The organism is Delftia sp. WSY_7, assembly GCF_043104845.1.
Classification (GTDB): domain Bacteria; phylum Pseudomonadota; class Gammaproteobacteria; order Burkholderiales; family Burkholderiaceae_C; genus Comamonas; species Comamonas tsuruhatensis.
On sequence record NZ_JBICLB010000055.1, the window covers coordinates 56,147 to 164,476 of the forward strand.

Genomic DNA, 108,330 nt, shown 5'->3' on the forward strand with positions numbered 1-108,330 from the left:
CCGATCCCGCAATGATGGAGTTGCTGTACGCCGTGCCGCTGCGCGCCGGCAACGGCACGGTCAGCGGCGTGCTTTCGGCGGGCGTGCGCATGTCCGGCCAGGCGCTGCTGCCGCCCGGCATCGACCCTTCGCGCTCCGCAGGGCGGCTGCTGGTCATGCAGCGCGACGGGCAGATCCTGGCCCACTCCGATCCGTCGCGCTGGACGGCGCGCGCCGAGGCCGAGCCCGGCCTGGGCGCGGACTGGTTGCAGGACCCTTCCGCCGGCGGCCTGCAGGTGGGCCCCGATACCCAGCGCCGCGCCGGCTACCTGGTGACGACGGCCGGCATGCCGCTGCCGCAGTGGCTGGTGGTCAGGATCACCCCCGAGGAAGCCATTGCGCCCAGCCTGGCGCCGCGCGTGCTCTGGTGGCTGCTGGCAGCCGTCGCGGGGGTCACGGCGCTGCTGGTGCTGCTGCTGATCCTGGTCACCGAACCCATGGCCGCCTTGCATCGCAGTGCACGCCAATGGCTGGCGAGCCAGGGGCGGCTGATGGCCGAAGAGCCCGATCCCGCGCCGGAGCCTGCGCCAGGCCATGCCGAGGAAGGCGGCTGGCGCATGCCCTGGACCCATGCCTGGGGAGAGGCTTCCACGCTGTGGCAGGCCCTGCACCGCCTGGGCCAGATGGGCCAGGACCAGGCCCACGAGGTCGGCCGGCTGCAACTGCAGCTGCAAACGCTGATGGACTACGCGCCCGTGGGCCTGGTGGTCACGCATGCGGCGCATCTGGAGCTGGTGGGCCTGCAGGCCGCGCGCATGCTGGGATATCCGCCGCGCGAACTGCAGGGGCAGGCGATACGCCAGCTGTGCGCCTCCGACGCTGCGCACGCCCAGTTGCTGGAGCGTGTGCGCAAGGACCTGGACATGTACGGCCAGTTCGACAGCGAGCAGTGCTTTGTCCGCAAGGACGGCCGCCCCATCTGGGTGCGCCTGCACGGCCAGAGCCTGCAGCGCCTGCAGCGCGGCCTGGAGCCACGCGCCGTGGTGCCGGCCGATCCCACCCTGGTCTGGGTGGTCGAGGACGTGACCATGCAGCGCCTGGTGCGCGAGCAGCCGGGCTGGAAGGCCATGCACGATCCGCTGACCCTGCTGCCCAACCGCGAGGCCTTTGCCATGCGCCTGCATGAATGGCTGCAGGAATGCAGCGCCGCCCAGCGCCTGCCCGCCGAGGCGCTGCAGGAAGAGGCCTCCTCCTCGCAAGCCGACGCCGAGGTTGCTGCCGTGGCCACGGCCGCGGTCGAAGTCGCCATTTCTCCCATGCCGCACCATGGCGTGATCCTGTTCCTGGACCTGGACCACTTCGCCCACGTCAACCAGCAGGGAGGCCATGCGGCCGGCGACGAGGTGCTGTGCCACATGGCCCGGCTGATCGACAGCGTGGTACGGCCCTTGGGCTGGGTGGCGCGCCTGGGCGGCGACGAGTTCGCCGTGCTGCTGGCCGGCGTCCCGGCCGAGCAGGGCATGCTGCTGGCGCAGAGCCTGTGCATGGCCGTGCAGGACTGGGAAGGCGCGCACGAGGGCCAGCGCTACCTGATGGGCGCCAGCGTCGGCATGGTGGTGCTCGATGCCCGCCAGCACACGGTCAGCAGCGCGCTGCGCTCGGCCGACATGGCCTGCTATGCGGCCAAGCGCAAGGGCCGCAACCGCGTCGAGGTGCTGGAGGCCGCATGAGTGAGGGAATGGGTGGTGGCCTGGGTGGCCGCGCCGCCGCGCCAGGCCTGGCCGGCCTTGGCCCGCATATTGCATGCCTTGCACACACAAGTGTTTAACCGTCCCATCCTTGGTGGTTGTATCTAGCCGGAGCGCTCCGTGGCTGGGTTACGCTGCGGGCTCCCCATGACCTGCGGCGCGTCCCCGGCGCGACCGCTCTTTTTTTCGCTGATTGCTTCGCTACATGCGCGACCAGGCCCTGTTCGACAAGATTGATCTGCACCTGATACGGGTGCTGCACACGGTGCTGACCGAGCGCAGCGTCTCGCGTGCCGCATTGCGCCTGGGCATGCACCAGCCGGCGGTGTCCGCCGCGCTCAAGCGCCTGCGCGACCTGGCCGGCGATTCGCTGCTGGTGCGTTCGGGCGCGCACATGCAGCCCACCGAGGCCGGGCTGCGCATGGTGCAGCCGGCGGCCGACATCCTGCGCGCGGCCGAAGGCCTGTTCAGCGATGCGCGCCATTTCGATCCCCGCACCTCCACGCGCACCTTCCGCATCGCCGCCAGCGACTACCTGGACCCGCTGTTCCTGCCGCGCCTGGTGGCCCACCTCAAGACCGAGGCGCCCGGCTGCCCCGTGGACATCCTGGCCCTCAACGGCGACGCGCACTACGAGGTGCAACTGGCCCAGGGCGATGTGGACGTGGTGATCGGCAACTGGCCCGAGCCGCCGCAGGGCCTGCACATGGCCAGCCTGTTCGAGGACGAGGTGGTCTGCCTGGTCAGCCCCCAGCATCCGGCCGTGCGACGCGGCTGGGACGTGGCCCAGTGGCTGGAGGCCGAGCACATCGCGCCCACGCCCACCTACCCGGGCGCGCGCGGCGTGATCGACGACCAGCTCTCCCGCATGGGCCTGCAGCGCCAGGTGGCGGCGCGCTGCGCGCATTTCAGCCTGATTCCCGACATCGTGGCCACCAGCTTGCTGGTGCTGACCACGGGGCGGCTGTTCTGCGAGCGCTTCAGCCAGCGCCTGCCCCTGGTGATCCTGCCCTGCCCGGTGGAGTTTGCGCCGCTGGTGTACTACCAGCTGTGGCATGCCCGCACGCACATGGGCGCGTCCACACGCTGGCTGCGCGACGCCGTGCGGCAGGTGGCGCTGATGTCCCGTGCCCGCTAGGCGACGGCGATAGGAACCGCCTTTTGGGTGAACAAAGTGATGGCCGATATGAGGGCCGCCGAGGCGGTTTCAAGGACTTGTGTTCCAGTTTGTTGCAGAAATTGAAAGACAATCCCAGCCATGAATCCCCCCGATACAGTCCCCCTGCCAGCAGCAGCGCCGCCGCGGCTTCAGCTGACAGGCATCACCAAGCGCTATCCGGCGGTGGTGGCCAACAACGGCATCTCGCTGACCGTGGGCGCCGGCGAAGTGCATGCCATCCTGGGCGAGAACGGCGCCGGCAAGTCCACGCTGATGAAGATCATCTACGGCGCCGTCAAGCCCGACGAGGGCCGCATCGAGGTCGATGGCAAGCCGGTCCACATCCGCAACCCGCAGGAGGCGCGCCAGCTGGGCATCGCCATGGTGTTCCAGCATTTCAGCCTGTTCGACACGCTGTCCGTGGCCGAGAACGTCTGGCTGGGCCTGGACAAGAGCCTGCCGCTGGCCGAGGTGGTGAAGCGCATCGAGTCCACGGCGCATGACTACGGGCTGGAGGTCGATCCCCACCGCCCCGTGCACACGCTGAGCGTGGGCGAGATGCAGCGCGTGGAAATCATCCGCGCCCTGCTCACGCACCCGCGCGTGCTCATTCTTGACGAGCCCACCTCGGTGCTCACGCCGCAGGCGGTGGAAAAGCTCTTCGTCGTGCTGCGCCGCCTGGCGTCCGAGGGCTGCTCCATCCTCTACATCAGCCACAAGCTGCACGAGATCCGCTCGCTGTGCACGGCCTGTACCGTGCTGCGCGGCGGGCAGGTGACGGGCGTGTGCAATCCGGCCGTGGAGAGCAATGCCTCGCTGTCGCGGCTGATGATCGGCTCGGAGCCGCCCGAGCTCACGCACCGCGAATCCCAGGTCGGCGCCTGCGTGCTGCGCGTGCAAGGCCTGGCGCTGCCGCGCTCGGAGCCCTTCGGCGTGGACCTGCATGGCATACAGCTCGATGTGCGCGCGGGCGAAGTCGTGGGCATCGCCGGTGTCTCGGGCAATGGCCAGAAGGAATTGCTGTATGCGCTGTCCGGCGAGGACACGCGCGCAGCGCCCGAAATGGTGCAGATTGCCGGCCGGGAGGCGGGGCGCCTGGGCCCCGGCCGGCGCCGTGCGCTGGGCCTGCACTTCGTGCCGGAGGAGCGTCTTGGCCGCGGCGCCGTGCCCAGCATGGGCCTGGCGCACAACCTGCTGCTGACGCGCAAGACCGCGCTGGGCAAAGGCGGCTGGATCCGCATGGGCCAGCTGCAGGAGCAGGCGCGCGCCATCATTGCGCGCTTCAACGTCAAGGCCGGCGGCCCCAACGCGGCGGCGCAGTCGCTGTCGGGCGGCAACCTGCAGAAATTCATCGTGGGCCGCGAGATCGATGCCAGGCCCGCGCTGCTCATCATCTCCCAGCCCACCTGGGGGGTGGACGTGGGGGCGGCCGCGCAGATACGCGGCGCCATCCTGCAATTGCGCGACGAGGGCTGCGCCGTGCTGGTGCTCAGCGAGGAGTTGGACGAATTGTTCGAGATATGTGACCGCCTGCATGTGGTGGCCAAGGGCCGGCTGTCGCCCTCCGTGGCGCGGGCCGATGCCACCGTGCAGCAGATCGGCGAGTGGATGAGCGGCCTGTGGGACGGTGCTGCCGCCCCGAACGCCGCCCCGAGTGCCACCAAGGGAGGTGCCCATGTTCAAGCTTGAGCAACGCCCCCAGGCCTCGAAGCTGTGGACCTACGGTTCGCCCGTGCTGGCGCTGGCCATCACGGTGCTGATCGGCGTGTGCCTGTTCGTGATGCTGGGCAAGGACCCGGTGCGCGGCCTGCAGGCCTTCTTCTGGGACCCCGTCAAGTCCACCTATGCGCTGGGCGAGCTGGCCGTCAAGGCCACGCCGCTGCTGCTGATCGCGCTGGGCCTGGCCGTGTGCTTTCGCTCCAATGTGTGGAACATCGGTGCCGAAGGCCAGTTCGTGATCGGCGCCGTGGCCGCAGGCGGCGTGGCGCTGCTGGCGGACAAGACCACGGGGCCCTGGATCGTGCCCGCCATCCTGGTGGCCGGCATGCTGGGCGGCATGGTCTGGGCCGGCATCGTGGCCCTGCTGCGCGACCGCTTCAATGCCAATGAAATCCTGGTCAGCCTGATGCTGGTCTACGTGGCCACCCTGGTGCTGGGCTTTCTGGTCTACGGGCCGTGGAAGGACCCCATGGGCTACAACTTCCCGCAGACCAAGACCTTCGAGCGCGTCACGCAGATCCCCAAGCTGATGCAGGGCATGCGCACCAATATCGGCCTGCTGCTGGCGCTGGCCGCGGCAGCCATGCTGTGGATCTTCCTGTTCCGCACCCGCGCCGGCTTTGCGCTGCAGGTCGGTGGGCTGGCTCCGGCCGCCGCACGCTACGCGGGCTTTTCCTCGCGCCGTGCGCTGTGGACGGCGCTGCTGATCTCGGGCGCCGCCGCCGGCCTGGCCGGTGCGCTGGAGGTGGCCGGCCCGCTGGGCCAGCTCACGCCCTATGTCCCGGCCGGCTACGGCTTCGCCGCCATCATCGTGGCCTTCGTCGGCCGCCTGCATCCCGTGGGCATGATCTTTTCCGCGATTCTCATGAGCATGTTCTATATCGGGGGCGAACTCGCCCAGTCGCGCCTGGGCCTGCCCAAGGCGCTGACCGGCGTGTTCCAGGGCCTGCTGCTGTTCACGCTGCTGGCCTGCGACACGCTGGTGGCCTACCGCGTGCGCTGGGTGTCCCGCACGCCCGTGGTCCCGCCCGCAGCGGCGCCTGCCGTCAAGGAGGCCCGCTGATGGAATCCTACGCACTGCTGCTGGGCTCCACGCTCAGCGCCGGCACCGTGCTGGCGCTGGCCGCGCTGGGCCTGCTGATCAATGAAAAGGCCGGCATCGTCAACCTGGGTGCCGAGGGCATGATGCTGTGCGCCGCCATCGCGGGCTTTGCCGCCGTGGTCCACACGGGCAGCACCACCGTGGGCTTTCTGGCCGGCATGGGTGCGGGCGCGCTGCTGGCCGCCATCTTCGGCGTGCTGGTGATCTGGCTGAACACCAACCAGTACGCGACGGGGCTGGCCCTGTCGCTGTTCGGCACGGGCTTCTCGGCCTTCCTGGGCCTGGGCTATGTGCAGGCGCGCCTGCCCGAGCTGCCCAAGTTCGCCGTGCCCTGGCTGTCCGACCTGCCCGTGGTGGGCACGGCGCTGTTCCGCCTGCATCCGCTGGTCTATGGCGCGGTGGCCATTGCGGCGGCCCTGGTCTGGTTCCTCTACCGCACCCGGGCCGGCCTGGTGCTGCGCGCCGTGGGCGAGTCGCCCCAGTCGGCCCATGCGCTGGGCTATCCGGTGCGCCGCATCCGCCTGGCGGCCGTGGTCTTCGGCGGCGCCATGTGCGGTCTGGCCGGTGCCTACATCTCCACCGTCTACACGCCGCTGTGGGTGGAAGGCATGGTGTCGGGCCGGGGCTGGATCGCGCTGGCGCTGACCACCTTCGCCACCTGGCGCCCTGCGCGCGTGCTGCTGGGCGCCTACCTGTTCGGCGGCGTGACCATGCTGCAGTTCCATTTGCAGGCCACGGGCGTGCAGGTGGCCAGCCAACTGCTGTCCATGCTGCCGTACCTGGCGACCATCGTCGTGCTGGTGCTGATCTCGCGCAATCCGACCTGGATCCGCGCCAACATGCCGGCCTCGCTGGGCAAGCCCTTCTACCCGGGCTCCTGACGCTTTCATTGTTTCTCTCTCCCTCCAGAACCACAAAAGGACAAACGCATGCCCGCTTTGCGCGAACGCACCCTGAAACCTGGCCTCAAAAGCACGCTTGTGAAGATGATCGGCCTGTCGGCCATCTCGGTGGCGGCCCTGACCGCCTGCGGCAAGAAGGAAGAGGCCGCAGCGCCGGCTCCCGCTGCCGCGCCCGCAGCGCAGGCGCCGGCCGAGAAGCTCAAGATCGGCTTCATGTACGTCAGCCCCATCGGCGACGGCGGCTGGACCTTCCAGCATGAGCTGGGCCGCAAGGCCATCCAGGAGAAGTTCGGCGACAAGGTGGAAACCTCCTTTGTCGAAAGCGTGCCCGAGAGCGCCGATGCCGAGCGCGTGATGCGCGACATGGCCGGCCAGGGCAACAAGCTGATCTTCGCGACCAGCTTCGGCTACCAGGAGTTCGTGCAGAAGGTGGCGGCCGACCTCAAGGACGTGAAGTTCGAGCACGCCACCGGCTACAAGAATGCCGACAACGTGGCCACCTACGACACCAAGACCTTCGAGGGCGCCTACCTGGCCGGCATCGTGGCCGGCGGCATGACCAAGACCAAGACCATCGGCGTCGTGGCCTCGGTGCCTATCCCGGAAGTGGTGCGCAACATCAACAGCTTCGTGCTGGGTGCGCAAAGCGTCGATCCCTCGATCAAGGCCAAGGTGGTCTGGGTGAACGAATGGTTCGCCCCGCCCAAGGAGTCCGAGGCCGCCACCTCGCTGATCAACGGCGGCGTGGACGTGCTCTACCAGAACACCAACTCCCCGGCCGTGCTCAAGACGGCCGAGGAACGCGGTGCGCGCGCCTTCGGCAAGGACGGCGACATGAGCGCCTTCGCGCCCAAGGCCCACCTGGGCTCGGCCGTGATCGACTGGACGCCTTACTACAGCAAGGTCACCCAGGACACGCTGGACGGCAAGTGGCAGGGCGGCTCGTTCTGGTGGGGCGTGAAGGAAGGCGCCATCGACCTCGTGAAGATCGCCGACGACGTGCCCCAGGACATCAAGGACAAGGTCGCCAAGGCACGCGACGGCTTGAAGGACGGCAGCTTCGCCGTCTGGACCGGCCCCATCAAGGACAACGCGGGCAAGGAAGTGCTGACGGCAGGCCAGGTCGGCGACCTGGGCTTCATGACCAGCATCAACTTCTTCGTCAACGGCGTCGAAGGCAAGGTGCCGGGCGCCAAGTGATCCGGCGGCAGTCCATGCAACAAGGGCCCTTCGGGGCCCTTTTTTCTGCCGCGATCCGCCAGACGGGTCCGCCCTATGCACCACGATTGTGCAAAGCCCCCAAAATGTGGTTTTCCCGCATGCCTGGTGGCTCTGGCGCAGCCGGCTGGCGCCATTCTTGCTTTATTCTCGGGACCCATCGCGGCGGGTCTGCGCCCCTGCGGACACCGCCTTCTTCCTGCCTGCCGCAGGACCACTTGAGGAAACTTCGATGACTGATCTTCACAAACGCTCCCTGATCAAGGTGGCAGCGCTGTCGGCCGTGGCCGCCGCCGCGCTGGCCGGCTGTGGCAAGAAGGAGGAGGCCGCGCCTGCGCCCGCTCCCGTTGCCGAGGCCCCTGCTGCCGCTGCAACCGAGCCTTTGAAGATCGCCTTCGCCTACGTGGGCCCCGTCGGTGACGGCGGCTACACCTTTGCCCACGACCAGGGCCGCCTGGCGCTGGAGAAGGAATTCGGCGACAAGATCAAGACCTCCTACGTCGAGAGCGTGCCCGAGGGCGCCGACGCCGAGCGCGTGCTGCGCGACATGGCCGCCAACGGCAACAAGCTGGTCTTCGGCACCACCTTCGGCTACATGGAGCCCATCCAGAAGATCGCTCCCGACTTCCCCGATGTGAAGTTCGAGCACGCCACCGGCTACAAGACCGCCGCCAACGTCAGCACCTACGACAGCCGCACCTACGAAGGCGCTTATCTGGCCGGCATCATCGCGGGCTCCATGACCAAGTCCAACGTGCTGGGCGTGGTCGGCTCCGTGCCGATTCCCGAAGTGCTGCGCAACATCAACAGCTTCACGCTGGGCGCGCAGTCCATGAACCCCAAGATCAAGACCAAGGTGGTCTGGGTCAACGAGTGGTTCGCCCCCCCGAAGGAAACCGAGGCTGCGACTTCGCTGATCAACGGCGGCGCCGACATCCTGTTCCAGAACACCGACTCCGCCGCCGTGCTCAAGACGGCCGAGGAAAAGGGCAAGCGCGCCTTCGGCTGGGACTCCGACATGACGGCCTACGGCCCCAAGGCCCACCTGGGCTCGGCCATCATCAACTGGACTCCTTACTACACCAAGACCGTGCGCGAGATGCTGGACGGCAAGTGGAGCAGCCAGCAGACCTGGTGGGGCGTGAAGGAAGGCGCGATCGACATCGTCTCGCTGGCCGACGACGTGCCCGCCGAGGCCAAGGCCAGGATCGAAGAGGTCAAGAAGGGTCTGAAGGACGGCACCTTCCACATCTGGAAGGGTCCGATCACAGGCCAGGACGGCAAGGAACTGCTGGCCGCCGACGCCGTGGCCGAAGACAAGTTCCTCACGGGCATCAACTTCTACGTCAAGGGCGTGGAAGGCAAGGTGCCGGGCCAGGACAGCAAGTAAGACAGACGCCATGCCACCCGGCGCAGGCCGGGTTGCCTGTTGCCGCCAGGGCCGCCTTCGGGCGGCCTTGGCGTTCATGCGCAGCACAGGTGTACCTGTACCGTACCTGTGCTGCGCATCGAGCGGGTTTATGCTCGCTCCCAGCCGCGGCCTGCCCGCCGCCGCGGCACAGACAGACAGCAAGAGATTCCCCCATGATCGAAAACTCCCTCTGGCATCCCGTGGCCCAGGCCCACGAAGTTGTCGATGCGCCGCTGGGCGTGCAACTGCTGGACCAGCCCCTGGTGCTGTGGCGCGATCCGCAAGGCCAGGTCCGCGTCTTCGTGGACCGCTGCCCGCACCGTGGCGCACGCCTGTCCATGGGCCGTGTCGAGAACGGCCACCTTGAATGCCCCTACCACGGCTGGCAGTTCGCCGACAGCGGCCAGTGCGTCAAGGTGCCGGCCCTGCCCAGCTTCACGCCCCCGCCCTCGCAGTGCGTGAAGGCCTTCGAGGCACAGGAAGCCTACGGCCTGGTCTGGGTGCGGCTGGCCACGGGCGAGGAGCTCTCGGCTGTTCCGGCCCTGGCGGCCCTGGCGGCACTGCCAGCCTTTGAAGCCGAGGCGGACGCGCACCTGCGCAAGCTCAACTGCGGCCCCTACGACGTGGCCGCCAGCGCGCCGCGCATCATCGAGAACTTCCTGGACATGTCGCACTTCGGCTTTGTCCACGAAGGCTGGCTGGGCAGCCGCGACGCCACGGCCATCGAAGCCTATGCCGTGGAGACCACGGCCACGGGCGTGCTGGCCACGGGCTGCAAGGCCGTGCAGCCGCAGTCCAACCTGCACTCCACCAGCGCGGCCGAGGTCGAGTACACCTACGAAGTCACGGCGCCCTATGCCGCCGTGCTGACCAAGCTGCCCGAATCCGGCACCACCCGGGCCGGATGGCGCGAGTCCATCGCCCTGTTCATCTGCCCCGTCACGCCCGAGACCAGCCGCGTCTGGTTCCGGCTGGCCGTGGCAGACTTCGACTCGCCCGACGCACAGCTGCAGGAATTCCAGCACACCATCTTCTGCCAGGACCAGCCCGTGCTGGAGTCGCAGCAGCCCAAGTGCCTGCCGCTGGACCCGCGCGCCGAAATGCACTCTGCGGCCGACCGCATGTCGTCCGCCTACCGCCGCTACCTCCGGGCCAGCGGCATCACCTTCGGAGTCTGCTGATGCACACCGTACCCGCCGTGGATGCCGCGCATCTGCCCCAGTTGCTCAAGGCCATGCCCAAGGCCGAGCTGCACATGCACATCGAAGGCTCGCTGGAGCCCGAGCTGATCTTCGCCCTGGCCCAGCGCAATGGCGTGAAGCTGCCCTATGCCAGCGTGGAAGACCTGCGCCGCGCCTATGCCTTCACCGACCTGCAAAGCTTTCTGGACATCTACTACGCCGGCGCCAGCGTGCTGCTGTACGAGCAGGATTTCTACGACATGGCGCGCGCCTACCTGGCGCGTGCCGCGCAGGACAACGTGGTCCATGCCGAGATCTTCTTCGACCCCCAGACCCACACCCAGCGCGGCGTGGGCATGGAGACCGTGATCAACGGCCTGTACCGCGCCTGCCGCGATGCGGAGATAGAGCAGGGCATCTCGTCGGCGCTGATCCTGAGCTTTCTGCGCCACCTCAGCGAGGAGGACGCCTTCGCCACGCTGGAGGCTGCGCTGCCGCTGCGCGACCGCTTCATCGGCGTGGGCCTGGACAGCAGCGAGGTCGGCAACCCGCCCGAGAAGTTCGCCCGCGTGTTCGCGCGCTGCCGCGAGCTGGGCCTGCACCTGGTCGCGCATGCGGGCGAGGAGGGACCTCCCGCCTATATCTGGGGCGCGCTGGACGTGCTGCATTCCGAGCGCATAGACCACGGCGTGCAGGCCGCGCGCGACGAGGCCCTGATGCAGCGCCTGGTGCGCGACGGCGTGCCGCTGACCGTGTGCCCGCTGTCCAACCTCAAGCTGTGCGTGGTGGCCGACCTGGCGCAGCACAACCTGCCGCAGCTGCTGGAGGCGGGTCTCAAGGTCACGGTCAATTCCGATGATCCGGCCTACTTCGGCGGCTACGTGAACGAGAACTACCTGCAGCTGTTCGCCGCCACGGGCATGAACTCGCAGCAGGCCTGGCAGCTGGCGGTCAACAGCTTTGACGCCAGCTTCGTCACGCCCCAGCAGCGCGCCCACTGGATGCGCCAGCTGGAGGCCGTGTTCGCCAAGTACGCAGCCCTGGCCTGAGTCCGCTCAGGCCAGCGCCTTCCTGAGGCGCTCGGCATGGTCCTGCAGCGCCTGCATGCCGGGCTCCTTGCGCGGCCAGCCCAGGCCCACGCCGTCGCCCTCGTGGCGCGGCAGCACATGCAGGTGGAAGTGGAAGACGGTCTGCCCGCCCGCCGCGCCGTTGGCCTGGAACAGGCTGATGCCATCGGGGTCGAACGCTGACTGCACGGCCCGCGCCACGCGCTGGGCCGTGCGCATCACGGCGCCGGCCTCGTCGGGCGTGAGGTCCAGCAGGGTCACGGCATGGCGCTTGCTGGCCACCAGCACATGGCCGGGATTGACCTGGCCGATGTCCATGAAGGCGATGGTCTGCTCGTCCTCGAACACCTTGGCGGACGGGATCTCGCCCGCCACGAGGCGGCAAAAGATGCACTGGCCCGGGGGCGAGGTATCGACGAACATCGGCATGGTCTTGTACTCCTTGGTGGTTGCTTGGGGGTGGAATTTGCCGACGATCTTAGAGCGTGTTAAGCACTTTTAAGTACCCGCGTTGGTTATGCGCGCTGGTGATCGCAAGGCGCAGTGCGCCGCCAAGGCTGGAGCCTTGGCAAGCGCTGCAACGCCGCGAGCGCCTGCGCGCAGAGCCAACCCTTCGGGAAAGCCGGGAAATGGGCCCGGCCCTTCGTTGCAGCACACTTGCGGTATGGCAGCCGCGGCGCGCGCTGCGCCTCGTTCCGGGCCCATTTCCCGACTTTCGCGGGCACTTAAAAGTGCATAACACGCTCTAGTAGACGGTATCTGCCGCCCCTTATGGAGGCCATAAGCGCAGGCCCGGGCAGCCCCCGGGGCCGCTGCCTATAATCGCGCCCCGCACCGGCCGCTGCCCACGGCAGGTGCGTTTTCATTTCCGGGCCATGTAGAGGAACACCATGTACAAAAACCTCGCAGCCGCAGTCGCGGCCGCAAGTCTTGTATCCACGGCCTTGTCCCAAGGCCATCCCGCCCCTTCATCCCCCGCAGGTTCCACGCCCCTCAAGGCGGCCTTCGTCTATCTGACGCCCGTGCTCGACGCCGGCTGGACGCGCCAGCACGACGAGGGCCGGCGCGCATTGCAGGCGGCCCTGGGCCCGCGCGTGCAGACCCGCGCCGTGGACAGCGTGCCCGAGGGCCCCGACGCCGAGCGCGTGCTGCGCGACCTGGCCGCCAGCGGCAACCAACTGATCTTCACCACCAGCTTCGGCTACACGGAGTCCGTGATGCGCGTGGCGCGCGACTTCCCGCAGGTGAAGTTCGAGTCGGTCACGGGCTTCAAGCGCGCCGACAACGTGGCCACCTCGAATGCGCGCTACTACGAGGGCCGCTATCTGTCGGGCATTGCCGCAGGCCGTGCCAGCAAGACGGGCGTGGCCGGCTTCGTGGTCGGCTTTCCGATTCCCGAGGTGCTGCAGGGCATCAACGCCTTCACGCTGGGCATGCGTTCGGTCAATCCCAAGGCCACGGTCAAGGTGGTCTGGCTGGATACCTGGTTCGACCCGCCGCGCGAGCGCGATGCGGCCATGGCGCTGTTCAACGGCGGCGTGGACGTGGTGTCCTTCCAGGTCGCATCCACCGCCGTGATGCAGGCCGCCCAGGAGCGCGGCCGCATGGCGATTGCCTACCACTCCGACATGCGCAAGGACGGGCCCGACGCCCAGTTGCTGGCCGTCACCCACCAGTGGGGCGACTACTACACGGCGCGCGCCAAAGCGGTGCTGGACGGCAGCTGGAAGAGCCAGGACACCTGGGGCGGCGTGCGCGAGGGCATGATCCGCGTGGAGGGCTTCGGCCCCAGGCTGCCGCCCGCCGTGCGCGAGGAAGTGCTGCAGCGCCAAAAGGACATGGCCCAGGGCCGCCTGCAGCCCTTCAAGGCCGGCGACCAGCCGGTGCGCGACAACCAGGGCCAGGTGCGCATTCCTGCCGGCAAGCAGCTGGACGATGCGCAGATCCTGCAGATGAACTGGCTGGTGGAAGGCGTGCAGGCCACCCTGCCCAAGTGAGGTGGGACCCCTGGCTGCCGCCCTGGCGTAAACCCTAGGGTGGCGCCTGCCGATGGCGCCTATAGCGCTGCGGATATGGCATCTGCCTGTCCGCCCGCTAAGCTTGGCGGCATGCAAATCTACCGTTCCTCATTGCTGCGTTTTGCCGACGATGGCCAGGCGCTCTACGACGAAGACGGCCTGCTGGCCGTCGCCCCGGATGACAGGGGGCAGCAGCGCGTCGTCGCCGCCGGCAGCTGGCAGGCGCTGCAGGCGCAGTTCACCGGACAGCCGGGCGCCGAAGTCACCCATCTGCCGGGCCGCATCCTGGCGCCGGGCTTCATCGACCTGCACATCCACTATCCGCAGACCGATGTGATCGGCGCGCCTGCCGCAGGCCTGCTGCCCTGGCTGGAGAAATACACCTTCCCTCATGAGTCGGCCTTCTGCGAACGCGCGCATGCCGACAGCGTGGCCGAGTTCTTCCTGGACGAGCTGCAGCGCAACGGCGTGACCACGGCGCTGGCCTTTGCCACCTCGCACCCGGGGTCGGTCGATGCGCTCATGGGCGCGTCGCAGGCCCACGGCATGCGCATGATCACGGGCAAGGTCCTGCAGGACCGCCACAGTCCCGACGGCGTGCGCGACCAGACCGAACAAAGCCTGATCGACACCGAAAACCTGATCCAGCGCTGGCATGGCGTGGACCGCCTGGGCTACGCGATCACGCCGCGCTTTGCCCCCACCAGCACGCATGAGCAGCTGCGCGGCGCGGGCGAGCTGGCCGCCCGCTACGCCGATGTCTGGATCCAGTCCCATGTGGCCGAGAACCTGGACGAGGTGCGCTGGGTGGCCGAACTCTTTCCGAAGGCCCGCAGCTATCTGTCGGTCTACGACGACTTCGGCCTGATGCGCGAGCGCGCCGTCTACGCGCACTGCATCCACCTGGACGATGAAGACCGCGCACTGATGCGTGAACGCAGCACCGCCGCCGCCGTGAGCCCCACCAGCAACCTGTTCCTGGGCAGCGGCTTCTTCGACTTTGCGCGGGCCGACGCCGCGCAGTTCCTCTACGGCCTTGCCAGCGACGTGGGCGGCGGCATGAGCTTCAGCCCCTTCCGCACCATGCAGGCCGCCTACGTGGCGGGCCGCGAGGGCCAGACCAAGCAGGGCCTGAGCCTGTCGCCCGGCAACCTGTGGTGGCAGCACACGGCGGGCGCGGCGCGCGCGTTGGGGCTGGCCGGCCAGGTGGGCAATCTGCAGCCGGGCTGCGAGGCCGACTTCGTGGTCATCAACCCGGCCTGCACGCCGCTGCTCGAGCGCAAGACCCGCCAGGCCGAGAGCTTGGACGAGCTGCTGTTCGCCATGATCATCCTGGGCGATGACCGCCTGATAGAGCGCACCGTCGTTTCTCAAGCAAAATAGCGCCTTTGCGCCAGTGCCCGGCCGGGTGCTGGCGCCTGACAAGGACAGCTAGGGAACGAGGAATTGCCATGAGCATCAAGAGCGACAAGTGGATCCGTCGCATGGCCGAGGATCACGGCATGATCGAGCCTTTCGAGCCGGCCCAGGTTCGCAACGTCGATGGCCGCAAGATCATCAGCTACGGCACCAGCAGCTATGGCTACGACATCCGCTGCGCACCCGAATTCAAGGTGTTCACCAACATCCACAGCACCGTGGTGGACCCCAAGAACTTCGATGAAAAGAGCTTCGTCGATTTCGAGGGCGACAGCTGCATCATCCCGCCCAACAGCTTCGCGCTGGCGCGCACGGTCGAGTACTTCCGCATCCCGCGCAATGTGCTGACCATCTGCCTGGGCAAGAGCACCTACGCGCGCTGCGGCATCATCGTCAACGTCACGCCCTTCGAGCCCGAATGGGAAGGCTATGTGACGCTGGAGTTCTCCAACACCACGCCGCTGCCCGCCCGCATCTACGCCGGCGAGGGCTGCGCCCAGGTGCTGTTCTTCGAGAGCGATCCCGACGATGTCTGCGAGGTCAGCTACCGCGACCGTGGCGGCAAGTACCAGGGCCAGGTGGGCGTGACGCTTCCCAAGGCCTGACGGCTTTGGCCCGGCAGACAAGGCCCGCAGCGAAAGCTGCGGGCCTTTTTCATCGCCGGGCCGCCCCAAGATGAAAAGCAGCTCCCTCGGGGGGCAGCGGACCTTGCGCAGCAAGGGTAGCGTGGGGGTCATTCTTCATCGCCGGGCCGCCCCAAGATGAAAAGCGGCCCCCTTGGGGGGCAGCGGACCTTGCGCAGCAAGGGGAGCGTGGGGGTCATTCTTCATTCCACCAGCGCCGGGGCGGCGTCGATGCGCGAATGCGCGCCGCAGCTCTCGCGCCGTGCGGCGGCGGCCGTGGCCATGAGCCAGCAGACATCGAGCTGGTTGCGCAGCGCATGGCCTGCGGCAGGTGCCAGCCTTTCCCGCCATGCCGCAATGCGCTGCACGGCCTGTGCCAGGCCCTGGTCGCTGCGCTGTATGCCCACGCAGTCCTGCATGAGCTGGCGCAACTCCTGCGCGACGGCGGCCGTGTCCTGCTCCTGTGCGCCGGCCTGCAGGGTTTCGGTCGGCCGGGCCAGCGCCAGGGCAGCAGCCGGTTGCTGCGCGATGGCCCGGGCGGCCGCGCGGCCCATCACCACGCATTCGAGCAGCGAATTGCTGGCCAGCCGGTTGGCGCCGTGCAGTCCGGTGCGCGCCACCTCGCCGATGGCGCGCAGGCCATCGACATCCGTGCGCCCGTCGATATCGGCCAGCACGCCGCCGCAGGCGTAGTGGGCGCAGGGGGCCACGGGAATCGGCTGCGTCGCAATGTCGATGCCATGGCTGGCGCACAGGGCCATCACGCCCGGGAAATGCGACTGCAGCCAGGCGCGGGGCCTGTGGCTGATGTCCAGGTGCACGAAGGCCAGGCCATGGCGGTCCATCTCGTGCCGGATGGCCCGGGCCACGATGTCGCGCGGCGCCAGTTCGGCCCGCTCGTCATGGGCAGGCATGAAGCGCGTGCCGTCCGGCAGGCGCAGCAGGGCGCCTTCGCCACGCAATGCCTCGGAGACCAGGCCGGCCGCGCGGCCGCCCACCTGCAGGGCCGTGGGATGGAACTGCATGAACTCCAGGTCGCCTACGCGGCAGCCCGCGCGCCAGGCCATGGCCACGCCATCGCCCGTGGCGGTGGCCGGGTTGGTGGTGGCTGGATAGACCTGCCCCAGCCCGCCCGTGGCCAGCACGGTATGCGCGGCATGCCAGCGCTGCTGGCGGCCATCGGGCAGGCGCACCAGCGCGCCTGTGCAGTGCGCAGGCTGTCCTTCGGTCAGCAGGTCCAGCGCGCTGGTGTGTTCATGCAAATCGATGTTCGCGCGCTCCCGGCAGGCGCGCAGCAGGGCGGCGTGCACGGCCTGGCCGGTGCAGTCGGCGGCATGCACGATGCGGCGGCGGCCGTGGCCGCCCTCGCGCGTGAGGTGCAGGCCACCGCTGTCGTCACGCGTGAAAGGCACGCCGTGGGCCACCAGCCAATCGATGGCGTCGGGAGCCTGCTCGAGGATGGCGCGCACGGCCTGCGCATCGCACTGGCCTGCGCCCGCGACCAGGGTGTCCGCCACGTGTTCGTCGATGCTGTCCTGTGCATCCAGCACGGCGGCAATGCCGCCCTGGGCCCAGGCGCTGGCGCATTCCTCGGCCGCGCCCTTGCTGAGCAGGGCCACGCGCAGATGCGGCGGCAGCGACAGGGCGGCGGCCATGCCGGCCAGGCCGGCGCCGATGATGAGTACGTCTGTGCAAGGCTGTGTCATGGCGCTGTCCTCAGGCGGGACCGAAATGCTGGAAGAGCGCCGCATCGCGCGCAAGGTCGCCGCTGGCGCGCACGGGCTGGCGGTGGCCGGCCGCGAAAGCCAGCATGCGTTCGATGGGCCGGCGCGCGGCCTGGGCAATGGCGGGGTCCACCTCGATGGCGCACAGGCCCTGCTCCAGGGCCAGCTCCACGCCCTGCAGGCTGTTCATCGCCATCCACGGGCACATCGCGCAGCTCTTGCAGGTGGCGCCCTGGCCGGCCGTGGGCGCGGGCAGGAAGGTCTTGCCCGGGTAGCGCATGCGCATGTCGTGCAGGATGCCCTGGTCGGTGGCGACGATGAAGGTGTCGGTGGGAAGCCGGCCTGCCGCGTTGATGAGCTGGGTGGTGGAGCCCACCACGTCCGCCTGGGCGGCCACGGCGGCCGGCGACTCGGGGTGCACGAGGATGGCGGCCTGCGGATACTCCAGTGCCATGGCGGCCAGTTCGTCGGCCTTGAACTCGTCATGGACCAGGCAGGAGCCATGCCACAGCAGCATGTCGGCGCCGGTCTGGCGCTGGATGTGGGCGCCCAGGTGGCGGTCGGGCGCCCAGAGGATCTTCTCGCCGCAGGCGTGCAGGTGGGCCACGATGTCCTGTCCCACCGACGATGTGACCACCCAGTCGGCGCGCGCCTTCACCGCCGCGCTGGTATTGGCGTAGACCACGACCGTGCGGTCGGGATGGGCGTCGCAAAAGGCGCTGAACTCGTCTGCCGGGCAGCCCAGGTCCAGCGAGCAGCTGGCGTCGTCGTCGGGCATGAGCACGCGCTTTTCCGGGCTGAGGATCTTGGCGGTCTCTCCCATGAAGCGCACGCCGGCCACGACCAGGGTGCTGGCCTGGTGCTGGGCGCCGAAGCGCGCCATCTCCAGCGAATCGCCCACGCAGCCGCCGGTCTCGCGCGCCAGGTCCTGCAGTTCGCCATCCACGTAGTAGTGGGCCACGAGCACGGCATCGCGCTCGTGCAGCAGGGCGCGTATGCGCTCGGTGGTCCGAAGGCGCTGGGCGCGGTCCAGTTCAGGGGGAATGCGGGCCCAGGCCTCGCCGATGCCGCACTGGCCGGCGTGGGAGAAATGGGGCTTGTCGTACTGCACGGATTTGAGCTGCATGGTGGCCGTCCGGGACTGTGGAAAAGGTCTGGTGATGGCTGCGAATAATATGCTCAATTTGAGTATTAGTGTGATGTTTTTTCCCGCACTGGTGTTTTGCGGCAGGCGGCAAGCCGAGGGGGCAGAAAGCGGCGCTGGGCCGTCTCAGCGCTGAAGCTGCACGTTGTTGCGGCCTGCGCCCTTGGCCTCGTACAGCGCTTCGTCGCCACGGCGCAGCATGGCGGCGGCCGTGTCCGTGGTGCCGCGCAGCGTGGCCACGCCCACGCTGGCGGTGACGGGCTCGCCGTGGGCCATGGGCGTGGAGGCCAGCAGTTCGCGCAGTTGCTCTGCAATGGCCACGGCCGCGTCGGCCGTGGTGTCGGGCAGCAGGGCCAGGAATTCCTCGCCCCCCATGCGGGCCAGCACGTCGGACTCGCGCAGCCGCATGCGGAAGGCGCGCGCCAGGGTGCGCAGCACGGCGTCGCCCATGTCATGGCCATGCTGGTCGTTGATGCGCTTGAAGTGGTCCACGTCGATGACGAGCACGCTCAAGGGGCGGCCGCTGCGGCGCGCCAGCGCCATGGCGAAGTCCAGCTGGAAATCGAAGCCCCGGCGGTTGAGCAGGCCCGTGAGCGGATCGCTGCGCGCCTGGTGCTCCAGCTCGGCATTGGCCTGCTGCAGCTGCAGGGTGCGCTCGCGCACCTGGCGCTCCATGGCCTCGTTGGCCGAGCGCAGCTGGGCAATGCTGCCGCGCAGCGCCTGCGAGAGGCGGTGCACTTCGCGGCTGCTGTGCAGCTGCGGAATGTCCGGCGCCGCGCCGCTGCCATCGATGCCGTTGGCCGCGCGGGCCAGGCGCTTGAGGTCCTGGCTGAGCCTTCGTGCCACCAGCCAGGCGATGACGGCGGCCACCAGCGCCGCCGCCAGGCCGCCGGCCAGCACCTGGTGCATGGCCTGGCGCGCGGGCGCGTAGGCGCTGTCATGCGGCTGCCGGGCCACGATGTGCCAGCCCATGGCGGTTGCCCGGTTGTGGGCCTGCAGCGGCACGGTGGCTGTCAGAAAGCTCTGCGGGCTGTCCTGCCAGCGCGCCACCTGCACGGGCAGCAGCGTGGCATCGGCCGTATCGGCAGACACGGTATGGGCCACCGGCAGGCGCTGGTCCAGCGCCTGCAGCGGCTCCAGGCTGTCGCCCGGGGCGTGGATGATCTTGCCGTGGCGGTCAAAGATGAAGAGGCCGATCTGGCGATCCCCGCTGTCGGCCTGCTGCAAGGTCTGCATGGTCTCTCGCACCCATTCCCAGCTGCTGTGCATGCACAGCACGCCCTGCGTGAGTCCGCCCACGCGGATGGGCGCTGCAAAGTCCATGAACCGGCGCGGCGCGCCGTCGGCCGGGGGCGCAAGCAGCGCGGCCATGCGCGGCGAGGAGGCACGCACGTCGCCCACATGCACGCGCTGCAGCCCCGGCTCGAACCAGGGCCGGTCGCTGACATCGTGGCCCACCAGCAACTGGTCGGTGGCGCTGCGCACCGTGCCTTCGGCGTCGGCCACGCCTATCCAGAGGTTGGACGGCGTCAGCGAACGGGCGCGGTTGAGCAGCGCTCCCACGCCCGGGGAATCCAGCCCTTGCACCCACAGCTCCGGCGAAGCGGCCAGCACCTCCACGGTATGGGCACGGCTGAACAGCCCTTCAGACAACTGCCGCGCCGCGTTGGAGGCCATGGCATGCAGCGAGGCGCTGACCTCGCGCTCCATGCGCCAGCGCAGCAGTTCGCCGAAGGCCAGCGACATCAGCACCGTCACGCCCACCAGCAGCGAGCCGAAGACCAGGGCCAGTTGCGTGCGCAGGCCCAGGCGCTGCCAGCGGCCGGGCTCGGTGCTTGGGGGCGGGGCGGGGGAATCCGGGGGAGAAAGCTCGTTCAACGCAGAAATCCGTCGTCAACTGTTCTGAAGCGCAGCCCGGCGCATTGCCAGGCGGGTGGCCGCAAGGTCCCAGCCCCCCCATCCGCAGGATTTGAACAGCACCGGCACCTGCGGGCGCAGCCATTGCTCGCGCACCACCTGCTCCAGCGTGGGCAGGGCGGCCACGTCCATGCCCGCCTGCAGCAGATCACCGGCTTCGTGCAGCGCATCTGCGGTATCGACGACGACGCGGCCCGCCTGCGCAAGGTCCAGGCACAGGCTGGGCGCCAGCTCCACCATCTGCGGCGTGAAGGCGCCCACGGCCGATACAAAGGCATCGGCGCGCGGGGCTGCATGCAGCACCACGGCGCGGGCCGGCGTGCAGGTCACGATCAGCGGGCAATGGCGCGCGGCGGCCTCCAGATCCTGCACGGCAGTGGCCTGCAGGCCCATCGCATGCGCCTGGCTGACCAGTGACTGGGCGCTTTCGGCGCTGCGCGATGCCACCTGGACCTCGCGCACGCCCAGGCCTGCTGCAAAGGCCTGCATATGGGCCAGGCCCTGCACGCCGGCGCCCACGATCAGCAGCGGGCCCTGCGGATTGGGAGCCAGCCTTTGCGCGGCCAGCAGCGATACGGCGGCCGTGCGCCGCGCCGTGACCGTGGGGCCGTCCAGGATCAGGCGGCGCTCGCCCGTGGCCACATCGAAGACCACCACATCGCCCTGGATGGTGGCGCGCGGCGTGCCGGCATTGCCGGGCGTGAGGCTGATCAGCTTGGTCATGGCCACCTGCCCATCGGTGGCGGGCATGCAAAACAGGCTGCCTCCTGCGGGCAGCGGCATCACGATGCGCGGCGGCACCTGCACTGCCCGGGGCTGCAGCAGTACAGCCGCGATCTCTTCGGCCAGCTCCTTCCAGGGCAGCAGGGCGGCCGTGGCCTGCGCGTCTAGGGCGGCGGAGGAGTGCGTGCTGGAATGGCTCATGGCCGCGACTGTACACAGTAGGCGCGCGCAGGCCAATGCGCGATGTGTCCGGTGGTGCACCCAGGCCCGCGCGGGCCTGCGCAGGCACTACGATGTCGCCTATGTCACAAAAGCCTTCTTATCCGCGCGAGGAGCCCAGCTGGGACGGTTCGGCGCGGCCCGAAGCTACCCGCAAGGAATCGGCCCCGCGCTACGAGCAGCAGCGGCGCGGGCCCGCGCCCGAACCGTGGCAGCGCGAGGAGCCTCCCAGCGAACAGGCACCTGCGCCCCGCAGGCCCGGCGAGCCTGCACGCGAGCGGCGCAGGCGCGGCGGATGGGGGCTGGGCCTGGCGGTCGTCGTCGGCCTGTGCATCGTCGCCGCGCTGCTGGCCGGCATGGTGCTGGTGGCGCGCGAGCAGGTACTGCGCAGCCAGGCGCCGCCCGTCACAGCCCCCATGGCGGTGCAGCCTGTGCGCTGATACACGCCGTATCATTGCCGGGACTGCGGACGCTGCGGCCCCGCAGGTTCCGACGTAATATCGCCGCCCGATGCTGCAGGCCGCAGCACAGATCCAGGAGCGAACACCATGAGATGGGAAGGCAACCGCGAGTCGGACAATGTGGAGGACCGCCGTGATGACGGTGGTGGTGGCGGTGGTGGTCCCGTCTTTGGCGGGCGCAGCATCGGCATCGGCACCATCGTCATTGCCCTGGTCGGTGGCTGGGTGCTGGGCATCAATCCGCTGACCATCCTGGGGGCGCTCAGCGGCGGCGCGCCGGTGCAGGTGCAGCAGCCCCAGGGGCCGGCCCACAAGCCGCCGGCCGACGACCAGCTCGCCCGCTTCGTCTCCACCGTGCTGGCCGATACCGAGGATGTGTGGCGCGAGGTGTTCCGCCAGGGCGGCGCCCAATATGCCGATCCCAAGCTCGTGCTGTTCCGCGGCGCCACGCCCACGGCCTGCGGCACGGGGCAGTCCGCCATGGGGCCGTTCTACTGCCCTGCCGACCAGAAGGTCTATATCGACCTGGGCTTCTACGAGACGCTCAAGAACCAGCTGGGCGCGCCCGGCGATTTCGCCCAGGCCTATGTGATTGCCCACGAGGTGGGCCACCACGTGCAGAACCTGCTGGGCATCAGCGCCCAGGTGGACCGTGCGCGGGGCCGCGTCAGCAAGGTCGAATACAACCATCTGTCGGTCAAGCTGGAGCTGCAGGCCGATTGCCTGGCCGGCGTCTGGGCGAACCGCGCGCAAAGCGCACGCCAGATCCTGGAGCAGGGCGATGTGGAGTCGGCCATGAATGCCGCTTCCAAGATCGGCGACGACGCCCTGCAGCGCGCCGGTGGCGGCGCCGTCGTGCCCGACAGTTTCACGCATGGCACCAGTGCCCAGCGCCAGCGCTGGTTCAGCACCGGTCTGCGCACCGGCAGCGTCAAGTCCTGCGACACTTTCTCGGCCGCTTCGCTTTGAAAAATGCCCCCCGAGGGGCGCTTTCCCATCTCGAGGCGGCGGCCCGGCGATGAAAAAATGCCCGCATAGCGGGCCCTCGTACCGGGTTTTTGCGGGTTGCGCTCACGCAACGCCATGCTTGTCCAGGTGCCAATTGGCGTTATTGCAACGCACAAATCGCGCTAGGTGCGACAATAGCGTCCTCAATGACAAGCTCTTTCTCCAATCTCCAACTGGCCGAGTCCCTGGCGCGCGCCGTGGCCGACATGGGCTACGAGTCCATGACGCCCATCCAGGCGCAGGCCATTCCGGTTGTTCTGACCGGCAAGGATGTCATGGGCGCAGCCCAGACCGGCACGGGCAAGACGGCAGCGTTCTCGCTGCCGTTGCTGCAGCGGCTGATGCGCCACGAAAATGCCTCCGCTTCGCCTGCACGGCACCCCGTGCGGGCGTTGGTGCTTTTGCCCACGCGCGAACTGGCGGACCAGGTGGCTCAGCAGATCGCCCAGTACGCCAAGTACACCAAGCTGCGCAGCACCGTGGTGTTCGGCGGCATGGACATGAAACCGCAGACGCTGGAACTGAAAAAGGGCGTCGAGGTGCTGGTGGCCACGCCGGGCCGGCTGCTTGACCATATCGAAGCCAAGAACGTGGTGCTCAACCAGGTCGAGTACGTGGTGCTCGACGAGGCGGACCGCATGCTGGACATCGGCTTCCTGCCCGACCTGCAGCGCATCCTGTCCCATCTGCCCAAGACACGCACCACCTTGCTGTTCAGCGCCACCTTCTCGCCCGAGATCAAGCGCCTGGCCGGCAGCTACCTGCAAGACCCCGTCACCATCGAAGTGGCCCGTCCCAACGAGACGGCGTCCACGGTGGAGCAGCGCTTCTACAGCGTCAGCGACGACGACAAGCGCTATGCGCTGCGTTCGCTGCTCAAGCAGCGCGAGATCCGCCAGGCCTTCGTCTTTTCCAACAGCAAGCTGGGCTGCGCCCGCCTGACGCGGGCGCTGGAGCGCGACGGTTTGCGCGCAACGGCGCTGCACGGCGACAAGAGCCAGGACGAGCGCCTGAAGGCGCTTGAAGCCTTCAAGCGCGGCGAGGTCGATCTGCTGGTGTGTACCGATGTCGCGGCCCGCGGCCTGGACATCAAGGACGTGCCGGCCGTCTTCAACTACGACGTGCCCTTCAACGCCGAAGACTATGTGCACCGCATCGGCCGCACGGGCCGCGCAGGCGCCTCCGGCATTGCCGTGACCCTGGTGACCAGCCACGATGCGCGCCTGGTGGGCGAGATCGAGAAGCTCATCAAGAAGAAGATCAACGTCGAAACCTGCCCCATGGAAGATTTCCGCGGCAGCGCACCGCGTGGTCACCGTTTCGACGAGCTGCCGCGCCAAGGCGCTGGCGGCGGGTACGGTCGTGAACGGGATCGCGGCGGCGAGCGTGGCGATCGCGGTGCCGATGCAGCACGGGGCAGCACGGGCTTCGGCCATCGCGGCTCGCGCATGGCCCAGCGCCCGGCGCATTCCGACCCCTTCTTCGACAAGCCCTATGAGCCTTCGGCCAGCGCCGACGCCAACTGGGAAAGCCAGCGCGCTGCGCCCAAGGCCGGCGGCAACATCAAGCCCAAGCGCAAGCTGGCGGCGCTGTTCAAGGCGCCGGTCGCGCCCGCCGCGCCCGTCGCCACCTCCGAGGTCTGAGCGCCGCACACGCGGCCTGCTTCCCGAATAACGCCTGCTTTGCAGGCGTTTTTTCATGGGTGCACGGGCTGCTCCCGATCAGCCTGGGGCCTGGGCCTGCGGGCAATCCACCTGGATCAGCTCCCTGTCCGCCAGATGGTTGCCGAAGCGCATCATGCTCAGGCAGCCACCCCAGACGCAGCCCGTGTCCAGCGCCACCAGATCGGGCCGGTTGATATGGCCCAGCGTGGACCAGTGGCCAAAGGCAATGGGCACGCCCGCCGTGGCGCGGCCCGGCACATCGAACCAGGGCATGAGTCCTGGCGCCGCCTGCTCTGCCGACTCCGTGCTGTCGAAATCCATGACCCCCTGAGCGCTGCAAAAACGCAGCCGGGTCAGCGCGTTGACGATGACACGCAGCCGTTCCCAGCCCTGCAGATCCGGCGACCAGCGATCGGGCTGGTTGCCGTACATGGCTTGCAGGAAATCCGGCAATTGCGCGCTGCGAAGTACCGTGTGCACCTCGCCTGCAAGGTCCATCACTTCCTGGGCGGTCCACTGCGGCAGCACGCCTGCGTGGACCATCAGCAGCTCATCGCCATGCACCGTGCGGTGGCTGCGCGCCAGCGGCTGCTGTCGCAGCCAGCCCAGCAGCTGGTCACGATCGGGCGCTTGCAGCACCTGGGCCAAGGTGTCGCGGCGGCTGTTGCGGCGCACGCCGTGGGCGGCGGCCAGCAGGTGCAGGTCATGGTTGCCCAGCAGGGCGCGCATGGAGTCGCCGGCGGCCATGCAGGTGCGCAGTACCTTGTCCGATGCCGGGCCGCGATTCACCAGGTCGCCGAGGATGTACAAGGTATCGCGGCTGGCGGAGAAATCCACGCGTTGCAGCAGGCGCTCAAAGGCGTCGTGGCATCCCTGGATATCACCGATACAGTAAAGTGCCATGGTCTTCTTTCTGATATACGAACCATGGATTTTCTGCTGATCGCGTTGCTTACGCTGCTCAATGGGGTGTTTGCAATGTCCGAATTGGCACTGGCCTCCAGCCGCAAGGCTCGGTTGGTGGCACTGGCTGAAACTGGCGACAAGGGGGCGGTGGCGGCACTGGCCTTGCTCGACAACCCCACGCAATTTCTTTCTTCGGTGCAGGTGGGCATCACCTCCATCGGCCTGCTCAACGGTATCCTGGGTGAGGCGGCCTTCAGCGACGGACTGGCCGCATGGCTGCTGGGCCTGGGCGTTCCAGAGCGCGCAGCCAGCATTTCGGCAACGGCAGTCGTCGTGACCGTGATCACCTTCGTCACCATCGTTTTCGGCGAGCTGGTGCCCAAGCGCATCGGCCAGCTCTATCCCGAAACCGTGGCCATCGTGGTCTCGCGGCCCATGACGTGGGTGGCGTCGGCAGCCAAGCCTTTTGTGCGGCTGCTGGCCTTCTCCACCCGCGCCATGCTGACCTTGCTGCGCATCAATGAATCGGCGGCACGCTCCGTGACCGAGGAGGAGATCGCGGCCAGCCTTGCCGAGGGCCGCGATGCCGGCGTCATCGAGGCCAGCGAACACCAGATGGTGCAGAACGTCTTCCATCTCGATGACCGCTCGCTGACGTCGATCATGGTGCCGCGCGGCGATGTGCAATGGCTGGATGCCGACATGACCGTCACCGAGGCATTGCAGGCCTCGGCCGATGACCACGCAAAGGGCGGCCATTCCTGGTATCCGGTGTGCCGCAATTCCCTTGATGACGTGGTCGGCATCATCAGCGTGGCGCGCCTGCTGGCATTGGGTCCCGATGCGGCGGGCTCCACGCTCTACGAGCATGTGCTGCCGGCCTCGTTCCTGCCCGAGACGCTCAGCGCCATGGAACTGCTGGAGCAATTGCGTGCCCGATCCGGGCGCATGGTGTTCGTGGTGGATGAATATGGCGTGGTGCAGGGCATCATGACGCCGCGCGATTTGCTGGAGGCGATTACCGGCGAGTTACAGCCTGTGACCGAAACGGAAGCATGGGCCATGCAGCGTGGGGATGGCTCCTGGTTATTGGACGGGCTGATGCCCATATCGGAGCTGAAGGCGCGCCTCGATATTCGTGACCTGCCCGATGAGCACCGTGGCCGATACAACACCGTTGCCGGCCTTCTCATGGCGGAAAGCGGTCATTTGCCGGTTCTGGGAGAGCGGATCAGCTGCGCGGGCTGGATCTTCGAGGTGATTGATCTCGATGGCAAACGCATTGACAAGGTGCTTGCCATTTCGGAATTATCCGAAGGCTCCTCGCTGCAATAGGCAACTGCGATATTGTGGATTTTGCTTACATGCGTCTTGCCCTGTAGGGCGATTATGTTTTTATAATGAAAGCTCTTAAACAACTTTCAAGGCGCACACCATGAGCTCTTACAAGGAATTGCTGAAGCAGCGACAGGAACTGGAGCAACAGATCCAGGAAGCGCGCAAGCGTGAACTGTCTGACGCCGTGGGCAAGGTTCGCAATTTGATTGCCGAATATGGCCTGACTGCGGATGACGTCTTTCCTTCGGCTCGTGGTCGCGGCAATGCGGGTGCAACGGGCACCAAGGTGGCGCCCAAGTACCGTGATCCCGCCACTGGCCAGACCTGGACCGGACGCGGCAAGCCGCCGAAGTGGATTCAGAATCAGGACCGCGAAAAGTTCGTCATCTGATTTTCCCTTCGCGCATGTTGAAAGAGCCCGCCTTGTGCGGGCTTTTTTCATTGGCACGGCCATTTGTCAAAAATTGACTCGGTTGAGAATGACTATCATGCGCTGTGCAAAGCGTGGGCCTGTGCACGGACATTGCGCGGTGGCGATGCCAGGGTCGATTCCTGACGGTAACGCAAAATGCACGGTGCCAGTGATGCACCTTGCGGCAGTTTGGAGCATGCGAGGTGTGTGTTTCCGGGTCTTGGCGTCTCAACGCATGGCGGATGCATGCGTGTTTCAGACAAATCCGATGATTTTTTGATTTTCTTCAGTGGTGGCCGACTTGAATATCCAGGCACCAGCCACCATGGGCGAAGGCAGGGGCACAATACGCGCATGAACAAGCAGGTGTTGATTGCCGGCGGCGGCATTGGTGGCCTGGCCGCCGCCATCGGTGCGTCGCGGGCGGGTTGGGAAGTGCGTCTTTTCGAGCAGGCGCCCGCGCTCAGTGAAGTGGGCGCCGGAATCCAGATCGGTCCGAATGTCGTGCGGCGGCTTCAGGCCTGGGGCCTGCAAAAACCGCTGCAGCAGGTGGTGGCATTGCCGGGCAGCCTGCGCGTGCGCAGCGCAGTCACCGGGCAGGAATTGGCGCATATGCCCTTGGGCAGCGAGTCCGTGCAACGCTATGGCGCGGCCTACGCCACCATCCACCGGGCCGATCTGCAGCAATTGCTGCGGGAAGCCGCTCAGACTTATCCGGGCATGCACCTGAACCTGGGCCAGCCCATTGAAGGCTTTTCCGAAACGGACGGCGTGGTCACCGTGCGAACCCAGGCCGGCAAGCTGATCGAAGGCGATGCCCTGGTTGCCGCCGACGGCGTGCGCAGCGTCCTGCGCCAGCAGCTGCTGGGCGACGGCCCGCCGCGTGTCACCGGGCACCTGGCCTACCGCGCCCTGGTGCACCAGGCCCAGTTGCCCAAGCGGCTGCGTGCCACCGATGTCACGGCCTGGCTGGGCTCGCGCATGCATGCCATCCAGTACCCCGTGCGCCGGGGCGAGCTGCAGAACCTGGTGGTCATCGTCCAGGGCCCGGCGCCCGAGGACTTGGCGAACTGGGACCACGCGGGCAATCTCGATGATCTGGTGCGGGTGCTGCAGGGCAGTTGCCCGCATCTGCTGGACCTGATCCAGCATGTGCCTGCCGCTGGCGGTGACTGGCGGCTGTGGCCGGTGGGCGATCGCCCGCCCGTGCAATCGGCCGCGCAGATGGCGCGCGGCGTGGTGGCCTTGCTGGGCGACGCCGCCCACCCCATGCGACCCTATCTGGCCCAGGGCGCCGGCATGGCGATTGAAGATGCAGCGGAGCTGCAGCGCGCCCTGTCCATGCATGACCTGGATGTGAACATGCGCCTGCGCCGCTACGCGCTCAATCGCTGGCAGCGCAATGCGCGCGTGCAGGCGCGCTCGCAGCGCAATGGTCGCATCTTCCATGCCACGGGTCCGGTGCGCTGGGGGCGTGACCTGTCGCTGCGCCTGCTGGGCTCCAGGCTGATGGATCTGCCCTGGCTGTACCGTGGCGATGGCTCGGCCGCCAACGCCTTGTAGAGGCACAGACTCCGGCCGCTAGGCGGCGGATGCCTGGCGCAGCAGCGGCGAGGAGGGCAGGAAACGGAACGCGGTCGACGCTCCCACCAGCGTGGCTGCAATCGAGATCATCACGGCCTTGTAGGGCTCCACGCCCCAGGCCTCGGCCCAGGCCGCCACCCAGCCCGTGAACCATTGCACCAGGGCCACGCCCAGGAACATGGCCATGGTGAACAGCGACAGCGCGCGGCCGGTCATCTCTGGCGGGTAGGAGGCGCGCACATCGGCGTACTGCAGCACCGAATAGCCCGACAGCAGGCCCATGGCGAAGATCAGCGCCACATTGGTCCAGCCATGGTGCAAAAAGGCCATGAGCATGAACAGGCTGCCCATGAGCAGCGAGTAATTGGTGAGCCAGCGCCGGCGCCGCCCTGGGCCGGGGTCCATGCGCCCGAAAATCGCGGGGCTGAACAGCGAGATCATCGATACGACCAGCGCCACATTGCCGCTTTCCACCAGCGAAAAACCATAGCGATGGATGAGCAGCGGCCCCAGCCACAGGCCGCGCAGCGCCAGAAACGATGCATAGCAGGCCATGGCCAGCAGGACGATACCCAGCGTGTGCGGCAGCGTGAACAGCTCGGCCATGCGGCGTGCCGCCACGCCCCAGCTTTCCCGTGCGGCGGTCTGTGCTCCGCGGCGGGCGGGCTCGTGCACGCGCCACCAGATCAGCAGCCACGACAGGGCCGACATCACGGCCAGCAGCGCAAAGCCCGAGCGCCAGCCGAAATGCTGGACCAGCCAGGCCAGCGGCGTGCCTGTGAACAGCAGCCCCAAGCCGCCCACGCCCATGCCCACGCCCGACAGAAAGGCGAAGCGGTCCATGGGAAAGTGGCGCGAGATGAACATGGTGCAGGCCAGGAAGGCCGGCGAGCAGCCCACGCCGATCAGCAACTGGCCCACCATCAGCCAGCCGTAATTGGGTGCGGCGGCGGACAGTGCCGATCCCGCGATCGCCAGCGGAAACGACAGCAGCACCGTGCGGCGCAGGCCGTAGAGATCCATGCCGATGCCCATGAGCAACTGGGCCACGCCGAAGGACAGTCCGAACAGGCCCGCAAAGGCCCCCAGCGACTGGGCCGTAAGCCCGAAATCCTGCTGCAGGCCGGTCGCCATGACCGAGGTCGTGGTGCGAAAGGCCTGGCTCAGCGCAAAGGCCGAGAGCAGGGCCAGCAGCATGGCCCACAGCAGCTGGCTGCGTGGCGGCGGTGCTGCGGTGGAGGTCTGCGAAGCCTCTGTGTGTGTGTTGTTGTGTGGGGGCTGTTGCGGCGCTGCGGACACGGTATTTCTCCTGGCGCCGCAGCTTACCCGTTTGCGCGCATGCGCGCTGTCGCCACCGCAGCGGTCTGCCTTCGGTGGCGCCCGCCAGTTCTTATAGCTCGGTGCGCAGCGCCCAGATTTCGGGGAACAGCACCACGTCCAGCATCTTGCGCAGGTAGCTGACGCCGCCGGTGCCGCCCGTGCCGCGCTTGAAGCCGATGACGCGCTCCACCGTGGTCAGATGGCGGAAGCGCCACAGGCGAAAGGCGTCCTCGATGTCGGCCAGCTTTTCGCCGAGCTGGTACAGGTCCCAGTGCTGGTGGGGATCGCGGTAGACCGTGATCCAGGCCTGCTTGACGCCTTCGCTGGCCTCGTAGGGCTGGGTCCAGTCGCGCTCCAGCCGGTCGGCGGGCACCTCGATGCCCTCGCGCGCCAGCAGTTGCAGAGACACGTCGTAGAGCGAGGGCGAGCGCCATGCCGCCTCCACCTGGGCCAGCAGATCGGGCCGGTGGGCATGGGGCTGGAGCATGGCGGCATTCTTGTTGCCCAGGGAGAACTCGATGCAGCGGTACTGGTAGCTCTGGAAGCCGCTGGAGTTGGCCAGGTAGGGACGCATGGCCGTGTACTCGGGCGGCGTCATGGTGGACAGCACGGTCCAGGCGCTGACCAGTTGTTCCATGATGCGGCTCACGCGGGCCAGCATCTTGAAGGCGTCGGCGCGCGTGCCGCCTGCGATGGCGGCCGTGGCGGCGCGGACCTCGTGCAGCATCAGCTTCATCCACAGCTCGCTGGTCTGGTGCTGGATGATGAACAGCATCTCGTCATGCGCGGGCGACAGCGGGTGCTGGGCCGTGAGGATCTGGTCCAGGTGCAGGTAATCGCCATAGCTCATGGACTGGCTGAAGTCCAGCTGGGCGCGCTCCTCTTTGACGATGGATTCGGTGCGGCCGGGGCTGTTCATGGGACAGCCGGAGTGTTCGGTGGTCATGTGGGAGTCTCGCAAGTCTCGATGCGGAAAATGCAGGGCGCAGCGTAACCGAATCCCGCGCAGCAATCCTGCGGGTTGCAAGAAGCGGGATGCGCGTACGCGCCGGGCTGCGTAGAGTAGGGCATCCGATGATCCTGAAAGACATGCCGTGTCCCACCAAGCCATGAATCAAGCCAGCGATGCCCCTGCCAACCCCGCTGCCCTGGTGGCCCGATGCTGCCGCTGGCTGGAGGCCGAGGAGCCGCCCCCTGCCCTGGGCGCGCTGGCAGAACGCTCGGGGCTGAGCCCCTGGCAGCTGCACCGATTGTTCAAGCAGGCCACGGGCCTCACGCCCAAGGCCTATGCCAAGGCGCACCGCGCGCGTGCGCTGCGCCAGGCGCTGCAGCCAGGCCAGAGCGACTCGGTCACCGATGCCGCCTACCTCAGCGGCTATGCGGCCAGCAGCAGTTTCTACCGCGACGCAGGCGCCATGCTGGGCATGGCGCCCGGTGACTACCGGCGCGGCGGCATGCGCCAGACCATCCGCTTTGCCGTGGCCGAATGCACGCTGGGCAGCATCCTGGTGGCCAGCACCGATCGCGGCGTGTGCTGCGTGCTGCTGGGCGACGATGCCGAGGCCCTGGTCCAGGACCTGCAGCAGCGCTTTCCGCTGGCCGAACTGGTGGGCGGCGATGCCGGATTCGAGCACACCGTGGCCCAGGTCGTGGCCCTGGTCGAGCAGCCGCGCCGGGGCCTGGCACTGCCGCTGGATGTGCAGGGCACGGCCTTCCAGCAACGCGTATGGCAGGCGCTGTGCGCCATTCCCGCCGGGCAGACGCTGAGCTATTCGGAACTGGCCCTGCGCCTGGGCATGCCCACGGGTGCCCGGGCCGTGGCCAGCGCCGTCGCGGCCAACCCCATTGCCGTGGCCGTGCCCTGCCACCGCGTGGTGCGCAACGACGGCAGCATCTCCGGCTACCGCTGGGGCGTGGAGCGCAAGCGCGCCTTGCTGCTGCGCGAGGCGCGCCAGGCGCAGGAGGCGTCTGGCAAGGACGCTGGGCACGCACCGCTGCGCCAGGCAGGAAGCGCATGAGCGGGCAGGGGCAGGGGCGAGGGCGTGGCACCGGCCAGACCTATCAGGCGCAGCAGCAACTGACGCTGCCGGCCGGCTACCGCATGACCGAGTTCTGGGGCTTTCACCGGCGCGATGCCCAGCGCCTGTCCGAATGCGATCTGCAGGATGGCGGCACCATCCGCATGCACAAGGGCCTGATGTGGAAAGGCCTTCCCACGCTGCTCACCCTGGAGCTGACGCAGCAGTGCGAAGAGGCGGCCGTGGTCCAGGCCCGATGGCACCTGCCCGCCGATGCGGGCGCAATCACCGGCATGGACGATGTGCTGGCCGCCATGCTGCGGCGCATGTTCGGACTGTCCCAGGATGTGGGGGAGTTCGAGCGCCGCTTTGGCCGCCATGAGCGGCTGGGACCGCTGCTGGCGCGCCAGCGGGGCCTGCATGTGCCCGCGGCCTGCACGCCCTGGGAGGCGCTGAGCTGGGCCGTCACCGGGCAGCAGATCAGCGTGGCGGCAGCCGTGTCGCTGCGCCGCCGCCTGATCGCCGCAGCCGGCCAGCCGGTGGCGCCGCACGATGGCCATGCCGACGCGCCGCAGCAGCTGTGGTGCATGCCGGAGGCCGCGCAGGTGGCGCAGCTGAGCGAGGACGACTTGCGCGCGGCCGGCTTTTCGCGTAGCAAGACGCACACGCTGCGCCTGCTGGCGCAGGCCGTGCAGTCGGGTGAATTGCCGCTGGACGACTGGGCGGCCTTGCCTGAACTGCCGGTGGCCGAGATCCGCGGGCGGCTGCTGGCTCTCAAGGGGATAGGCCCGTGGACCGTGAACTACATGCTGCTGCGCGGCTATGGCCACCTGGACGGCCCGCTGCACGGCGATGTGGCCGTGCGCCGCGCCCTGGCGCGGCTGCTGGAGACGGAATCCGTGGACGCCGCGCAGACCGAGTTGTGGCTGCGGGACTTCGCGCCCTGGCGAGCCCTGGTCGCGGCCCATCTCTGGGCCTCGCTGTCGTCCACGGCGTTCTGAAGGGCTGGCTCCAGGCTTCAGGTCACCGCATTGACGCGGTTGAACTCCGGCTTGCGCCATTCGCCCGATTCCAGCACCTGGCGCAGGTGCTCCACGGCATGCCAGACATCTTCGAATCCCACGTACAGCGGCGTGAAGCCGAAGCGCAGGATGTCCTTGTGCAGGCCCGTGCCGTCGCCCTTGCGGAAGTCGCCGATCACGCCGCGCGCGATCAGCGCCTGCACGATGGCATAGGCGCCGCTGTCCTTGCCGTCCACGCCCAGCCCCTCCTCGCGCGTGAGGCAGACCTGGGAGCCGCGCCGGCCGTGCTCGCGCGGCGTGGCCAGGCCCAGGCCGTGGCCCTGGCAGCGTTCCTCGACCAGGGCGATGAACAGGTCGGTCAGCGCCAGCGACTTGTTGCGCAGCGCGTCCATGCCGCCCAGCGGCTCCACGGCAGTGAACACGTCCAGGCCGCACTGCAGCACGCTCAGGCTGACCATGGGCTGGGTGCCGCACAGGTAGCGCTGTATGCCCTGGGCCGGGTGGTAGTCCGGCACGAACTTGAAAGGCTCGGCATGGCCGAACCAGCCCGACAGCGGCTGCCAGAAGCGGTTGATCAGGCGTGGATGGGCCCAGACAAAGGCCGGCGCACCGGGGCCGCCGTTGAGGTACTTGTAGCTGCAGCCGATGGCGAAGTCGGCATTCGCGCCCTTGAGATCGACAGGCACGGCGCCCGCGCTGTGGCACAGGTCCCAGACGCAGAGAATGCCCTTGCCCTGCGCGGCAGCCGTCACGGCAGCCATGTCGTGCATGGCGCCCGTGCGGTAGTTCACATGGGTGAGCATGCAGATGGCGACCTCGTCGGTCAGCGCAGCGGCAATCTCCTCGGGTTCGAGCAGCACCAGCTCCAGGCCGTATTCCTGGCAGACCGACTGGGCGATATAGAGGTCGGTGGGGAAGTTGCTGCGCTCGCTGATCAGGCGCTTGCGCTGCGGAGCGTCCTCGCGCGCGATACGGGCCGCAGCCGTCAGCACCTTGTAGAGGTTGATGGAGGCCGTGTCGGTGAACACCAGCTCGCCCGCGCCCACGCCCAGCCAGGGGGAGAACTGGTCGCCCAGGCGCTGGGGCAGGCTGATCCAGCCGGCGTCGTTCCACGAGCGGATCAGGCCCTGGGCCCATTCCTGCTGCACCACCTCGGCCACGCGCGCGGCGGCGGCGCGGGGGCTGGCGCCCAGCGAATTGCCGTCAAGGTAGATCACGCCTTCGGGCAGCGTGAATTGGTCGCGCAGGGCGCGCAGCGGGTCTTGCGCATCGAGGGTGAGGCAGTCTTGCAGGCTCGTCACGGGGTCTCCTTGGGTATGGAAAAGGCGAAAGGCGAAAGGTGCGGCCCGGGAATCAGGCCAGGGCACGCAGCACGGCGCGCACGGGCGAGGCATCGGCCTCGACCAGCTTGAGCGGCAGGGCGATGAGCTCGTAGTCGCCCTCGGGCACCTCGTCCAGCACCAGGTTCTCCAGCACGCGCAGGCCGCGCCGGCGGATCACCTGGTGGCTGTCCAGGCTCTTGCTGCTGGCCGGGTCGATGCTGGCCGTGTCAATGCCGATGAGCTTCACCCCCAGGTCGGCCAGCCGCTCCACCGTGGCCGGTGCATAGGCGGCCAGTTCCTGGTCCCAGGTGGCGGGGGCGCGCTCGTAGGTGCGCACCAGCACGCGTGCCGGAAGATGCTCCACGGCGTGGGCGATGTGCTCCCATTCGACCAGCGGTCCCTTGCCGATGGCGTGGATCACGCGGCAGGGGCCGAGGAAGGCGTCCAGGTCCACATGGCCGATGCTGGCGCCGTCCGCGTCATAGTGCAGCGGTGCATCGGCATGCGCTCCCACATGGGGCGACAGCGTGATGGCGCTGACATTGACCGGGCAGCCCGGCCCGATGGTGGCGCACCATTGCTGGCTGTAGGCCGTGTCGCCGGGAAAGACGGGGCTGGCGGCCTGCACGGCCGGGGAGATGTCCCAGAGTCTGCGGGTCATGGTTTCACTCCTTCGGGGCGGTTCGGGCGGCCTGTGCGCGCGGCCGGTACCACAGCGCATACACCAGGGCCAGCAGGCCCAGGAAGGGCAGGCCCGTGAGCAGCGTCATGTGGAAGACCTCGGTGAAATAGGTGGTGACGATCACGCCCAGCATCAGCGCGGCGCCGGCCAGCGTGAACAGCGGATAGCCCCACATGCGGAACTGCAGGCGCTGGCCTGGATGCTCGCGCGACCAGCGCGCGCGGAAAAACAGATGGGTCACGAAGATCATGAACCAGGTGAACATGGCGCCGAACATGGACACGGACATCATCCACAGCAGCGAGCCTTCGGGCTTCCACAGGTTCACGGCCACGGCCACGGCAATGCCCAGGCAGGAGATGGCAATCGCCGCCACGGGCACGCCGCGGCTGTTCAGCCGCCCGAACACTGAGGGCGCATAGCCGCCGCGCGACAGGCTGAACATCATGCGCGAGGTCACATACAGCTGGCTGTTCATGGCCGACAGCGCGGCCACCAGCACCACGAAGTTGATGATGCTGGCAGCGCCCGGGATGCCGATGATCTCCATCACCTTCACGAAGGGGCTCTTGTCCGTGCCGGCCTGCTGCCAGGGCACGATGGCCAGCATCAGCGCCAGCGTCAGCAGGTAGAAGATCACCAGGCGCGCCATGGTGGTGCGAAAGGCCCGGGTGATGGCGCGCTTGGGGTCCTCGGCCTCGCCAGCCGCCACGGCCACGGCCTCCAGGCTCAGGTAGCTGAAGATGGCGATGATCACGGCCACCCAGGTGCCCCACAGGCCCTTGGGGAAGAAGCCGCCATCGGCCGTGTAGTTGAAAAAGCCGATGCCCTGGGGCTGCGAGCCGAACACCACCCAGGCGCCGATCAGGATGAAGGCCACGATGGCGATGATCTTGACCATGGAAAAGCCGTACTCCACCTGGCCGAAGGCCTTGACGCTGCTGGCGTTGACGGCCACCAGCGCGCCCGAGAACACCACCACCCAGATCCAGCGCGGCACGTCGGGGAACCAGTAGCCCATGTAGATGCCTATGGCCGTCACCTCCATGCCCACGGCCAGCACCACGGCGGCCCAGTAGGCATAGCGGACCATGAAGCCGGCCATCGGGCTGATGTAGTGCTCGGCATAGGCGCCGAACGAGCCCGAGGTCGGATGGGCCACCGTCATCTCGGCCAGGCAGCCCATGAGCAGCAGCGAGATCAGCGCGCCGATGGCGTAGCTGACCAGCACGCTGGGGCCGGCGAATCCGATGGCGAAGGCGCTGCCCATGAAAAGGCCGGTGCCGATGGCGCCTCCGATGGCGATCATCACCATCTGGGCGGCGGACAGCTGCTGGCGCAGGCCGGTTTCTCGTTGCTGAATGTCTTGGAAGGCGGCCATGGTGCGCGGCGGTTGGGGGCTGAAAGCGGAAGGCGTAAGTATCTGCGCTTTCACCGCCGGCCCCGGGCTGGCCGCTGCAAAACCATGGGAGGGTCCGGCTCAGGCTCCGCGTGCGTAGCAGCCCGGCGTCAGCGCATGGTGGGCCTTGAAGGCGCGCTGCAGGTGGGCCTGGTCGGCAAAGCCCATGGCATAGGCCGCATCGGACAGCGCCGCCCCCGTGGCCAGCAGGCGGCGCGCGCCGTTGATGCGCAGGTTCAGGCGGTAGCTGCCGGGCGTCATGCCCGTGGCCGCCTTGAAGCGGCGGATGAAGCGCGTGGCGCTCATGCCGCATTCCTGGGCCAGGGACTGCACGGTCAGGCCTGCATCGGGTCCTGCATGCAGGCGCTGCAGCGCGGGGGCCAGGGCCGCCGCATCGCCGGGCAGGGGCAAGGCTGCGGGCTGGGCACAGCGGTCCAGCAGGTGCTCCAGGCCCAGGGCCAGGCGGTCGGCGGCGGCCGCGCCATCGACGGGGCGGCACAGGCCATCCACCAGGCTGGCGATGTCCGCATCCGTGAGCGTGCGCCGGGGAAAGCGCAGCGCGGCCACGCCCAGCCGCGCGTGCAGCCAGTCGGCATCGACAAACAGCATGCGGTAGGACCACGGCGCGCCGGGGTCGGGATTGCAGGCATGCCAGGCGCCGGGCTCGATCAGCACCACGCCGCCCGCCTCCACAGGCTGCGGGCCGTGGGCATGGTGGAACACGGTGCGGCCCGCGTCCACGATGCCGATCGAGTACTCGGCATGCATGTGCAGCCGAAAGCAATGCGGGGAGCGCGCACTGTCGCGCAGCTCGGCCCAGGGGGCGGCCGGATGGCGGTGGAATCGGTGGGGAGAGGCTGAAGTCATGGCGGCCAGCCATCATGCCAGCATGGCCGCCACGCTGGCGACCAGCAGCAGGGCCAGCAGGCGGTGGAACAGGCGCTGGCGGCGTTCGGTGCGCAGCCAGCCCGAAAGCAGCTGCCCCAGCAGCGCCCAGCTGCCGACCCCCACCAGGCAGGCCAGCAGCGAGATGGCGCAAAACTGCAGCAGCGCCCACGGCGCATTCGCGTGGGGCAGCACGAACAGGCCCACGCCGGCCAGCGCCACCAGCCAGGCCTTGGGGTTGAGCGTCTGCACGGCCGTGCCCTGCAACAGCGCTTGCAGCAGGGCCTGCAGCGGGCGCTGCGATCCGGCCTGCTGCTGCGCACCGGCCTGGCCCACAGGTGCGTTGGCCAGCCGCCAGGCCAGCCACAGCAGATAGGCGGCGCACAGCCACTGTGCGGCCGCAGACAGTTGCGGCAGCGTCTGCAGCAGCCACTGTGCGCCCTGGCCCATGACCCAGACCACGGCCGCATAGCTGGCGCTGGCGCCCAGCACATAGGCGGCAGAGACCAGGCGCGAGCGCGCTGCGCCGTGGCGCAGGGCCAGCACATTGACGGGGCCGGGCGTGATGGCGCCCACGAGGGTGAAGACGCCCATGGCGAGCAGCGAGGAGGACATGAGATTTCGCGCGGACGCAGGACTGCACAAGGCCCGCAGTCTCGTCCCGCACGCCGGCCCTGTATTGAACGCAATTGCGGGGCGCCGGCATGTCCGTCACAGCCTCTAGGGGAGCATGGCGTAGGCCACGATCTCCAGCTTCATTCCCGGCACCACCAGCGCCGAAATCCCCATGCTGGAGCGGTTGGGATAAGGCGCCTCGAAGAACTCGCGGTACACGGCGTCGATGGCCGGCATGTCGGCCACGTCGGTCATGTAGATCAGCACCTGGGTCACATGCGCCAGCGTGCCGCCTGCGGCCTGCAGCGCGTTGCGCAGGTTGGTGAAGGTCAGGCGCGCCTGCTGTTCGATGGGGCCGGTGTCGATGCTGCCGTCGGGCCGCACGGGGCCGTGGGCCGTGAACAGCATCTGGCCGCTGGCCTTGACGGCCCAGGAGAAGGGCTGCTTGAGCGGCGGCAGTCCCACGTCGATGATTTGCTTCATGGATTTCCTTGTGTTTTGACTACATGCGAAGGCATGGTGTTCTTGCGCCGGAAACTTGGCGCGGCCCATCGGCGGACGCCGAGCAAGGGCCTAGGCCGGCCGCGCCGCCCCGCAGCGATGGTGTCGTCCCGCGCCCGCGCGGCGAGAGCGGGGGAAGCGGCAAAGCCGCTCAGGGGTCACAGTTTCGTTCTCACGGACCAGATTTCGGGGAACAGCACCACGTCCAGCATCTTGCGCAGATAGCTGACGCCGCCGGTGCCGCCCGTGCCGCGCTTGAAGCCGATGACGCGCTCCACCGTGGTCACATGGCGAAAGCGCCACAGGCGGAAGGCGTCCTCGATGTCGGCCAGCTTTTCGCCGAGCTGGTACAGGTCCCAGTGCGACTGCGGGTCGCGGTAGACCTGGGCCCAGGCGGCCTCGACCTCGGGGCTGGCCGTGTAGGGCAGGGTCCAGTCGCGCTCCAGGTGCCCGGCAGGAATGGCCAGCCCCTGGCGTGCCAGCAGGCGCAGGGCCTCGTCGTACAGGGAAGGTGCGCGCCATGCGGCCTCCACCCGCGCCAGCAGGTCCGGGCGGTGGGCATGGGGCTGGAGCATGGCGGCGTTCTTGTTGCCCAGCGCGAACTCGATGCAGCGGTACTGGTAGCTCTGGAAGCCGCTGGAGCTGGCGAGATACGGGCGCATGGCTGTGTACTCGGTAGGCGTCATGGTGGCCAGCACGGACCAGGCGCCGACCAACTGCTCCATGATGCGGCTCACGCGGGCCAGCATCTTGAAGGCGTCGGCATGGCGGTCGGCCGCCACGGCGGCCGTGGCCGCGCCCAGCTCGTGCAGCATCAGCTTCATCCACAGCTCGCTGGTCTGGTGCTGGATGATGAACAGCAGCTCGTCATGCGTGGGCGACAGTAGTTGCTGTGCGCCCAGGATGGCGTCCAGCTGCAGGTAGTCGCCATAGCTCATGGACTGGCTGAAATCCAGCTGCGCCCTTTCCTCGGCGACGATGCGCTCGGTCAGGCCGCCATGGACGGGGCAGCCGCTCATTGCGGCGACTCCAGCACCGTGGCAATGGCGTCGGCCACGTACTGCACGTTGGCGCCGGACAGGCCCGACATGCACATGCGGCCCGAGCGGATCAGGTACACGCCGTGCTCGTCGCGCAGGCGGTGGACCTGGGGCTCGCTGATGCCGGTGTAGCTGAACATGCCGCGCTGGGTCAGCAGGAAGCCGAAGTCGCGCCGCTCGCCAAAGCGCTCCTGCAGCGCGCCGTGCAGCTGGGCGCGCATGTCCTTGATGCGCCCGCGCATCTGCGCCAGCTCCTGTGCCCATTGGGCGCTCAGTTCGGGCGATGCCAGCACCTGCTGCACCAGGCGTGCGCCACGGGTGGGTGGCGAGGAATAGTTGCTGCGCACCGTGGCCTTGAGCTGGCCCAGCACATTGCCGGCCGTGGCCGCGTCGCTGCAGACCACGCTGAGGCCACCCACGCGTTCGCCATACAGCGAGAAGTTCTTGGAAAACGAATTGGCCACGAAGGCCTGGGCGCCCGCGTCGGCCAGGGCGCGCACGGACCAGGCGTCTTCATCGAGCCCATCGCCAAAGCCCTGGTAGGCCATGTCCACAAAGGGGATCAAGCCGCGCTCCACGATCACCGGGATCAGTTGCTGCCACTGCTCGCGCGACAGGTCCACGCCCGTGGGGTTGTGGCAGCTGGCATGCAGCAGCACCACGCTGCCCGAGGGCAGTTCGCGCAGTGTCTGCAGCATGGCGTCGAAGCGCAGGCTGCCCGTGGCCGCGTCGTAGTAGGGATAGCTGTGGGTGCGCAGTCCCGCGCCCTGGAAGATGGCCAGGTGGTTGTCCCAGGTGGGATCGCTGAGCCAGACCTCGGCGCCGGGGAAATAGTGCTGGATGAAGTCCGCGCCCAGCTTGAGCGCGCCCGAGCCGCCCAGGGTCTGCACGGTGGCGATGCGCTGACTGCGCACGGCCTCATGACCGGCGCCGAACACCAGGTCCTGCACCAGCTGGCGGTAGGGAGCAATGCCTTCGATGGGCAGGTAGCCGCTGGGGCTTTGCTCGCGGGCCAGGGCATCGCCGGCCTGGCGCACGCAGTCCAGCACGGGCAGGCGGCCGGCCTCGTCGAAATACAGGCCGATGCTCAGGCTGACCTTGTCGGCGCGTGGGTCCTGCTGGAAGGCCTCCATCAGCGACAGGATGGGATCTCCGGGGTAGGGCGGGACGTGGCTGAACATCGAGGCGCGGGCGGTATCGAGGGGGGCAAGAGTCGTCATGTGTCTAAGGCAGAGAGAGAAACGGGAGGCCGGATGTCACCGGGCGGGAACCTGGGCTTGGGTGGATGTTGGGGTCTGGGTTGGGGTTGGGGTCTGAGGGGAGGGCTGGCCGGCCGGCCGGCGATACCAGATGGCGTAGACGGCGGCCAGCAGCAGCAAAAAGGGCAGGCCCGTGAGCACGGTCAGGCGGAATACGTCGGTGAACAGCGTGGACACCAGGGCGGCCAGCATCAGCGCCGCGCCCAGCAGCGTCAGCACCGGAAAGCCCCACATGCGAAAGGCCAGCGGCTTGTTGCCCTGGCGCACCCAGTGGATGCGGAAGAACAGGTGGGTCACGAAAATCATGAACCACGTGAACATGGCGCCGAACATGGCCACGGCCATCATCAGCATGAAGGACTGCTCGGGATTGATGATGTTGAACAGGGTGGCCACGGCAATGCCCAGGCACGACAGCAGCAGCGCCGGCAGCGGCACGCCGCGCGAGTTCACGCGGCCCAGCACGGCGGGCGCATGGCCGGCGCGCGAGAGGCTGAACATCATGCGGGTGGTGATGTACAGCTGGCTGTTCATGGCCGACAGGGCGGCCACCAGCACCACGAAATTGACCACGCTGGCCGCGCCGGGCAGGCCAATGATCTCCATCACCTTGACGAAGGGGCTGCCCTCCTTGCCGGCGGCCGACCACGGCACGATGGCCAGCATCAGCGCGATCGTGGCCAGGTAGAACACCACCAGGCGCACCATGGTGGAGCGGAAGGCGCTGGTGACGGCGCGCTGCGGGTCCTTGGCCTCGCCGGCGGCCACCGCGATCATCTCGATGCTCAGGTAGCTGAAGATGGCGATGATCACGCCCACCCAGGTCCCCCACAGGCCGTTGGGGAAGAAGCCGCCGTTGTTGACGTAGTTGGCAAAGCCCACGCCGTCCGGACGGGCGCCGAACACCACCCAGGCGCCGACCACGATGAAGGCCGCGATGGCGATGATCTTGATCATGGAGAAGCTGTACTCCACGGCGCCGAAGGCCTTGACGCTCATCATGTTCACGCCGATGAGCGCGCCCGAGAAGATCACCACCCAGGCCCAGCGCGGCACCTCGGGGAACCAGTAGCCCATGTACAGGCCCACGGCCGTCACCTCGGTGCCCACGGCCAGCACCACGCAGGCCCAGTAGGCATAGCGGACCATGAAGCCGGCCATCGGGCTGATGTAGTGCTCGGCATAGGCGCCGAACGAGCCCGAGGTCGGGTGGGCCACCGTCATCTCGGCCAGGCAGCCCATGAGCAGCAGCGAGATCACTGCGCCGATGGCATAGCTGATCAGCACGCTGGGCCCGGCAAAGCCGATGGCAAAGCCGCTGCCCAGGAACAGGCCGGTGCCGACGGCACCGCCGATGGCGATCATGGTCATCTGTCCGGCGGACAGCTGCTGTTTGAGTCCGGCTTCGCGCTGGACGATGTCTTCGAAGGCTGGCATGGGTTGTTGTCTCCGTTGCTGTGGGGGGCTTCGGAGGCGGATGCTATGGACGGCCTTCGCGGGGCGTTTAGTAGTTATCCCTAAATCGACTTGATCTTGGATAAGTTATTCTGTGAAACATGAATTCATAGGTGGTTTATGCCAATCGACATCGACAGAACGGACCGGCTGCTGATCCGCGCCCTGCAGGACAACGCGCGGCTGACCTCGGGTGAGCTGGCGCAGCGTGTGCATTTGTCGCAGTCACCGTCATGGCGGCGCATCAAGCGGCTGGAGGACGAGGGCGTGATCACCGGCTACCACGCCGCGCTGAGCCGGCGCGCCATAGGTTTTGGCGTGCTGGCCTTCGTGATGGTGGGTATAGACCACCAGAACGAGGAGTCCTCGCGCCATTTCCAGGAAGCGGTCTGCGCCATTCCCGAGGTCGTGATGTTCCATGGCATCTCGGGGCCGGAGGACTTCCTGCTGGTCGTCGTGGCGCGCGATCTCGACGCCTATTCCGATCTGCTGCTCAGCCGCCTGCACCGGCTGCCCGGCGTGCGCCAGGTGCACACGCATTTCTCGCTGCAGGAATTCAAGGGACAGCTGGCGGGGCTGCCGGTGGAATGACGGCTGGTGGCGCCTGGCAGGCTGCTAGAGCAGGCCGCTGTCCAGCGCCTGCATGCCATGGCGCACGCGCACGCGGTTGCAGGCATCGCTGCCGGCGGCGAACTCGCGGCAGGGCGAGGGGCGCCATTCATAGATGCCGCAATGGGCCTTCTCGCCCACCTTGCCGACCAGGGCCGCGCAGCGGGGACGCGCCCAGTCGGTTCCGCGCATGCGGCAGGTGTGGTCGGTGACTTCCTCGGCCAGCCCGGCTGGCACGCGGCCGCCCTGCGCCTGCGACTCGTGCACGGAAAAGTCCACGCGAAACGATGCGCAGCAGGCGCCGCAGCTCAGGCAGGGATGGGTCATGGCGTGGGGAGGGGAGTGCGCAAAGGCCGTGTCGGCGTCGGCCGCCATTGTGCCGCGCGCCGCCCGCCTGGGCCCGCCAGGGGGCAAAGCCGGGAACGCAAAACCCTGTCCCGCACTCCGATACCATGCGCGGTCCCGCCGCCCGGGTTCGATCAAAATCAAAATGAGAATAAAAATCAATTGATACAACACGCCATGCATTCGATGAACCCCGCGACGGACGCTGCGGCTCCGTCCACGCTGTCCGCGCCTCCCATGTCCTCCTCTGCTGCCGTTGCCGCCGTTGCTGCCACCACGGCCATCACCCTTGATGCCCTGCCCCGTCAGGTATCGGCGCGCGTGGTCGAGCTCCATGCCGCACGCGATGCCAGCGAGCAGGAACTGCTGCTGCGGCTCATGGAGATCGGCTTTCTGCCCGGCGAGCCCGTGCGCATCCTGGCCGCGGGCTTTCCGGGTGACGACCCGCTGGCCGTGCGCGTGGGCCAGACCACGTTCGCTTTGCGCCGCCATGAGGCGGCCCTGGTGCGCGTGGCGCCGGAGGCGGTGGCATGAGCGCGTCGTCCTCTCCCAAACTCATTCAGCCGCTGCAGCCTGCCCAGGGCGGCGGCGGCAGCGGTGATTCCGCACTGCGCCTGGCCCTGCTGGGCAATCCCAACTGCGGCAAGACGGCGCTGTTCAACCTGCTGACCGGCGCACGCCAGAAGGTGGCCAACTACGCGGGCGTGACCGTGGAGCGCAAGGAAGGCTGGCTGAGCACGGCCAGCGGCCGGCGCGTGCGCGTGCTGGACCTGCCGGGCACCTACAGCCTGCATGCGCACAGCGAGGATGAGCGCATCACGCGCGACATCGTCTCGGGTCGCCATGCGCGCGAGGCGCCGCCCGAACTGCTGGTCTGCGTCACCGACGCCACCCATCTGCGCCTGAACCTGCGCCTGGTGCTGGAGGCCCAGCGCCTGGGCCTGCCCATGCTGCTGGTGCTCAACATGAGCGACATGGCCAGGCGCCAGGGCATCGATATCGACCGCGAGGCGCTGTCACGCGCCCTGGGCATGCCCGTGCTGTCCACGGTGGGCGTGCGCCAGGACGGCGCGCGCGAACTGCTGCAATGGCTGGACGGCCCCGAAGCCCGCGCCCTGGCGGCGCCGCAGCTGCAGGCCCCGGCCCGCCCGGGCGATGCGCGCGAGCAGGTGCTGGCCCTGCACCAGCAGGTGGCCCGCATCATGGCCGACTGCGTCAAGGAGCCCGTGGTGGACACCCGGCGCGACGACCGCATCGACGCCGTGGTGCTGCACCCGCTGTGGGGCATGCTGCTGCTGGCGGCCACGCTGTTCCTGATGTTCCAGGCCGTGTTCAGCTGGGCGCAGCCGCTGATGGATGGCATCGAGGGCGGCGTTTCGGCCGTCTCGGCCCTGGTCAACGAGCACATGCCCGAAGGCGCGCTGCGCAGCCTGCTGGCCGATGGCGTGATCGCCGGCACGGGCGCCGTGCTGGTCTTCCTGCCGCAGATCCTGATCCTGTTCCTGTTCATCCTTGCACTCGAGGATTCGGGCTACCTGCCGCGTGCCGCCTTTTTGCTGGACCGCATCATGGGCAAGGTCGGCCTGTCGGGCCGCTCCTTCATTCCGCTGCTGTCCAGCTTCGCCTGCGCCGTGCCCGGCATCATGGCCACGCGCTCCATCACCAGCTGGCGCGACCGCCTGGTGACCATCATGATCGCGCCGCTGATGACCTGCTCGGCGCGCCTGCCGGTCTATGCGCTGCTGATCAGCGCCTTCATTCCCGAGCGCACGGTGGGCGGCATCTTCAACCTGCAGGGCCTGGTGCTGTTTGCGCTGTACGTGGCCGGCATCGCCAGTGCCATGGCCGTGGCCGGCGTGGCCAAGCTGGTGGGCCGCAGCGCCGGCCCCACGCCGCTGCTGATGGAGCTGCCCTCCTACCGCTGGCCCAGCCCGCGCAGCCTGGCCCTGGGCCTGTACGAGCGCGCCATGATCTTCCTGCGCCGCGTCGGCGGCATCATCCTGACCGTGAGCATCGTGCTGTGGTTCCTGGCCAGCTACCCGGCGCCGCCCGATGGCGTCACCGAAGCGGCCATCCGCTACAGCTTTGCAGGCCGCATCGGCGGCTGGCTGGAGGTGGTGCTGGCGCCGATCGGCTTCAACTGGCAGATCGCCATCGCCCTGGTGCCCGGCATGGCCGCGCGCGAAGTGGCCGTCAGTGCCATGGGCACGGTCTATGCACTGTCCGCTGCCAGCGACGAGGCCATGGCCGAGCAGCTGGGGCCGCTGATCGCCCATACCTGGTCCCTGGCCACGGCGCTGTCGCTGCTGGCCTGGTTCGTGTTCGCGCCCCAGTGCATTTCCACGCTGGCGGCCGTGCGGCGCGAGACCAATGGCTGGCGCTATCCGCTGCTGATGACGGGCTACCTGTTCGCGCTGGCCTACCTGGCCAGCTTCATCACCTACCGCGTGGCCCTCGCGCTGGGCGCGGGCTGAGGAGGGCATTGAGCATGTGGCAAAACATCATCGTGGGCGTGATCGTGGTGGTGGCGGCCGTGTCCCTGGTCTGGCGCTACCTGCCGGCGCGTTGGCGGCTGAAGGCCGGTCAGCTGCATCCGTCGCTGGCGCCCAAGGACGGGGGAGGCTGTGGCGGCTGCAGCGCCTGCGGCGGAGACAGCTGCGCACCGGACAGGCGCCAGCCATAGCGCCAGATCGGTCGCCAGGCCGGTCGCCGGGCCGCCGGCCGGTTGCACGCTCAGGCAGCGGCCAGCCAGATGCGGGCGCCGTCATCCAGCGCAGGCAGGCCATGCGCCAGGCGCGCAGCGTTGCAGCGGTCCGTGCCCATCTCGAATTCCCGGCAGGTCGATGAGCGCTGCTCGTAGATGCTGCATGCCACCTGTTCGCCGCAGCGGCCCGTGAGGGCCGTGCAGCGCACGGGGCGGCGCTCGGTGCCGTTCATGCGCCAGCGGTTGCCGTGGACCTCATGGGCCAGTTCATCGGGAACGGTGCCGCCCATGGAGCGCAGTTCGTAGACGGAAAATTCGACACGGAAGTGTTCGCAGCAGACGCCGCAGTTCAGGCAGGGATGCAGGGCTTCGGACATGGAAGTTCTTCTTCGGGAGACAGCAGGGCACGCACAGGCTTGCCGCGCCCGGTGCCCGGGGCGGCGCATAAGGCTGGGAAGAGGGGGTGCGGCCCTAGGTATGGCCCTGGAGGAACTTCAGATAGAAGGTGTGGATGCGCACGAACAGCGCACGCACCCGGGCCGCGAAATGCCGGCGCGGCCCGAAGAACGAGGGCACGCGCGTATGGCGTGCAATGTGCGGATGGCGCAATGCGCAGCCGCCCAACGGAAACACCGCCTGGGGGCGCTTGGCCTGCAGGCGGTGTCTGGAGTGTTCGTGGCTCAGGTGCATGGGTGTGGGGGAATGCGCCTGGGCCAAAGGAGTGGGCGTGATCAGCCCGGCTGGCGGCCCAGCAGCAGGTACTCCATCAGTGCCTTTTGCACGTGCATCCGGTTCTCTGCCTCATCCCAGACCACGGACTGCGGCCCGTCGATGACCTCGGCCTGCACTTCCTCGCCACGGTGGGCGGGCAGGCAGTGCATGAACAGGGCGTCGGCACGCGCGGCGGCCATCATCTCGGCATCCACGCACCAGTCGGCGAAGGCCTTCTTGCGGGCCTCGTTCTCGGCCTCGTAGCCCATGCTGGTCCACACGTCGGTGGTCACCAGGTCGGCGCCCTTGCAGGCATCCAGCGGGTCCTTGAAGACCTTGTAGCAGCCCTCGCGCGGCGCCTTGCCGCCAAAGGCCAGCTTCTCGTCCACTTCGTAGCCGCCCGGCGTGCTGACGTGGACGGTGAAGCCCAGCAGGTCGGCCGCCTGCAGCCAGGTGTTGGCCATGTTGTTGCCGTCGCCGACCCAGGCGACGGTCTTGCCCTGGATCGAGCCGCGGTGCTCGATGAAGGTGAAGATGTCGGCCAGGATCTGGCAGGGGTGGAACTCGTTGGTCAGGCCGTTGATGACGGGCACGCGCGAGTACTCGGCAAAGCGCACGATCTTGTCCTGGCCGTAGGTGCGGATCATCACCAGGTCGGTCATGCGGCTGATGACGCGCGCGCTGTCCTCGATGGGCTCGGCGCGGCCCAGCTGGCTGTCGCCCGTGGTCAGGTGGACCACCGAGCCGCCGAGCTGGTACATGCCGGCCTCGAAGCTCACGCGGGTGCGCGTGCTGGCCTTCTCGAAGATCATGGCCAGCGTGCGGTCGCTGAGCGTGTGGTGCTTTTCGTAGTTCTTGAACTTCTTCTTGATCAGGGCCGCGCGCTCGAGCACATAGGCGTACTCGTCGGCCGTGAAGTCGGAAAACTGCAGATAGTGCTTGATGGCAGTCATAGGCAGGTCCTCATTCGGACAGGAATTGCACGATCAGGGGCTTGAGCTTGGCGACCACTTCGTCGGCCTCGGCCTCGGTCATGATCAGCGGCGGCACCAGGCGCACCACGGTGTCGGCGGTCACGCTGAACAGCAGGCCGGCTTCGGCGCCACGGCCCAGCAGGGCGCCGCAGGGCTTGTTCAGCTCGATGCCGATGATCAGGCCCTGGCCGCGCACATCGACCACGCCCTTGACGTCGGCCAGCTCCTTTTGCAGCGTGGACTTCAGGCGGTCTCCCACCTTGGTGGCATGGGCCAGCAGGCCGTCTTCTTCCATGATGCGGATGGTTTCGATGCCCGCACGCATGGCCAGCGGATTGCCGCCGAAGGTGGAGCCGTGGTTGCCCGGCTGCAGCACGGTGGCCGCCTTGCCATGGGCGACGACGGCGCCGATGGGCACGCCCGAGCCCAGGCCCTTGGCCAGGGTCATCACGTCGGGGACGATGCCGGCCCACTGGTGGGCGAACCACTTGCCCGTGCGGCCCATGCCTGCCTGGACTTCGTCGAACATCATCAGCCAGCCGTTGGCATCGCACAGGGCGCGCACCTGCTGCATGTACTCGATGCGCATGGGGTGCAGGCCGCCTTCGCCCTGGATGGGCTCCATCATCACGGCAACCACGTCGGGGTTGCCGGCCGTGGCCTGCTGCAGCGCCTCGAAGTCATTGACCGGCACGCGCAGGAAGCCGTCGAGCAGCGGGCCGAAGCCGTCGCGCACCTTGGGGTTGCCCGTGGCCGTCATGGTGGCGATGGAGCGGCCGTGGAAGGCATGCTCGTAGACCACGATCACCGGCTTGGCGATGCCCTTGTCCACGCCGTACTTGCGCGCGATCTTGATGGCGGCCTCGTTGGCCTCCAGGCCCGTGCTGCAGAAGAAGACATTGGTCATCTTCGCGCGCTCGGTCAGCAGCTTGGCCAGCGTTTCCTGGCCGGGCACATGGTAGTAGTTGGAGGTGTGGATGAGCTTGGCCACCTGGTCCTGCAGCGCAGGCACCAGCTTGGGGTGGTTGTGGCCCAGCGTATTCACGGCAATGCCGCCCAGCGCATCGAGGTACTGCTTGCCGTTGACGTCCCACACGCGGCAGCCCTGGCCTCGCTCCAGAGCGATCGGTACGCGGCCATAGGTGTTCATCACGTGGGGCGAGGCAGCCTCGATGAAAGCGGTCATTGCAAAAATCTCCTGAGCTGGAAAGTAAACGGCATCCGGGCGTTGCCGCCGCAGATGCCTGAAAAACAGCGAAGCCCGATTCTAGGGGCCGCGCAATGGCCTACCGTTGCGGTTTGCGCATCACAGCCATGCAATGAACCTACGCCACACTTGGTTAGTGCGCTGCACAACGGTCCAGCTCTTATATAAGAGATAAAATGCCTGCTTGGCCTGCCGGCAGCGATCCTGTCTGCGGGCTCTGGCTTTTTTGAAGGACTTGCGCAAACAGGAAGTGGCAAGGTGCTGGGCCCCTTGGCAAGCCGCCTGTTTTGCTCCTTGTTGCGCAAGTCGTATTTTGGTGCGCATCCTGATGGTCTCTCCCTCCAGCAAAGAACTGTTCATCCAGGGCATCACCCACGAAGGCAAGACTTTCCGGCCCAGCGACTGGGCCGAGCGGCTGGCAGGCGTCATGAGCCAGTTCCGCCCCGGTGGTGCCCAGCGCGGCAGCCACCTGAGCTACTCGCCCTGGTGTGTTCCCACAACGCTCAACGGCGTCAAGTGCGTGGTCGTGCATCGCGACCTGCGCGACTACGAGCCCATGGCCTGGGATTTCTGCCTGAATTTCGCCAAGGACAACAACCTGCAGGTTGCCGAAGCCTGCCTGATACCGGACGAGCCGGCCCGCTGAGGCCGGCTTCTTTTTTTGCGGGGCCGGTTCCCGCCCGATGTGAAGCGCGCCTGGGGTGCGTTTTTTTTCGGCTGCGCTTTGCTGGAGCCGGGCTTTTCCTTCGGTGCGATTGCCGATGGCGGCGCTTTTGTCCAGGCACAAAAAAACCGCCCGAAGGCGGTTTTCTCGTTCGCTGACAGCGCACCCGTTACAAACGGCAGATGGCCGGGGCCATCCGTGCGGTTGCCTAAGTGGATTAGGCGGCGGGGGCTGCCAGGGCCTTGACCTTGGCGGACAGGCGGCTCTTGTCGCGAGCGGCCTTGTTCTTGTGGAAGATGCCCTTGTCGGCGATCGTGTCCAGAACGGATTGGGCTGCGGCAAACAGTTCGGTTGCCTTGGCCTTGTCGCCAGTCAGAACGGCCTTCTCGACCTTCTTGACGGCGGTGCGGTACTTGGAACGCAGCGAAGTGTTGGCTGCGTTGAGCTTGACGTCCTGGCGGGCGCGCTTGCGGCCGGATGCCAGGCGGGGGTTCTTCTTTACGGGCTTGGATGCCATGATATGTATTCCTAGTGTCTGAGGATGTTGTCGGCGAAGCGCGGGATTATAGCATGCAGTCCCTCCAGGGCCTGTGGGCCCCAGGCCGCGCAATCGGGCCTGTTGCAACGGAGTGCAAGAGCCGTCCGGCCCGCCCTGGCACGCAACTGCGGTGGCCGTGCCAGCGCATACACTCCCCACGGTGTCACTGTTCAAAGCCGCCTCCACCGTTTCCCTGCTGACGCTGGCCTCCCGTATCACCGGGCTGGTGCGCGATCTGCTCATGGCCTCCATGTTCGGAGCCAATGCGCTGACCGATGCGTTCAATGTCGCGTTCAGGATTCCCAATCTCTTCCGGCGGCTGTTCGCCGAAGGCGCCTTCAGCCAGGCCTTTGTGCCGGTGCTGGCCGCCAGCAAGGCCAAGGAGGGGGAGGAGGCCACGCGCAGGCTGATCTCCCATGTGGCCACGCTGCTGTTCTGGGTGCTGCTCGTGACCTGCGTGCTGGGCGTGGTCGGCGCGCCGCTGCTGGTCTGGCTGCTGGCCAGCGGCCTGCGCCAGTCGCCCGAAGGCTATGACGCAGCCGTGCTGATGACGCGCTGGATGTTCCCCTACATCGGCTTCATGTCGCTGGTGGCGCTGTCGTCCGGCGTGCTCAATACCTGGCGGCGCTTTGCCGTCTCGGCCGCCACGCCCGTGCTGCTGAACCTGGCCATGATTGCCGCCGCCTTCTGGGGTGCACCCTGGCTGCAGGCGCGCGGCATAGAGCCCATCTATGCCATGGCCGGCGGTGTGATGCTGGGCGGCGTGCTGCAGCTGGCGGTACAGCTGCCGGCGCTGGCAGGCCTGGGCCTGCTGCCCCGCATCGGGTTTTCTCCAGCCGCCTTGCGCCAGGCCTGGCAAGAGGCCGGCGTGCGCCGCATCCTCAGGCTGATGGCGCCGGCGCTGCTGGGCGTGGGCGTGGCCCAGGTCTCGCTGATGATCAACACCCAGATCGCCTCCTATCTGCAGCCGGGCAGCGTGACCTGGCTGTTCTATGCCGACCGGCTCATGGAATTTCCGACGGCGCTGCTGGGCGTGGCGCTGGGCGTGGTGCTCACGCCCCAGCTGGCCGCGGCCAAGGCGGCCGACGACTCGGAGCGCTACTCGGCCATGCTGGACTGGGGGCTGCGCCTGGTGGTGCTGTTTTCCGTGCCCTGCGCGGTGGGGCTGCTCACTTTCGCCGAGCCGCTCGTGGCCACGCTGTTCCACCGTGGTGCGCTGCAGGACAGCGATGTAGGCCAGATCGCGCTGGCGCTGGTGGGCTACGGCGCCGGCCTGGTGGGCCTGGTGGCCATCAAGGTGCTGGCGCCCGGCTACTACGCAAGCCAGGACATCCGCACGCCCGTCAAGATCGCCATCGTGGTGCTGATCATCACCCAGCTGCTCAACCTGGTGCTGGTGCCCTTCATGGCGCATACGGGTCTGGCGCTGTCCATCGGCCTGGCGGCCCTGGTCAATGCGGGCTGGCTGCTGTGGGGGCTGCTGCGCCGGGGCGTCTACCGTCCCAAGCCCGGCTGGGGGCGGCTGGCCTTGCAGGTGATTGCGGCCAGCAGTCTGCTGGCCGTGCTGCTGACCTGGGGAAGCCAGCATTTCGACTGGATTGCGCTGCGTGCCAACGGATGGCAGCGCGTGGGCCTGCTTGCCGGCCTGATGGCGGCCTCGGCCCTGCTGTACTTTGGCGCGCTGTGGGCAGCCGGGCTCAAGCTGCGGGCACTGCTGCGGCGCTAGCCCGAACCCGCATAATTGCAGGCTTGGGCGCTGCAAATTCACAAGGCATCATGAGCTGGAGCTACGACGACACGCCAACGGCCCTGCAATACTTTGCAGCGCTGGTGCAAAGCGATGAACACCTGCCGCTGATGGAGGCGGCAATCAGCATCGCCCAGGATGCCGTGCCCGATCTCGACCTGCAGGCGGCCAGCGCCGAGCTGGACCGGCTGCAGGTGCGCCTGGTCCAGCGCCTGGCCGGCGAAACCGATCCGCTGCAGTGCCTGCGCGGACTCAACCAGTTCTTCTACGGCGAGCTGGGCTTTGGCGGCAATCTCAACGACTACTACGACCCCGCCAACAGCTACATCCACCATGTGCTGCAGACGCGGCGCGGCATTCCCATCAGTGTGGCGCTGATCTGGCTGGAGCTGGCTGCGGCCATCGATCTGCCGGCGCAGGGCGTGAGCTTTCCCGGCCATTTCCTGGTCAAGATGCGCCTGCCCCAGGGGCAGGTGGTGATGGACCCGTTGAGTGGCGAGTCCTTTTCGGCCAACAGCCTGGCCGAGCGGCTGGAGCCCTTCTGGCAGAGCGCGGGCCTGTCGGCCGAAGAGGCCGCTCCGCTGGGCATGTACCTGCAGGGCGCCTCGCCGCGCGACGTTCTGGAGCGCATGCTGCGCAACCTGCAGGAAATCCACCATGCCCGGCGCGACTGGCCGCTGCTGGTGGCCGTGCTCAACCGGCTGGCCGTGCTGCGGCCCGACATGCCCGAGATCCTGCGGGACCGGGGGCTGGCCTATGCGCAATGGGGGGTGACCGAGCGTGCGCTTGAAGACCTGGAGCGCTTCCTGCAGTCCCAGCAGGGCGCGCAGGCCGTGGCCGTGCGCGAGGTGATCCGGCGGCTGAGAGGGCTGTAGCCGCCCGCGCGTGGGCTGATCAGACCAGCCGGACGGCTTCCAGCTCTTTCTTGAGATAGGCGTAGAACAGCGGAGCCGCCACCAGGCCTGCAGGGCCGAACACCGATTCGGCCACGAACATCACCGCCAGCAGCTCCCATACGCCCATGTGCGTGCGCTGGCCCACGACCTTGGCGTTGATCACGTACTCGGCCTTGTGGATCAGGATCAGAAAGCCCAGGCAGGCGGCGGCGGCCACAGGGGACACCGACAGGCCCACGATGGTGATCACCGCATTGCACAGCAGGTTGCCCACGATGGGCACCAGGCCTGCAATGAAGGTCAGCGTGATCAGGGCTGGCGTGTAGGGCAGGGTCAGGTTCCAGTGCGGCAGCACGCCCAGAAGGAAGATGGCCGTGAGAAAGGTATTGAAGGCCGCAATCCAGAACTGGGCCGCCACGATCTGGCGGAAGGCCAGTCCCATGAGCCGGATGCGCTCGCGCAGCGCTGCCACCAGGGGCGGGCGGCGCGTGACCATGGGACGCACGGCGGCCAGGGCGCCGATGATCAGGCCCACGTAGGCATAGAGCAGGCCGGTGAGCCAGGCGCGGCCCGCATGGGCCAGGGCGCCGGCCTTGGCGGCCAGGTAGCTGGCCAGCAGGTGCTGGATTTCCTGTGCGCCGTCCGGCAGCTGGTCGGCCATGTCGGCCGGAAGCTTGTCACGCAGCTCCAGCACCGTATGCGCCAGATAGTCGAGCAGCTCGCGGTACTGCTGCGGCGCGTCGGTGATGTAGGTGCGCGTGTGCGACAGCGCGCCGCTGAGCAGGGCCAGCGGCGCAAGAATGACGATGGTGGCTGCCACCAGTTGCGTCCAGCGCGGCAGCGAGCCGCGCCGGGACTTGGGCTGGGCGCGTGACAGCAGCCCGGCAAGCGCGCGCGTGACCAGAAAGCCCACGCAGACGCACAGCATGCCCGGCAGCAGCCCCTGCCACATGATCAGCAGCAGGGCGCCGGCCATCAGCACATAGCTGGACAGCGTCACGCCGCGCGTGGGCGCGGGCTGCGGGGAGATGATGGGCGAGGGCAGGTGCTGGGTCATGCGCTGCGGGCCCGTGGTCAGCGGACCTCGACAGGCTCGCCCTCGCCGCGTGCGGCGATGCGTCCGATGGTGTGGACCGTCTCGCCCAGCTTCGCGAGCGTGGCGGCCGTGGCTTCGGCAGCCTCGGCGGGCACGACAACGACCATGCCGATGCCGTTGTTGAAGGTGCGGTTCATTTCCACGGCGTCGATGCCGGCCGTCTTCTGCAGCCAGGCGAACAGCTCGGTCTGGGGCCAGCTGCCGGCATCCAGGTGGGCGGCCAGGCCTTCGGGCAGCACGCGGGGGATGTTCTCCAGCAGGCCGCCGCCCGTGATGTGGGCCAGCGCCTTGATGGGGTGCTGCTCCAGCGCCGCCAGCACGTTCTTCACGTACAGGCGCGTGGGTTCCATGATGGCCTGCTTGAACGGCTTGCCGTCCAGCGTGTCGGGCAGGCTGCCCTGGCTTTCGGCGCGCTCGATGCACTTGCGTACCAGGGAGAAACCGTTGGAGTGCACGCCGGCCGAGGCCAGTCCCAGCACCACGTCGCCAGCAGCCACGCTCTGGCCCGTGAGGATCTTGGACTTTTCGACGGCGCCGACGGCAAAGCCGGCCAGATCGTATTCGCCGGCCGGGTACATGCCGGGCATTTCGGCGGTTTCACCGCCGATCAGTGCGCAGCCCGACAGCTCGCAGCCGCGCGCAATGCCGCCGACCACGGCAGCGGCCGTGTCCACGTCCAGCTTGCCGCAGGCGAAGTAGTCGAGGAAGAACAGGGGCTCGGCGCCCTGGACCAGCACGTCGTTGACGCTCATGGCCACCAGGTCGATGCCGACGGTGTCGTGCATGTTCCACTCGAAGGCCAGCTTGAGCTTGGTGCCCACGCCGTCGGTGCCCGAGACCAGCACGGGCTCCTTGTAGCGCTTGGGCACCTCGAACAGTGCGCCGAAGCCTCCGATGCCGGCCATCACGCCTTCGCGCATGGTCTTCTTGGCCAGCGGCTTGATGCGCTCGACCAGCGCGTCGCCAGCGACGATGTCGACGCCGGCGTCTTTGTAGGAGATCGGGGTAGAGGAGGGGGCAGAAGAGCTCATGGATGGGTACGGTGCGGTAGGCCCGAGGCCGGGCTGGAACCCCGGGATTCTACGGCGCCGGCCGCCGGCAGGCGCGCGCGCCAGTGGGCTTCGAGGGGGCTTTCGTTGCACAAGCGGGCCGGCTGCCGCCGTGCCGTGCGCCGCGCAGACTAAAATCCCTGTTGCGCCCGGGAACGCCCCGGCGTCGCCCGCCTTGCCGCAGCGCTGCGGCAGGGCGGGCCTGTCTTTGCTATCAACCCAATGCCGTTGCCGATTCCTTTGCCTGCTTTTGCCGCATGGACCCGCCTGGACACAGGAAAGGGGGCGCTGCGCGTATGTCGCAGATGAAGCAGCTGGCTCTGGATATCAGCATGGCGTCGAGCCCGACGCTGTCGCGCTTTTTCGTCGGCCCCAATGCCGCGGTGATCGATCATTTGCGCCATTGGGTGGGCGATGGCCGCATGCAGACGGCCCGCACGCCAGTGCCCACTTATCTTTGGGGCGAATCGGGCTCGGGCAAGACCCATCTGCTCAAGGCCGTGCGCGAGGCCCTGCGCGAGCAGGGTGCCATGGTGGGCTGGATGGATGCCTCCACCCTGTTCCCGCCGCCCTTCGACGAGCGCTGGGCGGCAGTGCTGATGGACGATGTGGACATCTACACTCCGCTGCAGCAGGCGCGGGCCTTCAACTGGTTTGTGAATGCGACGAGCCCGGCCACGGGCTCGCCGCGCTGGGTGCTGGGGGCCGGCCCGCTGCCGCCGGCAGACCTCAAGCTGCGCGAGGATCTGCGCACGCGGCTGGGCTGGGGCCATGTGTTCCAGCTGCAGCTGCTCGACGAAACCGCGCGCCGCGCGGTGCTGCGCCAGGAGGCCGATGCCCGTGGCGTTTTTCTGGGCGACGATGTGATGGACTACATGCTCAAGCGCTTCTCGCGTGACCTGGGCAGCCTGATGCAGCTGCTCGACATGCTCGACGGCTTTGCGCTGCGCAACAAGCGCGCCATCACCATTCCGTTGCTCAAGACGATGCTGGAAACCGAATGAGCCCGCATTTTCTTGTGGGCAGGGACTGCGGGAGCCGGCGGAGCCTGCGTTGCAAGGGCAGCGCGGGACCCATTTTTTTAGGATATGCATGACCTCTGATCAGAAGCAACTCCGGCCCCGGCTGGCGTTGTTCGACCTGGACCACACGCTGCTGCCGCTCGATTCGGACTATGAGTGGGGCGAGTTCACGACGCGCATCGGCTGGACCGATCCGGTCGAGTTCGGCCGCCGCAATGCCGAGTTCTTCGCGCACTACCAGGCGGGCACGCTCGACGTGCACGACTATGTGCGCTTTGCCACCGAGGCCTTCTGCGCCCGTGGCGCGCAGCAGGCCGCCGAGGCGCACGAGCGCTTCATGCGCGAGGTGATCACCCCCGCCATCCGTCCCCAGGCACTGGAGCTGCTGCGCACGCACCAGCAGGCGGGCGACCAGATCATCATCGTCACGGCCACCAACGAGTTCGTGACGCGCCCCATCGCCGCCGCCCTCGGCGTGCAGGAATTGATCGCGGTGGAACTGGAGCGCGACGCGCAGGGCTGGTTCACGGGCGAGATCCGTGGCACGCCCAGCATGCGCGGTGGCAAGGTGCAGCGCATGCAGCAGTGGCTGGATGCGCGCGGCCTGCAGTGGAGCGGCGTGGAGACCTTCTTCTACAGCGACTCCTGGAACGACGTTCCCCTGCTCGAGCGCGTGGATCACCCCGTGGCCACCAACCCCGACACTCGGCTGCGCGCCCTGGCCCAGGAACGTGGCTGGCGCATTCTGGACCTGTTTGGCGAAGCACCATGATCAAGAACATCATCGACAAGCTGCTGGGCAAGGCCTCGGCCGCCCCACGGGCGCGCAAGTCGCCCTTCGGCAAGCGCCAGGAGGTGCCCGTGCAGGTGCACGGCATCGATCCCAACCTGGTGGACCGGCGTGCCCTCGACGTGGTCGAGACGCTGCAGGACGCGGGCTACGAGGCCTACATCGTCGGCGGCGCCGTGCGCGACCTGCTGCTGGGCCTGCGCCCCAAGGACTTCGACGTGGCCACCAATGCCACGCCAGAGCAGGTCAAGGGCCTGTTCCGCCGCGCCTTCATCATCGGCAAGCGCTTTCGCATCGTGCACGTGGTCTATGGCCGCGGGCGCGAGAACGAGGTCATCGAAGTCTCCACCTTCCGCGCCTTCCTGGACAACAGCGCGGCCGAGGCCGTGAGCGGCAACGAGCGCACCAGCAAGGCCCAGCTCGCCGGCATGCACCATGCGGTGGACGCCAGCGGCCGCGTGCTGCGCGACAACGTCTGGGGTCCGCAGGACCAGGACGCCACGCGCCGCGACTTCACGATCAACGCCATGTACTACGACCCGCGCACGCAGATCGTGGTCGACTATCACAAGGGCATTGACGACGCCAAGAAGCGCATGCTGCGCATGATTGGCGACCCGGCCACGCGCTACCGTGAAGATCCGGTGCGCATCATCCGCGCCGTGCGCTTCGCCGCCAAGCTGGCGGGCAAGGGCTTCAAGCTCGAACCCAAGACGGCCAAGCCCCTGGTGGAGTGCGAGCCGCTGCTGGCCGATGTGCCGCAAAGCCGCCTCTTCGATGAAATGCTCAAGCTGCTGCAGACCGGCCATGCGCTGGCTTCGGTGGAGCAATTGCGCGGCCTGGGCCTGGCGCGCGGCATCTACTCGCTGCTGGATGTGGTGGTCGAGCGTGCCGAGCAGCCCTTCGTGCAGGCCGCGCTGACCGATACCGATCGCCGTGTCGAGGAAGGCAAGCCCGTGGCGCCCAGCTTCCTGCTGGCCTGCGTGCTGTGGCATGACGTGAAGACCGGCTGGGAGCGCCGCCTGAACCAGCGCCAGCACCCGTTCCCCGCGCTGCAGGAATCCATCGACGAAGTGTTCGACCAGCGCATCGGCGATGTCTCGGGCCGCGGCAAGCTGGCCGCCGACATGCGCGAGATCTGGGTCATGCAGCCGCGCTTCGACAAGCGCACGGGCGCCACGCCGTTCAGCCTGGTGGCCCAGCCGCGCTTTCGCGCGGGTTTCGACTTCATGCGGCTGCGCGCCGATATCGGCGAGGTCGAGGAAAGCCTGGCCAGCTGGTGGCAGGAGTTCCAGAATGCCGACGACGCGCGCCGCGACGACCTGATCGCCCAGGCCCGCGACGAGCAGCGCGCCCGCCAGCGCAGCGCCGAGCCCAAGGTGCACCGCGTGGCCAAGGCCCGCCCTGCGCGCGAGGAGGCCGGCGCTGGCGAAGCGCAGCAGGCCGACGCACCTGCCGCCGCCTTGCCCCAGGTGGAGGGTGAGGAGGGATCAGCGCCCAAGAAGCGCCGCCGCCGTCGCCGCAAGCCACAGGGCGGTGGTGATGGCGCCGTGGGCGGGGATGACTGAGCCGGGGCACTGGGTCGCCATTGGCCTGGGCGCCAATCTGGGCGACCGGGGCCAGGCGCTGGCCCAGGCGCTGCAGGCCATTGGCGGCCTGCCGGGCACGCGCCTTGTGGCCGTGTCCTCCCTCTACAGCACGGCGCCCGTCGATTCCAGCGGCCCGGACTACCTGAACGCCGTGGCCGCCGTGCACACCACGCTGCAGCCGCTGGCGCTGCTCGATGCGCTGCAGGCCATCGAACTGGCGGCCGGCCGTGAGCGTCCCTACCGCAACGCGCCGCGCACGCTGGACCTGGACATCGAACTGTGGGACGACGAGCGCATCGCGCTGCCGCGCCTGAGCGTGCCGCACCCGCGCATGCACGAGCGCGCCTTCGTGCTCGTGCCGCTGGCCGAGATCGCGCCTGAGCGCGTCACGCCAGGGCAATTGCAGGCCGTGGCGGGGCAGGGCATCCGCCTGGCGCACAAGCCTGGCTGGCATCTCCGACAAGCCTGAATCCCGACAGTGGCCTGAATGAAAAAGCCGCAGCGCCCTGAGGGCGGCTGCGGCTTTTTGCCAGGCGGGACGCGGTGGATCGACTCAGTCCACCTTCGCTCCGGAGGCCTTGACGATGGCCTGGTACTTGGCGCGCTCGGCCGCCATGAACCTGTCGAACTCGGCGGGCGTGGAGGACACGGGCTCGGCCATCAGGGTCTCGAAGCGGGTCTTGGTCTCGGGCGCGGCCAGTGCGTCGGCAAAGGCCCGGCTCAGCTTGTCCAGCACGGGCTTGGGCGTGCCGGCCGGGGCGACCAGGCCCCACCAGGTATCGATGGCAAAGCCGGGGAAGGTCTTGGACAGCGCGGGCACGCCGGGCAGCAGCGTGGTGGGGTTCAGCGAGGTCACGGCCAGCGCCTTGAGCTTGCCCGAGCGGATATTGGGCGCAGCGGCAGCCAGGTTGTCGATGTTGAAGTCCACCTCGCCCGACAGCAGGGCCAGCTGGGCCGGGTTGGCGCCACGGTAGGGCACGTGCAGGGCGAAGATGCCGGCTTTTTGCTTGAGCATTTCGCCGGCCAGGTGGCCTGCGCTGCCGTTGCCGCCGCTGCCGTAGTTGAGCTTGCCGGGGTGGGACTTGGCGTAGGCGATCAGGTCGGCCACGCTGTGGATCTTGAGCTGCTCGGCACGGGCCGCATTCATCACCAGCACGTTGGGCACGCGCACCATCTGGGTGATGCCCGCGAAGTCCTTGCCCGCGTCGTAGGGCATCTTGGTGTACAGCCAGGGATTGACGGCATGGGTGGCCGTGGCGGCCAGGCCGATGGTCATGCCGTCCGGCGTGGCGCGGGCAATGGCGTCGGCGCCGATGTTGCCGCCGGCGCCGGCCTTGTTGTCGATGATCACCACTCCCAGGGAGTCACGCACCCGCTCGGCCAGCGCGCGCGCGGTGATGTCCAGCGGACCGCCGGGCGCATAGGGCACGATCAGGCGGATGGGCTCTTGCGCCAGGGCAAGCGGGGAGGCCAGGGCAGCAGCGGCCGCCATGACCGAGAGAAGGCTGTTTCTACGGTTCATAGGGGCGCTATTGTGCAAAAAAATTGCGACACCTGGCTGCGCGCAGGTATGGGAAGCAGTTTTTCTGCGTATTGCTTGATCCGTGCCACCTTCTGCGAACTCAGGAAGCCTTGTCGGCCTCGGAGGTGAACGCGTCCGCGTAGAACTCTTCCGCCGGCAGGCCGCGTTGCTCCACATAGGCATGGCGTGCCGAATCGACCACGATGGGCGCACCGCAGGCATAGACCTGATGGCCGGACAAGTTGGCAAAGTCGTCCAGCACGGCCTGGTGCACGAAGCCCGTGCGGCCGGTCCAGCCGTCTTCCGGCAGCGCGTCGGAGACCACGGGCACATAGCACAGCTGGGGCATGGCCTCGGCCTGCTCGCGCACCCAGGCGTCGAGGTAGAGGTCCTCGGGCCGGCGTCCTCCCCAGTACAGGGTGACGGAGCGGGTGATGCCCTTGTGGCGGATGTGCTCCAGCAGTGCCTTGATGGGGGCGAAGCCCGTTCCAGAAGCCAGGAAGATGAGGGGCTTGTCGCTGTCCTCGCGCAGGAAGAAGCTGCCGAACGGGCCCTCCACGCGCAGGATTTCCTTTTCCTTCATGGCGCCGAACACGTGGTCGGTGAACTTGCCGCCCGGCATGTGGCGGATGTGCAGCTCCAGCCCCGGTGCCGTGTCCTGCACATGGGGGGCCGTGGCCATGGAGTAGGCGCGGCGGGCGCCGTCGCGCAGGATGAATTCCACGTACTGGCCTGCGTGGTAGCGGAACTTGTCTGCAGCGGGCAGCTGCAGGCGCACCTGCATCACGTCGTGCGACTTCTTCTCCAGCGTGGCCACGCGCACGGGCATCTTCTTGATCGGGAAGGCGCTGGCATCGGTCACCTGGCGCGACTCCAGCACCACCGAGGTGCTGGGCGTGGCGCAGCAGGTCAGCACATAGCCGTCGGCCTCTTCCTGGGCGGTCAACGCTTTTTCCGAGTGGGCGCCATGGGTGACCTCGCCGAGCAGCTTCTTGCACTTGCAGGAGCCGCAGGCACCGTCCTTGCAGCCATAGGGCAGGCCCACGCCGCAGCGGATGGCGGCGGCCAGGATGGTCTCGCTGCCCTGCGTGGCGAAGGCGCGGCCGCTGGGCTGTACGGTGATTTCGTGGGAAGCGTTGGCTATCTCGGTCATGTTCTCGGTATCCTCGGGGGCGCTGGCGGCGCGTGGAGCGCGCCGGCGATCTTCTTTCCCGGACGGACATGCCGCTGCCGCGACCGGCGGCGCGCGGGTGGCCGCCCTCGCAACAGGCCAGGATTTTGCCCTCAAACCAAAACCCATTGGGCGCGCTGCCGGCGCGCTTTCGACGCGAACGCGTGCTCATCGTCGGCTGCGGCGACGTGGGGCTGCGCGTGGCTGGTGCATTGGCGGGCGCGCCCGTCGCCCGTTCGGGTGCCGCACGACGGGGCCCGCGCGTGCTGGCCCTGACGCGTGGCGCCGAGCGCCTGCAGGATCTGCGCGGGCGCGGCATCACGCCGCTGCTGGGCGATCTGGACGCGCCTGCCACGCTGCGCCGTCTGGCCGGCCTGGCCACGCGCGTCGTCCACTTGGCGCCGCCGCCCAATCCGCCTGCCGGCGAAGATGGCTGGTGGCTGGACCCGCGCACCACGGCTTTGCTGCGCGTGCTGCGCCTTCGCGGCCGGCCGGCCAGCCTGGTCTATGGCTCGACCTCCGGCGTCTATGGCAACTGCGAGGGCGCCTGGATCGACGAAAGCCGCCCGCCCGCACCGGCCACGGCGCGTGCCCAGCGCCGCGTGAACGCCGAGCGAGCCGTGCGCTTTGCCGGGCGCGGCGGCCTGCGCGCCAGCATTCTGCGCATCCCGGGCATCTATGCGCCGGACCGGGAAAACGGCACGCCGCGCGGGCGCCTGCTGCGAGGGACACCCCTGCTGTGCGCCGCAGAGGATGTCTATACCAACCACATCCATGCCGACGACCTGGCCCGCGCCTGCGTGCGGGCGCTGTGGCTCGGCCGGCCGCAGCGCATCTACCACGCCAGCGACGATACGCAGCTGCGCATGGGCGACTACTTCGACCTTGCGGCCGATCTCTATGGACTGCCGCGCCCCGCACGCATCACGCGCGAGCAGGCGCAGCGCGAGCTGCCGGCCAGCCTGCTGAGCTTCATGGGGGAGTCACGCCGCCTGCGCAACCAGCGCCTGAAGGAGGAGCTGGGCCTGAGATTGCGCTACCCGACCGTGGAGCAGGGGCTGCGCGCCTGAATCAGCGCGGGTGGATGCCGCCGTTGGTGTCGTAGCAGCGGAACACGTTGCAGTGCGAGATGGGGGCCGAAGGCGGCAGCGGCTGCGGCGGCACGGGGCGTCCGACGATCCACGGCCGGTTGATGGCATTGGGCTGCAATGCGCGCGATTGCTGCAGCTGTTCATAGGCCTTGGGGCCCAGGCAGGCCATCTCCATCTGCTGCTGGGCGGCCTGGCTGCGCGGGCCCCAGGTGGCGGGATCGGGATTGGCCTCGGCCAGGATGGTGTCCAGGCGGCGGCGCGCCTGCTGGCAGGCCGGGGAGTCGCCGCCGTCGCGCTGGGCCGAGTTCTCGCGCTCGCGCCGGCTGCGTGCCTCGCGCTCCTGCTGCTGGGCACGCGTGCGGCGCTCGGCCTCTTCGCGGGCCAGTTGCTGGTTCTTGCGCTCTATGGCGGCGGCGGACTGCGCGCGCTCGCGCTCCAGCTCTTCGGGGCTGGGGGCTTCCTGCACCTGCACGCGGTTTTCGCCGTCCTTGCAACTGCTGTTGGTGTAGGTGACGCGGCCGGTCTTGGCGTCCGTGCAGCGGATGACCTGGGCCGAGGCCGGGCCTGCGGTGAGCGCCAGCACCAGCGGTACAAACATCGGTACAAGCGCCGCCAGCGCCCAGCGCGCGGCCGCCGATGAACGGCGGCCGGTGTGGCCAAGGTCTTGGGTGCGGTGCATGGCGGTTTCCTTTCCCATCACAAGCGGCACAAGGATGTGGTGTATTGCCGATTATGGTGCGGCGCCCAGGGGCTGGAAATGCCGCCGGTCAGCCGTTCAGCGCCAGTGGCGCGGATCCTGGGTGGGGTAGGGGTTGCCGCCGCCCTGGCTTTCACGCTGCATGCGCTCGATGGCGCGTTGCTGCTGCTCGCGGTCACGCTGCTGCTGCTCCCGGTCCCGTTGCTGGCGTTCGCGCTCGCGCTGCTGCTGGCCCTGGTCGCGTTCGCGCTCCCGCTGCTGGCGCTCGGCTTCGCGGCGCTGCTGCTCCTGCATGCGCTCGCGCAACTGGCGGTCGCGGTCCTGGGCCTGGCGGTCACGGTCCCGGTCGCGCTCGCGCATTTCACGCTCGCGTTGTTGGCGGTCACGCCAGGCATCGCGGTTGCGTTCCTGCTGGATGCGCTCGCGCTCGTACTGCAGGCGCTCACGTTCGCGCTGCAGGCGCTGGCGCTCGTACCAGCCGTTGTCCGGATAGGCGGGCTGCGTGGGATACGAGGGGTAGACGACGCCGCCCGACGGATAGCTGGGATAGGACGGGTAGCTGGGATAGCTGGGGTAGCCGGAGCCCATGTCCGAATAGCCATCGGGCGGCACGGCGCAGGCGGTGACCAGGGCTGCAAGGCCAAGGCCGGCCAGCAGGCGCAGGGGGCGCAGGCCAGGCTGCGGGCGCTGCTGCGTGGGGGAGGCGTTGGTTCGGGTCATGGTGTGGTGTCCGGGCAAAGGCGTGTTTCCTGTCTGGATCTCTTCATATGACGTTTGACAGGCCTCAATGGTTGACCTGGATCGTCCTGGCGAGGCAACGACGGCGACAGCGGGACTTCTATTTTGATAGCAATTGGTCCATGCACTGTAGGTGCTTCCAGATGAAATCCGCAGGCACAGCGCGCAATGGCTGCGGTCGCCCCGATCGCCGCAATGGCATCTGCGCGGGACTAGAATGGCCGCTGTCTTTGGCGGCGCGCAGTCCGTGCGCCGCAAAGCAGCGTTCTCAGGGCGGGGTGAAATTCCCCACCGGCGGTATCTGGATCTGTCTTTCGGCATGTGTCCAGCAGCCCGCGAGCGCCCGGCTAGCCGCAAGGCCGGCCGGGGTCAGCAGATCTGGTGAGATGCCAGAGCCGACGGTCACAGTCCGGATGAAAGAGATCGCGCAGCACCTGCATGGCAGGCGCCATGCCCATGGTTTTCCCATGGGCTGCGCCGCGCCATGCGGCGCCATGGCGCGCGCCCTGATTCATTTGTCTCATCTCGAAAGAGCACCATGAATCAGACTCCTGTCTCCTTGAACTTCTCCGCACACGGCACGGCCTCGGGCACGCCGTGGAAGGCAGTCGCGGGCCGCAGCCGCGTGGCCGTGATCTGCGCGAGCTGGCATACCGATGTCGTGCACCAGGCGCGCGACTCCATGGCGGCCGAGCTGCAGGCCCAGGGAGTGGCCGCGCAGAACATCAGCCACTTCAACGTGCCCGGCGCCTTCGAGATCCCGCTGCTGGCCAAGAAGCTGGCCGACAGCGGCCGTTTCGACGCGGTCATCGCCTGCGCGCTGGTGGTCAACGGCGGCATCTATCGCCACGAGTTCGTGTCCTCGGCCGTGATCGACGGCCTGATGCGCGTGCAGCTCGATACCGAAGTGCCGGTGTTCTCGGCCGTGCTCACGCCGCGCGATTTCCACGAACATGGCGATCATGTGGAGTTCTTCCGTGCCCACTTCGTGAAGAAGGGCGTGGAAGTGGCGCATGCCTGCCTGGCGGCGCTGGACCAGCTGGCGCAGGTACAGGCACTGGGCCAGGCGCGCGCGGCGTGAGCCGGCCAGCCTCCCAGCACAGCTTTGGTTGGGGATGGATTCTCGTAAACACTGAGTTGGGGCCGAGTGTCGCGGTCCCGTCACGCGGCGTGACGCGCCATTGCCAAGCCGCGATGACGGGAATAACGTGACGGCCTGTTTCAACTGAGGAGTGCGCGATGAAGATGTCCCGGAAGTTGTGTATTGCGGCCGTCGTGGCCGGCATGGGTGGCGTGGCCATGGCCCAGGAGCAGGTGATCCGCATCGGCCACATCGGCCCCGTGTCCGGACCCCAGGCCAATTTCGGCAAGGACAACGAGAACGGCGTGCGCATGGCCATTGACGACCTCAATGCCAAGGGCATGGAGATCGCCGGCAAGAAGGTCAAGTTCCAGCTGGTGGCCGAAGACGATGTGGCCGATCCCAAGCAGGGCACGGCCGCCTCGCAGAAGCTGTGCGACGACAAGGTCGCCGGCGCCGTGGCCTTCCTCAACTCGGGCGTGGCCATCCCCTCGTCCAAGGTCTTCCAGGACTGCGGCATTCCCATGATCACGGGCGCGGCCACCAACCCCGACCTGACCAAGCCCGGCTGGAACACCACCTACCGCGTGATTGCCAATGACAACGCGCTGGGCGCGGCGCTGGCCAAGTACGCGGCCGAAACGCTCAAGCTCAAGACCGTGGCCATCATCGATGACCGCACGGCCTACGGCCAGGGCCTGGCCAATGTGTTCAAGAAGGATGCGGAAAAGCTGGGCGTGAAGGTCGTGGCCTCGGAGTTCACGAACGACAAGGCCACGGACTTCATGGCCATCCTGACCTCGATCAAGGCCAAGAAGCCCGAAGGCATCTTCTACGGCGGCATGTATGGCCAGGCCGGCCCCATGCTGCGCCAGATGGCCCAGCTGGGCATGAACGATGCCAAGTACTTCGGCGGCGACGGCCTGTGCGTGCCCGAGCTGGCCAAGGTGGCCGCCGGCGCCAAGCCGCTGGACAACGTGGTCTGCGCCGACGGCGGCGCCTCGCTGGCCAAGATGCCTGGCGGCACGGAATGGAAGAAGCGCTACGACGCCAAGTACCCCGGCCAGTTCCAGGTCTACAGCCCGTACTTCTACGACGCCACCATGATGCTGGCCGACGCCATGAAGCGCGCCAACTCCTGGGACCCCAAGGTCTACATCCCCTTCCTGCAGAAGGCCGACTACTCGGGCGTGACCTCCAAGATCGCTTTCGAGAAGAACGGCGAGATGAAGAACCCTTCGTACACGCTGAGCGTGTTCAAGAACGGCCAGAAGACGGCCCTCGACTGAGAGCCTGTCCTTCCTTCGTTTTCATGCCCGCCTTGTGCGGGCTTTTTTTATCGGCCCGGGACCTCGGCCGGGGCCTGCGCCGGCGCATCGACCACGCCGGGCAACTGCGCCAGATAGGCCTGCAGCGCGGCAATGGCCTGGCGCACCTTGGCGGGCTGGGCCTGGCGCTGCGGGGTGACGGCCCAGATGTCCAGGCCGCCGAAGTCCCAGTCGGGCAGCAGGCGCACCAGGCGTCCTTCGGCCACCGCGTCGGCAACGTCCATGCTGCCCAGCAGGGCCAGGCCCAGGCCGGCCTCGCACATCTGCTGGAGGGACAGTTGGTTGTTGCTGGCCACATGGGGCTGCACCTGCAGGCTGTAGGTCTCGCCCGTGGCCGGGTGGCGTGCCTCGGCCCGCAGGGCCTGGCCCTGGCCTTCGCGCGCAAGGCCCAGCCAGCGCGCGCTGGCCAGCGGTGCCGGGTGGCGCCAGGCCGCGCCGCCGCCGTGCTCCTGTATCCATGCGGGCGAGGCGCACAGCCAGTTGCGCATGGCGCCCAGGCGCCGGGCTGCCCAGCCCGAGTCGGCCAGACGGCCAAAGCGCAGCGCCAGGTCGATGCGGCTTTGGATGAGGTCGATGGGCGCATCGTCCACATCCAGGTGCAGGCGCAGTGCCGGATGCCGGGCCAGCCAGCTGCCCAGGGCCGGCGCGATATGGCGCGCAAAGCCCACGGTGGCTGACAGGCGCAGTTCGCCGCCGGGCTCGTCGCGCGCGGCGGCCAGCTCGGCCCGCGCCTGGCTGGCGGCCTGTGCCATGGCGGCGCACTGCTGGTAGTAGCGCTCGCCCGTGTCGGTGAGGGCGATCTGCCGGGTGGAGCGGTGCAGCAGGGTGACGCCGCCGTCGCGCTCGAGCTGGCGCACCTGCTGGCTCACGGCCGAGGGGCTCATGCCCAGGGCGCGCGCGGCGGCGCTCATCGATCCGTGCTGCACCACGGCGGCGAAAACGGCCATGCGTTTGTAGTCGTCCATGGGCTGTATTGTGAAGTGCTGCTTCAAGCTGTTGGTGAAAACTGCTGTCTTCCGCAGCGATTGTGAACGGCGTAATCTCAATGCCATCGTGAACAGGCGCCCAGGCGCCGCAAAGGAATGAAGATGAAAGTGGCACTCATTGGCGCAACCGGCTTTGTGGGTTCGGCGGTATTGAAGGAGCTGCTGCAGCGCGGTCACGAGGTCGTGGCCCTGGTGCGCGACCCCGCCAGGCTGGCGGCCCAGCCGCATCTGCACGCCGTGCAGGCCGATGTGCTGGATGCCGCCGCCGTGCAGCGGGCCGTGGCAGGCGCGGACGCCGTGGTCAGCGCCTACAACGCGGGCTGGGGCAATCCCGACATCTATGAGGACTTCATGCGCGGCTCGCGCGCCATCGTGGCGGGCACGAAGGCGGCTGGCGTCAAGCGCTATCTGGTGGTGGGCGGTGCGGGCAGCCTCTACATCGCGCCCGGCAGGCAACTGGTGGACACTCCCGAGTTCCCGGCCGCCATCAAGCCCGGCGCCTCGGCTGCGCGCGATGCCCTCAACGATCTGCAAAAGGAGCAGGGCCTGGACTGGACGATGCTGAGCCCACCGATTGCCCTGCACCTGGGTGACCATGGCGAGCGCACGGGCCAGTACCGCACGGGCAAGGATGAGCCGTTGATGCAGGCCGACGGCCAGCCCGGCACCATCTCCGCCGCCGATCTGGCCGTGGCCCTGGTCGATGCGCTGGACAAGGGTCTGCACCTGCGCGAGCGCTTTACCGTCGCTTACTGAGTACCGGGGGCTCCCGGCTGGTGCGCAGGCGGCCTCCATGGCATGCTGGTGCCTGTCACGAACAGGCAGGAGCGCCGCCATGATCGACCACACGGGAATCCTCGTATCGGACTTCGACCGCAGCCGGGAGTTTTATGCGCGGGCGCTGGCTCCCCTGGGCTACGAGATCCTGATGGAGCTGTCCGCCGAGCTCACCGGCCACGGCGACACGGCCGGCTTTGGCGAGCCGCCCAAGCCTGATTTCTGGATCACCGGCGGCGAGCCCAACCAGCCGCCCATCCATGTGGCCTTTCGCGTGGACAACCGCAACATGGTCGATGATTTCCACGCGGCCGCCCTGGCCGCAGGCGGGCGCTGCAATGGCGAGCCCGGCCTGCGACCGCACTACCACGACGACTATTACGCAGCCTTCGTGCTCGACCCCGACGGCCACAACATCGAGGCCGTCTGCCACCTGCCGCCCGCCTGAGTCTCCCTGGCGGCACTGGGGCCTGCGCGGCAGCTGACATCAGGCGGTCGCATGGCGCAGCACAATATTGCGCTGCAACAAAAAAGGCCCCACGTTCCCCATGCCCCCTTCCGTTTCCGCTGCGGCCGGCTCCGTTTCCGCGTCATCCACACCCACGGCCGCCCAGGCCTGGCTCAGCGTGATTGCGCTGGCGCTGGGCGCCTTCGTCTTCAATACCACCGAGTTCGTGCCCGTGGGCCTGCTCAGCAGCATTGGCGCGAGCTTTGGCATGCCCACCGAGCAGGTCGGGCTGATGCTGACCATCTATGCCTGGATCGTGGCCCTGGCCTCGCTGCCCTTCATGCTGCTCACGCGCAATGTGGAGCGGCGCAAGCTGCTGATGGGCGTGTTCGCGCTGTTCGTGGCCAGCCATGTGCTGTCGGGCGTGGCCTGGAGCTTTGCCTCGCTCATGGTCAGCCGCATCGGCATTGCGCTGTCGCACGCGGTGTTCTGGTCCATCACGGCCTCGCTGGCCGTGCGCGTGGCGCCGCCCGGAAGGAAGGCCGTGGCGCTGAGCCTGCTGGCCACCGGCACCTCCATGGCCATGGTGCTGGGCATTCCGCTGGGCCGCATCGTGGGCGAATGGCTGGGCTGGCGCACGACGTTCCTGGCCGTGGGCGGGGTGGCCGCCATCGTCATGGTGGCCCTGGCCCGGCTGCTGCCGCGTCTGCCCAGCGAGAACGCGGGCAACCTGGCCAGCGTGCCCATGCTGCTGCGCCGTCCGGCGCTGCTGTCCATCTACATCCTGCTGGTGGTCGTGATCACCGGGCAGTTCACGGCCTACAGCTATATCGAGCCCTTCGTGCAGGACATCGCGGGCTTCGAGGGCAAGGTGACCACGGCCGTGCTGCTGTTGTACGGCGGCATGGGCATCGTGGGCAGCGTGATGTTCAGCTGGTGGGGGCTGCGCCATCCGCGCGGCTTTCTGCTGGCCGCCATTGGCGTGCTGTCGGCCAGCCTGCTGATGCTGGTGCCGGCCTCGGGCCATGAGGCCTCGCTCTATGTGATGAGCTCGGTCTGGGGTGTCGCCATGATCTGCTTCGCCCTGGCCATGCAGTCCCAGGTGCTCAAGCTGGCAGCCGACGCCACCGATGTGGGCATGTCCATGTTCTCGGGCATCTTCAACATCGGCATTGGCGGCGGCGCGTTGCTGGGCAGCCAGGTCAGCATGCATGCGGGCATGCAGAACATCGGCTGGATCGGCGGCGGCCTGGTGGCGCTGGGCCTGGCCTGGTGCGTCTGGGCCTTCGTGCGCTGGTCTGCCGGCTTCCAGGCAACGGCGCACTGAAGCGGGTCAGCCGCCGGGTGCCCGCATGGCCTGGGCGTAGCGCTGCGGTGCCAGGCGGGACACCAGTACGCAGACCACGAGCACGGCGGCCATCTGTGCCAGCCAGCCGGCGCCGAATCCGCCCGTGAACTGGTGCAGCCGGGCGATCACATAGGGCGCCAGCGCCGCAATCAGAAAGCCGCCGCCCTGCATCAGCGCATTGAGCGCCCCGGCCTGCGTGGGGTGGGGAAGATGGTCGAGCGCCACCACCATCATCAGCGCGAAGCAGCCACCCAGGCCGATGCCGAGGATGACGATGTTGAGCAGCGGCGCCGCATCAGGCCACCAGGCCAGCGCGGCCAGGCCGATGATCTGGCACAGCAGCGTGAACCCCAGCCATGGCCGCCGGTCGGCATGGCGCGCGGCCAGCACGGGCAGTCCCAGCGCGGCGCCGGCCTGTGCCACCGACAGCAGGGCGACCAGGCCGCCGCTTTGCGCGGGGCTCCAGCCGTGCGTCTGGTAGAAGGGTGCAAGCCAGGCCACCATGGCCGCATAGCCGCCGTTGATGAGGCCGAAGCAGGCCATCAGCATCCAGGTGCGCGGGCGCCGGCGCAGCCAGCCGGTGTCTTGCGTGGCGTTGGCCCCTGCCATGGGCGCCGGAGCCGGCAACGCACGCAGCGCATGCCGCGCCAGCGCCAATGCCAGCAGGGCGGGCGCAGTCCACAGCGCCAGCGCAAGGCGCCAGTCCAGTCCCCATTGCACGGCCAGCGGCGAAATCTGGGCGCCCAGGGCGCCGCCGCCCATGAGCGCGGCCGAGTACAGCCCCATCATCTGCGCCATGCGTGCGGGCGACTGGCGCTTGATCAGGCCCGGCAGCACGCCTTGCACCAGGGCCACGCCAGCGCCGCACAGCGCGGCCGTGGCCAGCAGGGTGGCCGCACTGGAGCCCGCCACGCGCAGCGCGCAGCCCAGCGCAATCACCGCCAAGGACCCGACCACGGCGCGGCGCGGACCCAGGCGCTGAAGCGCGGCCGGGGCCAGCCAGGCGCCCAGGCCCATCAACGCCATGGGCAGCAGGGTCAGCCAGGACAGCGTGGACAGATTCATGCCGGTGGCGGACTGGATCTGCGGTCCCAGCGGGCCGATGGCCGTGAGAAACGGGCGCAGGTTCAGCGTGACCAGCACGACGGTGGCCAGCCACAGCGCCGTTGGAATGGCGTGTGCCGCGGCAGGGGTCTCGGTGTGCGCAGGCGCAATGGACGACATGGCTTCAGGCCCAGGGGGCGTTGCCGTACAGCTGGGCCGCCGTGATGCCCGTGTCCAGCCGCCTCAGGGGCAGCGGTGGCGGCTGCAGCGGCATGCGCAGCCGCTGGTAGGCGCCCTCGCTGGACAGGCCATACGGCTGTGCATCCGCGTTGTCGAAGGCGAAGAAGACCTGCTCGGCCCCGGCCATCACCAGCGCCGCCAGGCACATGGGGCAAGGGTGGCCGCTGGCGTAGATGGTGCAGCCGGCCAGGCTGGCGTTGGCCTGGGCGCGCGTGCCCGCGCGCAGCGCCTGCATTTCTGCGTGGGCGCTGGGGTCATGGCTTTGCACGATCTCGTTGACGCCCGTGGACAGGATCTGCCCCTCGCGCGCGAGCAGGGCACCGAAGGGCCGGCCGCCCCGCAGGCGGTTGTCGTGCGCCAGCTGCACGGCATGGCGCAGCAGGCGGATGTGTTCTTGTTCTTGCATGGGGATGGCTGGGCAATCGGGAGCTGAGGCCGCAGTCTAGGACGGGGGCCATCAATTGGAAAATTAAATGATCAAATGCCAGGCAGTGACAAAGCCACTGAAATTCGCCCAAGCCCCATGCAGCCCTCTTCCATAGACCCCACCTTGCTGCGCAGCTTCTGCGCCGTGGCCGAAACCGGCAGCTTCACGCGCGCGGCGCAGGGCGTGCACCTGACCCAGTCCACGGTCAGCCAGCAGATCCGCAGGCTGGAGGAGCAAATGGGCTGCACGCTGCTGGACCGCAGCGGGCGCCATGTGGAATGCACGCTGGAAGGAGAGCGCCTGCTGGCCTATGCGCAACGCATCCTCGCGCTCATGGACGAGGCCGTGGAGCAGTTGGCTGGCGCCACCGAGGCCGTGCTGCGCATCGGCGTACCAGAGGACTTTGCCGGCAATGCCTTGATGCCCGCCTTGGGCGCGCTGGCGCGCAGCCAGCCGCAGTTGCGCCTGGAGCTGGGCAGCGGGCTGTCGCAGGCGATATGGCAGCAACTGCAGGCCGGTGAGCTGGACCTGGCCATCGTCAAGCAGCGCAGCGGCAGCACGCCCGGCATGGCGCGCTGGCCTGAACCGCTGGCCTGGATAGACAGTGCGCGGCATCCCTGCCACGGGATGGATCCCTTGCCTCTGGTGGTGTTTCCACAGGGCGGCCTGTACCGCAGCGAGATGACGCATGCGCTGGATGCCGCCGGCCGGCGCTGGCGCCTGGCCTATGTGAGCGCCAGCCTGGCCAGCCTGGAAGCCGCCGTGGAGCAGGGCCTGGGCATCAGCCTGCTGCCGCGCCGGCTGGTCGGGCCCGGCCACCGCCTGCTCGACGGCATGGCCGGCTTCGCCCCCGTGCCTGATGTGGAAGTGGCACTGCACGTGCGGGCCCAGTTGTCGGCGCCGGGTCGACGTCTGGCCGGGCGCCTGTGTGAGGTGTGCGAGGCGTTGCTGGGCGTGTCTTAGTCGAACAGCTCGGGGTGCGTGCCGGCTCGCACGAAAATGATCGATTCGTTGGCGCCCTGGCCATCGAGCCGGTAGATCAGCAGGAAATCGCCCCCCACGTGGCACTCCCTGTGATCGGCCCAGTCGCCGGTGAGGGCATGGTCAAGCCACTGAGGCTCCAGGGGGGCGTCGTTGGCAATCAGCAGCAGCATGGCCTCCTTCAACCGCTTCATGTCATGGCGGCCGGAATGCGACAGCCGGACCCAGTCCTTGGCGAAAGCCTTGGTCCGGTCCGATGCGCGGGGAAGGACTGCGCGCTTACTGCTCGCTGCCTTTTTCGAGGTCATGGAGCAAATCGTCCGCGGTGGCAAAGCGTGCCTTGCGCATGGCGCGTGCCTCCTGCATGGCTGCGCGCGTCTCGGCGTTGGGTGCCCTGAGGTCGAAGGGCAATTGCTGGTCGGCCACCACGCGCATCAGGAAGACACGTACGGCATCCGACACCGTCAAGCCCATGCCGGCCAGGGTTTCGGCGGCCTGTGCCTTGATCTCTTCATCCACGCGCACGTGGATCATGGTGGTGGTTGCCATGGTGTGCTTCTGCAAAAATGGGTGAGATACATTGTATCTCGCAGGGCAGAAGACAGGTAGGCAGGCAGGTTGCTGGGATGTCGCTTGGCGGCTCCCGCCTTCGAGCCCTCCAGTAAAAATCCCCGCCGTGGCGGGGATGGTCGGTGGAGACGCGCAGGCTCAATCCATCGTCAGGTTCTGCTTTTGCACCACGTCCTTGTAGACCGCCAGTTCGGCCTTGATCTCTTCAAAGAAATGCTCGGGTGTGTCGGCCACGATTAGCGAGCCGGTTTCCTCGATGCGCTTCTTGATGGCGGGGTCCTGCAGCACCTTGCGCGTGGCGGCATTGACCTTGTCCACGATGTCGCGCGGCAGGTTCTTGGGGCCGACGATGCCGTAGTAGGCCATGCGGTTGACGGGGGCCAGGCCCACTTCCTTGAAGGTGGGCACATCGGGCAGCGCTGCCAGGCGCTGGGGCGCGGCCACCACGATGGGCACCAGGCGCTTTTCCTTGACGAAGCCCAGGGCGGAGGGCAGGTTGTCGAAGATCAGCGGAACCTGGCCGGCCACGGCGTCGTTCAGCGCGGGGCCGCTGCCACGGTAGGGCACGTGGGTGATGTCGGTGCCCGTGGACAGCTTGAACATCTCCATCATCAGATGGGTGATGCTGCCGTTGCCGGGCGAGGCGTAGGAGTACTTGCCGGGGTTCTTCTTCACCTCGGCCAGGAACTCCTGGTAGTTCTTGCCCGCGAACTTGGGGTGGGCCGCAATGATGTTGGGCGTGGCCGCGATGTTCACGATGGGCGTGAAGTCGGTCAGCACGTTGTACGGGATCTTGGGGTTGATCGCCGGGTTGGTGGCCGTGGTGGACACGGTGGCAATGCCCAGGCTGTAGCCGTCGGGCTGGGAGCGCGCCGTCTCGGCCGCGCCGATGCTGCCGCCGCCGCCGCCCTTGTTCTCGACCACCACGGGCTGGCCCAGGGCGCGGCCCAGCGGCTCGGCCACGATGCGCGCGATCAGGTCGGTGGTGCCGCCGGCCGCGAAGGGCACGAGCAGCTTGATGGGTTTGGCAGGGTAGCCCTGGGCATGGGCTGCGCCCGACAGCGCGAGGGCGCCGAGGATGCCGGCGAGCGCGATGCGAGTGGTGTGAGTCATGGTGTTGTCTCCTTGAATGGATGTTGTGAGCGTTTGTTGTGAGGCACCGACGGGTGGGAAGGCTGGGTTTTTTTAAGACATTCGTATGGCGGTGCTTGAGGAAAAAGGTGTGGAGGAGTCGGTGTTGCCTGGCGCAGGTGATCAGACCACGCCGCGCGAGCGCAGCGCCTGGATGGCCATGGGCGCAATGCCCAGCTCGCCCAGCACTTCATCGGTGTGCTGGCCCAGGGAGGGCGGTGCGCTGCGCAGCACGGGCGGGGTATCGCTCAGGCGCATGGGGCTGGCCACGCCGGCGATGCGCGAGATGCCGTCGCCGGCCTCGCGCGGCAGCTCGACGCGTATGCCGCGTGCAAGCACCTGCGGGTCGTCGAAGGCCTGGGCGATGGTGTTGATGGGGCCGCAGGGCACGGCCTTGTCTTCCAGCAGCGCAATCCATTCGGCCGTGCCGCGTGTCTTCATGAGGGGCACCATCCGCTCCAGCAGCGCCTGGCGGTTGCGCACGCGCGCGGTGTTGGTGGCAAAGCGCTCGTCCTGCGCCCAGCCGGCTTCGCCGACGGCGGCGCAAAAGCGCGCGAACTGCCCGTCATTGCCAATGGCCAGCAGCACGTTGCCGTTGGCCGTGGCAAAGTCCTGGTAGGGCGCCAGGCTGGGGTGGATGTTGCCGGCGCGGCCCGGCGATTCGCCCGTGGCCAGAAAGCCGGCGGCCTGGTTGGCCAGCACGGCCATGCCCACGTCGAGCAGGGCCATGTCGATGTGCTGGCCCCGGCCCGAGGCCTGGCGCGCATGCAGCGCAGCCAGGATGGCATTGCTGGCATACAGGCCCGTGAACACGTCGATCACGGCCACGCCCACCTTGAGCGGGCCGCCTCCGGGCGCCTCGTCGGCATGGCCGGTGATGCTCATCAGCCCGCACATGGCCTGCACCATGAGGTCGTAGCCCGCGCGCTCGGCATACGGGCCGGTCTGGCCGAAACCCGTGACCGAGCAATAGACCAGGCGCGGGTTGAGCGCCTTGAGGCTTTCGTAGTCCAGCCCGTACTGCGCCAGGCCACCGACCTTGAAGTTCTCCACCAGCACATCGGCCCCGGCCGCCATCTGGCGAATCAGCTGCTGCCCATCGGGGGTGGACATGTCGATGGTGACCGAGCGCTTGTTGCGGTTGCAGGCCGTGAAATAGCTGGCCTCCTGCGTGGCCTGCCCATCGTCGCGCGGCAGGAACGGAGGCCCCCAGTGGCGCGTGTCATCGCCGGCCACGGGCCGCTCGACCTTGATCACGTCGGCGCCCAGGTCGGCCAGCGTCTGCGTGCACCAGGGCCCGGCCAGCACGCGGGAAAGATCAAGCACCTTGATGCCGGCCAATGCGGCCGGCGCGGAGGATGTGGAGAACATGGAAAGACAGAAGTGCGGTCGTGCCGTCGTCGGCTGACCCTTGGTCATGCATCACCCGCTTCGCGTGAAACGGGCGCGGCCCAAAGCGAGGGACACCAAGCAAGGGCCGCCCCGCAGCGAGGGTGTCGTCCCCCTCCCTCGCGCAGCGAGTAGAGAGGGGGAAGCCGCGCAGCGGCTCAGGGGGAGCTTCAGTTCGAGAACGCTGCGATGCCAGTCTGCGCCCGGCCCAGGATCAGCGCATGCACATCGTGCGTGCCTTCGTAGGTGTTGACCACTTCCAGGTTGACCAGGTGGCGGGCCACGCCGAACTCGTCGCTGATGCCGTTGCCGCCCATCATGTCGCGCGCCATGCGGGCAATGTCCAGCGACTTGCCGCAGTTGTTGCGCTTGATCAGCGAGGTGATCTCGATCACGTTCTGGTGCTCGTCCTTCATGCGGCCCACGCGCAGCGCGGCCTGCAGGCCCAGGGTGATCTCGGTCTGCATGTCGGCCAGCTTCTTCTGCACCAGCTGGTTGGCGGCCAGGGGGCGGCCGAACTGCTTGCGGTCCAGCGTGTACTGGCGCGCCGTGTGCCAGCAGAACTCGGCTGCGCCCAGGGCGCCCCAGGCAATGCCGAAGCGTGCGCTGTTCAGGCAGGTGAAGGGGCCCTTGAGGCCGCGCACCTCGGGGAAGGCGTTTTCCTCGGGGACGAAGACATCGTCCATCACGATCTCGCCCGTGATGGAGGCGCGCAGGCCCACCTTGCCGTGGATGGCCGGGGCCGACAGGCCCTTCATGCCCTTGTCCAGGATGAAGCCGCGGATCTCGCCCACATGGCCGTCCTCGGTCACTTCCTTGGCCCAGACCACGAACACGTCGGCCACGGGGCTGTTGGTGATCCACATCTTGTTGCCCTTGAGGCGGTAGCCGCCGTCCACCTTGTAGGCGCGGCTGGACATGCTGCCGGGGTCGGAGCCGTGGTCGGGTTCGGTCAGGCCGAAGCAGCCGATGAACTCGCCGCTGGCCAGCTTGGGCAGGTACCTGTTCTTCTGGTCTTCGGTGCCGAATTCATTGATGGGCACCATCACCAGCGAGCTTTGCACGCTGGCCATGGAGCGGTAGCCCGAGTCCACGCGCTCGATCTCGCGCGCCACCAGGCCGTAGCTGACATAGTTCAGGCCCGCGCCGCCGTACTGCGTGGGGATGGTGGGGCCCAGCAGGCCCAGCTCGCCCATCTCGCGGAAGATGCTCACGTCGGTCTTTTCATGGCGGAACATTTCCAGCACGCGGGGTGCCAGCTTCTCCTGGCAGTAGGCATGGGCCGCGTCGCGGATCATGCGCTCGTCTTCGCTCAGTTGCTGGTCGAGCTGGAAGGGGTCATCCCATTGGAAGCTGTTGCGGGCCATGGCGTGGTTTCTCCAAAAAACAAAGAGGTCAAGGGCGGGTCGCTGCCATATGCCAAAGCCGGGCAGGCTGTGGCCATGGAGCGTTGTTGCGACGCATCTTAGAAGCGGGCCTGCGCGTGGCGCAAACGATGTTTGTTCATCCATGAATGCGTAAAACGCATGTATGAATGGGTTGTTGCGGGTTATTCCCTATGATGTGAGGCTCTGAAGTGCATTGAATTCATGAGATATGCGTAGAGCCCTGCCATCCACCCAAGCCCTTGCCTGCTTCGAGTCGGCCGCCCGCCACATCAGCTACACGCGTGCGGCGCAGGAGCTGTCGCTCACGCAAAGCGCGGTATCGCGCCAGATCATTGCGTTGGAAGAGTTCCTGGGCGTGCAGCTGTTCCGGCGCACGCGCCACGGCGTGCTGCTGACGGAGGCCGGCACGCAGTACGCCCAGCAGGTCTCGCGCTGGCTGCACGGCCTGGAACGCGACACGCTGGACATCATGGCCCACCAGGGCGAGGGAGGCCCGCTCAACCTGGCGGCCGTGCCCACCTTCGCCACGCGCTGGCTGCTGCCGCGCCTGCCGCAGCTGGCGCGCGAGCATCCCGAGGTCACCGTGCACATCGATGTGCAGACGCGGCCCTTCCTGTTTGCCGATACCGTGTTCGACGCTGCGCTCTATGCAGGCACGCCCGAGCAGGTAGCACGCTGGCCCGGTGTGCAGGCGCAATGGCTGATGGACGAAGAGGTGGTGCCCGTGTGCAGCCCGCAACTGCTGGCCACGGCCCAGGCGCGCGAGCCGGGCCGGGCCTGGCTGCCTGTGGGGGCGGACATCGTGGCCCGGATGCCGCTGCTGCAGCAAAGCACGCGGCCCTACGGCTGGCAGCAGTGGTTCGATGCCATGGGCGTGGCCGCGCCGCGCGCGCTGGATGGCATGCGGCTGGAGCTGTTCTCCATGCTGGCCGTGGCCGCCAGCCAGGGCCTGGGCGTGGCGCTGATGCCGCCCATGCTGATCGAGCAGGAGCTGGCGCGCGGCGACCTCATCATTGCCTGCCCCCAGCCGCTGCGCGGCAACCGCGCCTACTACCTGGTCACCCCGGCCCTGGCGCCCGATGCCCAGCCCGCGCCCGCCCTGCGCGTGTTCTCTTCATGGCTGCAGCAGCGCGCCAGGGAGCACCGGCCTGCCTGATAATTAAGCAGGCCTTGGATTGTTCAACGATGACAGTCACTTAACTGACTTATCCTTGCTGCTGGCGGCGCTTGTCCACAGGCTTGTGGGGGTGTCTCTGGGGAAAACCCGCAATCGCGCTCAAAACCAGGGCAGCACGGCCAGGCACAGCGGCATGACCACGGCCGTGGCCACGCCGTTCAGGCCCATGGCCAGGGCCGAGAAGGCGCCCATGGTCGGATTCACCTGCAGCGCGCGTGCCGTGCCGATGGCGTGGGCCGTAAGTCCCAGGGCAAAACCCTGCACGGCCGGGTCATCGCTGCGCACCAGGCGGATCAGCAGCGGCGCCATCATCGTGCCCGCAATGCCGGTGATGGCCACGGCCACGGCCGCCAGCGAGGCCGGCCCGCCAAAGCGCTCGGCCATGGGCAGGGCGATGGGAATGGTGGCCGACTTGGGCGCCAGCGCCACCAGCGTCTGCACCGTCGCTCCCAGGCTCCAGCCGATCAGCAGTGCCGACAGCAACGCCACCACGCAGCCCACGGCCAGCGCCACGCTGATGGGCAGCCACAGCGCGCGGATGCGCTCGCGCTGGGCGTACAGCGGAATTGCCAGCGCGACGGTGGCCGGGCCGATCAGCAGTCCCAGCAGCGAGACGCCGCTGCGGTAGCTGGCATAGGAGGTGCCCGTGGCCAGCAGCACGCCCACGATGACGACGACGGCCGTGAACACGGGAATCAGGAGCGGATGGTTGCCGCTTCGGCGGTACAGCGCCATGGCCGCCAGGTAGACGGCCATGGTCAGCACCAGCCAGGGCAGGTGGGCGGTGGAGGCATTGCCGGACAGCGACTGCCAGGCGCTGTGCCAGTGGGTGGTGAGCGCGTTCATGCCTTGTCTCCCTGGCTGGCGGCCGCCTCGCGGGCGCGCTGGCGCTCCAGGCACCAGCGGAAGGTGAAGGCCGTGGCCAGGAAGGTAATGGCTGCACCGGCCACGCAGGCGATCACGAAGGGCTGCCATTCACGCGACAGCCGGTCGAACTCCAGCATCACGCCTGCAATGACGGGAATGAACAGCAGCATCATGTTCTGCAGCAGCACGCCGGCGGCCTTCTCCAGCGACTCGGGCAGGCGGCCGTGCAGCAGCAGCGCCGCCAGCAGCAGCAGCGTGCCCATAAGCGCTCCCGGAAGCGGCAGCCCCGTGAGCTGGACGATGGCCTCTCCCAGCAACTGGAAGGCGAACAAGGCGGTGATGGCGTACAACATGAAAACCTGAATCCCTGGAGCAGATGGCAAGAGCGGAGAGCAGAGGGCGGCGGCAAGAGAGCGGGCTGCCCGTTTCCCGGACAGGGCAGTGCCCCGGCACCTGTGGGACGCCGCCGCAAAGCGTGCCATCATCGCCCACATCGCGAAAAAAGGTGCGGACACCGATTGCGCGGCGTCCCGGCCAACGCTATGTTGGGACCCATGCCTTGGGCAGTGCCGGGGCATGAGACTTTGAATAGCGAAGGAGTAGCGATGGCCGAAACCACATATCACGCACCCGTGTACGAGCCGACGGTGGATGAACTCGAAGTGCTCAAGAAGCTGGAAATGGGCGAGCCCGTGTCGCTGGAAAGCGCGGCGCGCGAGCATCTGTCCAAGAGGCTGCGCGAGCGTGGACTGGTCGAAGTGGACAGCAGCCATCAATGGCACATCACGGCGGCGGGCCGCGCCCAGATCCGCCGCTCCGATGCCTGAGGCGCGGCGCGGCAGGTGACCCCGGTTTCAAGGGTTTTCCCTTGGATTCAGGGGCTGCCTGATTTGCAGGCAGCCTAGCTTGCGGCCAGTGAATGCAAGCACTTGGACGCCTCGTTCACTTGCTGTTCACTGAATATCCACAGGGTTGTTCAAGGGTTCTGTGGAGAAATAAAGCCACCCCAGGGTGGCTTTTTTCATGGGCATCACCAGGCTTTTGCAGCGGGCGCACCGGGCTGGTGCCCGCGCCGGAAATTGGCTGCATGGCGATGGTGCAGATACCGGTTTTCAGAGGGAAGGTGCCGGATTTCGCGCACTGGGCAAGGCTTGGGGGCAGGTCGCGGTGGGGGCGATTCGGGGCGGGCGGGACATGCGCCTGATTGCAGTCCGTTTCCGCCTTGGCGGTGGCTTGATGCCAAAGTTGTGCACAGGTTGGGCGGTGTGCGGGTGAAAGCGCGCAGGGGCTATCCCGCCCAAGGCATGAGGACGCAGGATCTGGTCAGGCTGGAGGCCTTGAATTGCAGTGCAGCCGCTGAAAAGGGCTGGTGCAGGAAGGAGGGGTGTGCGGACACTGTGAAGACAGCGGCCGGAAAAGAAATAGCCGAAAAAGCAGCGGACTGCTTTTTCGGCTACGTAATCTCTGGTGCCCGGGGCCGGAATCGAACCGGCACGCCTTGCGGCGGGGGATTTTGAGTCCCCTGCGTCTACCAATTTCACCACCCGGGCTACTTAGCGCAGGGGCGAATTATGGCACAGTGTGAGGCTATGAAAATTTATCCGACCATCGAAGACGCCATCGGCCGCACGCCCCTGGTGGCATTGCAGCGCATCGGTGCGCAGTCTCGCCAGGAACGTGGCAACGTGGTGCTGGGCAAGCTGGAAGGCAACAACCCGGCCGGTTCGGTCAAGGACAGGCCGGCCCTGTCGATGATCCGCCGCGCCGAAGAGCGCGGCGACATCAAGCCCGGCGACACGCTGATCGAGGCCACCTCGGGCAATACCGGCATTGCGCTGGCCATGGCCGCCACGATCAAGGGCTACCGGATGGTGCTGATCATGCCCGAGGACCTGTCCATCGAGCGTGCCCAGACGATGAAGGCCTATGGCGCCGAGCTGATCCTCACGCCCAAGAGCGGCGGCATGGAATACGCGCGCGACCTGGCCGACCAGATGGTGGCCCAGGGCAAGGGCGTGGTGCTCGACCAGTTCGGCAATCCCGACAACCCGCGTATCCACTACGAGACCACCGGCCCCGAGCTGTGGGAGCAGACCGGCGGCGAGATCACCCATTTCGTGAGCGCCATGGGCACCACGGGCACGATCACCGGCGTGGCGAAGTTCCTCAAGGAAAAGAACCCTGCCATCCGCATCGTGGGCGCCCAGCCGGCCGAGGGCTCGCGCATCCCCGGCATCCGCAAGTGGCCCGAGGAATACATGCCCAAGATCTACGACGCCTCGCTGATCGACGAGACCGTGCTCGTGGGCCAGGACGATGCCGAAGACATGGCGCGCCGCCTGGCGCGCGAGGAAGGCATCTTTGCCGGCATCTCGGCGGCGGGCGCCTGCTGGGTGGCCCAGCAGATTGCCGAGCGCGAGAACAACGCCACCATCGTCTTCGTGGTCTGCGACCGCGGCGACCGCTATCTGTCCACGGGCGTCTTCCCCGCCTGATACAGCGATAGGCCCGCCTTCCGGCGGGCCTTCCTGTTTGCATTGAGCCAGGACAGCAAAAAACCAGGAACAGCCCCATGCACTATGAAACCCGCTATTGCACGCACTGCGCTACCCCCCTGCAGTGGGTGATCCAGGCCGAGGACGGCGGCGATGTATCGCGCCTGCGCTGCCCCGAGTGCGGCTGGACGCACTGGAACAATCCCACGCCCGTGCTGGCCGCCATCGTGGAGCTGGACGGCAAGGTGCTGCTGGCGCGCAATGCGGCCTGGCCCGAGAAGGTCTTCGGCCTGATCACGGGCTTCATGGAGGCCGGCGAGTCGCCCGAGGAGGGCGTGGCGCGCGAGGTGGCGGAGGAAACCGGCCTGAAGGCCGAGTCGCTGGAGCTGATCAGCGTGCATGAGTTCCTGCGCATGAACCAGGTGATCATCGCCTTCCATGTGCGCGCCAGCGGCCAGGTCCGGCTGTCGCCCGAGCTGCTGGAATACCGCCTGCTGGAGCCCGAGAAAGTCCAGGCCTGGCCTTCGGGCACGGGCATGGCGCTGGCCAAGTGGCTGCGCAGCCGGGGGCATGATCCTGTGATCCGTGACTTCTGGAAGCGTGCCGAGCAGGCCCAGGAGGCTGAAGCGAGTCGCGCCGATCAAGACACTGCTGCCGGCCTCAGCCGCGATGCCGCCTAGAATCCCAGGCTCAAGAGGTGCATCCGATGGAAATTCACAAGGAAATCGACACGCGCGGGCTCAACTGCCCGCTGCCCATTCTCAAGGCCAAGAAGGCGCTGGCCGAACTGGACAGCGGCCAGTTGCTCAAGGTGGTGGCCACGGATACCGGATCGCTGCGCGACTTCCAGGCCTTCGCCAAGCAGACCGGCAATGAACTGGTGGAGCAGCAGACCGTGGGCGCGGAGTTCATCCACATCCTGCGCCGGCGCTGAGCGGCTGCATGCGGCTCGCTCCAAAGAAAAAGGCCTGCTTTCGCAGGCCTTTTGCATGGGGCAGGGGCGGCCCTGGGGCCCGGCCTCAGATGCTCAGGCCCTGCAGGTATTCGCGGAAGCTCGCGCCCACGTCCTCATGCTGTAGCGCCAGCTCCACCGTGGCCTGCAAAAAGCCTTCCTTGCTGCCGCAGTCGTAGCGCTTGCCCTGGTACTGGAAGGCGTAGACGGCTTCATGGGCCATCAGGCGTTCGATGGCGTCGGTCAGCTGGATCTCGCCGCCCACGCCCTTGGGCTGGTTGCGGATCTCCTCGAAGATGGCCGGTGTCAGCACATAGCGGCCGGCCACGCCCATGCGCGAGGGCGCCTTCTCGGGCGCGGGCTTTTCGACGATCTTCTCGATGCGCATCAGCGCGCCGCCAGCCGGCTCGCCAGCCACGATGCCGTAGCGCTTGGTCTGCTCCAGCGGCACTTCCTGCACGGCCAGCAGGGAGCGGCCCTGTTTCTGGAAAGCCGAGGTCATCTGGGCCATCACGCCCGGGCCGCCGGACTCGCCCACCATCAGGTCGTCGGCCAGCAGCACGGCAAAGGGCTCGTTGCCCACCAGCGGCTCGGCGCACAGCACGGCGTGGCCCAGGCCCAGGGAGCGCGGCTGGCGCACGAACAGGCAGTTCATGTCGGCGGGGCTGATGCTGCGCACCAGCTCCAGCATGGCCTGCTTGCCGGCGTTCTCCAGCTCGTTTTCCAGCTCGTAGGCGGTGTCGAAATGGTCCTCGATGGCGCGCTTGCTGCGGCCGGTGACGAAGATCATGTCGCGGATGCCGGCCTCGTAGGCCTCTTCCACGGCGTACTGGATCAGCGGCTTGTCCACCACGGGCAGCATCTCCTTGGGAGAGGCCTTGGTGGCGGGCAGAAAGCGCGTGCCGAGCCCGGCAACGGGAAACACGGCTTTGCGGACACGGGTCTGATTACTCATGAAAATCTTGGGATTCAGGTGATGGAAAAAGCGTGCGGCTTTGCGTCTTCTTCGCTAAGTGTCTCAGCTTTCATTGTGCGACTTGATGCCCTCGGACGATGAAACTGGCGCAGCCCAAGATCAGGGACACCGAGGAAGGGCCTGAGCCGGCCGCGCCGCCCCGCGCCGAGGGTGTCGTCCCCCTCCCGCGAAGCGAGAGAGGGGGAAGCGGCACAGCCGCTCAGGGGGAGATTCCATGTCAACCCAGGCGGGCGAGTTGTTCCTGGATGCGGATCAGCGTTGCGCCGAAGTCGGCCACGCGCTTCTTTTCCTGGTCGATGACGGCCGGGGGCGCCTTGGCCACGAAGGCCTCGTTGCCCAGCTTGGCATTGGCCTTGGTGATCTCGCCTTCCAGGCGTGCGGCTTCCTTGGACAGGCGGGCCTTTTCGGCCGCCACGTCGATCTCCACGAACAGCGCCAGGCGCGCCTCGCCCACCACGCAGACGGGCGCGGCCTGGGCGGCCTCGGCCCAGGCGGCTTCGTCGTCGAACACCTTGACTTCGCTGAGCTTGGCCAGGTTCTGAAGCACGGCGGCGTTGGTGCGCAGGAACTGCGCCTCGTCGTCCGAGCTGGCCACGGCCAGCAGCGGCAGGCGCTGTGCGGGCGACACGCCCATCTCGCCGCGCAGCGTGCGGCAGGCGTCGATCATCTGCTTGATGCGGCCCACGTAGGCGATGGCGGCCTCGTCGATCTTCTCGGGCTGGGCCTCGGGGTAGCGGGCCACGGCCACGGACTCGCCGGGCAGGCCGGCGACCGGGGCGACCTTCTGCCACAGGGCTTCGGTCACGAACGGGATGATGGGGTGGGCCAGGCGCAGGATGGCCTCCAGCGTGCGGATCAGCGTGCGGCGCGTGGCGCGCTGCTGGGCCTCGCTGCCGGTCTGGATCTGCACCTTGGCGATTTCCAGGTACCAATCGCAGAACTCGTTCCAGACGAAGTCGTACAGCGCGTTGGCCACGTTGTCCAGGCGGAATTCGGCAAAGCCCTTGGCCACTTCGGCCTCGACCTTCTGCAGCTGCGAGGTGATCCAGCGGTCGGGCTGGCTGAACTGCATGTAGCCCGCGAACTCGCCGCCGGCCTGGCATTGCTCCTTGGTGTGGGGCAGCAGGCCGCAGTCATGGCCTTCGCAGTTCATCAGCACGAAGCGGCTGGCGTTCCACAGCTTGTTGCAGAAGTTGCGGTAGCCCTCGCAGCGCTTGCTGTCGAAGTTGATGGAGCGGCCCAGCGAGGCCAGGGCCGCGAAGGTGAAGCGCAGCGCGTCGGCGCCGTAGGCGGGAATGCCCTCGGGGAATTCCTTTTGCGTATTCTTGCGCACCTGGGGGGCGGTCTCGGGGCGGCGCAGGCCCTGGGTGCGCTTGTCCAGCAGGGTGTCCAGGTCGATGCCGTCGATCAGGTCCACGGGGTCGAGCACGTTGCCCTCGGACTTGCTCATCTTCTTGCCCTGGGCGTCACGCACCAGGCCATGCATGTAGACATGGCGGAAGGGCACGCGGCCCGTGAAGTGCGTGGTCATCATGATCATCCGGGCGACCCAGAAGAAGATGATGTCGTAGCCCGTGACCAGCACCGAGCTGGGCAGGTAGAGGTTGTAGTCATCGTCGGCCGCCTCGGTCTGGTTCGGCCAGCCCATGGTGGAGAACGGCACCAGGGCCGAGGAGTACCAGGTGTCCAGCACGTCCTCGTCGCGCGTGAGCGTCTTGCCGGGGGCCTGGGCCTGGGCTTCTTCCTCGGTGCGGGCCACGTAGACCTTGCCGTCCTCGTCGTACCAGGCGGGAATCTGGTGGCCCCACCACAGCTGGCGCGAGATGCACCAGTCCTGGATGTTGTTCATCCACTGGTTGTAGGTGTTGACCCAGTTCTCGGGCACGAACTGCACCTGGCCGCTGGAGACGGCATCGATGGCCTTCTGCGCGATGGACTTGCCCGTGGCATCGCCTTCGCCGACCTTGTTCATTGCCACGAACCACTGGTCGGTCAGCATGGGCTCGATCACCTGGCCCGTGCGCGTGCAGATGGGCACCATGAGCTTGTGCTTCTTGGTCTCGACCAGCAGGCCGGCCGCGTCCAGGTCGGCCACGATGGCCTTGCGCGCCACGAAGCGGTCCATGCCGCGGTACTTCTCGGGCGCCTCGTCGTTGATGGTGGCCGTGAGCGTCAGCACGCAGATCATCGGCAGGCCGTGGCGCTGGCCCACGGCGTAGTCGTTGTTGTCATGCGCGGGCGTGACCTTGACCACGCCCGTGCCGAACTCGCGGTCCACGTAGTCGTCGGCAATGATGGGGATCTCGCGGCCCACCAGGGGCAGGATCACGGTCTTGCCGATCAGCGCCTGGTAGCGCTCGTCCTCGGGGTGCACCATCAGGGCTGCGTCGCCCAGCATGGTTTCCGGGCGCGTGGTGGCCACCACGAGCTGGCCCGAGCCGTCGGCCAGCGGATAGGCGATGTGCCACAGCGAGCCGTCCTTTTCCTCGTTCTCGACCTCGAGGTCGGAGACGGCGGACATCAGCTTGGGGTCCCAGTTCACCAGGCGCTTGCCACGGTAGATCAGGCCCTGCTGGTACAGGCGCACGAAGGTCTCGTTGACGATGGACGACAGCTTGTCGTCCATGGTGAAGTACTCGCGGCTCCAGTCCACGCTGTCGCCCATGCGGCGCATCTGGCCGGTGATGGTGTTGCCGCTCTGGTTCTTCCACTCCCAGACCTTGCTGACGAAGTTCTTGCGCGCCTCGGGAGGCGTCGCGCCCATGTCGTGGCGGCTGGCGATGCCCTGCTCCTGCAGCTGGCGCTCCACCACGATCTGGGTGGCGATGCCCGCGTGGTCGGTGCCGGGCACCCAGACCGTGTTGTGGCCCTTCATGCGGTGGTAGCGCGTGAGGCTGTCCATGATGGTCTGGTTGAACGCATGGCCCATGTGCAGCGTGCCCGTCACATTGGGCGGCGGCAGCTGGATGGAGAACGAGGGCTGGGATGCATCTGCCTGGCCCGTGCCGCGCACGCCGGCTGCGCCGTAGCCGCGCTTTTCCCATTCGGGGCCCCATTGGGCCTCGATGGCTGCGGGTTCAAACGATTTGGACAGGCTGTCGAGGCCTGGCTGGGCAATGGTGTCGCTCATGGCTTGCTTGCGGGGAATTGTGCGAATGGCGTTTGGCAAATGAAAACGGCATCCGTTGAAGGGATGCCGTCTGCATATGCGAAATGGATGACGGTTTGACGGGGATTCTACCGACCCCGTCCGCCTGCCTGTTCGCCGGGTCTTATTCAGGCCGCTGCGTCGGGGACGAACTCGGGCCGGTCGTTGCTCTGGGGCTTGAGCGGCTGGGCGGCCTTGCCTTCGGCGCGTTCCTTGCGCCATTGCTCCTTGCGTGCCGTCCACTCGTTCAGGCGGGCGTGGGCGGTGGTGCTTTCGCGCGCCATCTGCACTTCGTCGGCCAGCTGGGCCGACAGCTCCAGGCGGATGCCATTGGGATCGAAGAAATAGATGCTCTTGAAGATGTGGTGGTCGGTCACGCCCAGCACCTCGATGCCATGCGCCACCAGGCGGGCCTTGGTGTTCTCCAGTTCCTCGACGGTGTCCACGCGGAAGGCGATGTGGTTGATCCACAGCGGCGTGTTGGGCGAGGGCAGGGCCTTTTCGTCGTCGCCGATGTCGAAGAAGGCGATGAACGACCCATCCTTCAGGCGGAAGAAGAAGTGCGTGTAGGGGCAGTACTCGCCCGTGCTGGGCACGTAGTCGCTCTGGATGATGTGGTAGAGCGGCAGGCCCAGGATGTCCTCGTAGAAGTGGCGGGTCTCCTCGGCATCGCGGGCCTTGTAGGCGTAGTGGTGCAGCTGCTGCACGGCGGCGGGCGGTGGCAGTGTGGACAGGTCGGGACGGGCGCTTGTGTTCATCGAATGTCTCCTTGGTGGATGTCTTGATTCTACTATTCGTAATCAATTTACCTAAATGAAATGTTGCGATGGATGCAGGGATATGCGCGCTGCGGTGTCCGGGCGACCTGCGGTGCGAGTTGCCGCCAGCACTTGACCTTCAAGTCACTTCACGCTTTCTCATCGAGGCCCGATCCCCCGCTTGCCATGGTCGCCATGGATGCGGCGGCCCTCTGTTCACAACCGTTTTCAAGTCAAGGAACCTCATGAGCGACAGCCATCAGCACGGCGACGTGCGCGCCCTGCCGGAATCCCGTCTCTGGTTTGCCTTCGGATTGACCGGCACCTTCATGGTGGTGGAAATCATCGGCGGCATGGTCACGGGCAGCCTGGCCCTGATCTCCGACGCCATGCACATGCTGACCGATGCGATGGCGCTGCTGCTGGCCCTGGTGGCCATACGCGCCGGCCGCAAGGCAGCCGACCTGCTGCGCACCTACGGCTATGCGCGCTTCGAAATCCTGGCCGCCGCCGTCAATGCACTGGTGCTGCTGGGCGTGGCCTTCTACATCCTGTATGAGGCCTACCGCCGGCTGTCGGCACCTGCAGAAATCCAGTCCCTGGGCATGATGGCGGTGGCGGCCGCGGGCCTGGTGATCAACCTGCTCTCCATGCGCCTGCTGTCGGGTGGCAAGGACGAGAGCCTGAACGTGAAAGGCGCGTATCTGGAGGTATGGGCGGACATGCTGGGCTCGATCGGCGTGCTCGCCGGTGCCGCGCTGATCTGGCTGACGGGCTGGCGGTGGATCGACTCGGCGGTGGCCGTGGGCATCGGCTTCATGGTGTTCCCGCGGACCTGGACCCTGTTGCGCGAGTGCATCAATATCCTGCTGGAAGGCGTGCCCTCCGGGATGAACCTGCAGGCAGTGCGCGAGACGATTGCGGGCACGGCGGGCGTGGCAGCGATCCACGATGTCCACCTGTGGGCGGTCACGCAGAGCAAGTCCATGCTGACCGGCCATGTGGTGCTGCTGCCCGGCGCGGACGGCGAGCAGGTGCGTCGCGATATCGAAGACAGGCTGCAGGCCGGCTTCGACCTGCACCATACGACGCTGCAGATGGAGAGCGAGGACCGCTCCCCGTCAGAGCACATCCATTAGGATGCCCAGTCTTCATGGACCACACCCGGAGTGCACCGATGCTTGAGCTTCGACCCAACTGCGAATGCTGCGACAAGGACCTGCCGCCAGAGTCTGCCGAGGCTCGCATCTGCACCTTCGAGTGCACGTTCTGTGCCGGCTGTGCGGATCATGTGCTGCACGGCGCCTGCCCCAACTGCGGTGGCGAGCTGGTGGCCAGGCCGCGCCGGCCGGCGGACAAGCTGGAGCGGTATCCGGCCTCGACGAAGCGGGTGCTCAAGGCCGGCGGTTGCGCTGTACGGGCCTGATCTGGCGCGGAGCCATCGATTGCAGTACCAGTACCACGATGGATTGCTGGAGCAGGTGCGCCTGGATGTGGCGGCCCGGAGCGTGGAACTGTGCTTCTTTCTCTATGCCGTGTTCGACAGGCCCCAGGCCAGGGTAGCCATTCGCCTTGAACGGATCGTCAACTTTCCTGCCGTGCAGGCGTACTTTGCCGACGTCCAGCGCGACGCAGCCGCAGAGATGGATGACTGCCTGGACCGCTGCGAAGTGCTGCAGCGGGATACGAAGAGGCCTTCGTCAGCAAGGGCGCAGCATCTGTTCTTGCAGCTGTCTCACTATGGGCGGCTGAAAATCCACTGCGGATCCGTTGTCGAGGAGCTTGTTCCAGAGCCGTAGCGGACCGCTGCGGGTTTATGCCGTGAAGGCGGGGCGCCTGCGGCCACGGAACGCAGCCTCCACCACCAGCACGGCTGCAAAACCCATCACATAGGCCAGCACATCCCACCAGTCGGCCGTGCTGCCCAGCACGATGCGCAAAGCGCGGTTGGGAATGTGCAACTGGAAGGTCGATGCCAGGAACTGGCCTAGCTCCACCAGCAGGCCCACGCACAGTGCGGCCGATGCCAGCGTCAGCACGCGCGCGGCGATCACGGTCTTGAACACGGCATAGACCCAGGCCACGGCCAACACGTCGCCGAAGAAGCTGCGCACCCAGCCCCAGCGTGCGCCGACGGTGGCCAGCAGCACGAGCAGGACAAACAGGGCCACCGCCCACACCAGGGAAACAGGATCAAAACGCCATCGCATGGCCGCCATCATCGGGCCAAAAGCGGGTCCGGTCAGCGAGCCGGGTGCGCAGTGCCTTGCGCAGCGGTGGCCAGCGGGTGCGCTATGCCGCCGTCGCCGTAGCTGCCCACCACCTGGGCGATCACCACCTGGTAGCCCTTGAGCCAGCGCGCCTGCTGCTGCTTGGCTTCGAGGTGCGCAGGGTGGCGCATCAGTTGCTGCAGCGCCTCCCAGGTCTGCCAGTAGTAGACGTTGGAGACCAGGCCTGTGGCGGGGTTCTCCCAGGCCTCTTCGCCCAGGTAGCCGGGGATGGCGCGGGCGATCTCGGCGATCCGGCCGTCAAGGGCATGGAACTGCGCGTCGTATGCGCCCGGCGCGAAGGTGAAGGTGGAGGTGTACATCGATGGTTGGCAACCTGTGTGAGGGTGGCTGGCGCTAGATGCGCGGCGCCGCATCCATGGCGCCGGCCAGCGGCTCCTGTCCGCGCTCGCGCAGCGCGCCGATGGCGCCTTCCAGGTCGCGGGCCTGCCGGTTCTGGCTGAGCTTGGCCTTGCCCTCCAGGCGGGTGATGCGGATCTGCAGGCCGACGATGGCCTGCAGCATGCCGTCGATGAATTCACGCGGCGAGTCGGACATCTTCCAGGGCTGGGCCTGCGATGCCTCATGGACCCGGGTGAGCCGGCCGACCAGGCCGCGCACGAATCTCTCGTCGTCATGGATGCTGATTTGCCCGTGCACATGCACGGCCTCGTAGTTCCAGGTGGGCACCAGGCGGTGCGTCTCGTGCTTGCTTGGATACCAGCTGGGCGAGATATAGCCTTCGGCACCACGGAGGATGACCAGCACCTCGGCGCCGTCGCGGCACTGCTGCCAGATGGGATTGGCGCGGGCCACATGGGCGCTCAGCGTGCCCATCTCCCCTGGGGCCGCATCCAGCAGGAACGGCAGGTGGTTGGCGTCCAGCACGCCGTTGGCCTGGGTGACGAGCGTGCCCAGGGGGTAGCTGCGGATCAGGCCGTGCAGGCTGTCGGAATCGGTGAGGGAGAAATGGGCGGGCGTGTACATGGAGCTTGGTGCAACGGTGGACCGGCATCGGGGGAAACAGGACTATCCACCATCCCTGGCACAATGAAAAATCCAGTTTCGTGATTTTTTGGAAGACCAGTTGAAGTCCCATTTCGCCGCGGATACCGGGGCTGCGCCCAGCGCCCGCCGCATCCACGAATGGCTGAAATCCCAGATGGCCGACGGCAGCCTGGCCGTGGGCGCGCGCCTGCCTTCCACCCGCGCGCTGGCGCTGGACCTGGGTGTGTCGCGCACCACCGTCACGGCGGCCTACGAGCAGCTTGCGGCCGAGGGCTATCTGGAGACTGCAAAGGGCGCCCGGGCGCGCGTGGCAGCTGGCGCGGAGCAGCGCAGCCGCGCGCCCCGCATTGCGGCTGCGGCGCAGGATTGCCGATCCCGCCTGTCTTCCTATGGACGGCGCGTGGATGCGCTGGCGCAGGCCCAGCCCGCTCGCGCCGGGGATGAAGGGCCTGCCGTGATCGACTTTCTGTACGGCGCCCTTGCCTTTGATGACTTTCCCACGCTGGCCTGGCGGCGTGCCTACAACCGCGCCATCGTGCAGCGCCAGTCTTCCCTGTCCTACGACGCGCCCGAAGGCGAGCCGGCGCTGCGCATGGCGCTGCAAGGCTATCTGCGAAGGGCGCGGGGGCTTGTCTGTTCGGCCGATCAGATCGTGGTGGTGCAGGGCTCGCAGCAGGCCATCGACCTGTGCGCGCGCGTGCTGGTCGATCCGGGCGAGACCGTGCTGATGGAAGAGCCCTGCTACCTGATGGCGCGCCGCGTGTTCGAGGCCCAGGGCGCATGCCTGCAGGAAATGGCCGTCGATGAACAGGGCCTGGATACCTCGGCGCTGGCCGGGCGCCAGGCGCGTCTGGCCTATGTCACGCCCTCGCACCAGTTTCCGCTGGGCGGCGTGCTGCCCATAGGCCGCAGGCAGCAGCTGCTGGCCTGGGCGCGCGCCACGGGTGCCTGGATTCTGGAAGACGACTACGACGGCGAGTTCCGCTACGGGCTGCGCCCCATCGACGCCCTGCAGTCCATTGACGAGGTGGGTTGCGTCATCCATGTCGGCACCTTCTCCAAGGCCTTGTCCCCGCAGATGCGCATGGGCTACCTGGTGCTGCCGCCGTCCCTGGTGCCCGTGTTCCGGGAAGCCCGGCGGCTGGCCGACCGGCATGCGCCGCGCCTGGACCAGCTGGTGCTGGCCGCGCTGATCGACGACGGCAGCTACGAGCGCCATGTGCGCGCTGCCCGCCGTCGCAACGAAGGCCGGCGGGCGGCATTGCTGCAGGCGCTGGAGCGGCACCTGCCGGGCGCGGTGCAGGTCGAAGGCTCGGCCTCCGGCCTGCATGTGGTGGCCTGGGTGCCTGCCGTGCATCAGCGCGATGAGATTGCCCTGGTGCGGTTGGCGCGAGAGCGCGGCGTGGGCGTTCGCCCCATCTCGCCGCTCTATGCGGCCGGTGATGCCCATCGCCGCCAGTCCTGCGCCGGGCTGGTCCTGGGTTATGCGAGCCTGCAGCCGCAGGCCATCGAGCAAGGGGTGCGCAGGCTGGCGGGCGTGGTCAGTCAGTGGCAGACCCAATCCGCAACGCAAAAAAGCCCGTGACCGGGGTGCCGGTTCACGGGCCTTGGGTGCCGACGCCCCTAAAGGCGCTTTGCCCAGCGCGGTCTTACTGCTGCTTGACCGCTTCGATGGACATCACCAGGCGCACTTGCTTGGGGAAGCCGTAGTCCACGCCGTAGTTCACGCCGAAGGCGGTGCGGTCGATCACGGCCTCGAAGTCGCCGCCGCAGGTCTCGCGCTTTTGCAGCATGGCGTTGGGGTAGCAGGTGAACTTGTTGGCCTTGATGGTCACGGGCTGGGTCTTGTCCAGGATGGTCAGCTGGCCGGTGACTTCCTTGAGCTTGTCGCCGTCGAAGACGAACTTGTCGGAGACGAACTTGGCCTGGGGGAACTTGGCCACGTTGAAGATGTCGGCGCTCTTGAGGTGCTTGTCGAAGGCGGCGGTGCCCGAGCTCAGCGAGTCCATTTTCAGCACGACTTCGACCTTGCCGGCCTTGGCGTCACGGTCGAATTCCACGGTGCCGCTCTTCTTATCGAAGCGCACGCGGTTGGTCGAGGCGCCGTTGTGGTCGATCTCGAACGTGGCGAAGGTGTGCGTCGGGTCGATGGCGTAGGTTGCGGGAGCCGCCTGGGCAGCGGTGGCGAACAGGCCGGCAATGGCCAGGGCAAACACGGAAGTGCGCATGAAAGAACTCCTAGGTTGGGGTTGCACGAAACGGAAAAGAAAACGGCCAATCCTGGGCAAGAGTGCCGCTTACAGCTTGCCCACGCCGGTCAGGGCCAGCTTGAATTGCACCTGGACCTCGTCGGCCACCATGGAGGTATCGCCCCATTCGCCTTCGCCGATCTTGAACTGCAGGCGCTTGAGCGGCAGCGTGCCGGTGGCCGTGGTCGTGGTGCCGGACTGTGCCAGTTGCACGGGAATGCTCACGTTCTGGACCTGGCCCTTGATGCTGAGCTTGCCGTCCACCTGGTACTTGCCGCCGCCCAGCGCCTTGACGGCGGTGGAGTCGAAGACGGCCTGGGGGAATTTGGCGACATTGAACCAATCGGCCTTGGGCAGCTCGGCATCGGTTTCCTTGGCGCCCATGGTGGCGCTGCCGGTGTCCACGGTGAAGCGGATCTTGCTGGTGTCGGGCTTGGCCGTGTCGAACTGGACCTGGGCGTCGAATTTCTTGAAGTGGCCCTGCAGGGGCACGCCCATCTGCTTGGCCGTGAAGTTCACGGCGCTCTGGGCGGGAACGAGCTTTTGCTCGGCCAGGGCCGCCTGGGAGGTCAGGGCCGCAGCGGCCAGGGCAATGGTGGTCAGCGTGGCGGAAAAGCGCATGGCAGGACTCCTTTGGGGGTCGGGAAACATTCGATCGGGGATGGCTGGGGCGCGCGCAGCGCGGTGCGCAGGCCCTGGCTGGGGGAGAAAACTCAGGCGCGGCCCGGCAGCATGCGGGAGATGAGGCCGTCGCGGTCGATGAACTGGTGCTTGAGGGCGGCGCCCACATGCATGGCGATCAGCGCGACCAGGGCCCAGGCCGCCCAGCCGTGCAGGGGCTTGAGGGTTTCGGCCAGCTCGGGGCTTGCGCTCACGAAGTCGGGCAGGGGCAGCACGCCGAGGAAGACGATGGGAAAGCCGGCCGCCGAGCTGTAGGCCCAGCCCAGCAGGGGCACGGCAAAGAACAGCAGGTACATGGCGTGGTGGGTGCCGTTGTGGGCCCAGTGCTGCCATTGGGGCATGGCGCGGGCCACGGCGGCGGGCAGCTCGGGCGGGCGATGGGTGATGCGCCAGACCAGGCGCAGCAGGCTCAGCGTCAACAGCGTGACGCCCAGCCACTTGTGCCAGTTGTAGAGCTTCAGGCGCGAGGGCGAGAACGGCAGGCCTGTCATGTACCAGCCCAGGGCCAGGGCGGCGATCAGGCCCAGGGCCAGCAGCCAGTGGGCAGCCATGGCCACGCCGTTGTAGCGCGTGGCTTTGGAGGAGGATTTTGCTGGCGCGTTGGCGCGGGCTGAGGACTCTGTCATGGATGGCGGCAGGCTTTGGAACCGTTCAGGGCCCCTGCAAAGGGGCCCTGGATGGCAAGAAAGGGTGCGGTGCGCTCTGCGTGGACTTCGTGCACTGCGGACAACGTGCAGTGTAGGAAGCGGCAAATCCAAAAGAGTTCAGCGGTATTGACGGCTCGATTCAAAAAAGATGAAGGCTCGCCGTGCCGCGCGGAGGGCTCAGGGCCGGGTCGGATCGGCGGGCAGCACGACCACGGACTGCGCTGCCTGCTTCCAGGCGGCAGCCGCTGCATCGGCATCGCCGCGGTGCTCGGCCATCAGGGCCAGGCGCTGCCAGGCGCGGGTGCGCAGTGCGCTTTCCTGCAGGTGGGGGGCTGCGCGCAGCAACAGCTGCTGGGCCTTGCCCCAGAGCTGGCGCTGCACGCATGCCATGCCGGCCAGGTATTGCAGGCGGGCTTCGCGCGGATGGGCGTTGCTGGCCGCCTCGATGCGAGCCAGCCAGGCGCCGTCCAGGCCGTCCAGGCAGGGCTCCAGCACCTGGACCAGGCGCGGCAGGTGGGATTCGCTGCGCGGGCCTGCGTGGGACAGCAGGCGCTCCCACACGGGCAGCAGCCAGGCACGGGCCTGGGCGGCCTCGCCGCCCAGGGCCATGAGGCGCGATGCGGCCGGCAGCGCAATCTCGGGCATGGCGCGCTCTTCCGTGTCCAGCGACAGCCAGAAGTGCTGCAGCTGCGTGGTGTCGCGTGCCTCGTTGATGCTCTCCAGTACCAGGCCGCGCACCACGCTGGCGGCGGCCGCGGGCGAGAAGGCGCGGTGCTTGGCCAGCAGGCGCGCCGTGTCCAGCGCCGTCGATGTCTGGCCTGCCAGGCGCGATGCCTTCAGGCGGATGCGCAGCGCGATCGTGCGGCGTGCCGCGCCCTGTGGCAGTTCGGCCAGGCGGCGCAGCGCGTCGGATGCGTCGCGGTCGTCCAGGGCCCAGCGTGCCGCGCGCATCTGTGCTCCTTCGCGCATTTCCTGCTCCTGGGCGTTGCCCTGGGCCGGTGCGTTGGCCAGGACCTCACGCCAATGGTGGTCGCGCTGCTGGCGGTCCTGCAGTGCATGGGAGGCATCGGCGGCCACCATGTGGGCGGCGGCGCGCAGCCGCATGCCGTGCGGCACGGCGGCATGGGTCTCGGCCAGGGACTCTTCCATGGCCAGGGCCGCCAGCGCGGACTTGCGTGCGCGCAGGAAGCGGCCGGCCTGCTGGTGCGACAGGGCTTCCAGCAGGCTGTGGTGCATGGCGCGCTCTTTCTGCTGGCTGCGCCAGCGCCGCGCCTGGTGCGGCATCTGCAGCAGCGCGGCCAGCGCGCGCAGCGCGGCATACAGCAGCACGAAGGCCAGCACGATTATGGCAATGGCCAGGTTCAGTGACAGGTCCAGGCGGTAGGGTGCCCAGAACAGGGTCACCGTGCCCTGGTTGGAGCCCGCGAACAAGGCGGCCGCAACGGCCATGCCGAACAAACCGATCAACCACAGTGCAGCGCGCATTCGTCTGTCTCCCGGCTGCTCAGCGGCCTGCGGCGGCTGTTGCCAGGGCCGCCAGGGTTTCCTGCAGCGCCGGCTGTTCGGTGGTGCGCAGATTGGCCTGGATCTGTTGCAGCTGGGCCTGCACGATCTGGGTGCGCCGCGCGGCAGGATCAAAGTACTTGTTCACGGCCATCCCGGAAGCGGCCAGGTCGGCCCGCGCCGCATCCCACTGGCGCGACAGCAGGGCCAGGCGCGAGTTCAGCAGCTTGAGCTTGAGGTTCTCGCGCAGGAAATAGGCCTGTTCCGGCGCCAGCAGGATGGCGTCCGGGTGGTCTATGCGGCTGACGCGCAGCAGGTCCTGGGCTTCTTCGCGCACGGCCGTCCAGCCGCGCTCGCCCCAGGATTGCCACCAGCGCCATTCGGTGGGGCTGCCCTCGATGGGGGCGGGCTCGGGCTGGCGGGCCGCCTGGCCGGCCACGCCGCGATGGCGGCTGGCGCGTGGCTGGGCCACGGCGTTGAGCAGGGGCATTTCGTCGACCAGGCGCACCAGGTCCTCGATGCGCGTGAGCAGGCCGGCGGTGTCGGTCACGCTCATGCGGGCCAGCCGTTCCAGATCGCGGTCCAGCGCGCGCATGACCGGGGCCAGCCGGGGCTGGGCGGCGCGTTCAATGCGCTGGCGGGCGTTCTTGAGCGTGGCCACCAGCGGCTGCAGGCTGCCGGACAGCTCGGCCTGCTGCTGTGCCAGGCGGATGGACGATTCGATGTCCACCACCAGGTTTTCGTCGCGCGAGCGCGACATGCTTTGCAGGAGTTCGTCGAGCTGCGTGCGCTGCAGAGACAGCTCGGCAATGCGCGCCTCCATGACCGAGGTGCGCGCCGCGCTATCGCGGGCCAGGTCCTGGGCATCGCGCGCCAGGGTGCGGGCCTCGACCGACTGGGAGCCGGACTGCGCGGACTGGCGCGCCAGCTGTTCCTGGATATTGCCCAGGCGCTGCCACAGCATGCCGCAGGCAATGAGCGCCGCGACGGCCACGGCGCCCACGCCGTAGACCAGGGCCGAGGAGCCGCCGCGCAGGTCTGCAGCGGGGCTGCTTTGGGCGGAGCCGGCTGCGAAGGCTGCTGCGGAGGATGCGGGCGTTAGGTCCTGCGGGGTGGGGCGGTCTTGCGCTGCGTCGGAACTCATGGCGACGATTCTATCGACGCAACCACGTCCTCCAGAGCGGGCCGGCATTGCTTGACATCTCCGAATCCCATGTGTCCTGCCTGGGCAGCGATTCGCTCGTGCGTAGCGAGCGCTCGCGCTTTTTGCCACGATTGGCCCGGCAGGAGCTGTTGCAGGTTGGCAACGGATTCGGCGCTGCTGAGCAGCCACAGCGTGCCATCTTCGGCAGCCTGGCGTGCCAGTGCCGTCTGGGCTGCATCCCAGGCAGGCAGCTCGCGCTGGTAGACGGCCAGCATTTCGACCTGGGCACCTGCCTCGCGCAGTCGGGCGGCCAGCCAATCGCGGCCGGCGCCTGCCGTGGCCGGCACGGTCCTGGGCGCTCCTGCCTGGCTGTCGCCACGCACGATGAGCACGCGGTCGCCCGCATGGATCTGGTCATGCACGCGCTGCCATAGCGTTTCGGATTCGAACTGGGCGGCGTCCGGTGGCGGGCCGTCGATCTGTGCTGGCGCAATGCCCAGGGCCAGCAGCGCCTGGGCGGTGCCGGGGCCGGGCGTCCAGGCGCGGGTGGAGGCCGGAAGCCGTGCGGGGTCGGTGCCGAAGAAATGCTGGACGGCGTTGCCGCTGACGAACATCACGGCGCGGTAGCCCGGGCCTCCGCGCAGCGCGTTGCGGGCGGCCTGCAAGGCCTGTTGCGTGGCCGCATCGCGGCAGGGGCCTATGGCCATCAGCGCCAGCGGCTGGGCCGGAAGGCCCCGGGCCTGCAGCGCATCCACCCACGCGGCCGCGTCATGGGCCGGGCGGGTGACGAGTATGCGCGGTGGCATGTGGGCGTGCCGTCTAGAGCTTGGGGGCCGGCTGGGCGCCCGCCGCCTGCAGCAGCGCAGCCACGTGCTGGCCCAGCGCGTCTGCGCTGGCGAAGTCGGTGACGGTGGCATCGGCGCGCACCTGCACCAGCGGCAGCCGGCCTTCCGGGTCTCCCCAGGCTGCGTCCAGGCGCAGTTGCTGGCCGTCGAAGGTGCCGTGCGCCGCCAGCGGCATGGAGCAGCTGCCGCCCATGCAGCGGCTGACGGCGCGCTCGGCGGTCACGGTCAGCCAGGTGGTCTGGTGGGCCAGCGGGGCCAGGGCGTCGATCAGGTCCTGGCGGTCGGCGCGCACCTCGATGCCCAGCGCGCCCTGGCCTGCGGCAGGCAGCATGCCGGTGGGCTCGAACCTGGCGCGGATGCGGTCGGCCAGGCCCAGGCGCATCAGGCCTGCGGCGGCCAGCACGATGGCGTCGTAGTGGCCTTCGTCCAGCTTGCGCAGGCGGGTGTTCACGTTGCCGCGCAGCGGCTCTATCCTCAGGTCGGGGCGCAGGGCCTGCAGCAGTGCCTGGCGGCGCAGGCTCGATGTGCCGACGACGGCGCCCTGCGGCAGCTCGGCCAGCGCGGCGTAGCGATTGGAGACAAAAGCGTCGCGCGGGTCTTCGCGTTCCATCACGCAGGCCAGCACAAAGCCTTCGGGCAGCTCCATGGGCACGTCCTTGAGCGAGTGCACGGCGATGTGGGCGCGGCCTTCTTCCAGCGCCACTTCCAGCTCCTTGACGAACAGGCCCTTGCCGCCCACCTTGGACAGCGTGCGGTCCAGGATCTGGTCGCCCTTGGTGGTCATGCCCAGCAGTTCCACTTCATGCCCCCGGGCGCGCAGCAGTGCCTGGACATGCTCGGCCTGCCACAGTGCCAGCTGGCTCTCGCGCGTGGCGATCACGATGGAGTGGGGGATCAGTGGTTTGGTATTCATCAGGAGCCTCGGGGGGAGCGCGGGATGCTAGCATGCTGCGCCGCAGTAAACCCGGCACCAGGACCGAAGCCCAAGCAAACCGATACGCTGACCGATTCCAGGAGATTCGTTGATGGCCACCGCCCCCCGCAAGAGCAATGCGCGAGATGACAGGCGTGATGACAAGCCTGTCCGCAAGACGGACAAGGACCTGCCGCTGATCGAGGACATACGCCTGCTGGGGCGCATTCTGGGCGATGTGATCCGCGAGCAGGAAGGCGTGGCGGCCTTCGAGCTGATCGAGCAGGTGCGCCAGCTGTCGGTGACCTTCCGCCGCGATGCCGACGAGACCGCCGACCGCGCGCTCAAGCGCCTGCTCAAGGGCCTGACCACGGACCAGACGGTGAGCGTGATCCGCGCCTTCACCTATTTCAGCCATCTGGCCAACCTGGCCGAGGACCGCCACCACATCCGCCGCCGCGCCGTGCACGAGCGCGCGGGCAACACGCAGGAAGGCAGCATCGAAGTGGCGCTGGCGCGGCTGCGCTGGGCCGGCATCTCGGCCGGCACCGTGGCGCAGACGCTGGCCAGGAGCTATGTGGCGCCCGTGCTCACGGCCCACCCCACGGAAGTGCAGCGCCAGAGCATCCTGGTGGCCGAGCGCGACATCTCCCAACTGCTGGCCGCGCGCGAGGACATCGTGGCCCGCGCCCAGCTGTACAACAGCGCCAAGGACGCGCTCACCCCGCGCGAACTCGAACGCAACGAGGCCCAGCTGCGCGCCCGCGTCAGCCAGCTGTGGCAGACACGCCTGCTGCGCTACTCCAAGCTCACCGTGGCCGACGAGATCGAAAACGCGCTGTCCTACTACGAAGCCACCTTCTTGCGCGAGATCCCCAAGCTGTATGCGCAACTGGAGCAGGAGCTGGGCAACACCCTGCCCGTGCACAGCTTCCTGCGCATGGGCCACTGGATCGGCGGCGACCGCGACGGCAACCCCAATGTCACGGCCCAGAGCCTGGAGCTGGCGCTGTCGCGCCAGGCCGACGTGGCGCTGCGCCACTATCTGCGCGAGGTGCACTACCTGGGCGGCGAGCTGTCGCTGTCCCAGCGCCTGGCCGATGTCACGCCCGAGATGCAGGCGCTGGCAGAGCGCTCGCCCGACACCAACGAGCACCGCTCCGACGAACCCTACCGCCGCGCGCTCACCGGCATCTACGCGCGCCTGGCCGCCACGCTCAAGGTGCTGACCGGCGGCGAGGCCGCGCGCCATGCCGTGGCGCCGCAGAACGCCTATGCCTCGCCCGAGGAGTTCCTGGCCGACCTGCGCGTCATCGACGACTCGCTCAGCCGCAACCATGGCGAGGTGCTGGCGCCCCAGCGCCTGCGTCCGCTGATGCGCGCCGTGCAGGTTTTCGGCTTCCACCTGGCCACGGTGGACCTGCGCCAAAGTTCGGACAAGCATGAGGAGGTGGTGGCCGAGCTGCTGGCCACCGCGCGCCTGGAGCCCGACTATTCGGGCCTGCAGGAAGACGCCAAGTGCGCCCTGCTGGTGCGCCTGCTGGAAGAGGCGCGGCCGCTGCGCGTGGTGGGCGCCGACTATTCCGAGCATGCGCGCGGTGAACTGGCCATCTTCGAGGCCGCGCGCCGCCTGCGCGCGACCCTGGGCGCCGAGGCGATACGCCACTGCATCATCAGCCACACCGAGTCGGTCAGCGACCTGCTGGAAGTGCTGCTGCTGCAAAAGGAGGCGGGGCTGCTGCGCGGCACGCTGGACGACGGCGCCGTCTGCGACGTGATCGTCGTGCCGCTGTTCGAGACCATCGGCGACCTGCGCAGCGCCGCGCCCATCATGCGGCGCTACTTCCAGCTGCCCGGCGTGGCGGCCATGGTGCAGCGCAGCGGCGGCGAGCAGGACATCATGCTGGGCTACAGCGACAGCAACAAGGATGGCGGCATCTTCACCAGCAACTGGGAGCTGTACCGCGCCGAGATCTCGCTGGTCGAGCTGTTCGATGATCTGGCCGACAGCCATGGCATCAGCCTGCGCATGTTCCATGGCCGCGGCGGCACGGTGGGCCGTGGCGGCGGCCCCAGCTACCAGGCCATCCTGGCGCAGCCCCCGGGCACCGTGCGCGGCCAGATCCGGCTGACCGAGCAGGGCGAGGTCATCGCCTCCAAGTACGCCAACCCCGAGATCGGCCGGCGCAACCTGGAGACCCTGGTGGCCGCCACGCTGGAGGCCACGCTGCTGCAGCCGACCAAGCCGGCCACGCGCGCCTTCCTGGATGCGGCGGCGTTTCTGTCCGAGGCCAGCATGGGTGCCTACCGCGCCCTGGTGTACGAGACTCCCGGCTTCACCAGCTACTTCTTCAGCAGCACGCCCATCCGCGAGATTGCCGAGCTGAACATCGGATCGCGCCCGGCTTCGCGCAAGCCCTCGCAGAAGATCGAGGACCTGCGCGCGATTCCCTGGGGCTTCAGCTGGGGCCAGTGCCGGCTCACGCTGCCGGGCTGGTACGGCTTCGGCGCAGCGGTGCAGGCCTTCATCGGGCAGCCGGGCAAGGATGGCAAGGCCCAGCTGGCCCTGCTGCAGAAGATGTACCGCCAGTGGCCGTTCTTCCGCACCCTGCTGTCCAACATGGACATGGTGCTGGCCAAGAGCGACCTGAACCTGGCCTCGCGCTATGCCGACCTGGTGCCGGACGCACGCCTGCGCCGCCGCATCTTCAGCGCCATCGAGGCCGAGTGGCACAGCACCGTCGATGCGCTGGCGCGCATCACGGGCGACAAGCAGCGCCTGGCCCACAACGAGGCGCTGGCGCGCTCCATCCGCCACCGCTTTCCCTACATCGATCCGCTGCACCATCTGCAGGTGGAGCTGGTGCGCCGCTGGCGCGGCGGCCAGACCGATGAGCGCATCAAGACCGGCATCCACCTGTCGATCAATGGCATTGCGGCCGGCGTGCGCAATACCGGCTGATCGAGGGCGCGAGCGGGCCGGGAGGCCCCTCGCGCCGCCATGCGCAGGGCGCCGGCCGGCCGCCGTGTAGGATGTGCTTCGGACAGGGGCGCATGACTCCTGCCGGGAAGTGAAGGGTGGGAGCTTATGGGCAACAAGACGCCATGGCCGGGGTTCCCGGACATGCAACTGTTCCTGACGCAGCGCCTGGCCAGGCTGGCCGGTGCCAACTCCATGCGGGCCATACGCGAAGGCCTGCTCTGGCTGGTCCCATGCCTGCTGGTCTCGGCCCTGTTTCTCATACTGTCGGCGCTGGCGCAGATGTCCGGCCAGCCCGAGCCCGTGGTGCAGCTTCTTGCGGGCCTGCATGCGCAGATCGGCAGCATCCTGCCGCTGCTGGTGGCCGCCTCCATCGGCTACATGCTCTCCATACGCCACAGGCTGCCGCGCCTGCCGGTGACCTTTCTGTGCTTTGCCCATGTGCAGATGGCCATCTTCCTGCTGCGCGAGCATCCGCGCGCGGCCGCCACGCTGGTGCTGTTCATCGCCATAGCCTCGCCCCTGATCACCGTGCCGCTGATGGCCAGGCTCAGCGCCATGCGCTGGACGCGCATTGCGCGCACGGGCTTTGTGGGCGAGAACGTACGCGAGGTGATGAACCTGGTCGTGCCCGGCTCCATCGTCGCGCTGCTGCTGGTGGTGCTGCTGCTGGGCCTGCAGCAGGTGCTGCCCGATATCACCCAGGCCGAACTGCCGCTGGCCATCGCCACTCCCGAGAGCCCCTATCGCAGCGGGCTGACGCTGACGCTGCTCAATTCCGTGCTCTGGTTCTTTGGCGTGCAGGGCTACTACGCCATGCAACCCTTCTTCCAGGTGCTGGACCAGGCCGTGCTGGCCAACGCCGCCGCCGTGGCCAAGGGGCTGGTGGCGCCCTGGGCGCTCAACGGCGGCCTGATGGGGTCCTTCGTCTTCATCGGCGGCTCGGGGGCCACGCTGTCACTGGCGCTGGCCGTGCTGCTGTTTTGCAAGGGGCGCGGCCTGCGCATGCTGGCGCTGGCCGCGCTGCCCATCTCCCTGCTCAACGTCAACGAGATCCTGCTGTTCGGCCTGCCGGTCATCCTGAACCTGCGCCTGCTCGTGCCTTTTCTGGCGGTGCCCGCCATCAACCTGGTCGTGGCCGTCACGGTGGTGCAGGCCGGCTGGGTGGCTCCGGCCTCGATGGTGCTGCCCCTGACCGCGCCCGTGGTCTTCAATGCCTACGTGAGCACGGGCGGCGACATGGGCGCCGTGGTGCTGCAACTGGCGCTGACGGTGTTGGGGGCGCTGGTCTATGCGCCTTATGTGCGCTCCATCGACCGGCTGGGCCAGGACGATGGCGCCATCGTGCTGCGCGCGCTGGACACCACGTTCTCCCGGCTGCCCGAGGAGGCGGGCCTGGTCACGCGCGATCCGCTGGTGCTGGCGCACGAGACCCAGGCCCGGCGCGAGACCATGCTGTCCCATATCCGCCGCATCAGCGAGTACGAATTCCACCTGGAATTCCAGCCCCAGGTCTCGCACCGCAGCGGCTTGTGCCTGGGCTGCGAGGCTCTGTTGCGCGCCCACGATTCGCAGGGCAGGCTGCAGCAGCCCGGCGGCTTTCTGCGCTGGCTGGGTGATGCCGGCCTGATGCGCGAGGTCGATCTGTGGGTGGCGGGCGCTGCCGTGCGCCAATGCCGGCTGTGGCGCCAGCACGGTTTTTCCCTGCCGATCAGCATCAATGTCACGGGCGCCACGCTGACATCGCCCGAGTACTGCTCGCGCCTGCTGATGCTGCTGGCGCAGGCCAGGGGCCAGGTGGGCGTGGAGATCACGGAGGAAGCGCTGGTGGGCGATGTGGAGGCGATCCGCAAGGCCATAGGCCAGATCCACGCGCTGGGCGCCAAGGTGGCCATAGACGACTTCGGCACCGGCTTCTCGTCCATGAGCTACCTGCACCAGTTCGACGTGGATGCCATCAAGATCGACCGCAGCTTCGTCGTGGCCAGCGGTCATGCCAAGGGCGCGCTGGTGCTGGACGGCCTGCTGCGCTTTTGCGAGGCGCTGCAGTTGAACGTGGTGGCCGAAGGCGTGGAGACCCAGGCGCAGCTGCAGGCCCTGGGCTTCGAGGGCGAGCTGCTGGTGCAGGGCTGGTACTTCAGCCGGGCCCTGCCGGGAGAGCAGTTGCCGCAGTTCGCCAGCGACTGCGCCGCCAGGGCAGGCGGCGAGACGGTCTGAATCCGTGCTGGTGCATCGCTGCGGCGATGCAGGGGCTCAATGCAGCATCAGCGAGCCGGCGCTCTTGCTCTTGCCGGCGCGTGCGGGCGGATTGCACAGGCCGCACTGGTAGTGGCGCTCGTTCTCGTAGGGCTCGGTCACGAACTGGCCCTTGCACACGGAGCACTGGGTGCGGGTCAGCATCTGCGCATCGACAAACTTCACCAGGCGCCATGCGCGTGTGAAGGACAGCAGCGCCTCCAGCTCGGCGGCCTGGATCTGCTCGGTATAGAGACGGTAGGCCTTGGTCAGTTGTTCAACGGCATCCAGCTCGGCGCCCTTGGACAGGTATTCGTAGATATTCAGGAACAGCGAACTGTGGATGTTCTCCTGCCAGGTCAGGAACCAGTCGGTCGAGAACGGCAGCTGGCCCTTGGATGGCGACTTGCCGGCGATCTCCTTGTACAGGCGGATCAGGCGCTCGTAGGACAGCGTGGTCTCGGATTCGAGCACCTGCATGCGTGCACCCATCTCGATGAGCATGGCGGCACGCTCGATCTGCTTGGACTCGTTCAGGACACTTTTGACGGCGGTGGACATGGCGGGCTCCAGAGTTCTTCGGGCGGATCAGAGGACTTCGGAAACGCGGCTGGCCATCAGGATGTTGGCGTGCAGCGTATTGGTCGCACCGTTGCCGATCTTGTTGCTGCTGTGGTTGGTCAGCAAGCTCCAGACCATTTCGTCGTCCACACGGAAGCTGGCGAGCAGGGTATTGCGCGAGGCCAGCTTCAGCACCTGGGCTGCCGACAGCGCGGCCAGCAGGTCGCAGGATTCTTCGTTCAGTCCCAGGCGGAACACCGCTTCCGCCTTGTCCTGGCGGATCAGGGTCTGGGCCAGCATCAGGTAAGTGAGGTTGGCTTCGCGGATTTCGGCAAGCAGCTGTTCATTGTTCATAGGACCATCCTTTGCATCTCGGCAGCCGCAACACCGGGGTAGAAACAAGATGTTCAACCTGTTGCGATCTGTTGGGATGGATTGTGGAGGAGGGTCCCTGGCCGTTGAAGTCGGGGCAGGTCTGCGCCGGATGTCTGGTTGTGAGACGGCGTTTGTAAGATTTACCTTACACCTGTAGCAAGGTTTGGATGACTCGATTTCGCTCGGGTCCCGCCGTCTGGGGGCCTGGGAGCAGGCCGCTGCAGTGGTGTTGTTGCATGTCGGCCTTTTGACACAGTGCTGTCATTGTGCAGTCTCCCAGGGGCGGGCATAAGCCGAATTAGCCGCGCTCCACCGGCCTCTTCGGGTCACTGCACCACTCGCTCCAGCTGCCCGCGAAAAGCCGTGCCGGCGGCAGTCCTGCAATGCGCATGGCCAGCAGGTTGGGCAGGGCGCTCACGCCGCTGCCGCACTGGTGGACCACGCTGGCCGGATCGCGGCCGGCCAGCAGCCGGTCGAACTCGGCGCGCAGCAGGGCGGCGGGCTTGAAGCGGCCGTCGGCCGCAATGTTTTCGGTGAAGGGCCTGTTCAGTGCGCCCGGGATATGGCCGGCCACGGGGTCCAGCGGCTCGACTTCGCCGCGATAGCGTGCCGGCGCGCGCGCATCGACCACGGTCTGGCCTGCGCTGCCCAGTGCATCTAGCACCTGCTGTGCCGTCGCCAGCTGCTGCAGCGGCTCGTGCAGCTCGAAGTTGGACTGAAAGCGCGCGCTTTCCTCGCCCGATGCCACAGGCTGGCCTGCGGCCTGCCAGGCCTGGAGACCTCCGTCGAGCACGGCCACATCGCCATGGCCGGCCCACTGCAGCATCCACCACAGGCGCCCGCAGTAGTTGGCGCCGTTGCGGTCATAGACCACGGCCTGCATGTCGTTGGAAAAACCGATCTCCGACAGCCACATGGCAAACAGCTCGCGGCTGGGCAGCGGGTGGCGGCCGCCCGAGGCTGCCTGCTCGCTGGCCGCCACGCTGCCATGTGCGCCGGGCACGCCGTGTTTTGCGCTGAGGTCATGGTCCAGGTCGGCGAAGACGGCGCCGGGAATATGCGCCTGCAGGTACTGCGCCTTGCCGGCTGCGGGTTGGGCCAGGTCGAAGCTGCAGTCAAAGACCATCAGCGGACGGCCGCCGGACTGCAGCGCGGCCAGTTCCTGGACGGAGATCAGGGTCTGGTAGGAGGAGGTGTTGGATGTCATGGATGCGGAACTCCGAAAGCCAGCGCAGGCGGCGGTGCGCCTGCGGCAAAAGGTCCGATCCATTATGCGACGGCCCCAGGCGGGCCGTCGCCGTCAGCCGCGTGAACGCAGGGCCGTGGCCAGTGCGCCGCTGGCCACGATCAGCACGATTCCGGCCCAGCCGATCAGCGGCACGCTTTCGCCGAACAGCGCCAGGCTCAGCAGGGCGGCAAAGACGATGCCCGAGTACTGCAGATTGGCCACCACCAGGGTATTGCGGCTGTTGCCGGCCGAAGCGTAGGCCGCCGTCATGCAGACCTGGGCCACGGCAGCCAGCACGCCCACGGGCAGCAGCCACAGCGCGCGCCAGCCCGGCCAGGCGGACACGCCCGTGAAGCACATGGCCAGGGCGCCGGCCACGGCCGAGCCCAGTGCGAAGTAGAAGACCACGCGCGCCTCGGGCTCGCCCATGCGCGACAGCGTGGCCACCTGCATATAGGCCATGGCGGCGAACACCCCGCCGATCAGGCCGCCCGCGCTGGCCACGAATTCCTGCGGCGCCGCGCTGGGGCGCAGCACCAGGATCACGCCAACGAAGCCCAGGGCCACGGTGGCGACCAGGCTCCAGGGAAACGGCGGCAGTGCGCGCAGCGCATGCGATTCGGGCTGGCGGCGCAGCTGGTGGCGCAGCAGTAGGCCCTGGCCGATCAGAAACACCGCCATCCAGATGCTGCTCATGGAGTTGAAGGTGGCGGCCGTGGCCAGCGGCAGGTGGCCGATGGAGTAGAACCAGGCGCCCATGGAAGTCACGCCCACGAAGCTGCGCCAGGCATGCTCGCGCGGGTAGCGCGTGGCCAGCGAAATGCCCTGGTGGCGCGCCAGCCACCACAGCGCTACCATGCTGACCAGCCCGCGGTAGAAGACGATCTCCGCCGCGTTGAAATCCTGGGAGGCGAACTTCACGCACACACTCATGACCGCAAAGACGAATGCGGCCGCCACCATCCACAGGGCTTGCATATTAATGACCGGATAGAGCCGCACAAGGACCGCGGCGCTGGACGAGAAAGGGTTGGGTTTTGTTTTTGGCGCATGCCGCCTGGCTGTCTACGGCCCGGGGCCGCGGCAGGGGCACGCGCAAGGCACTGTATTGCATAAGCCAAGACATTGGGTCTGCCTCGGGATGCATTGCAGTCGCCAGCCCTGCCTATTGGGCACATCAGGGCGCTTGCATTCAGAAGAGCTGTGCGGCGGGCCTGCCGCTCGATGAAGGCGGCCCGATGCAGGGGGCCCAATGCAGGAGGCCCAATGCAGGAGGCCCAATGCAGGAGGCCCAATGCAGGAGGCCCAATGCAGACGGCCCGCACGAATGCGGGCCGTCGGAAGAGCCGGAGCCGATCAGCGTGCGGGGACTGCGTCGCCCATCACGCCGCGATACCACTCATGGAAGTGCTGCATGCCGTCTTCCATGGGGCTCTGGTAGGGGCCGACCTCGTTGTCGCCGCGCTCGTACAGCGCCCTGCGGCCGGCGTCCATGCGCTCGCCGATCTCGTCGTCCTCGATGCAGGTCTCCATGTAGGCGGCCTTTTGCGCCTGCACGAATTCGGGCTCGAAGGCGGCGATCTCTTCGGGGTAGTAGAACTCGACCACGTTCAGTGTCCGGTCCACGGCCAGCGGGTGCAGGGTCGAGACCGTGAGCACGTGCGGATACCACTCCACCATGATGTGCGGGTAGTAGGTCAGCCAGATCGCTCCGCGTTCGGGCAGCTCGCCGTTGCGGTAGGCCAGCAGCACGTCGTGCCACTTCCTGTAGGTGTCCGAGCCGGGCCGGGCAAAGCCGGGCGCCACGCCCACGGTCTGCACCGAGTACTCCCTGGAAAACTCCCACTGCAGGTCATCGCAGGTCACGAAGTTGCCCAGGCCCGGATGGAACGGGCCCACGTGGTAGTCCTCGAGGTAGACCTCGATGAAGGTCTTCCAGTTGTAGTTGCACTCGTGCATCTCGACATGGTCGAGCACGAAGCCCTCGAAGCTCAGCTGCTCGCGCAGCTTCATGCCGGCGAGGTCGGCCTCGATGTCGCGGCCGTTGTCCTCGAACAGCAGGCCGTTCCACTCGCGCAGCCGGTAGTTGTTCAGGTTCAGGCAGGGATCGTGGCTGAAGTGCGGTGCGCCCAGCAGCTCGCCGCTGGTGCTGTAGGTCCAGCGGTGCAGCGGGCAGACGATGTTGCCCCCCGCATGGCCCTTGCCTTCGGTCATCAGGTTGCCCCTGCCCTTGAGCATCACGGCCTGGCGGTGGCGGCAGACGTTGGAGATCAGCTCCACCTGCCCCCTGGCGTTGCGCACCAGCGCACGGCCTTCCTTTTCCTGGGGCAGGGCGTAGTAGTCGCCTATCTCGGGAACGGCCAGTTGATGGCCCACGTAGCGCGGGCCGCGTTGAAAGATGGTCTCCAACTCACGCTGGAACAGCGCAGGGTCGAAGTAGCTGGAAACTGGTAGTTGGCTTGCGGCCTGCTGCAGTTGAAGACTTAAATCAGACATGGATGACCTGACCTAAAGACTCCCCACAGGGAGGGTGCGCGTGCGCACGGGATTGGAAAAAGCAAAACCGGCCGTTCCTGGACATGGAGACAGGCTTCACGACTTGAAAACAAGCGGCGCCCGAGGCGTCCTGTCTTGTCGGTGAGCCCGACCGCATGCCTAGGCAAGGGGCCGGTTTGGCGGGGAATGGGATTATAGCCCGTGGGGTTATTTCCGGATGCCCGGTACGTGTATTGCAAGCGGCCGATGGCGCCTGTCAAGGGCTGTCCGGTTATTGGCGGCGCGGTCGCGGAGGGACGCCTAGAATCGTCGGTTCCCCACAACGCACTGCCAACGCCACATGCCCAAGGCTGCCCCCAAGGC

107 protein-coding genes, 1 tRNA gene and 1 riboswitch (2 of these 109 only partly in view) are annotated in these 108,330 nt (G+C 67.8%); of the genes, 50 read left to right on the top strand and 58 right to left on the bottom strand.

Annotated elements, in window-relative coordinates:
* The 9 genes from ACF8ME_RS26990 to ACF8ME_RS27030 all read left to right on the top strand — a co-directional run.
* Window positions 1–1,709, top strand: the 3' portion of a protein-coding gene (locus ACF8ME_RS26990; protein ID WP_016452621.1) for a diguanylate cyclase domain-containing protein. Its footprint begins 553 nt before the window's first position; the window shows 1,709 of its 2,262 coding nt (coding positions 554–2,262); its start codon lies beyond the left edge, outside the window; it ends in the stop codon at window positions 1,707–1,709.
* 223 nt (window positions 1,710–1,932) lie between these two features.
* Entirely contained in the window at window positions 1,933–2,865 is a 933-nt protein-coding gene (locus ACF8ME_RS26995; protein ID WP_016449767.1) for a LysR family transcriptional regulator, read from the top strand.
* A 120-nt stretch (window positions 2,866–2,985) separates the two neighbouring features.
* Complete coding sequence (locus tag ACF8ME_RS27000) at window positions 2,986–4,575, top strand: ABC transporter ATP-binding protein (protein WP_392419030.1); 1,590 nt, start codon at window positions 2,986–2,988, stop codon at window positions 4,573–4,575.
* The gene (locus ACF8ME_RS27005) at window positions 4,562–5,668 is read left to right on the top strand and encodes an ABC transporter permease (protein WP_016449765.1); all 1,107 of its coding nucleotides are present in this window, start codon (window positions 4,562–4,564) and stop codon (window positions 5,666–5,668) included. Before ACF8ME_RS27000 ends, ACF8ME_RS27005 begins: the two co-directional genes overlap by 14 nt.
* Entirely contained in the window at window positions 5,668–6,588 is a 921-nt protein-coding gene (locus ACF8ME_RS27010; protein ID WP_016449764.1) for an ABC transporter permease, read from the top strand. The genes ACF8ME_RS27005 and ACF8ME_RS27010 overlap by 1 nt, the downstream gene beginning before the upstream one ends.
* Before the next feature lie 48 nt (window positions 6,589–6,636).
* Window positions 6,637–7,809: a BMP family ABC transporter substrate-binding protein gene (locus tag ACF8ME_RS27015; RefSeq protein WP_016449763.1), complete on the top strand. Its 1,173-nt coding sequence runs from the start codon at window positions 6,637–6,639 to the stop codon at window positions 7,807–7,809.
* Window positions 7,810–8,059: 250 nt separating this feature from the next.
* Window positions 8,060–9,217, top strand: coding sequence for a BMP family ABC transporter substrate-binding protein (locus ACF8ME_RS27020; RefSeq protein ID WP_016449762.1), 1,158 nt, complete (start codon window positions 8,060–8,062; stop codon window positions 9,215–9,217).
* Window positions 9,218–9,411: 194 nt separating this feature from the next.
* Window positions 9,412–10,419, top strand: a complete 1,008-nt coding sequence (locus tag ACF8ME_RS27025) for an aromatic ring-hydroxylating dioxygenase subunit alpha (RefSeq protein ID WP_016449761.1) — start codon at window positions 9,412–9,414, stop codon at window positions 10,417–10,419.
* The gene (locus ACF8ME_RS27030) at window positions 10,419–11,468 is read left to right on the top strand and encodes an adenosine deaminase (protein WP_392419032.1); all 1,050 of its coding nucleotides are present in this window, start codon (window positions 10,419–10,421) and stop codon (window positions 11,466–11,468) included. Before ACF8ME_RS27025 ends, ACF8ME_RS27030 begins: the two co-directional genes overlap by 1 nt.
* 6 nt (window positions 11,469–11,474) lie before the next feature.
* Here ACF8ME_RS27030 and ACF8ME_RS27035 read toward each other — a convergent pair whose 3' ends face one another.
* On the bottom strand, window positions 11,475–11,915 hold the full coding sequence (locus ACF8ME_RS27035; RefSeq protein ID WP_043790738.1) for an HIT family protein: 441 nt from the start codon (window positions 11,913–11,915) through the stop codon (window positions 11,475–11,477).
* Between the two features lie 461 nt (window positions 11,916–12,376).
* Between ACF8ME_RS27035 and ACF8ME_RS27040 the strand changes: the two genes are divergently transcribed.
* The 3 genes from ACF8ME_RS27040 (at window position 12,377) to dcd (ending at window position 15,528) form a co-directional block, all read left to right on the top strand.
* The gene (locus ACF8ME_RS27040) at window positions 12,377–13,483 is read left to right on the top strand and encodes a BMP family ABC transporter substrate-binding protein (RefSeq protein ID WP_046241130.1); all 1,107 of its coding nucleotides are present in this window, start codon (window positions 12,377–12,379) and stop codon (window positions 13,481–13,483) included.
* 111 nt (window positions 13,484–13,594) lie between these two features.
* Complete coding sequence (gene guaD / locus ACF8ME_RS27045) at window positions 13,595–14,887, top strand: guanine deaminase (RefSeq protein ID WP_392419033.1); 1,293 nt, start codon at window positions 13,595–13,597, stop codon at window positions 14,885–14,887.
* Between the two features lie 68 nt (window positions 14,888–14,955).
* Window positions 14,956–15,528 (top strand): dCTP deaminase, encoded by a 573-nt coding sequence (gene dcd, locus ACF8ME_RS27050; protein WP_013803686.1) that lies wholly within the window; start codon window positions 14,956–14,958, stop codon window positions 15,526–15,528.
* 221 nt (window positions 15,529–15,749) lie between these two features.
* Here dcd and nadB read toward each other — a convergent pair whose 3' ends face one another.
* From nadB to ACF8ME_RS27070, 4 genes are all read right to left on the bottom strand, one after another.
* Window positions 15,750–17,252 carry an L-aspartate oxidase gene (gene nadB, locus ACF8ME_RS27055; RefSeq protein WP_047325879.1) on the bottom strand — a complete coding sequence of 501 codons (1,503 nt, stop codon included), beginning with the start codon at window positions 17,250–17,252 and terminating at the stop codon, window positions 15,750–15,752.
* Window positions 17,253–17,262: 10 nt separating this feature from the next.
* Window positions 17,263–18,396: a quinolinate synthase NadA gene (nadA, locus tag ACF8ME_RS27060; protein ID WP_017405637.1), complete on the bottom strand. Its 1,134-nt coding sequence runs from the start codon at window positions 18,394–18,396 to the stop codon at window positions 17,263–17,265.
* A 144-nt stretch (window positions 18,397–18,540) separates the two neighbouring features.
* On the bottom strand, window positions 18,541–20,292 hold the full coding sequence (locus ACF8ME_RS27065; RefSeq protein WP_392419034.1) for a diguanylate cyclase: 1,752 nt from the start codon (window positions 20,290–20,292) through the stop codon (window positions 18,541–18,543).
* 15 nt (window positions 20,293–20,307) lie between these two features.
* Window positions 20,308–21,255: a delta(1)-pyrroline-2-carboxylate reductase family protein gene (locus tag ACF8ME_RS27070; RefSeq protein WP_392419035.1), complete on the bottom strand. Its 948-nt coding sequence runs from the start codon at window positions 21,253–21,255 to the stop codon at window positions 20,308–20,310.
* A 101-nt stretch (window positions 21,256–21,356) separates the two neighbouring features.
* On the opposite strand from ACF8ME_RS27070, the gene ACF8ME_RS27075 reads away from it, so the two are divergent.
* The 3 genes from ACF8ME_RS27075 (at window position 21,357) to ACF8ME_RS27085 (ending at window position 24,385) form a co-directional block, all read left to right on the top strand.
* Window positions 21,357–21,713 carry a hypothetical protein gene (locus ACF8ME_RS27075; protein ID WP_392419037.1) on the top strand — a complete coding sequence of 119 codons (357 nt, stop codon included), beginning with the start codon at window positions 21,357–21,359 and terminating at the stop codon, window positions 21,711–21,713.
* Between the two features lie 108 nt (window positions 21,714–21,821).
* Window positions 21,822–22,703, top strand: coding sequence for a neutral zinc metallopeptidase (locus tag ACF8ME_RS27080; protein WP_016449008.1), 882 nt, complete (start codon window positions 21,822–21,824; stop codon window positions 22,701–22,703).
* A gap of 185 nt (window positions 22,704–22,888) precedes the next feature.
* Window positions 22,889–24,385: a DEAD/DEAH box helicase gene (locus ACF8ME_RS27085; RefSeq protein WP_016449007.1), complete on the top strand. Its 1,497-nt coding sequence runs from the start codon at window positions 22,889–22,891 to the stop codon at window positions 24,383–24,385.
* A gap of 78 nt (window positions 24,386–24,463) precedes the next feature.
* Here ACF8ME_RS27085 and ACF8ME_RS27090 read toward each other — a convergent pair whose 3' ends face one another.
* Window positions 24,464–25,309, bottom strand: coding sequence for a symmetrical bis(5'-nucleosyl)-tetraphosphatase (locus tag ACF8ME_RS27090; protein WP_392419039.1), 846 nt, complete (start codon window positions 25,307–25,309; stop codon window positions 24,464–24,466).
* Between the two features lie 24 nt (window positions 25,310–25,333).
* Between ACF8ME_RS27090 and ACF8ME_RS27095 the strand changes: the two genes are divergently transcribed.
* The 3 genes from ACF8ME_RS27095 to ACF8ME_RS27105 all read left to right on the top strand — a co-directional run bounded on the left by ACF8ME_RS27095 (window position 25,334) and on the right by ACF8ME_RS27105 (window position 28,625).
* Window positions 25,334–26,647: a hemolysin family protein gene (locus ACF8ME_RS27095; protein WP_016449005.1), complete on the top strand. Its 1,314-nt coding sequence runs from the start codon at window positions 25,334–25,336 to the stop codon at window positions 26,645–26,647.
* Window positions 26,648–26,747: 100 nt separating this feature from the next.
* Window positions 26,748–27,041 carry an H-NS histone family protein gene (locus ACF8ME_RS27100; RefSeq protein ID WP_016449004.1) on the top strand — a complete coding sequence of 98 codons (294 nt, stop codon included), beginning with the start codon at window positions 26,748–26,750 and terminating at the stop codon, window positions 27,039–27,041.
* Window positions 27,042–27,416: 375 nt separating this feature from the next.
* The gene (locus tag ACF8ME_RS27105) at window positions 27,417–28,625 is read left to right on the top strand and encodes an FAD-dependent monooxygenase (RefSeq protein ID WP_392419040.1); all 1,209 of its coding nucleotides are present in this window, start codon (window positions 27,417–27,419) and stop codon (window positions 28,623–28,625) included.
* An 18-nt stretch (window positions 28,626–28,643) separates the two neighbouring features.
* Here the strand turns inward: ACF8ME_RS27105 and ACF8ME_RS27110 are convergent, their stop codons facing one another.
* Window positions 28,644–29,945 carry a nitrate/nitrite transporter gene (locus tag ACF8ME_RS27110; protein WP_160853130.1) on the bottom strand — a complete coding sequence of 434 codons (1,302 nt, stop codon included), beginning with the start codon at window positions 29,943–29,945 and terminating at the stop codon, window positions 28,644–28,646.
* A gap of 91 nt (window positions 29,946–30,036) precedes the next feature.
* Window positions 30,037–30,912 (bottom strand): tryptophan 2,3-dioxygenase, encoded by an 876-nt coding sequence (gene kynA, locus ACF8ME_RS27115; RefSeq protein ID WP_034365327.1) that lies wholly within the window; start codon window positions 30,910–30,912, stop codon window positions 30,037–30,039.
* A gap of 163 nt (window positions 30,913–31,075) precedes the next feature.
* Here kynA (ACF8ME_RS27115) and ada point away from each other — a divergent pair, with 163 nt between their 5' ends.
* Both ada and ACF8ME_RS27125 read left to right on the top strand, forming a co-directional pair.
* Entirely contained in the window at window positions 31,076–31,984 is a 909-nt protein-coding gene (gene ada, locus ACF8ME_RS27120; RefSeq protein WP_052862653.1) for a bifunctional DNA-binding transcriptional regulator/O6-methylguanine-DNA methyltransferase Ada, read from the top strand.
* The gene (locus tag ACF8ME_RS27125) at window positions 31,981–32,985 is read left to right on the top strand and encodes a DNA-3-methyladenine glycosylase family protein (RefSeq protein WP_392419042.1); all 1,005 of its coding nucleotides are present in this window, start codon (window positions 31,981–31,983) and stop codon (window positions 32,983–32,985) included. The genes ada and ACF8ME_RS27125 overlap by 4 nt, the downstream gene beginning before the upstream one ends.
* 17 nt (window positions 32,986–33,002) lie before the next feature.
* Here ACF8ME_RS27125 and kynU read toward each other — a convergent pair whose 3' ends face one another.
* From kynU to ACF8ME_RS27170, 9 genes are all read right to left on the bottom strand, one after another.
* Window positions 33,003–34,307 (bottom strand): kynureninase, encoded by a 1,305-nt coding sequence (gene kynU, locus ACF8ME_RS27130; RefSeq protein ID WP_392419044.1) that lies wholly within the window; start codon window positions 34,305–34,307, stop codon window positions 33,003–33,005.
* 52 nt (window positions 34,308–34,359) lie between these two features.
* Window positions 34,360–34,989, bottom strand: a complete 630-nt coding sequence (gene kynB / locus ACF8ME_RS27135; protein ID WP_047325874.1) for an arylformamidase — start codon at window positions 34,987–34,989, stop codon at window positions 34,360–34,362.
* 4 nt (window positions 34,990–34,993) lie between these two features.
* Window positions 34,994–36,391, bottom strand: a complete 1,398-nt coding sequence (locus ACF8ME_RS27140; protein WP_016448996.1) for an amino acid permease — start codon at window positions 36,389–36,391, stop codon at window positions 34,994–34,996.
* A gap of 99 nt (window positions 36,392–36,490) precedes the next feature.
* Complete coding sequence (locus ACF8ME_RS27145; RefSeq protein ID WP_392419046.1) at window positions 36,491–37,276, bottom strand: helix-turn-helix domain-containing protein; 786 nt, start codon at window positions 37,274–37,276, stop codon at window positions 36,491–36,493.
* A gap of 12 nt (window positions 37,277–37,288) precedes the next feature.
* Window positions 37,289–37,909: a LysE family translocator gene (locus ACF8ME_RS27150; RefSeq protein ID WP_277849565.1), complete on the bottom strand. Its 621-nt coding sequence runs from the start codon at window positions 37,907–37,909 to the stop codon at window positions 37,289–37,291.
* A gap of 105 nt (window positions 37,910–38,014) precedes the next feature.
* On the bottom strand, window positions 38,015–38,392 hold the full coding sequence (locus ACF8ME_RS27155) for a RidA family protein (RefSeq protein ID WP_013803668.1): 378 nt from the start codon (window positions 38,390–38,392) through the stop codon (window positions 38,015–38,017).
* A gap of 176 nt (window positions 38,393–38,568) precedes the next feature.
* The gene (gene kynA / locus ACF8ME_RS27160) at window positions 38,569–39,429 is read right to left on the bottom strand and encodes a tryptophan 2,3-dioxygenase (RefSeq protein WP_209670817.1); all 861 of its coding nucleotides are present in this window, start codon (window positions 39,427–39,429) and stop codon (window positions 38,569–38,571) included.
* Window positions 39,426–40,631 carry an aromatic amino acid transaminase gene (locus ACF8ME_RS27165; protein ID WP_392419268.1) on the bottom strand — a complete coding sequence of 402 codons (1,206 nt, stop codon included), beginning with the start codon at window positions 40,629–40,631 and terminating at the stop codon, window positions 39,426–39,428. The genes kynA (ACF8ME_RS27160) and ACF8ME_RS27165 overlap by 4 nt, the downstream gene beginning before the upstream one ends.
* Before the next feature lie 75 nt (window positions 40,632–40,706).
* Window positions 40,707–42,146 carry an amino acid permease gene (locus tag ACF8ME_RS27170; RefSeq protein WP_203399827.1) on the bottom strand — a complete coding sequence of 480 codons (1,440 nt, stop codon included), beginning with the start codon at window positions 42,144–42,146 and terminating at the stop codon, window positions 40,707–40,709.
* 138 nt (window positions 42,147–42,284) lie between these two features.
* Between ACF8ME_RS27170 and ACF8ME_RS27175 the strand changes: the two genes are divergently transcribed.
* Entirely contained in the window at window positions 42,285–42,755 is a 471-nt protein-coding gene (locus tag ACF8ME_RS27175) for an Lrp/AsnC family transcriptional regulator (RefSeq protein ID WP_016448991.1), read from the top strand.
* Between the two features lie 24 nt (window positions 42,756–42,779).
* On the opposite strand, the gene ACF8ME_RS27180 is transcribed toward ACF8ME_RS27175, so the two are convergent.
* A complete protein-coding gene (locus ACF8ME_RS27180) occupies window positions 42,780–43,100 on the bottom strand; it encodes a YkgJ family cysteine cluster protein (RefSeq protein WP_026062772.1) in 321 nt (106 codons plus the stop codon).
* Window positions 43,101–43,295: 195 nt separating this feature from the next.
* On the opposite strand from ACF8ME_RS27180, the gene ACF8ME_RS27185 reads away from it, so the two are divergent.
* Genes ACF8ME_RS27185 through ACF8ME_RS27195 form a run of 3 tightly spaced genes read left to right on the top strand, consistent with a single transcriptional unit; the run spans window position 43,296 to window position 45,801 of the window.
* Window positions 43,296–43,652, top strand: a complete 357-nt coding sequence (locus ACF8ME_RS27185) for a FeoA family protein (RefSeq protein WP_016448989.1) — start codon at window positions 43,296–43,298, stop codon at window positions 43,650–43,652.
* Window positions 43,649–45,592, top strand: coding sequence for a ferrous iron transporter B (locus ACF8ME_RS27190; RefSeq protein ID WP_016448988.1), 1,944 nt, complete (start codon window positions 43,649–43,651; stop codon window positions 45,590–45,592). The genes ACF8ME_RS27185 and ACF8ME_RS27190 overlap by 4 nt, the downstream gene beginning before the upstream one ends.
* 14 nt (window positions 45,593–45,606) lie before the next feature.
* Window positions 45,607–45,801: a hypothetical protein gene (locus ACF8ME_RS27195; RefSeq protein WP_016448987.1), complete on the top strand. Its 195-nt coding sequence runs from the start codon at window positions 45,607–45,609 to the stop codon at window positions 45,799–45,801.
* 50 nt (window positions 45,802–45,851) lie between these two features.
* Here ACF8ME_RS27195 and ACF8ME_RS27200 read toward each other — a convergent pair whose 3' ends face one another.
* From ACF8ME_RS27200 to ACF8ME_RS27215, 4 genes are all read right to left on the bottom strand, one after another.
* Window positions 45,852–46,199, bottom strand: coding sequence for a YkgJ family cysteine cluster protein (locus tag ACF8ME_RS27200; protein WP_016448986.1), 348 nt, complete (start codon window positions 46,197–46,199; stop codon window positions 45,852–45,854).
* A gap of 94 nt (window positions 46,200–46,293) precedes the next feature.
* Window positions 46,294–46,512: a hypothetical protein gene (locus tag ACF8ME_RS27205; protein ID WP_016448985.1), complete on the bottom strand. Its 219-nt coding sequence runs from the start codon at window positions 46,510–46,512 to the stop codon at window positions 46,294–46,296.
* A 41-nt stretch (window positions 46,513–46,553) separates the two neighbouring features.
* Entirely contained in the window at window positions 46,554–47,486 is a 933-nt protein-coding gene (argF, locus tag ACF8ME_RS27210; protein WP_016448984.1) for an ornithine carbamoyltransferase, read from the bottom strand.
* 10 nt (window positions 47,487–47,496) lie between these two features.
* Window positions 47,497–48,693: an aspartate aminotransferase family protein gene (locus tag ACF8ME_RS27215; protein WP_016448983.1), complete on the bottom strand. Its 1,197-nt coding sequence runs from the start codon at window positions 48,691–48,693 to the stop codon at window positions 47,497–47,499.
* A gap of 349 nt (window positions 48,694–49,042) precedes the next feature.
* On the opposite strand from ACF8ME_RS27215, the gene ACF8ME_RS27220 reads away from it, so the two are divergent.
* Window positions 49,043–49,360: a DUF3579 domain-containing protein gene (locus tag ACF8ME_RS27220; protein ID WP_012204103.1), complete on the top strand. Its 318-nt coding sequence runs from the start codon at window positions 49,043–49,045 to the stop codon at window positions 49,358–49,360.
* A gap of 235 nt (window positions 49,361–49,595) precedes the next feature.
* On the opposite strand, the gene rpsT is transcribed toward ACF8ME_RS27220, so the two are convergent.
* Window positions 49,596–49,895: a 30S ribosomal protein S20 gene (gene rpsT, locus ACF8ME_RS27225; RefSeq protein ID WP_016448982.1), complete on the bottom strand. Its 300-nt coding sequence runs from the start codon at window positions 49,893–49,895 to the stop codon at window positions 49,596–49,598.
* 181 nt (window positions 49,896–50,076) lie between these two features.
* Between rpsT and murJ the strand changes: the two genes are divergently transcribed.
* The gene (gene murJ / locus ACF8ME_RS27230; protein ID WP_016452589.1) at window positions 50,077–51,642 is read left to right on the top strand and encodes a murein biosynthesis integral membrane protein MurJ; all 1,566 of its coding nucleotides are present in this window, start codon (window positions 50,077–50,079) and stop codon (window positions 51,640–51,642) included.
* A gap of 50 nt (window positions 51,643–51,692) precedes the next feature.
* Complete coding sequence (locus tag ACF8ME_RS27235) at window positions 51,693–52,538, top strand: SirB1 family protein (protein WP_016448980.1); 846 nt, start codon at window positions 51,693–51,695, stop codon at window positions 52,536–52,538.
* A gap of 19 nt (window positions 52,539–52,557) precedes the next feature.
* Here ACF8ME_RS27235 and ACF8ME_RS27240 read toward each other — a convergent pair whose 3' ends face one another.
* Window positions 52,558–53,616 carry an AI-2E family transporter gene (locus ACF8ME_RS27240; RefSeq protein ID WP_016448979.1) on the bottom strand — a complete coding sequence of 353 codons (1,059 nt, stop codon included), beginning with the start codon at window positions 53,614–53,616 and terminating at the stop codon, window positions 52,558–52,560.
* Between the two features lie 17 nt (window positions 53,617–53,633).
* On the bottom strand, window positions 53,634–54,686 hold the full coding sequence (gene purM, locus ACF8ME_RS27245; RefSeq protein WP_074921603.1) for a phosphoribosylformylglycinamidine cyclo-ligase: 1,053 nt from the start codon (window positions 54,684–54,686) through the stop codon (window positions 53,634–53,636).
* 323 nt (window positions 54,687–55,009) lie between these two features.
* On the opposite strand from purM, the gene hda reads away from it, so the two are divergent.
* From hda to folK, 4 genes are all read left to right on the top strand, one after another.
* On the top strand, window positions 55,010–55,708 hold the full coding sequence (gene hda / locus ACF8ME_RS27250) for a DnaA regulatory inactivator Hda (RefSeq protein WP_026062235.1): 699 nt from the start codon (window positions 55,010–55,012) through the stop codon (window positions 55,706–55,708).
* An 88-nt stretch (window positions 55,709–55,796) separates the two neighbouring features.
* Window positions 55,797–56,498 (top strand): HAD family phosphatase, encoded by a 702-nt coding sequence (locus ACF8ME_RS27255; RefSeq protein WP_016448977.1) that lies wholly within the window; start codon window positions 55,797–55,799, stop codon window positions 56,496–56,498.
* Entirely contained in the window at window positions 56,495–58,084 is a 1,590-nt protein-coding gene (gene pcnB, locus ACF8ME_RS27260; RefSeq protein WP_392419050.1) for a polynucleotide adenylyltransferase PcnB, read from the top strand. The genes ACF8ME_RS27255 and pcnB overlap by 4 nt, the downstream gene beginning before the upstream one ends.
* Window positions 58,059–58,574 (top strand): 2-amino-4-hydroxy-6-hydroxymethyldihydropteridine diphosphokinase, encoded by a 516-nt coding sequence (gene folK / locus ACF8ME_RS27265; RefSeq protein WP_088166753.1) that lies wholly within the window; start codon window positions 58,059–58,061, stop codon window positions 58,572–58,574. Before pcnB ends, folK begins: the two co-directional genes overlap by 26 nt.
* Window positions 58,575–58,658: 84 nt before the next feature.
* On the opposite strand, the gene ACF8ME_RS27270 is transcribed toward folK, so the two are convergent.
* Window positions 58,659–59,627 (bottom strand): tripartite tricarboxylate transporter substrate binding protein, encoded by a 969-nt coding sequence (locus ACF8ME_RS27270; protein WP_026062233.1) that lies wholly within the window; start codon window positions 59,625–59,627, stop codon window positions 58,659–58,661.
* Window positions 59,628–59,727: 100 nt separating this feature from the next.
* Window positions 59,728–60,780, bottom strand: coding sequence for a CDP-6-deoxy-delta-3,4-glucoseen reductase (locus ACF8ME_RS27275; RefSeq protein ID WP_016448973.1), 1,053 nt, complete (start codon window positions 60,778–60,780; stop codon window positions 59,728–59,730).
* 68 nt (window positions 60,781–60,848) lie between these two features.
* Between ACF8ME_RS27275 and ACF8ME_RS27280 the strand changes: the two genes are divergently transcribed.
* Window positions 60,849–61,868 (top strand): SDR family oxidoreductase, encoded by a 1,020-nt coding sequence (locus ACF8ME_RS27280; RefSeq protein WP_016448972.1) that lies wholly within the window; start codon window positions 60,849–60,851, stop codon window positions 61,866–61,868.
* Between the two features lies 1 nt (window position 61,869).
* Here ACF8ME_RS27280 and ACF8ME_RS27285 read toward each other — a convergent pair whose 3' ends face one another.
* Together ACF8ME_RS27285 and ACF8ME_RS27290 are read right to left on the bottom strand one after the other, a co-directional pair.
* Window positions 61,870–62,568 carry a DUF4124 domain-containing protein gene (locus ACF8ME_RS27285; RefSeq protein WP_223275177.1) on the bottom strand — a complete coding sequence of 233 codons (699 nt, stop codon included), beginning with the start codon at window positions 62,566–62,568 and terminating at the stop codon, window positions 61,870–61,872.
* A 96-nt stretch (window positions 62,569–62,664) separates the two neighbouring features.
* Entirely contained in the window at window positions 62,665–63,306 is a 642-nt protein-coding gene (locus ACF8ME_RS27290) for a hypothetical protein (RefSeq protein WP_016448970.1), read from the bottom strand.
* Between the two features lie 278 nt (window positions 63,307–63,584).
* Window positions 63,585–63,753: riboswitch (FMN riboswitch) on the top strand.
* Window positions 63,754–63,862: 109 nt separating this feature from the next.
* Between ACF8ME_RS27290 and ACF8ME_RS27295 the strand changes: the two genes are divergently transcribed.
* Window positions 63,863–64,405 carry a 6,7-dimethyl-8-ribityllumazine synthase gene (locus tag ACF8ME_RS27295; protein WP_016448969.1) on the top strand — a complete coding sequence of 181 codons (543 nt, stop codon included), beginning with the start codon at window positions 63,863–63,865 and terminating at the stop codon, window positions 64,403–64,405.
* Window positions 64,406–64,563: 158 nt separating this feature from the next.
* Window positions 64,564–65,694, top strand: coding sequence for a branched-chain amino acid ABC transporter substrate-binding protein (locus ACF8ME_RS27300; RefSeq protein WP_392419052.1), 1,131 nt, complete (start codon window positions 64,564–64,566; stop codon window positions 65,692–65,694).
* 47 nt (window positions 65,695–65,741) lie between these two features.
* Here the strand turns inward: ACF8ME_RS27300 and ACF8ME_RS27305 are convergent, their stop codons facing one another.
* Window positions 65,742–66,698, bottom strand: a complete 957-nt coding sequence (locus tag ACF8ME_RS27305) for a LysR family transcriptional regulator (protein ID WP_016448967.1) — start codon at window positions 66,696–66,698, stop codon at window positions 65,742–65,744.
* A 123-nt stretch (window positions 66,699–66,821) separates the two neighbouring features.
* On the opposite strand from ACF8ME_RS27305, the gene ACF8ME_RS27310 reads away from it, so the two are divergent.
* The 3 genes from ACF8ME_RS27310 to ACF8ME_RS27320 all read left to right on the top strand — a co-directional run bounded on the left by ACF8ME_RS27310 (window position 66,822) and on the right by ACF8ME_RS27320 (window position 69,271).
* Window positions 66,822–67,475, top strand: coding sequence for an NAD(P)-dependent oxidoreductase (locus ACF8ME_RS27310; protein ID WP_016448966.1), 654 nt, complete (start codon window positions 66,822–66,824; stop codon window positions 67,473–67,475).
* A 79-nt stretch (window positions 67,476–67,554) separates the two neighbouring features.
* Window positions 67,555–67,944, top strand: a complete 390-nt coding sequence (locus ACF8ME_RS27315; RefSeq protein ID WP_016448965.1) for a VOC family protein — start codon at window positions 67,555–67,557, stop codon at window positions 67,942–67,944.
* A gap of 100 nt (window positions 67,945–68,044) precedes the next feature.
* Window positions 68,045–69,271: a sugar transporter gene (locus ACF8ME_RS27320; protein WP_016452582.1), complete on the top strand. Its 1,227-nt coding sequence runs from the start codon at window positions 68,045–68,047 to the stop codon at window positions 69,269–69,271.
* 6 nt (window positions 69,272–69,277) lie between these two features.
* Here the strand turns inward: ACF8ME_RS27320 and ACF8ME_RS27325 are convergent, their stop codons facing one another.
* On the bottom strand, window positions 69,278–70,516 hold the full coding sequence (locus ACF8ME_RS27325; RefSeq protein WP_252653065.1) for a cyanate transporter: 1,239 nt from the start codon (window positions 70,514–70,516) through the stop codon (window positions 69,278–69,280).
* 4 nt (window positions 70,517–70,520) lie between these two features.
* Window positions 70,521–70,982, bottom strand: a complete 462-nt coding sequence (locus ACF8ME_RS27330) for a nucleoside deaminase (protein WP_047217797.1) — start codon at window positions 70,980–70,982, stop codon at window positions 70,521–70,523.
* Between the two features lie 117 nt (window positions 70,983–71,099).
* On the opposite strand from ACF8ME_RS27330, the gene ACF8ME_RS27335 reads away from it, so the two are divergent.
* Complete coding sequence (locus ACF8ME_RS27335; protein WP_392419054.1) at window positions 71,100–71,966, top strand: LysR family transcriptional regulator; 867 nt, start codon at window positions 71,100–71,102, stop codon at window positions 71,964–71,966.
* Here ACF8ME_RS27335 and ACF8ME_RS27340 read toward each other — a convergent pair.
* The 5 genes from ACF8ME_RS27340 to ACF8ME_RS27360 form a co-directional block, all read right to left on the bottom strand.
* Window positions 71,963–72,292, bottom strand: coding sequence for a type II toxin-antitoxin system YafQ family toxin (locus ACF8ME_RS27340; protein ID WP_392419055.1), 330 nt, complete (start codon window positions 72,290–72,292; stop codon window positions 71,963–71,965). The two genes, ACF8ME_RS27335 and ACF8ME_RS27340, sit on opposite strands and share 4 nt — an antisense overlap.
* On the bottom strand, window positions 72,264–72,533 hold the full coding sequence (locus tag ACF8ME_RS27345) for a type II toxin-antitoxin system RelB/DinJ family antitoxin (protein ID WP_061288290.1): 270 nt from the start codon (window positions 72,531–72,533) through the stop codon (window positions 72,264–72,266). Before ACF8ME_RS27345 ends, ACF8ME_RS27340 begins: the two co-directional genes overlap by 29 nt.
* Window positions 72,534–72,692: 159 nt before the next feature.
* The gene (locus ACF8ME_RS27350) at window positions 72,693–73,667 is read right to left on the bottom strand and encodes a tripartite tricarboxylate transporter substrate binding protein BugE (protein WP_016452578.1); all 975 of its coding nucleotides are present in this window, start codon (window positions 73,665–73,667) and stop codon (window positions 72,693–72,695) included.
* Window positions 73,668–73,808: 141 nt separating this feature from the next.
* Window positions 73,809–75,056 carry a CaiB/BaiF CoA transferase family protein gene (locus tag ACF8ME_RS27355; RefSeq protein ID WP_392419057.1) on the bottom strand — a complete coding sequence of 416 codons (1,248 nt, stop codon included), beginning with the start codon at window positions 75,054–75,056 and terminating at the stop codon, window positions 73,809–73,811.
* 188 nt (window positions 75,057–75,244) lie between these two features.
* The gene (locus ACF8ME_RS27360) at window positions 75,245–76,441 is read right to left on the bottom strand and encodes an acyl-CoA dehydrogenase (RefSeq protein ID WP_392419059.1); all 1,197 of its coding nucleotides are present in this window, start codon (window positions 76,439–76,441) and stop codon (window positions 75,245–75,247) included.
* A 229-nt stretch (window positions 76,442–76,670) separates the two neighbouring features.
* Between ACF8ME_RS27360 and ACF8ME_RS27365 the strand changes: the two genes are divergently transcribed.
* Window positions 76,671–77,618 carry a LysR substrate-binding domain-containing protein gene (locus ACF8ME_RS27365; RefSeq protein WP_012204131.1) on the top strand — a complete coding sequence of 316 codons (948 nt, stop codon included), beginning with the start codon at window positions 76,671–76,673 and terminating at the stop codon, window positions 77,616–77,618.
* A 120-nt stretch (window positions 77,619–77,738) separates the two neighbouring features.
* Here ACF8ME_RS27365 and ACF8ME_RS27370 read toward each other — a convergent pair whose 3' ends face one another.
* Window positions 77,739–78,485, bottom strand: coding sequence for an LrgB family protein (locus tag ACF8ME_RS27370; protein WP_016448958.1), 747 nt, complete (start codon window positions 78,483–78,485; stop codon window positions 77,739–77,741).
* Window positions 78,482–78,859 carry a CidA/LrgA family protein gene (locus ACF8ME_RS27375; protein ID WP_017407068.1) on the bottom strand — a complete coding sequence of 126 codons (378 nt, stop codon included), beginning with the start codon at window positions 78,857–78,859 and terminating at the stop codon, window positions 78,482–78,484. The genes ACF8ME_RS27370 and ACF8ME_RS27375 overlap by 4 nt, the downstream gene beginning before the upstream one ends.
* Window positions 78,860–79,111: 252 nt before the next feature.
* Between ACF8ME_RS27375 and ACF8ME_RS27380 the strand changes: the two genes are divergently transcribed.
* Window positions 79,112–79,333: a hypothetical protein gene (locus ACF8ME_RS27380; RefSeq protein ID WP_016452574.1), complete on the top strand. Its 222-nt coding sequence runs from the start codon at window positions 79,112–79,114 to the stop codon at window positions 79,331–79,333.
* 638 nt (window positions 79,334–79,971) lie between these two features.
* On the opposite strand, the gene ACF8ME_RS27385 is transcribed toward ACF8ME_RS27380, so the two are convergent.
* Window positions 79,972–80,056, bottom strand: a tRNA-Leu gene (locus ACF8ME_RS27385).
* Window positions 80,057–80,095: 39 nt separating this feature from the next.
* Between ACF8ME_RS27385 and cysM the strand changes: the two genes are divergently transcribed.
* The 3 genes from cysM (at window position 80,096) to ACF8ME_RS27400 (ending at window position 81,935) form a co-directional block, all read left to right on the top strand.
* Window positions 80,096–81,001, top strand: coding sequence for a cysteine synthase CysM (cysM, locus tag ACF8ME_RS27390; RefSeq protein ID WP_017407070.1), 906 nt, complete (start codon window positions 80,096–80,098; stop codon window positions 80,999–81,001).
* A 77-nt stretch (window positions 81,002–81,078) separates the two neighbouring features.
* Entirely contained in the window at window positions 81,079–81,681 is a 603-nt protein-coding gene (locus ACF8ME_RS27395; protein WP_016452506.1) for an NUDIX domain-containing protein, read from the top strand.
* Between the two features lie 26 nt (window positions 81,682–81,707).
* On the top strand, window positions 81,708–81,935 hold the full coding sequence (locus ACF8ME_RS27400) for a sulfurtransferase TusA family protein (protein ID WP_012204137.1): 228 nt from the start codon (window positions 81,708–81,710) through the stop codon (window positions 81,933–81,935).
* 85 nt (window positions 81,936–82,020) lie between these two features.
* Here ACF8ME_RS27400 and galU read toward each other — a convergent pair whose 3' ends face one another.
* From galU to ACF8ME_RS27415, 3 genes are all read right to left on the bottom strand, one after another.
* Window positions 82,021–82,908, bottom strand: a complete 888-nt coding sequence (gene galU, locus ACF8ME_RS27405; protein WP_252653067.1) for a UTP--glucose-1-phosphate uridylyltransferase GalU — start codon at window positions 82,906–82,908, stop codon at window positions 82,021–82,023.
* A 238-nt stretch (window positions 82,909–83,146) separates the two neighbouring features.
* Window positions 83,147–86,059 carry a valine--tRNA ligase gene (locus ACF8ME_RS27410; protein WP_017407072.1) on the bottom strand — a complete coding sequence of 971 codons (2,913 nt, stop codon included), beginning with the start codon at window positions 86,057–86,059 and terminating at the stop codon, window positions 83,147–83,149.
* Between the two features lie 146 nt (window positions 86,060–86,205).
* A complete protein-coding gene (locus ACF8ME_RS27415; RefSeq protein ID WP_012204140.1) occupies window positions 86,206–86,835 on the bottom strand; it encodes a VOC family protein in 630 nt (209 codons plus the stop codon).
* Between the two features lie 245 nt (window positions 86,836–87,080).
* Between ACF8ME_RS27415 and ACF8ME_RS27420 the strand changes: the two genes are divergently transcribed.
* From ACF8ME_RS27420 to ACF8ME_RS27430, 3 genes are read left to right on the top strand one after another with little or no spacing between them, the layout of a single operon-like run.
* Complete coding sequence (locus ACF8ME_RS27420; protein WP_392419061.1) at window positions 87,081–87,974, top strand: cation diffusion facilitator family transporter; 894 nt, start codon at window positions 87,081–87,083, stop codon at window positions 87,972–87,974.
* Window positions 87,975–88,012: 38 nt separating this feature from the next.
* Window positions 88,013–88,261 carry a DUF1272 domain-containing protein gene (locus tag ACF8ME_RS27425; protein ID WP_012204142.1) on the top strand — a complete coding sequence of 83 codons (249 nt, stop codon included), beginning with the start codon at window positions 88,013–88,015 and terminating at the stop codon, window positions 88,259–88,261.
* Window positions 88,262–88,280: 19 nt separating this feature from the next.
* On the top strand, window positions 88,281–88,634 hold the full coding sequence (locus ACF8ME_RS27430) for a hypothetical protein (protein ID WP_392419063.1): 354 nt from the start codon (window positions 88,281–88,283) through the stop codon (window positions 88,632–88,634).
* A 15-nt stretch (window positions 88,635–88,649) separates the two neighbouring features.
* Here the strand turns inward: ACF8ME_RS27430 and ACF8ME_RS27435 are convergent, their stop codons facing one another.
* From ACF8ME_RS27435 to ACF8ME_RS27445, 3 genes are read right to left on the bottom strand one after another with little or no spacing between them, the layout of a single operon-like run.
* A complete protein-coding gene (locus ACF8ME_RS27435; protein WP_392419064.1) occupies window positions 88,650–89,057 on the bottom strand; it encodes a DUF2809 domain-containing protein in 408 nt (135 codons plus the stop codon).
* Window positions 89,058–89,077: 20 nt separating this feature from the next.
* Window positions 89,078–89,425: an antibiotic biosynthesis monooxygenase family protein gene (locus tag ACF8ME_RS27440; protein ID WP_392419065.1), complete on the bottom strand. Its 348-nt coding sequence runs from the start codon at window positions 89,423–89,425 to the stop codon at window positions 89,078–89,080.
* A 34-nt stretch (window positions 89,426–89,459) separates the two neighbouring features.
* Window positions 89,460–90,089, bottom strand: coding sequence for an FMN-binding negative transcriptional regulator (locus ACF8ME_RS27445; RefSeq protein WP_392419066.1), 630 nt, complete (start codon window positions 90,087–90,089; stop codon window positions 89,460–89,462).
* Between the two features lie 100 nt (window positions 90,090–90,189).
* On the opposite strand from ACF8ME_RS27445, the gene ACF8ME_RS27450 reads away from it, so the two are divergent.
* Window positions 90,190–91,695 carry a PLP-dependent aminotransferase family protein gene (locus ACF8ME_RS27450; protein ID WP_392419068.1) on the top strand — a complete coding sequence of 502 codons (1,506 nt, stop codon included), beginning with the start codon at window positions 90,190–90,192 and terminating at the stop codon, window positions 91,693–91,695.
* A 64-nt stretch (window positions 91,696–91,759) separates the two neighbouring features.
* Here ACF8ME_RS27450 and ACF8ME_RS27455 read toward each other — a convergent pair whose 3' ends face one another.
* From ACF8ME_RS27455 to hemC, 7 genes are all read right to left on the bottom strand, one after another.
* Window positions 91,760–92,338 carry a YceI family protein gene (locus tag ACF8ME_RS27455; RefSeq protein WP_392419070.1) on the bottom strand — a complete coding sequence of 193 codons (579 nt, stop codon included), beginning with the start codon at window positions 92,336–92,338 and terminating at the stop codon, window positions 91,760–91,762.
* Window positions 92,339–92,407: 69 nt separating this feature from the next.
* Complete coding sequence (locus ACF8ME_RS27460) at window positions 92,408–92,980, bottom strand: YceI family protein (protein ID WP_016448944.1); 573 nt, start codon at window positions 92,978–92,980, stop codon at window positions 92,408–92,410.
* Between the two features lie 92 nt (window positions 92,981–93,072).
* On the bottom strand, window positions 93,073–93,666 hold the full coding sequence (locus ACF8ME_RS27465) for a cytochrome b (RefSeq protein WP_016452500.1): 594 nt from the start codon (window positions 93,664–93,666) through the stop codon (window positions 93,073–93,075).
* Between the two features lie 198 nt (window positions 93,667–93,864).
* Window positions 93,865–95,172 carry a heme biosynthesis HemY N-terminal domain-containing protein gene (locus tag ACF8ME_RS27470; protein WP_046986500.1) on the bottom strand — a complete coding sequence of 436 codons (1,308 nt, stop codon included), beginning with the start codon at window positions 95,170–95,172 and terminating at the stop codon, window positions 93,865–93,867.
* A 19-nt stretch (window positions 95,173–95,191) separates the two neighbouring features.
* Window positions 95,192–96,334: a uroporphyrinogen-III C-methyltransferase gene (locus tag ACF8ME_RS27475; RefSeq protein ID WP_034399587.1), complete on the bottom strand. Its 1,143-nt coding sequence runs from the start codon at window positions 96,332–96,334 to the stop codon at window positions 95,192–95,194.
* A complete protein-coding gene (locus ACF8ME_RS27480) occupies window positions 96,331–97,140 on the bottom strand; it encodes a uroporphyrinogen-III synthase (RefSeq protein ID WP_392419071.1) in 810 nt (269 codons plus the stop codon). The genes ACF8ME_RS27475 and ACF8ME_RS27480 overlap by 4 nt, the downstream gene beginning before the upstream one ends.
* A 13-nt stretch (window positions 97,141–97,153) precedes the next feature.
* Window positions 97,154–98,092 (bottom strand): hydroxymethylbilane synthase, encoded by a 939-nt coding sequence (hemC, locus tag ACF8ME_RS27485; RefSeq protein WP_046986503.1) that lies wholly within the window; start codon window positions 98,090–98,092, stop codon window positions 97,154–97,156.
* A gap of 112 nt (window positions 98,093–98,204) precedes the next feature.
* Here hemC and ppc point away from each other — a divergent pair, with 112 nt between their 5' ends.
* On the top strand, window positions 98,205–101,054 hold the full coding sequence (ppc, locus tag ACF8ME_RS27490; protein WP_017406380.1) for a phosphoenolpyruvate carboxylase: 2,850 nt from the start codon (window positions 98,205–98,207) through the stop codon (window positions 101,052–101,054).
* 126 nt (window positions 101,055–101,180) lie between these two features.
* Complete coding sequence (locus ACF8ME_RS27495; protein ID WP_016448937.1) at window positions 101,181–103,289, top strand: EAL domain-containing protein; 2,109 nt, start codon at window positions 101,181–101,183, stop codon at window positions 103,287–103,289.
* Between the two features lie 36 nt (window positions 103,290–103,325).
* Here the strand turns inward: ACF8ME_RS27495 and flhC are convergent, their stop codons facing one another.
* From flhC to ACF8ME_RS27520, 5 genes are all read right to left on the bottom strand, one after another.
* Window positions 103,326–103,868, bottom strand: a complete 543-nt coding sequence (gene flhC / locus ACF8ME_RS27500) for a flagellar transcriptional regulator FlhC (RefSeq protein ID WP_016448936.1) — start codon at window positions 103,866–103,868, stop codon at window positions 103,326–103,328.
* A gap of 27 nt (window positions 103,869–103,895) precedes the next feature.
* Complete coding sequence (flhD, locus tag ACF8ME_RS27505) at window positions 103,896–104,222, bottom strand: flagellar transcriptional regulator FlhD (protein WP_012204159.1); 327 nt, start codon at window positions 104,220–104,222, stop codon at window positions 103,896–103,898.
* Window positions 104,223–104,541: 319 nt separating this feature from the next.
* The gene (locus ACF8ME_RS27510) at window positions 104,542–105,450 is read right to left on the bottom strand and encodes a sulfurtransferase (protein ID WP_046241730.1); all 909 of its coding nucleotides are present in this window, start codon (window positions 105,448–105,450) and stop codon (window positions 104,542–104,544) included.
* A gap of 93 nt (window positions 105,451–105,543) precedes the next feature.
* Entirely contained in the window at window positions 105,544–106,449 is a 906-nt protein-coding gene (locus ACF8ME_RS27515; RefSeq protein ID WP_016452492.1) for a DMT family transporter, read from the bottom strand.
* 378 nt (window positions 106,450–106,827) lie between these two features.
* Window positions 106,828–107,967 carry an aromatic ring-hydroxylating dioxygenase subunit alpha gene (locus tag ACF8ME_RS27520; protein WP_016448933.1) on the bottom strand — a complete coding sequence of 380 codons (1,140 nt, stop codon included), beginning with the start codon at window positions 107,965–107,967 and terminating at the stop codon, window positions 106,828–106,830.
* A gap of 340 nt (window positions 107,968–108,307) precedes the next feature.
* On the opposite strand from ACF8ME_RS27520, the gene xseB reads away from it, so the two are divergent.
* On the top strand, window positions 108,308–108,330 hold the 5' portion of the coding sequence (gene xseB, locus ACF8ME_RS27525; protein ID WP_016448932.1) for an exodeoxyribonuclease VII small subunit. 214 nt of this gene lie beyond the right edge of the window; the window shows 23 of its 237 coding nt (coding positions 1–23); its start codon is at window positions 108,308–108,310; the stop codon falls past the right edge of the window.

What these genes read in the sequence shown, in the direction of transcription:
- ACF8ME_RS26995 (WP_016449767.1), top strand. Translation starts at nt 1,933, where the DNA reads ATGCGCGACCAGGCCCTGTTCGACAAGATTGATCTGCACCTGATACGG.
- ACF8ME_RS27000 (WP_392419030.1), top strand. Translation starts at nt 2,986, where the DNA reads ATGAATCCCCCCGATACAGTCCCCCTGCCAGCAGCAGCGCCGCCGCGG.
- ACF8ME_RS27005 (WP_016449765.1), top strand. Translation starts at nt 4,562, where the DNA reads ATGTTCAAGCTTGAGCAACGCCCCCAGGCCTCGAAGCTGTGGACCTAC.
- ACF8ME_RS27010 (WP_016449764.1), top strand. Translation starts at nt 5,668, where the DNA reads ATGGAATCCTACGCACTGCTGCTGGGCTCCACGCTCAGCGCCGGCACC.
- ACF8ME_RS27015 (WP_016449763.1), top strand. Translation starts at nt 6,637, where the DNA reads ATGCCCGCTTTGCGCGAACGCACCCTGAAACCTGGCCTCAAAAGCACG.
- ACF8ME_RS27020 (WP_016449762.1), top strand. Translation starts at nt 8,060, where the DNA reads ATGACTGATCTTCACAAACGCTCCCTGATCAAGGTGGCAGCGCTGTCG.
- ACF8ME_RS27025 (WP_016449761.1), top strand. Translation starts at nt 9,412, where the DNA reads ATGATCGAAAACTCCCTCTGGCATCCCGTGGCCCAGGCCCACGAAGTT.
- ACF8ME_RS27030 (WP_392419032.1), top strand. Translation starts at nt 10,419, where the DNA reads ATGCACACCGTACCCGCCGTGGATGCCGCGCATCTGCCCCAGTTGCTC.
- ACF8ME_RS27035 (WP_043790738.1), bottom strand. Translation starts at nt 11,915, where the DNA reads ATGCCGATGTTCGTCGATACCTCGCCCCCGGGCCAGTGCATCTTTTGC.
- ACF8ME_RS27040 (WP_046241130.1), top strand. Translation starts at nt 12,377, where the DNA reads ATGTACAAAAACCTCGCAGCCGCAGTCGCGGCCGCAAGTCTTGTATCC.
- guaD (WP_392419033.1), top strand. Translation starts at nt 13,595, where the DNA reads ATGCAAATCTACCGTTCCTCATTGCTGCGTTTTGCCGACGATGGCCAG.
- dcd (WP_013803686.1), top strand. Translation starts at nt 14,956, where the DNA reads ATGAGCATCAAGAGCGACAAGTGGATCCGTCGCATGGCCGAGGATCAC.
- nadB (WP_047325879.1), bottom strand. Translation starts at nt 17,252, where the DNA reads ATGACACAGCCTTGCACAGACGTACTCATCATCGGCGCCGGCCTGGCC.
- nadA (WP_017405637.1), bottom strand. Translation starts at nt 18,396, where the DNA reads ATGCAGCTCAAATCCGTGCAGTACGACAAGCCCCATTTCTCCCACGCC.
- ACF8ME_RS27070 (WP_392419035.1), bottom strand. Translation starts at nt 21,255, where the DNA reads ATGAGCCATTCCAGCACGCACTCCTCCGCCGCCCTAGACGCGCAGGCC.
- ACF8ME_RS27075 (WP_392419037.1), top strand. Translation starts at nt 21,357, where the DNA reads ATGTCACAAAAGCCTTCTTATCCGCGCGAGGAGCCCAGCTGGGACGGT.
- ACF8ME_RS27080 (WP_016449008.1), top strand. Translation starts at nt 21,822, where the DNA reads ATGAGATGGGAAGGCAACCGCGAGTCGGACAATGTGGAGGACCGCCGT.
- ACF8ME_RS27085 (WP_016449007.1), top strand. Translation starts at nt 22,889, where the DNA reads ATGACAAGCTCTTTCTCCAATCTCCAACTGGCCGAGTCCCTGGCGCGC.
- ACF8ME_RS27090 (WP_392419039.1), bottom strand. Translation starts at nt 25,309, where the DNA reads ATGGCACTTTACTGTATCGGTGATATCCAGGGATGCCACGACGCCTTT.
- ACF8ME_RS27095 (WP_016449005.1), top strand. Translation starts at nt 25,334, where the DNA reads ATGGATTTTCTGCTGATCGCGTTGCTTACGCTGCTCAATGGGGTGTTT.
- ACF8ME_RS27100 (WP_016449004.1), top strand. Translation starts at nt 26,748, where the DNA reads ATGAGCTCTTACAAGGAATTGCTGAAGCAGCGACAGGAACTGGAGCAA.
- ACF8ME_RS27105 (WP_392419040.1), top strand. Translation starts at nt 27,417, where the DNA reads ATGAACAAGCAGGTGTTGATTGCCGGCGGCGGCATTGGTGGCCTGGCC.
- kynA (WP_034365327.1), bottom strand. Translation starts at nt 30,912, where the DNA reads ATGACCACCGAACACTCCGGCTGTCCCATGAACAGCCCCGGCCGCACC.
- ada (WP_052862653.1), top strand. Translation starts at nt 31,076, where the DNA reads ATGAATCAAGCCAGCGATGCCCCTGCCAACCCCGCTGCCCTGGTGGCC.
- ACF8ME_RS27125 (WP_392419042.1), top strand. Translation starts at nt 31,981, where the DNA reads ATGAGCGGGCAGGGGCAGGGGCGAGGGCGTGGCACCGGCCAGACCTAT.
- kynB (WP_047325874.1), bottom strand. Translation starts at nt 34,989, where the DNA reads ATGACCCGCAGACTCTGGGACATCTCCCCGGCCGTGCAGGCCGCCAGC.
- ACF8ME_RS27140 (WP_016448996.1), bottom strand. Translation starts at nt 36,391, where the DNA reads ATGGCCGCCTTCCAAGACATTCAGCAACGAGAAACCGGCCTGCGCCAG.
- ACF8ME_RS27145 (WP_392419046.1), bottom strand. Translation starts at nt 37,276, where the DNA reads ATGACTTCAGCCTCTCCCCACCGATTCCACCGCCATCCGGCCGCCCCC.
- ACF8ME_RS27150 (WP_277849565.1), bottom strand. Translation starts at nt 37,909, where the DNA reads ATGTCCTCCTCGCTGCTCGCCATGGGCGTCTTCACCCTCGTGGGCGCC.
- ACF8ME_RS27155 (WP_013803668.1), bottom strand. Translation starts at nt 38,392, where the DNA reads ATGAAGCAAATCATCGACGTGGGACTGCCGCCGCTCAAGCAGCCCTTC.
- kynA (WP_209670817.1), bottom strand. Translation starts at nt 39,429, where the DNA reads ATGAGCGGCTGCCCCGTCCATGGCGGCCTGACCGAGCGCATCGTCGCC.
- ACF8ME_RS27165 (WP_392419268.1), bottom strand. Translation starts at nt 40,631, where the DNA reads ATGTTCAGCCACGTCCCGCCCTACCCCGGAGATCCCATCCTGTCGCTG.
- ACF8ME_RS27170 (WP_203399827.1), bottom strand. Translation starts at nt 42,146, where the DNA reads ATGCCAGCCTTCGAAGACATCGTCCAGCGCGAAGCCGGACTCAAACAG.
- ACF8ME_RS27175 (WP_016448991.1), top strand. Translation starts at nt 42,285, where the DNA reads ATGCCAATCGACATCGACAGAACGGACCGGCTGCTGATCCGCGCCCTG.
- ACF8ME_RS27180 (WP_026062772.1), bottom strand. Translation starts at nt 43,100, where the DNA reads ATGACCCATCCCTGCCTGAGCTGCGGCGCCTGCTGCGCATCGTTTCGC.
- ACF8ME_RS27185 (WP_016448989.1), top strand. Translation starts at nt 43,296, where the DNA reads ATGCATTCGATGAACCCCGCGACGGACGCTGCGGCTCCGTCCACGCTG.
- ACF8ME_RS27190 (WP_016448988.1), top strand. Translation starts at nt 43,649, where the DNA reads ATGAGCGCGTCGTCCTCTCCCAAACTCATTCAGCCGCTGCAGCCTGCC.
- ACF8ME_RS27195 (WP_016448987.1), top strand. Translation starts at nt 45,607, where the DNA reads ATGTGGCAAAACATCATCGTGGGCGTGATCGTGGTGGTGGCGGCCGTG.
- ACF8ME_RS27200 (WP_016448986.1), bottom strand. Translation starts at nt 46,199, where the DNA reads ATGTCCGAAGCCCTGCATCCCTGCCTGAACTGCGGCGTCTGCTGCGAA.
- ACF8ME_RS27205 (WP_016448985.1), bottom strand. Translation starts at nt 46,512, where the DNA reads ATGCACCTGAGCCACGAACACTCCAGACACCGCCTGCAGGCCAAGCGC.
- argF (WP_016448984.1), bottom strand. Translation starts at nt 47,486, where the DNA reads ATGACTGCCATCAAGCACTATCTGCAGTTTTCCGACTTCACGGCCGAC.
- ACF8ME_RS27215 (WP_016448983.1), bottom strand. Translation starts at nt 48,693, where the DNA reads ATGACCGCTTTCATCGAGGCTGCCTCGCCCCACGTGATGAACACCTAT.
- ACF8ME_RS27220 (WP_012204103.1), top strand. Translation starts at nt 49,043, where the DNA reads ATGGTCTCTCCCTCCAGCAAAGAACTGTTCATCCAGGGCATCACCCAC.
- rpsT (WP_016448982.1), bottom strand. Translation starts at nt 49,895, where the DNA reads ATGGCATCCAAGCCCGTAAAGAAGAACCCCCGCCTGGCATCCGGCCGC.
- ACF8ME_RS27235 (WP_016448980.1), top strand. Translation starts at nt 51,693, where the DNA reads ATGAGCTGGAGCTACGACGACACGCCAACGGCCCTGCAATACTTTGCA.
- ACF8ME_RS27240 (WP_016448979.1), bottom strand. Translation starts at nt 53,616, where the DNA reads ATGACCCAGCACCTGCCCTCGCCCATCATCTCCCCGCAGCCCGCGCCC.
- purM (WP_074921603.1), bottom strand. Translation starts at nt 54,686, where the DNA reads ATGAGCTCTTCTGCCCCCTCCTCTACCCCGATCTCCTACAAAGACGCC.
- hda (WP_026062235.1), top strand. Translation starts at nt 55,010, where the DNA reads ATGAAGCAGCTGGCTCTGGATATCAGCATGGCGTCGAGCCCGACGCTG.
- ACF8ME_RS27255 (WP_016448977.1), top strand. Translation starts at nt 55,797, where the DNA reads ATGACCTCTGATCAGAAGCAACTCCGGCCCCGGCTGGCGTTGTTCGAC.
- pcnB (WP_392419050.1), top strand. Translation starts at nt 56,495, where the DNA reads ATGATCAAGAACATCATCGACAAGCTGCTGGGCAAGGCCTCGGCCGCC.
- folK (WP_088166753.1), top strand. Translation starts at nt 58,059, where the DNA reads ATGGCGCCGTGGGCGGGGATGACTGAGCCGGGGCACTGGGTCGCCATT.
- ACF8ME_RS27270 (WP_026062233.1), bottom strand. Translation starts at nt 59,627, where the DNA reads ATGAACCGTAGAAACAGCCTTCTCTCGGTCATGGCGGCCGCTGCTGCC.
- ACF8ME_RS27275 (WP_016448973.1), bottom strand. Translation starts at nt 60,780, where the DNA reads ATGACCGAGATAGCCAACGCTTCCCACGAAATCACCGTACAGCCCAGC.
- ACF8ME_RS27280 (WP_016448972.1), top strand. Translation starts at nt 60,849, where the DNA reads ATGCCGCTGCCGCGACCGGCGGCGCGCGGGTGGCCGCCCTCGCAACAG.
- ACF8ME_RS27285 (WP_223275177.1), bottom strand. Translation starts at nt 62,568, where the DNA reads ATGCACCGCACCCAAGACCTTGGCCACACCGGCCGCCGTTCATCGGCG.
- ACF8ME_RS27290 (WP_016448970.1), bottom strand. Translation starts at nt 63,306, where the DNA reads ATGACCCGAACCAACGCCTCCCCCACGCAGCAGCGCCCGCAGCCTGGC.
- ACF8ME_RS27295 (WP_016448969.1), top strand. Translation starts at nt 63,863, where the DNA reads ATGAATCAGACTCCTGTCTCCTTGAACTTCTCCGCACACGGCACGGCC.
- ACF8ME_RS27300 (WP_392419052.1), top strand. Translation starts at nt 64,564, where the DNA reads ATGAAGATGTCCCGGAAGTTGTGTATTGCGGCCGTCGTGGCCGGCATG.
- ACF8ME_RS27305 (WP_016448967.1), bottom strand. Translation starts at nt 66,698, where the DNA reads ATGGACGACTACAAACGCATGGCCGTTTTCGCCGCCGTGGTGCAGCAC.
- ACF8ME_RS27310 (WP_016448966.1), top strand. Translation starts at nt 66,822, where the DNA reads ATGAAAGTGGCACTCATTGGCGCAACCGGCTTTGTGGGTTCGGCGGTA.
- ACF8ME_RS27315 (WP_016448965.1), top strand. Translation starts at nt 67,555, where the DNA reads ATGATCGACCACACGGGAATCCTCGTATCGGACTTCGACCGCAGCCGG.
- ACF8ME_RS27320 (WP_016452582.1), top strand. Translation starts at nt 68,045, where the DNA reads ATGCCCCCTTCCGTTTCCGCTGCGGCCGGCTCCGTTTCCGCGTCATCC.
- ACF8ME_RS27325 (WP_252653065.1), bottom strand. Translation starts at nt 70,516, where the DNA reads ATGTCGTCCATTGCGCCTGCGCACACCGAGACCCCTGCCGCGGCACAC.
- ACF8ME_RS27330 (WP_047217797.1), bottom strand. Translation starts at nt 70,982, where the DNA reads ATGCAAGAACAAGAACACATCCGCCTGCTGCGCCATGCCGTGCAGCTG.
- ACF8ME_RS27335 (WP_392419054.1), top strand. Translation starts at nt 71,100, where the DNA reads ATGCAGCCCTCTTCCATAGACCCCACCTTGCTGCGCAGCTTCTGCGCC.
- ACF8ME_RS27340 (WP_392419055.1), bottom strand. Translation starts at nt 72,292, where the DNA reads ATGACCTCGAAAAAGGCAGCGAGCAGTAAGCGCGCAGTCCTTCCCCGC.
- ACF8ME_RS27345 (WP_061288290.1), bottom strand. Translation starts at nt 72,533, where the DNA reads ATGGCAACCACCACCATGATCCACGTGCGCGTGGATGAAGAGATCAAG.
- ACF8ME_RS27350 (WP_016452578.1), bottom strand. Translation starts at nt 73,667, where the DNA reads ATGACTCACACCACTCGCATCGCGCTCGCCGGCATCCTCGGCGCCCTC.
- ACF8ME_RS27355 (WP_392419057.1), bottom strand. Translation starts at nt 75,056, where the DNA reads ATGTTCTCCACATCCTCCGCGCCGGCCGCATTGGCCGGCATCAAGGTG.
- ACF8ME_RS27360 (WP_392419059.1), bottom strand. Translation starts at nt 76,441, where the DNA reads ATGGCCCGCAACAGCTTCCAATGGGATGACCCCTTCCAGCTCGACCAG.
- ACF8ME_RS27365 (WP_012204131.1), top strand. Translation starts at nt 76,671, where the DNA reads ATGCGTAGAGCCCTGCCATCCACCCAAGCCCTTGCCTGCTTCGAGTCG.
- ACF8ME_RS27370 (WP_016448958.1), bottom strand. Translation starts at nt 78,485, where the DNA reads ATGAACGCGCTCACCACCCACTGGCACAGCGCCTGGCAGTCGCTGTCC.
- ACF8ME_RS27375 (WP_017407068.1), bottom strand. Translation starts at nt 78,859, where the DNA reads ATGTTGTACGCCATCACCGCCTTGTTCGCCTTCCAGTTGCTGGGAGAG.
- ACF8ME_RS27380 (WP_016452574.1), top strand. Translation starts at nt 79,112, where the DNA reads ATGGCCGAAACCACATATCACGCACCCGTGTACGAGCCGACGGTGGAT.
- cysM (WP_017407070.1), top strand. Translation starts at nt 80,096, where the DNA reads ATGAAAATTTATCCGACCATCGAAGACGCCATCGGCCGCACGCCCCTG.
- ACF8ME_RS27395 (WP_016452506.1), top strand. Translation starts at nt 81,079, where the DNA reads ATGCACTATGAAACCCGCTATTGCACGCACTGCGCTACCCCCCTGCAG.
- ACF8ME_RS27400 (WP_012204137.1), top strand. Translation starts at nt 81,708, where the DNA reads ATGGAAATTCACAAGGAAATCGACACGCGCGGGCTCAACTGCCCGCTG.
- galU (WP_252653067.1), bottom strand. Translation starts at nt 82,908, where the DNA reads ATGAGTAATCAGACCCGTGTCCGCAAAGCCGTGTTTCCCGTTGCCGGG.
- ACF8ME_RS27410 (WP_017407072.1), bottom strand. Translation starts at nt 86,059, where the DNA reads ATGAGCGACACCATTGCCCAGCCAGGCCTCGACAGCCTGTCCAAATCG.
- ACF8ME_RS27415 (WP_012204140.1), bottom strand. Translation starts at nt 86,835, where the DNA reads ATGAACACAAGCGCCCGTCCCGACCTGTCCACACTGCCACCGCCCGCC.
- ACF8ME_RS27420 (WP_392419061.1), top strand. Translation starts at nt 87,081, where the DNA reads ATGAGCGACAGCCATCAGCACGGCGACGTGCGCGCCCTGCCGGAATCC.
- ACF8ME_RS27425 (WP_012204142.1), top strand. Translation starts at nt 88,013, where the DNA reads ATGCTTGAGCTTCGACCCAACTGCGAATGCTGCGACAAGGACCTGCCG.
- ACF8ME_RS27435 (WP_392419064.1), bottom strand. Translation starts at nt 89,057, where the DNA reads ATGATGGCGGCCATGCGATGGCGTTTTGATCCTGTTTCCCTGGTGTGG.
- ACF8ME_RS27440 (WP_392419065.1), bottom strand. Translation starts at nt 89,425, where the DNA reads ATGTACACCTCCACCTTCACCTTCGCGCCGGGCGCATACGACGCGCAG.
- ACF8ME_RS27445 (WP_392419066.1), bottom strand. Translation starts at nt 90,089, where the DNA reads ATGTACACGCCCGCCCATTTCTCCCTCACCGATTCCGACAGCCTGCAC.
- ACF8ME_RS27455 (WP_392419070.1), bottom strand. Translation starts at nt 92,338, where the DNA reads ATGCGCACTTCCGTGTTTGCCCTGGCCATTGCCGGCCTGTTCGCCACC.
- ACF8ME_RS27460 (WP_016448944.1), bottom strand. Translation starts at nt 92,980, where the DNA reads ATGCGCTTTTCCGCCACGCTGACCACCATTGCCCTGGCCGCTGCGGCC.
- ACF8ME_RS27465 (WP_016452500.1), bottom strand. Translation starts at nt 93,666, where the DNA reads ATGACAGAGTCCTCAGCCCGCGCCAACGCGCCAGCAAAATCCTCCTCC.
- ACF8ME_RS27470 (WP_046986500.1), bottom strand. Translation starts at nt 95,172, where the DNA reads ATGCGCGCTGCACTGTGGTTGATCGGTTTGTTCGGCATGGCCGTTGCG.
- ACF8ME_RS27475 (WP_034399587.1), bottom strand. Translation starts at nt 96,334, where the DNA reads ATGAGTTCCGACGCAGCGCAAGACCGCCCCACCCCGCAGGACCTAACG.
- ACF8ME_RS27480 (WP_392419071.1), bottom strand. Translation starts at nt 97,140, where the DNA reads ATGCCACCGCGCATACTCGTCACCCGCCCGGCCCATGACGCGGCCGCG.
- hemC (WP_046986503.1), bottom strand. Translation starts at nt 98,092, where the DNA reads ATGAATACCAAACCACTGATCCCCCACTCCATCGTGATCGCCACGCGC.
- ppc (WP_017406380.1), top strand. Translation starts at nt 98,205, where the DNA reads ATGGCCACCGCCCCCCGCAAGAGCAATGCGCGAGATGACAGGCGTGAT.
- ACF8ME_RS27495 (WP_016448937.1), top strand. Translation starts at nt 101,181, where the DNA reads ATGGGCAACAAGACGCCATGGCCGGGGTTCCCGGACATGCAACTGTTC.
- flhC (WP_016448936.1), bottom strand. Translation starts at nt 103,868, where the DNA reads ATGTCCACCGCCGTCAAAAGTGTCCTGAACGAGTCCAAGCAGATCGAG.
- flhD (WP_012204159.1), bottom strand. Translation starts at nt 104,222, where the DNA reads ATGAACAATGAACAGCTGCTTGCCGAAATCCGCGAAGCCAACCTCACT.
- ACF8ME_RS27510 (WP_046241730.1), bottom strand. Translation starts at nt 105,450, where the DNA reads ATGACATCCAACACCTCCTCCTACCAGACCCTGATCTCCGTCCAGGAA.
- ACF8ME_RS27515 (WP_016452492.1), bottom strand. Translation starts at nt 106,449, where the DNA reads ATGCAAGCCCTGTGGATGGTGGCGGCCGCATTCGTCTTTGCGGTCATG.
- ACF8ME_RS27520 (WP_016448933.1), bottom strand. Translation starts at nt 107,967, where the DNA reads ATGTCTGATTTAAGTCTTCAACTGCAGCAGGCCGCAAGCCAACTACCA.